This window comes from Enterobacter cloacae complex sp. SYL003 (assembly GCF_049236925.1).
In the GTDB taxonomy this organism is placed as follows: Bacteria; Pseudomonadota; Gammaproteobacteria; order Enterobacterales; family Enterobacteriaceae; genus Enterobacter; species Enterobacter intestinihominis.
On record NZ_JBMKJK010000001.1, the window covers coordinates 230687 to 346029 of the forward strand.

105 protein-coding genes and 2 pseudogenes (1 of these 107 cut by a window edge) are annotated in these 115343 nt (G+C 55.0%); 73 read left to right on the forward strand and 34 right to left on the reverse strand.

All coding sequences use genetic code 11. The features are described 5' to 3' along the window. From zwf to ACOT1A_RS01130, 9 genes are all read left to right on the forward strand, one after another. Positions 1 to 1160 carry the 3' portion of a glucose-6-phosphate dehydrogenase gene (gene zwf / locus ACOT1A_RS01090; protein WP_022648481.1) on the forward strand. The gene continues 316 nt to the left of window position 1, outside the view, so only the last 1160 of its 1476 coding nucleotides appear in the window; the start codon falls outside the window, past its left edge; its stop codon occupies positions 1158 to 1160. Between the two features lie 234 nt (positions 1161 to 1394). Beyond that, positions 1395 to 3206 (forward strand): phosphogluconate dehydratase, encoded by a 1812-nt coding sequence (gene edd / locus ACOT1A_RS01095; protein ID WP_069596714.1) that lies wholly within the window; start codon positions 1395 to 1397, stop codon positions 3204 to 3206. Positions 3207 to 3245: 39 nt separating this feature from the next. Further along, entirely contained in the window at positions 3246 to 3887 is a 642-nt protein-coding gene (gene kdgA, locus ACOT1A_RS01100) for a bifunctional 4-hydroxy-2-oxoglutarate aldolase/2-dehydro-3-deoxy-phosphogluconate aldolase (protein WP_023300441.1), read from the forward strand. 340 nt (positions 3888 to 4227) lie between these two features. After that, positions 4228 to 6741, forward strand: coding sequence for a DUF2345 domain-containing protein (locus ACOT1A_RS01105; RefSeq protein WP_276169820.1), 2514 nt, complete (start codon positions 4228 to 4230; stop codon positions 6739 to 6741). Further along, on the forward strand, positions 6738 to 8852 hold the full coding sequence (locus ACOT1A_RS01110) for a T6SS effector phospholipase Tle3 domain-containing protein (protein WP_400174356.1): 2115 nt from the start codon (positions 6738 to 6740) through the stop codon (positions 8850 to 8852). The genes ACOT1A_RS01105 and ACOT1A_RS01110 overlap by 4 nt, the downstream gene beginning before the upstream one ends. A gap of 9 nt (positions 8853 to 8861) precedes the next feature. Continuing rightward, positions 8862 to 9569: a T6SS immunity protein Tli3 family protein gene (locus tag ACOT1A_RS01115; RefSeq protein ID WP_368958402.1), complete on the forward strand. Its 708-nt coding sequence runs from the start codon at positions 8862 to 8864 to the stop codon at positions 9567 to 9569. Positions 9570 to 9572: 3 nt separating this feature from the next. Then, positions 9573 to 10280 (forward strand): T6SS immunity protein Tli3 family protein, encoded by a 708-nt coding sequence (locus tag ACOT1A_RS01120; RefSeq protein WP_154846465.1) that lies wholly within the window; start codon positions 9573 to 9575, stop codon positions 10278 to 10280. A gap of 12 nt (positions 10281 to 10292) precedes the next feature. Next, complete coding sequence (locus ACOT1A_RS01125; RefSeq protein ID WP_022648473.1) at positions 10293 to 10550, forward strand: PAAR domain-containing protein; 258 nt, start codon at positions 10293 to 10295, stop codon at positions 10548 to 10550. Next, complete coding sequence (locus ACOT1A_RS01130; RefSeq protein WP_276169817.1) at positions 10550 to 11944, forward strand: hypothetical protein; 1395 nt, start codon at positions 10550 to 10552, stop codon at positions 11942 to 11944. Before ACOT1A_RS01125 ends, ACOT1A_RS01130 begins: the two co-directional genes overlap by 1 nt. A gap of 61 nt (positions 11945 to 12005) precedes the next feature. Here the strand turns inward: ACOT1A_RS01130 and purT are convergent, their stop codons facing one another. After that, positions 12006 to 13184, reverse strand: a complete 1179-nt coding sequence (gene purT / locus ACOT1A_RS01135; RefSeq protein ID WP_063162943.1) for a formate-dependent phosphoribosylglycinamide formyltransferase — start codon at positions 13182 to 13184, stop codon at positions 12006 to 12008. A gap of 171 nt (positions 13185 to 13355) precedes the next feature. Here purT and ACOT1A_RS01140 point away from each other — a divergent pair, with 171 nt between their 5' ends. Together ACOT1A_RS01140 and ptrB are read left to right on the forward strand one after the other, a co-directional pair. Then, positions 13356 to 14006, forward strand: coding sequence for a tellurite resistance TerB family protein (locus ACOT1A_RS01140; RefSeq protein WP_022648470.1), 651 nt, complete (start codon positions 13356 to 13358; stop codon positions 14004 to 14006). Positions 14007 to 14081: 75 nt separating this feature from the next. Then, positions 14082 to 16157: an oligopeptidase B gene (gene ptrB, locus ACOT1A_RS01145; protein ID WP_276169816.1), complete on the forward strand. Its 2076-nt coding sequence runs from the start codon at positions 14082 to 14084 to the stop codon at positions 16155 to 16157. On the opposite strand, the gene exoX is transcribed toward ptrB, so the two are convergent. From exoX to ACOT1A_RS01160, 3 genes are all read right to left on the reverse strand, one after another. Continuing rightward, complete coding sequence (gene exoX / locus ACOT1A_RS01150) at positions 16139 to 16801, reverse strand: exodeoxyribonuclease X (RefSeq protein WP_022648468.1); 663 nt, start codon at positions 16799 to 16801, stop codon at positions 16139 to 16141. The two genes, ptrB and exoX, sit on opposite strands and share 19 nt — an antisense overlap. Positions 16802 to 16825: 24 nt before the next feature. After that, on the reverse strand, positions 16826 to 17464 hold the full coding sequence (locus ACOT1A_RS01155; protein WP_023300434.1) for a nitrilase-related carbon-nitrogen hydrolase: 639 nt from the start codon (positions 17462 to 17464) through the stop codon (positions 16826 to 16828). A gap of 111 nt (positions 17465 to 17575) precedes the next feature. Next, on the reverse strand, positions 17576 to 17806 hold the full coding sequence (locus tag ACOT1A_RS01160; protein ID WP_003859784.1) for a DNA polymerase III subunit theta: 231 nt from the start codon (positions 17804 to 17806) through the stop codon (positions 17576 to 17578). A 137-nt stretch (positions 17807 to 17943) separates the two neighbouring features. Between ACOT1A_RS01160 and yobA the strand changes: the two genes are divergently transcribed. From yobA to ACOT1A_RS01175, 3 genes are read left to right on the forward strand one after another with little or no spacing between them, the layout of a single operon-like run. Further along, positions 17944 to 18315, forward strand: a complete 372-nt coding sequence (gene yobA / locus ACOT1A_RS01165; RefSeq protein WP_241512525.1) for a CopC domain-containing protein YobA — start codon at positions 17944 to 17946, stop codon at positions 18313 to 18315. 1 nt (position 18316) lies between these two features. Then, the gene (gene copD, locus ACOT1A_RS01170; protein WP_023300432.1) at positions 18317 to 19186 is read left to right on the forward strand and encodes a copper homeostasis membrane protein CopD; all 870 of its coding nucleotides are present in this window, start codon (positions 18317 to 18319) and stop codon (positions 19184 to 19186) included. A 16-nt stretch (positions 19187 to 19202) separates the two neighbouring features. Further along, positions 19203 to 19541 carry a YebY family protein gene (locus ACOT1A_RS01175; protein ID WP_022648464.1) on the forward strand — a complete coding sequence of 113 codons (339 nt, stop codon included), beginning with the start codon at positions 19203 to 19205 and terminating at the stop codon, positions 19539 to 19541. A 124-nt stretch (positions 19542 to 19665) separates the two neighbouring features. Here ACOT1A_RS01175 and ACOT1A_RS01180 read toward each other — a convergent pair whose 3' ends face one another. Both ACOT1A_RS01180 and ACOT1A_RS01185 read right to left on the reverse strand, forming a co-directional pair. Continuing rightward, entirely contained in the window at positions 19666 to 19863 is a 198-nt protein-coding gene (locus tag ACOT1A_RS01180) for a hypothetical protein (protein ID WP_032609507.1), read from the reverse strand. 45 nt (positions 19864 to 19908) lie between these two features. Further along, positions 19909 to 20889, reverse strand: coding sequence for a VirK/YbjX family protein (locus ACOT1A_RS01185; RefSeq protein WP_276169815.1), 981 nt, complete (start codon positions 20887 to 20889; stop codon positions 19909 to 19911). A 167-nt stretch (positions 20890 to 21056) separates the two neighbouring features. Here ACOT1A_RS01185 and pphA point away from each other — a divergent pair, with 167 nt between their 5' ends. After that, positions 21057 to 21701, forward strand: coding sequence for a protein-serine/threonine phosphatase (gene pphA, locus ACOT1A_RS01190; protein ID WP_276169814.1), 645 nt, complete (start codon positions 21057 to 21059; stop codon positions 21699 to 21701). Between the two features lie 34 nt (positions 21702 to 21735). Here pphA and ACOT1A_RS01195 read toward each other — a convergent pair whose 3' ends face one another. The 4 genes from ACOT1A_RS01195 to yebS all read right to left on the reverse strand — a co-directional run bounded on the left by ACOT1A_RS01195 (position 21736) and on the right by yebS (position 27485). Next, positions 21736 to 21975 carry a YebV family protein gene (locus ACOT1A_RS01195; protein WP_006811010.1) on the reverse strand — a complete coding sequence of 80 codons (240 nt, stop codon included), beginning with the start codon at positions 21973 to 21975 and terminating at the stop codon, positions 21736 to 21738. Between the two features lie 104 nt (positions 21976 to 22079). Then, on the reverse strand, positions 22080 to 23543 hold the full coding sequence (gene rsmF, locus ACOT1A_RS01200; RefSeq protein ID WP_417649166.1) for a 16S rRNA (cytosine(1407)-C(5))-methyltransferase RsmF: 1464 nt from the start codon (positions 23541 to 23543) through the stop codon (positions 22080 to 22082). Positions 23544 to 23599: 56 nt separating this feature from the next. Continuing rightward, entirely contained in the window at positions 23600 to 26233 is a 2634-nt protein-coding gene (locus ACOT1A_RS01205) for a PqiB family protein (protein WP_022648460.1), read from the reverse strand. After that, positions 26202 to 27485: a membrane integrity lipid transport subunit YebS gene (yebS, locus tag ACOT1A_RS01210; protein ID WP_022648459.1), complete on the reverse strand. Its 1284-nt coding sequence runs from the start codon at positions 27483 to 27485 to the stop codon at positions 26202 to 26204. The genes ACOT1A_RS01205 and yebS overlap by 32 nt, the downstream gene beginning before the upstream one ends. 132 nt (positions 27486 to 27617) lie before the next feature. On the opposite strand from yebS, the gene ACOT1A_RS01215 reads away from it, so the two are divergent. The 4 genes from ACOT1A_RS01215 (at position 27618) to htpX (ending at position 32041) form a co-directional block, all read left to right on the forward strand. Next, positions 27618 to 28115 (forward strand): GAF domain-containing protein, encoded by a 498-nt coding sequence (locus ACOT1A_RS01215; RefSeq protein WP_006811006.1) that lies wholly within the window; start codon positions 27618 to 27620, stop codon positions 28113 to 28115. 96 nt (positions 28116 to 28211) lie between these two features. Then, positions 28212 to 28898, forward strand: coding sequence for an RNA chaperone ProQ (gene proQ / locus ACOT1A_RS01220; protein WP_003859895.1), 687 nt, complete (start codon positions 28212 to 28214; stop codon positions 28896 to 28898). 19 nt (positions 28899 to 28917) lie between these two features. Then, complete coding sequence (gene prc, locus ACOT1A_RS01225; protein WP_276169812.1) at positions 28918 to 30966, forward strand: carboxy terminal-processing peptidase; 2049 nt, start codon at positions 28918 to 28920, stop codon at positions 30964 to 30966. Positions 30967 to 31159: 193 nt separating this feature from the next. Continuing rightward, entirely contained in the window at positions 31160 to 32041 is an 882-nt protein-coding gene (gene htpX, locus ACOT1A_RS01230; RefSeq protein WP_003859899.1) for a protease HtpX, read from the forward strand. Between the two features lie 52 nt (positions 32042 to 32093). Here htpX and ACOT1A_RS01235 read toward each other — a convergent pair whose 3' ends face one another. Beyond that, a complete protein-coding gene (locus ACOT1A_RS01235) occupies positions 32094 to 33467 on the reverse strand; it encodes an MFS transporter (protein ID WP_022648456.1) in 1374 nt (457 codons plus the stop codon). A gap of 178 nt (positions 33468 to 33645) precedes the next feature. Here ACOT1A_RS01235 and kdgR point away from each other — a divergent pair, with 178 nt between their 5' ends. Then, entirely contained in the window at positions 33646 to 34437 is a 792-nt protein-coding gene (gene kdgR, locus ACOT1A_RS01240) for a DNA-binding transcriptional regulator KdgR (protein ID WP_022648455.1), read from the forward strand. A gap of 63 nt (positions 34438 to 34500) precedes the next feature. Here the strand turns inward: kdgR and ACOT1A_RS01245 are convergent, their stop codons facing one another. Further along, positions 34501 to 34740: a YobH family protein gene (locus ACOT1A_RS01245; RefSeq protein WP_022648454.1), complete on the reverse strand. Its 240-nt coding sequence runs from the start codon at positions 34738 to 34740 to the stop codon at positions 34501 to 34503. Positions 34741 to 34900: 160 nt separating this feature from the next. Here ACOT1A_RS01245 and mgrB point away from each other — a divergent pair, with 160 nt between their 5' ends. The 6 genes and pseudogenes from mgrB (at position 34901) to rlmA (ending at position 39259) form a co-directional block, all read left to right on the forward strand. After that, positions 34901 to 35044 (forward strand): PhoP/PhoQ regulator MgrB, encoded by a 144-nt coding sequence (gene mgrB, locus ACOT1A_RS01250; RefSeq protein ID WP_003859906.1) that lies wholly within the window; start codon positions 34901 to 34903, stop codon positions 35042 to 35044. A gap of 74 nt (positions 35045 to 35118) precedes the next feature. Further along, a complete protein-coding gene (locus ACOT1A_RS01255; RefSeq protein WP_023300358.1) occupies positions 35119 to 35406 on the forward strand; it encodes a YebO family protein in 288 nt (95 codons plus the stop codon). Between the two features lie 669 nt (positions 35407 to 36075). Next, a pseudogene (locus ACOT1A_RS01260) lies at positions 36076 to 36220 on the forward strand (DUF2627 domain-containing protein). Positions 36221 to 36232: 12 nt separating this feature from the next. Continuing rightward, positions 36233 to 36442, forward strand: a complete 210-nt coding sequence (gene cspE, locus ACOT1A_RS01265; protein WP_001062678.1) for a transcription antiterminator/RNA stability regulator CspE — start codon at positions 36233 to 36235, stop codon at positions 36440 to 36442. A 216-nt stretch (positions 36443 to 36658) separates the two neighbouring features. Further along, the gene (gene ftsI, locus ACOT1A_RS01270) at positions 36659 to 38404 is read left to right on the forward strand and encodes a peptidoglycan glycosyltransferase FtsI (protein ID WP_023300357.1); all 1746 of its coding nucleotides are present in this window, start codon (positions 36659 to 36661) and stop codon (positions 38402 to 38404) included. Positions 38405 to 38443: 39 nt separating this feature from the next. Next, positions 38444 to 39259, forward strand: coding sequence for a 23S rRNA (guanine(745)-N(1))-methyltransferase (gene rlmA, locus ACOT1A_RS01275; RefSeq protein WP_058677571.1), 816 nt, complete (start codon positions 38444 to 38446; stop codon positions 39257 to 39259). Here the strand turns inward: rlmA and mntP are convergent. From mntP to manX, 5 genes are all read right to left on the reverse strand, one after another. After that, positions 39256 to 39822, reverse strand: a complete 567-nt coding sequence (gene mntP / locus ACOT1A_RS01280; RefSeq protein WP_032622454.1) for a manganese efflux pump MntP — start codon at positions 39820 to 39822, stop codon at positions 39256 to 39258. The genes rlmA and mntP overlap by 4 nt on opposite strands. Positions 39823 to 40222: 400 nt before the next feature. Further along, positions 40223 to 40681 (reverse strand): DUF986 family protein, encoded by a 459-nt coding sequence (locus ACOT1A_RS01285; protein WP_022648449.1) that lies wholly within the window; start codon positions 40679 to 40681, stop codon positions 40223 to 40225. Positions 40682 to 40735: 54 nt separating this feature from the next. Further along, positions 40736 to 41587 (reverse strand): PTS mannose transporter subunit IID, encoded by an 852-nt coding sequence (locus ACOT1A_RS01290; protein ID WP_006810994.1) that lies wholly within the window; start codon positions 41585 to 41587, stop codon positions 40736 to 40738. 12 nt (positions 41588 to 41599) lie between these two features. After that, positions 41600 to 42400 carry a PTS mannose transporter subunit IIC gene (gene manY, locus ACOT1A_RS01295; protein WP_022648448.1) on the reverse strand — a complete coding sequence of 267 codons (801 nt, stop codon included), beginning with the start codon at positions 42398 to 42400 and terminating at the stop codon, positions 41600 to 41602. A gap of 47 nt (positions 42401 to 42447) precedes the next feature. Continuing rightward, positions 42448 to 43404: a PTS mannose transporter subunit IIAB gene (manX, locus tag ACOT1A_RS01300; RefSeq protein WP_022648447.1), complete on the reverse strand. Its 957-nt coding sequence runs from the start codon at positions 43402 to 43404 to the stop codon at positions 42448 to 42450. Positions 43405 to 43867: 463 nt separating this feature from the next. Here manX and yoaE point away from each other — a divergent pair, with 463 nt between their 5' ends. Then, positions 43868 to 45427 (forward strand): CNNM family cation transport protein YoaE, encoded by a 1560-nt coding sequence (gene yoaE, locus ACOT1A_RS01305; RefSeq protein ID WP_023300354.1) that lies wholly within the window; start codon positions 43868 to 43870, stop codon positions 45425 to 45427. A 6-nt stretch (positions 45428 to 45433) separates the two neighbouring features. On the opposite strand, the gene ACOT1A_RS01310 is transcribed toward yoaE, so the two are convergent. The 4 genes from ACOT1A_RS01310 to pabB form a co-directional block, all read right to left on the reverse strand. Beyond that, complete coding sequence (locus ACOT1A_RS01310) at positions 45434 to 47032, reverse strand: EAL domain-containing protein (protein WP_023300353.1); 1599 nt, start codon at positions 47030 to 47032, stop codon at positions 45434 to 45436. A 130-nt stretch (positions 47033 to 47162) separates the two neighbouring features. Beyond that, complete coding sequence (gene sdaA, locus ACOT1A_RS01315; RefSeq protein WP_022648444.1) at positions 47163 to 48527, reverse strand: L-serine ammonia-lyase; 1365 nt, start codon at positions 48525 to 48527, stop codon at positions 47163 to 47165. Between the two features lie 184 nt (positions 48528 to 48711). After that, entirely contained in the window at positions 48712 to 49290 is a 579-nt protein-coding gene (locus ACOT1A_RS01320) for a CoA pyrophosphatase (RefSeq protein WP_022648443.1), read from the reverse strand. Then, positions 49287 to 50621, reverse strand: a complete 1335-nt coding sequence (pabB, locus tag ACOT1A_RS01325) for an aminodeoxychorismate synthase component 1 (protein WP_032622420.1) — start codon at positions 50619 to 50621, stop codon at positions 49287 to 49289. Before pabB ends, ACOT1A_RS01320 begins: the two co-directional genes overlap by 4 nt. Before the next feature lie 61 nt (positions 50622 to 50682). Between pabB and ACOT1A_RS01330 the strand changes: the two genes are divergently transcribed. Beyond that, on the forward strand, positions 50683 to 50862 hold the full coding sequence (locus ACOT1A_RS01330) for a YoaH family protein (RefSeq protein WP_022648441.1): 180 nt from the start codon (positions 50683 to 50685) through the stop codon (positions 50860 to 50862). Positions 50863 to 50868: 6 nt separating this feature from the next. Here ACOT1A_RS01330 and ACOT1A_RS01335 read toward each other — a convergent pair whose 3' ends face one another. Then, positions 50869 to 51213: a RidA family protein gene (locus ACOT1A_RS01335; RefSeq protein ID WP_022648440.1), complete on the reverse strand. Its 345-nt coding sequence runs from the start codon at positions 51211 to 51213 to the stop codon at positions 50869 to 50871. Positions 51214 to 51346: 133 nt separating this feature from the next. On the opposite strand from ACOT1A_RS01335, the gene ACOT1A_RS01340 reads away from it, so the two are divergent. The 5 genes from ACOT1A_RS01340 (at position 51347) to rnd (ending at position 57726) form a co-directional block, all read left to right on the forward strand. Further along, a complete protein-coding gene (locus tag ACOT1A_RS01340) occupies positions 51347 to 53257 on the forward strand; it encodes an ATP-dependent DNA helicase (protein WP_276169810.1) in 1911 nt (636 codons plus the stop codon). A gap of 66 nt (positions 53258 to 53323) precedes the next feature. Further along, on the forward strand, positions 53324 to 54019 hold the full coding sequence (gene tsaB / locus ACOT1A_RS01345; RefSeq protein ID WP_023300348.1) for a tRNA (adenosine(37)-N6)-threonylcarbamoyltransferase complex dimerization subunit type 1 TsaB: 696 nt from the start codon (positions 53324 to 53326) through the stop codon (positions 54017 to 54019). A 37-nt stretch (positions 54020 to 54056) separates the two neighbouring features. Next, on the forward strand, positions 54057 to 54638 hold the full coding sequence (locus ACOT1A_RS01350; RefSeq protein ID WP_023300347.1) for a Slp family lipoprotein: 582 nt from the start codon (positions 54057 to 54059) through the stop codon (positions 54636 to 54638). Positions 54639 to 54841: 203 nt separating this feature from the next. After that, the gene (gene fadD / locus ACOT1A_RS01355; protein WP_074132809.1) at positions 54842 to 56527 is read left to right on the forward strand and encodes a long-chain-fatty-acid--CoA ligase FadD; all 1686 of its coding nucleotides are present in this window, start codon (positions 54842 to 54844) and stop codon (positions 56525 to 56527) included. An 83-nt stretch (positions 56528 to 56610) separates the two neighbouring features. Continuing rightward, the gene (rnd, locus tag ACOT1A_RS01360) at positions 56611 to 57726 is read left to right on the forward strand and encodes a ribonuclease D (protein ID WP_123059168.1); all 1116 of its coding nucleotides are present in this window, start codon (positions 56611 to 56613) and stop codon (positions 57724 to 57726) included. An 86-nt stretch (positions 57727 to 57812) separates the two neighbouring features. On the opposite strand, the gene minE is transcribed toward rnd, so the two are convergent. From minE to minC, 3 genes are read right to left on the reverse strand one after another with little or no spacing between them, the layout of a single operon-like run. Beyond that, entirely contained in the window at positions 57813 to 58079 is a 267-nt protein-coding gene (minE, locus tag ACOT1A_RS01365; RefSeq protein WP_003859937.1) for a cell division topological specificity factor MinE, read from the reverse strand. A gap of 3 nt (positions 58080 to 58082) precedes the next feature. Then, positions 58083 to 58895, reverse strand: a complete 813-nt coding sequence (gene minD / locus ACOT1A_RS01370) for a septum site-determining protein MinD (RefSeq protein ID WP_003859938.1) — start codon at positions 58893 to 58895, stop codon at positions 58083 to 58085. 22 nt (positions 58896 to 58917) lie between these two features. Next, on the reverse strand, positions 58918 to 59625 hold the full coding sequence (minC, locus tag ACOT1A_RS01375) for a septum site-determining protein MinC (RefSeq protein WP_015570311.1): 708 nt from the start codon (positions 59623 to 59625) through the stop codon (positions 58918 to 58920). A 123-nt stretch (positions 59626 to 59748) separates the two neighbouring features. Here minC and ACOT1A_RS01380 point away from each other — a divergent pair, with 123 nt between their 5' ends. The 3 genes from ACOT1A_RS01380 (at position 59749) to ACOT1A_RS01390 (ending at position 61265) form a co-directional block, all read left to right on the forward strand. Continuing rightward, positions 59749 to 60024 (forward strand): YcgL domain-containing protein, encoded by a 276-nt coding sequence (locus tag ACOT1A_RS01380; RefSeq protein WP_006810982.1) that lies wholly within the window; start codon positions 59749 to 59751, stop codon positions 60022 to 60024. 47 nt (positions 60025 to 60071) lie between these two features. Next, positions 60072 to 60731: a fumarylacetoacetate hydrolase family protein gene (locus tag ACOT1A_RS01385; protein WP_022648433.1), complete on the forward strand. Its 660-nt coding sequence runs from the start codon at positions 60072 to 60074 to the stop codon at positions 60729 to 60731. A 93-nt stretch (positions 60732 to 60824) separates the two neighbouring features. Next, a complete protein-coding gene (locus ACOT1A_RS01390; protein WP_022648432.1) occupies positions 60825 to 61265 on the forward strand; it encodes a YcgN family cysteine cluster protein in 441 nt (146 codons plus the stop codon). A 99-nt stretch (positions 61266 to 61364) separates the two neighbouring features. Here the strand turns inward: ACOT1A_RS01390 and dsbB are convergent, their stop codons facing one another. Both dsbB and nhaB read right to left on the reverse strand, forming a co-directional pair. Next, positions 61365 to 61895 carry a disulfide bond formation protein DsbB gene (gene dsbB / locus ACOT1A_RS01395; RefSeq protein WP_276169809.1) on the reverse strand — a complete coding sequence of 177 codons (531 nt, stop codon included), beginning with the start codon at positions 61893 to 61895 and terminating at the stop codon, positions 61365 to 61367. A 46-nt stretch (positions 61896 to 61941) separates the two neighbouring features. Further along, positions 61942 to 63480 (reverse strand): Na(+)/H(+) antiporter NhaB, encoded by a 1539-nt coding sequence (gene nhaB, locus ACOT1A_RS01400; protein ID WP_023306467.1) that lies wholly within the window; start codon positions 63478 to 63480, stop codon positions 61942 to 61944. A 202-nt stretch (positions 63481 to 63682) separates the two neighbouring features. Between nhaB and fadR the strand changes: the two genes are divergently transcribed. Continuing rightward, complete coding sequence (gene fadR, locus ACOT1A_RS01405) at positions 63683 to 64402, forward strand: fatty acid metabolism transcriptional regulator FadR (protein ID WP_015570315.1); 720 nt, start codon at positions 63683 to 63685, stop codon at positions 64400 to 64402. A 111-nt stretch (positions 64403 to 64513) separates the two neighbouring features. On the opposite strand, the gene ACOT1A_RS01410 is transcribed toward fadR, so the two are convergent. Then, positions 64514 to 66046, reverse strand: a complete 1533-nt coding sequence (locus tag ACOT1A_RS01410) for a SpoVR family protein (protein ID WP_276169808.1) — start codon at positions 66044 to 66046, stop codon at positions 64514 to 64516. Positions 66047 to 66367: 321 nt separating this feature from the next. On the opposite strand from ACOT1A_RS01410, the gene ACOT1A_RS01415 reads away from it, so the two are divergent. Together ACOT1A_RS01415 and dadX are read left to right on the forward strand one after the other, a co-directional pair. Then, positions 66368 to 67666, forward strand: a complete 1299-nt coding sequence (locus ACOT1A_RS01415) for a D-amino acid dehydrogenase (protein WP_022648428.1) — start codon at positions 66368 to 66370, stop codon at positions 67664 to 67666. Positions 67667 to 67675: 9 nt separating this feature from the next. Beyond that, positions 67676 to 68746 (forward strand): catabolic alanine racemase DadX, encoded by a 1071-nt coding sequence (gene dadX, locus ACOT1A_RS01420; RefSeq protein ID WP_022648427.1) that lies wholly within the window; start codon positions 67676 to 67678, stop codon positions 68744 to 68746. A gap of 160 nt (positions 68747 to 68906) precedes the next feature. Here dadX and ACOT1A_RS01425 read toward each other — a convergent pair. Continuing rightward, positions 68907 to 70574 (reverse strand): annotated as a pseudogene (locus ACOT1A_RS01425) (potassium/proton antiporter); the annotation flags it as partial. Positions 70575 to 70671: 97 nt separating this feature from the next. Further along, on the reverse strand, positions 70672 to 71586 hold the full coding sequence (gene ldcA / locus ACOT1A_RS01430; protein WP_155018968.1) for a muramoyltetrapeptide carboxypeptidase: 915 nt from the start codon (positions 71584 to 71586) through the stop codon (positions 70672 to 70674). Between the two features lie 107 nt (positions 71587 to 71693). Between ldcA and emtA the strand changes: the two genes are divergently transcribed. Beyond that, entirely contained in the window at positions 71694 to 72305 is a 612-nt protein-coding gene (emtA, locus tag ACOT1A_RS01435; RefSeq protein ID WP_022648424.1) for a membrane-bound lytic murein transglycosylase EmtA, read from the forward strand. Between the two features lie 37 nt (positions 72306 to 72342). Here emtA and ycgR read toward each other — a convergent pair whose 3' ends face one another. Then, positions 72343 to 73074, reverse strand: coding sequence for a flagellar brake protein YcgR (gene ycgR / locus ACOT1A_RS01440; protein WP_022648423.1), 732 nt, complete (start codon positions 73072 to 73074; stop codon positions 72343 to 72345). A gap of 160 nt (positions 73075 to 73234) precedes the next feature. Here ycgR and ACOT1A_RS01445 point away from each other — a divergent pair, with 160 nt between their 5' ends. Beyond that, positions 73235 to 75337: a TonB-dependent siderophore receptor gene (locus tag ACOT1A_RS01445; protein ID WP_276169807.1), complete on the forward strand. Its 2103-nt coding sequence runs from the start codon at positions 73235 to 73237 to the stop codon at positions 75335 to 75337. A 451-nt stretch (positions 75338 to 75788) separates the two neighbouring features. Here ACOT1A_RS01445 and ACOT1A_RS01450 read toward each other — a convergent pair whose 3' ends face one another. From ACOT1A_RS01450 to ACOT1A_RS01460, 3 genes are all read right to left on the reverse strand, one after another. Continuing rightward, positions 75789 to 77471 (reverse strand): alpha,alpha-trehalase, encoded by a 1683-nt coding sequence (locus tag ACOT1A_RS01450; RefSeq protein ID WP_045623225.1) that lies wholly within the window; start codon positions 77469 to 77471, stop codon positions 75789 to 75791. A gap of 213 nt (positions 77472 to 77684) precedes the next feature. Further along, positions 77685 to 78695 (reverse strand): type I glyceraldehyde-3-phosphate dehydrogenase, encoded by a 1011-nt coding sequence (gene gap, locus ACOT1A_RS01455; protein ID WP_276169806.1) that lies wholly within the window; start codon positions 78693 to 78695, stop codon positions 77685 to 77687. Positions 78696 to 78773: 78 nt separating this feature from the next. After that, positions 78774 to 79754, reverse strand: a complete 981-nt coding sequence (locus tag ACOT1A_RS01460; protein ID WP_284097811.1) for a GlxA family transcriptional regulator — start codon at positions 79752 to 79754, stop codon at positions 78774 to 78776. Positions 79755 to 80683: 929 nt separating this feature from the next. Between ACOT1A_RS01460 and ACOT1A_RS01465 the strand changes: the two genes are divergently transcribed. The 32 genes from ACOT1A_RS01465 (at position 80684) to ACOT1A_RS01620 (ending at position 115138) form a co-directional block, all read left to right on the forward strand. Further along, on the forward strand, positions 80684 to 81178 hold the full coding sequence (locus tag ACOT1A_RS01465; protein ID WP_023300336.1) for a hypothetical protein: 495 nt from the start codon (positions 80684 to 80686) through the stop codon (positions 81176 to 81178). A gap of 23 nt (positions 81179 to 81201) precedes the next feature. Beyond that, a complete protein-coding gene (tssJ, locus tag ACOT1A_RS01470; protein WP_022648418.1) occupies positions 81202 to 81705 on the forward strand; it encodes a type VI secretion system lipoprotein TssJ in 504 nt (167 codons plus the stop codon). Between the two features lie 28 nt (positions 81706 to 81733). After that, positions 81734 to 83077: a type VI secretion system baseplate subunit TssK gene (gene tssK / locus ACOT1A_RS01475; RefSeq protein ID WP_022648417.1), complete on the forward strand. Its 1344-nt coding sequence runs from the start codon at positions 81734 to 81736 to the stop codon at positions 83075 to 83077. A gap of 17 nt (positions 83078 to 83094) precedes the next feature. Next, a complete protein-coding gene (locus tag ACOT1A_RS01480) occupies positions 83095 to 84333 on the forward strand; it encodes a DotU family type VI secretion system protein (RefSeq protein ID WP_003859963.1) in 1239 nt (412 codons plus the stop codon). 2 nt (positions 84334 to 84335) lie between these two features. Then, positions 84336 to 87956, forward strand: a complete 3621-nt coding sequence (gene tssM / locus ACOT1A_RS01485; RefSeq protein ID WP_276169804.1) for a type VI secretion system membrane subunit TssM — start codon at positions 84336 to 84338, stop codon at positions 87954 to 87956. Between the two features lie 16 nt (positions 87957 to 87972). Then, the gene (tagF, locus tag ACOT1A_RS01490; RefSeq protein WP_045308303.1) at positions 87973 to 88689 is read left to right on the forward strand and encodes a type VI secretion system-associated protein TagF; all 717 of its coding nucleotides are present in this window, start codon (positions 87973 to 87975) and stop codon (positions 88687 to 88689) included. A gap of 11 nt (positions 88690 to 88700) precedes the next feature. Further along, a complete protein-coding gene (tssA, locus tag ACOT1A_RS01495; RefSeq protein ID WP_015570331.1) occupies positions 88701 to 89717 on the forward strand; it encodes a type VI secretion system protein TssA in 1017 nt (338 codons plus the stop codon). Positions 89718 to 89792: 75 nt separating this feature from the next. Next, entirely contained in the window at positions 89793 to 90317 is a 525-nt protein-coding gene (gene tssB / locus ACOT1A_RS01500; protein WP_022648413.1) for a type VI secretion system contractile sheath small subunit, read from the forward strand. A gap of 3 nt (positions 90318 to 90320) precedes the next feature. Next, complete coding sequence (tssC, locus tag ACOT1A_RS01505) at positions 90321 to 91820, forward strand: type VI secretion system contractile sheath large subunit (protein WP_006810956.1); 1500 nt, start codon at positions 90321 to 90323, stop codon at positions 91818 to 91820. Between the two features lie 79 nt (positions 91821 to 91899). Continuing rightward, the gene (locus ACOT1A_RS01510) at positions 91900 to 92325 is read left to right on the forward strand and encodes a Rap1a/Tai family immunity protein (RefSeq protein WP_038416233.1); all 426 of its coding nucleotides are present in this window, start codon (positions 91900 to 91902) and stop codon (positions 92323 to 92325) included. Between the two features lie 3 nt (positions 92326 to 92328). Continuing rightward, positions 92329 to 92823, forward strand: a complete 495-nt coding sequence (locus tag ACOT1A_RS01515; RefSeq protein WP_022648411.1) for a T6SS effector amidase Tae4 family protein — start codon at positions 92329 to 92331, stop codon at positions 92821 to 92823. Continuing rightward, positions 92808 to 93257 carry a T6SS amidase immunity protein Tai4 family protein gene (locus ACOT1A_RS01520; protein WP_276169803.1) on the forward strand — a complete coding sequence of 150 codons (450 nt, stop codon included), beginning with the start codon at positions 92808 to 92810 and terminating at the stop codon, positions 93255 to 93257. Before ACOT1A_RS01515 ends, ACOT1A_RS01520 begins: the two co-directional genes overlap by 16 nt. 180 nt (positions 93258 to 93437) lie before the next feature. Beyond that, entirely contained in the window at positions 93438 to 93920 is a 483-nt protein-coding gene (locus tag ACOT1A_RS01525) for an Hcp family type VI secretion system effector (protein WP_014884229.1), read from the forward strand. Positions 93921 to 94521: 601 nt separating this feature from the next. Beyond that, positions 94522 to 95082 (forward strand): hypothetical protein, encoded by a 561-nt coding sequence (locus tag ACOT1A_RS01530; protein WP_276169802.1) that lies wholly within the window; start codon positions 94522 to 94524, stop codon positions 95080 to 95082. 104 nt (positions 95083 to 95186) lie between these two features. After that, positions 95187 to 95537, forward strand: coding sequence for a hypothetical protein (locus tag ACOT1A_RS01535; protein ID WP_276169801.1), 351 nt, complete (start codon positions 95187 to 95189; stop codon positions 95535 to 95537). A gap of 561 nt (positions 95538 to 96098) precedes the next feature. Continuing rightward, complete coding sequence (locus ACOT1A_RS01540) at positions 96099 to 96353, forward strand: hypothetical protein (protein ID WP_072202182.1); 255 nt, start codon at positions 96099 to 96101, stop codon at positions 96351 to 96353. 90 nt (positions 96354 to 96443) lie between these two features. Then, positions 96444 to 96842, forward strand: a complete 399-nt coding sequence (locus ACOT1A_RS01545; RefSeq protein ID WP_126292142.1) for a hypothetical protein — start codon at positions 96444 to 96446, stop codon at positions 96840 to 96842. 110 nt (positions 96843 to 96952) lie between these two features. Beyond that, a complete protein-coding gene (tagH, locus tag ACOT1A_RS01550; protein ID WP_032624080.1) occupies positions 96953 to 98728 on the forward strand; it encodes a type VI secretion system-associated FHA domain protein TagH in 1776 nt (591 codons plus the stop codon). Next, the gene (locus ACOT1A_RS01555; RefSeq protein WP_003859969.1) at positions 98725 to 99522 is read left to right on the forward strand and encodes a PP2C family protein-serine/threonine phosphatase; all 798 of its coding nucleotides are present in this window, start codon (positions 98725 to 98727) and stop codon (positions 99520 to 99522) included. The genes tagH and ACOT1A_RS01555 overlap by 4 nt, the downstream gene beginning before the upstream one ends. A gap of 16 nt (positions 99523 to 99538) precedes the next feature. Then, positions 99539 to 100525 (forward strand): hypothetical protein, encoded by a 987-nt coding sequence (locus ACOT1A_RS01560; RefSeq protein WP_022651409.1) that lies wholly within the window; start codon positions 99539 to 99541, stop codon positions 100523 to 100525. Between the two features lie 9 nt (positions 100526 to 100534). Beyond that, on the forward strand, positions 100535 to 101347 hold the full coding sequence (locus ACOT1A_RS01565; RefSeq protein ID WP_058677558.1) for a type VI secretion system accessory protein TagJ: 813 nt from the start codon (positions 100535 to 100537) through the stop codon (positions 101345 to 101347). Beyond that, on the forward strand, positions 101340 to 101903 hold the full coding sequence (gene tssE, locus ACOT1A_RS01570; RefSeq protein ID WP_276169800.1) for a type VI secretion system baseplate subunit TssE: 564 nt from the start codon (positions 101340 to 101342) through the stop codon (positions 101901 to 101903). Before ACOT1A_RS01565 ends, tssE begins: the two co-directional genes overlap by 8 nt. 2 nt (positions 101904 to 101905) lie before the next feature. Then, positions 101906 to 103777: a type VI secretion system baseplate subunit TssF gene (tssF, locus tag ACOT1A_RS01575; protein WP_023300321.1), complete on the forward strand. Its 1872-nt coding sequence runs from the start codon at positions 101906 to 101908 to the stop codon at positions 103775 to 103777. Beyond that, positions 103774 to 104817, forward strand: a complete 1044-nt coding sequence (tssG, locus tag ACOT1A_RS01580; protein WP_023300320.1) for a type VI secretion system baseplate subunit TssG — start codon at positions 103774 to 103776, stop codon at positions 104815 to 104817. Before tssF ends, tssG begins: the two co-directional genes overlap by 4 nt. A gap of 38 nt (positions 104818 to 104855) precedes the next feature. Next, the gene (gene tssH / locus ACOT1A_RS01585) at positions 104856 to 107471 is read left to right on the forward strand and encodes a type VI secretion system ATPase TssH (RefSeq protein ID WP_171936542.1); all 2616 of its coding nucleotides are present in this window, start codon (positions 104856 to 104858) and stop codon (positions 107469 to 107471) included. A 24-nt stretch (positions 107472 to 107495) separates the two neighbouring features. Next, a complete protein-coding gene (locus ACOT1A_RS01590) occupies positions 107496 to 108929 on the forward strand; it encodes a serine/threonine protein kinase (protein ID WP_023306450.1) in 1434 nt (477 codons plus the stop codon). Positions 108930 to 108954: 25 nt separating this feature from the next. Then, the gene (locus ACOT1A_RS01595) at positions 108955 to 110421 is read left to right on the forward strand and encodes a hypothetical protein (RefSeq protein ID WP_038416227.1); all 1467 of its coding nucleotides are present in this window, start codon (positions 108955 to 108957) and stop codon (positions 110419 to 110421) included. Further along, positions 110418 to 111179, forward strand: coding sequence for an ankyrin repeat domain-containing protein (locus ACOT1A_RS01600; protein WP_232934618.1), 762 nt, complete (start codon positions 110418 to 110420; stop codon positions 111177 to 111179). Before ACOT1A_RS01595 ends, ACOT1A_RS01600 begins: the two co-directional genes overlap by 4 nt. 52 nt (positions 111180 to 111231) lie before the next feature. Further along, positions 111232 to 111648: a hypothetical protein gene (locus tag ACOT1A_RS01605; RefSeq protein ID WP_227022502.1), complete on the forward strand. Its 417-nt coding sequence runs from the start codon at positions 111232 to 111234 to the stop codon at positions 111646 to 111648. An 84-nt stretch (positions 111649 to 111732) separates the two neighbouring features. After that, positions 111733 to 114273, forward strand: coding sequence for a type VI secretion system Vgr family protein (locus ACOT1A_RS01610; RefSeq protein WP_421625500.1), 2541 nt, complete (start codon positions 111733 to 111735; stop codon positions 114271 to 114273). Continuing rightward, entirely contained in the window at positions 114254 to 114766 is a 513-nt protein-coding gene (locus ACOT1A_RS01615; protein ID WP_232934620.1) for a hypothetical protein, read from the forward strand. The genes ACOT1A_RS01610 and ACOT1A_RS01615 overlap by 20 nt, the downstream gene beginning before the upstream one ends. A gap of 57 nt (positions 114767 to 114823) precedes the next feature. After that, complete coding sequence (locus ACOT1A_RS01620; protein WP_232934621.1) at positions 114824 to 115138, forward strand: hypothetical protein; 315 nt, start codon at positions 114824 to 114826, stop codon at positions 115136 to 115138. Positions 115139 to 115343 lie beyond the last annotated feature (205 nt).

The window sequence follows — 115343 nt, forward strand, 5'->3', positions numbered from 1 at the left end:
TGGACCAGGAAAATCGCGTCACCATTAACTATTTCGCCATGCCGCCAAGCACCTTCGGCGCCATCTGCAAAGGTCTGGGCGAAGCGAAGCTGAACGCCAAACCGGCGCGCGTGGTGATGGAGAAGCCGCTGGGTACGTCGCTGGCAACCTCGCGTGAAATCAACGACCAGGTGGGCGAGTTCTTTGAGGAGTGTCAGGTTTACCGTATTGACCACTATCTGGGTAAAGAGACGGTTCTGAACCTGCTGGCGCTGCGTTTTGCCAACTCCTTGTTTGTGAACAACTGGGACAACCGCACTATCGACCACGTGGAAATTACCGTGGCGGAAGAGGTGGGCATTGAAGGCCGCTGGGGCTACTTCGACCAGGCCGGCCAGATGCGTGACATGATCCAGAACCACCTGCTGCAAATTCTGTGCATGATTGCCATGTCTCCACCGTCAGATCTGACGGCCGACAGCATTCGTGACGCCAAAGTGAAAGTGCTGAAATCACTGCGCCGTATTGACCGCTCCAACGTGCGTGAGAAAACCGTGCGCGGCCAGTACACCGCAGGTTTTGCCCAGGGGAAAAAAGTCCCTGGCTATCTGGAAGAAGAGGGCGCGAACAAGTCCAGCAACACCGAAACGTTTGTGGCGATCCGCGTGGATATCGACGACTGGCGCTGGGCCGGCGTGCCGTTCTACCTGCGTACCGGGAAACGTCTGCCGGCAAAATGCTCCGAAGTGGTGGTCTACTTCAAAAATCCGGAACTGAACCTGTTCAAAGAATCCTGGCAGGAACTGCCGCAGAACAAACTGACCATCCGTTTACAGCCGGACGAGGGTGTGGATATTCAGATCCTGAACAAAGTGCCGGGTCTTGATCACAAACACAACCTGCAAACCACCAAACTCGACCTGAGTTACTCTGAAACTTTCAACCAGACGCATCTGGCCGATGCTTACGAGCGTCTGCTGCTGGAAACCATGCGTGGTATCCAGGCGCTGTTCGTCCGCCGCGATGAAGTGGAAGAGGCGTGGAAGTGGGTGGACTCAATCACCGAAGCGTGGGCAGCCGACCAGGACGCGCCAAAACCGTATCAGGCGGGAACATGGGGACCTGTCGCCTCCGTTGCGATGATCACCCGTGATGGCCGCTCCTGGAACGAGTTTGAATAACCCCCATCTCTAGCCCAAAGGTGTTATTTTACCGGTAACATGATCTAACACAGCAAGTGGCATAATTTTTAATCTTTTAAGCTCCGCGTGGATTCACCCGCGGAGCTTTTTTTATTACACTCCCTTCAGACATTTTGCCCCTGTGCTCCGGATATCAGGCGTTTCAGCGTTGTTAATAACCGTCAGAAACTGTGTAAACTCCCGAGCCTGGACAGATAAATTAGAGGAGCTTTTATGAATCCGACATTGTTACGCGTAACACAACGCATCGTTGAACGCTCGAAAGAGACCCGTGCTGCCTACCTTGCCCGCATCGAACAGGCGAAGAGTGAAACGGTCCATCGCTCACAGCTGGCCTGCGGGAATCTGGCCCACGGCTTTGCCGCCTGCCAGCCTGGTGATAAAGACGCGCTGAAAAGCATGCTGCGTAACAATATCGCCATCATTACCTCCTATAACGACATGCTTTCAGCCCACCAGCCGTATGAGGTTTACCCGTCTATCATCCGCAATGCGCTGCACAGCGTGAACGCGGTGGGCCAGGTTGCAGGCGGCGTGCCGGCCATGTGTGATGGCGTGACTCAGGGACAGGACGGTATGGAGTTGTCCCTGCTGAGCCGCGAAGTGATCGCCATGTCGGCGGCAGTGGGCCTCTCTCACAATATGTTTGATGGCGCGCTCTACCTGGGCGTATGCGACAAAATCGTCCCGGGGCTGGTGATGGCCGCGCTGTCGTTTGGCCATCTGCCAGCGATTTTTGTGCCGTCAGGCCCGATGGCAAGCGGTCTGCCAAACAAGGAAAAAGTCCGTATCCGCCAGCTGTATGCCGAAGGAAAAGCGGACCGTCAGGCGCTGCTGGAAGCGGAAGCCGCGTCCTATCACGCGCCGGGCACCTGTACGTTCTACGGTACGGCCAACACCAACCAGATGGTGGTGGAGTTTATGGGGATGCAGCTGCCGGGCTCGTCGTTCATCCAGCCGGATGCGCCACTGCGTAAAGCGCTGACCGAAGCCGCAGCCCGTCAGGTGACGCGTCTGACCGGTAACGGCAACGAGTGGATGCCAATGGGCAAAATGGTGGATGAAAAAGTCATCGTCAACGGGATTGTCGCCCTGCTGGCGACCGGCGGTTCAACCAACCATACCATGCACCTTGTCGCGATGGCGCGCGCGGCGGGCATTCTGATCAACTGGGATGACTTCTCCGAGATCTCTTCCGTGGTACCGCTGATGGCTCGTCTGTACCCGAACGGTCCGGCGGACATTAACCACTTCCAGGCCGCGGGCGGCGTGCCGGTGCTGATGCGCGAGCTGCTGAAAGGCGGCCTGCTGCATGAGGATGTCAACACGGTGGCGGGCTTTGGCCTGCATCGCTATACCCTTGAGCCGTGGCTGAACAACGGTGAGCTGGACTGGCGCGAGGGGGCGAGCAACTCGCTCGATCCTCAGGTTATCGCGACCTTCGAACAGCCGTTCTCTCCTCACGGCGGCACCAAAGTGCTGAGCGGTAACCTTGGGCGTGCCGTAATGAAAACTTCTGCCGTGCCGGAAGAGAATCAGGTTATCGAAGCCCCGGCGGTGGTGTTTGAAAGCCAGCACGACGTTTTACCTGCCTTCGACGCGGGTCTGCTTGATAAAGACTGCGTAGTCGTGGTGCGTCATCAGGGACCAAAAGCGAACGGGATGCCAGAATTACATAAACTTATGCCGCCGCTTGGTGTATTATTGGACCGCCGTTTCAAAATTGCGCTGGTGACCGATGGACGCCTCTCGGGGGCATCAGGTAAAGTGCCTTCAGCGATTCATGTCACCCCGGAAGCCTACGACGGCGGCCTGCTGGCGAAAGTCCATGATGGAGACATGATCCGCGTTAACGGTCAGACAGGCGAGTTAACCCTGCTGGTGGACGAAGCAGAGCTGACGGCGCGTCAGCCACATATTCCTGACCTGAGCGCATCCCGAGTGGGTACCGGACGCGAGATGTTTGGTGCGTTGCGTGAGAAACTCTCCGGTGCGGAGCAGGGCGCAACCTGTATTACGTTTTAAGACGACTTGATTTTAACGATCTGGCGAGAGAAAACTCTGATGAAAAACTGGAAAACAAGTGCAGAAGCAATCCTGACTACTGGCCCTGTCGTGCCGGTTATTGTGGTAAACAAACTGGAGCACGCTGTCCCAATGGCGAAGGCGCTGGTTGCGGGTGGCGTTCGTGTTCTGGAAGTGACCCTGCGTACTGCCTGTGCGATGGATGCGATTCGCGCTATCGCCAAAGAAGTGCCGGAAGCGATCATCGGTGCTGGTACGGTTCTGAATGCGCAGCAGCTGGCGGAAGTGACCGAAGCGGGCGCACAGTTTGCCATCAGCCCGGGCCTGACCGAGCCGCTGCTGAAAGCCGCAACCGAAGGTACTATTCCGCTGATCCCGGGTATCAGCACCGTTTCTGAATTGATGCTGGGCATGGACTACGGCCTGAAAGAGTTTAAATTCTTCCCGGCTGAAGCGAACGGCGGCACCAAAGCGTTGCAGGCGATTGCAGGCCCATTCTCCCAGGTGCGTTTCTGCCCAACGGGTGGCATCTCTCCGGCCAACTACCGCGACTACCTGGCGCTGAAAAGCGTGCTGTGCATCGGTGGCTCCTGGCTGGTTCCGGCGGATGCGCTGGAAGCAGGCGACTGGGATCGCATTACTAAACTGGCTCGCGAAGCGGTAGAAGGCGCGAAACAGTAACAAATGCTCAATGCATAAAGCAGGCCCTCTGGCCTGATGCTGGTCACTTTATGTGACCAGCATGTATAAGTTCTTCTTCTTCTTCTCCCCACAAACATTTTTAATATCCCTAACCCCAGGCGTATCATTCTTCATTATTAAATAATCCCTCACTTATATATTTGATGAATAATTCATTCTTAATTTATCTGTGATGAGATTGCCTGGGCTCTTTTTATTTATTCTGTGAATAATATTACTTCCTTTGTGTCAATTCAACTTGAGGTTGGGTATTTTAATAGGAGAGCGATAGGTGTATTGTTTTTAATAAACGGAATGTTTGTTAAAAGGATAGATAATAATGTCAGGGGAATCTGAGGTGGCTCAACGGTGGGACACGTTAAACAGATATTTATTGTATTTCCCGCGTAGCAAAAATGTTATTTCTGATGTTCATTCTTTTACAGGAAAAGAGATATTAAGCGAGCCTTATCGCTATACCATTCGCTTTACCAGTCCGGATCAAAACATTGCCATTAATGCTGTTCTTAATCAAAGGGCTGAGTTTATTCTGCGTGCACCCAATCTGGAAGCCTCATGGCATGGGCAAACCTCCTGGCTGCCGGTTCGCCAGATTAATGGCACGATCACCCAATTTTCCCGGCTGATGTCTTCAGGTGACGAAGCACTGTATGAATGCGTGCTGGAGCATGAGCTGGCGCTGCTGGATCAAAATTACCGTTCTGCGGTTTACATGAACATGACAGTTCCGGAGCTCGTTACAAAGCTGATGAAGGACAGTGGTCACTTTGACGGCTACAACATTGATTTTGACCAACTGAGCCACAGCTATCCACGACGGGAAATGATCGTTCAGTGGAAAGAAACCGATTTGCGGTTCATCCGTCGGCTGCTGGCAGAGATAGGGATCTGGTTCCGTTTTGAGAATCACAACAAAGTGAAAACGGAAACCGTCGTTATTTTTGGGGATTCTGCGCGTCGTTACAACTTCAGCGACAAACAGATGCCTTATGTCCGACATTCAGGCATGACCAGTTATAACGAATACATCACCGATCTGGAGGAGCAGCACGGCCTGATCCCAAAAAATGTGTTGGTTCGCACCTATAACTACCGTGACCCGCAATCGCCGCAGACGGATAAGACCGTTAAAACGAGCGATATTCCCGAAGGTGTAACGACAGGCCAACACTATCACTATGCCGATCACTATCTTGCTGCGGGGGATTTTCACGGTGAAGAGGCGGAAACCGCCGCATTTTACGCTCGTCTGCGTTATGAACGCCTGTTGAACGGACAGAGTCTTCTGGGGGCGACAACCAGCGATTCCGAGCTTAAGCCAGGCATTATGTTTTATCCCTCAGGGCCTGTACCTGACGGTTTTAAGTCCGGGTTTGTGATAACTGCGATGACTATCCGCGGCAGCCGTGCTGAACACTATCGCGCCGTACTTTCTGGGATCCCCTATATCCACGGCTATAGCTTCCGTCCTGAATACTTATCCCGGCCGATGATAGCCGGAACGGTGCCCGCCAGAGTGAAGGCTATCGGGGGAGATAAAACCTATGCCGGACTTGATGCGGTTGGACGCTACCGGGTTAAGTTCGATTTTGACCTTGATGAAAAACGGGTCGGATTTGAAAGCGCCCTGGTACGCCTCGGCAGACCGTACGCCGGTGACACTTTTGGTATTCACTTTCCGTTGCTGGAGGGGACTGAAGTTGCTGTTGGTTTTGAAGGCGGCGACCCGGACAGACCTTTTATCGCCCATGTCATGCACGACGGCAGCCACCCGGATTTAGTCACAAACCGTAACGATACCCGAAACGTGATCCGCACAGCCGCGTTGAACAAGATCCGCCTTGAAGATCGTCGCGGGCAGGAACACATCAAAATCTCTACCGAGTACGGCAAAGGGCAAGTGAGTGTGGGCCACCTGGTTGATGCTGAAGGCAAAAAGCGCGGGGAAGGTGTGGAGGCTCGCACCGACGACTGGATGGCGCTGCGTGCTGCCAAAGGCGTGATGATCACCACGGAAGCACAGCCCCGCGCGGGGGGTAAGCAACTGGATATGACAGCGGCTATTACACAACTTGAAAAGGCGTTATCGCTGGCGATGACCCTACAACAAAGTGCGCTTACGGCAGGTGCGAGTAATGTGGAAACCGATCGGCAAAATGCGCTCAGCCAGACGCTGAGTCATCTCGCGGAGCCCGGTATTTTGGCATATGGAAAAAGTGGAATTGCGCAGGTTACGCCGGACAGCCTGCAACTTTCCGCCGGGAAAGACCTGATTGCCACAGCGGGCGGGAATGCCAGCGTGAATGTGGTGAAAAAATTCTCGCTGGCCGTAGGGGAAAAACTGTCGATGTTTGCCCGCAAACTCGGCATCCAGATGATTGCCGGTGCGGGGGATATTACGACGCAGGCGCAGCGGGGCGAAATGCACATGCTGTCGCAGCAGGATTTCACGCTGACGAGCACCGCCGGGAAAATGAACGGCAGTGCCAGAAAGGGAATGCAGTTTGTCTGCGGGGGCGGCGGGATCCGTATCAGCCCGACCGGACTGGTCACCATTTTCTCGCCGACGGGCATTGAGCTCAAAGCGCCGAGCCTGAAATACGACGGTCCGGAAAGTGTGTCGGTAACGACGCCATCCTTTGAGAAAGGCGCCTTTAAACTTCGCTACAAACTGCACGCCGGCGATGATCCGGAGCAAATTCTGGCAAACAAAAAATTCAGGCTGACCAGTGCATCCGGACAGGTGGTGGAAGGCGTGACGGACAGCTGCGGTCGTTCACCCCTGCTCGATGCTGACGACCTCGACAGCTATAAAATGGAGATAATGGAATGACGGAGGCGAAGACAAAACCCTACGCTCCACGGGTGGTATCAGAAGGCGATATTCCGGTACACAAAACCCTGGGCGAAGTCGCCCAGACGCGCAACGTCGGGATACCGCGCCCGATGCCCGGCATTGTGATCCTCGTCCATGGCGTGAACGACGTGGGTGAAGCTTACCAGAATCAGGAGAAAGGAATACTTGTCGGGCTGGGTAAGCGACTCAACCGGCAGGATTTTTACGCCCACGAATGGAAAGACTACAGAATTATCACTCCCGGGCGTTCCCCCATCATCCCGTTTTACTGGGGATATAAACCGGTTACGCATGCTGACTACCGGGCGGACCAGAAGCGCTACCGGGAGGAGGTCGGGAAGCTGAGTGACAAAGCGCATCTGCCCTATGATGTGTACCAGGAAGATAACGAGACGAATAAAAAGTCGCTGGGTAATGACGGGAAAGGGCCGTTTCAGTACCAGAACGATAACTTTAAAAATGCACTTGATACGAGTTTTGCCAAGGGGGGCGGGACCTTTGCCAACGCAACGACGACGATCCCGGATATGCTGGGACCCGGCGCCGGTGGCTTCGGCGTTGCCGCTGCGGGATTTGCCTCGCTGCACTTCAATGATGGCGATTTTACCCATCCCATTTATGAAAACCCGCACCGCATTTACCAGTTTTTTGCCGCTCAACGGCTGGCGGATTTGATTATTCAGATTCGTCAGCCGTTAGTAACTCAAAACGATGTTATCAATATCGTCGCTCACAGTCAGGGCACGATTATTACTATGCTGGCAAATATGCTGGTGAAACAGGCCGGATACGATCCGGTAAATTGTGTGATTCTTAATCACTCACCATATTCTCTTGAGTCGCGCGTGGCTGAAAATATTCAGCCGGGTTATCAACAGACCGACGACGCCAGACAGCAGACATTTAAAAATTTCTGTCGCCTGATGCATACGCAATGGAAAGGTGGCGGGAAAATGGCCGAGAGCGAATTGCTGGCCCTGGAGGCTTCCTGTACTCTGCGTAAACCTTCCGATAATCCGCTGCGAACGGATGACAGATATTGCCGAAGCAACGACGGTAAAGTGTATAACTACTTTTGCCCGAACGATGGCGTCGTGTCGCTGGAGAATGTGCAGGGGGTTGGCTGGCGGGGCATTCCTCAGAATATTGCCAGTGATATACCGAATCTGTTTCAGCGTGTGTTTTACCAGCATGGTGAAGTAGGAAACATCCCTGACGCTAACCCCTTTGAGTTACCGCCGCGAAATGAGGGGGATGCAAAATATGCCTTTCTCACGAACGCCAGTTACAGCGCTCGCGATGTGGTGATAAATGGTGAGGAGTTACCGGAACCTTTTATTTTCAAACTTCAGGGGGAGGATAATCACCCGGATAACGATCCTAAAACCAGTGATAAACCGTATACCTATTATGTCGATCCGGACAGCCCGGACGCCTACATTTCCTATTCCGCCAAAGCCAGCGCCATTAAGCGCACAGTAACGACAACCTTTGCTGTGAACCGCTATCAAAATATTGGCTGGCAGCCTGGTCACGTTTTATCTGCTTCAGAGCTTAAAGAAGAGAGTTTTGAACGCAAGCATGAAGTTATTTATGGTGAGGTGTCAGGTTCGCGTGATTTTCAGTTAGTTACCCTTACCTGGAAGAAAACACCGGAAGAACTGCAAGCGGAATGGCAGAAAATTGACCCGGTAGGCTACAGCCAGCACTCCTCTATTGTGATGAGCGAATTTGTGCCATCGCACGCTATGGCGTTTGATTTGGCTATTGGGCAGTGCAAATCATTCGATTATCAGGCGGGGAAATTTTGGGAAGGGTTGCTACATCGGGCAGACTGGCGCGATCCGCAGAACGGTTATCCTGCCGCTAAAGAATATTACCGTACCGGAATGCTAGATGAACAGCGTACGAAATGGTTTATGAATAAGCCTGATGAGGTGCTTCCAAAAGGGGAGTACGGTGTGGAAAACCACTTTAATAATGCCTCGCCAGCCATGCCGTCTCGCGAACTGTCCATCAGAAATCAGGATGTGGCAAATTTGCAATGGGATATGCCAAAGCCCATGAGTGATAGTCAACTTGCTTAAGGATAGAGCATGAAAATATTTTTTATCGGCCTGACGACCTTTGCTATTTTGCTTGTGACCGGATGCCTGGCGAAAGAACCGCCGACGCAGGTAGTTTATCGATTCGATGATCATCGTTATCTCGAACTGAAAGGGTGGGATTGTGAAGGCGAACTCTGGTACACGGATACTAAGCGAGGCATTCACACCGAACCCGTTAGTCAGTTTTATCGACTCTTTACCCGTAAATTTATTCATCCATCAGAGCGATATATTGCACTGACGGGATGGGGAGTGAGTGGATTCATAGTATCTAAGGACTATGGGAAAACGTGGCGCTCTGTAGCGTTTTCACCAAATCATAATGAACCCAATGGTGATGACTACGCGCCGTATGAGGATATTATTTCTTTCACCGTCGTCAACGATCAGGGCTTTTTACTAACCAAGCACCGGCTGTATATGTCATCAAAGCCATTTGAAGACCCGCGCATTCTGCCCGGTGGGCCGGGGATTGCCTATACCGTGGATGACGGAATGGGAAATAAAGTCAGCGGGAAGCTGGAACCCCGTTCCCCTGGCTGGGCCTGGGGAATGGTCTACATGACTAAACAGGGGCTTGAGGGCAGCACGCAGCAACTTAAGGCAAACTGGCAAGATTTACCCGACAGCGTACCCGAAGTGAAGGAGTACACCGGCTGGGATCATATGCGCTGTGATATGGATGCGGGGCGATAACTGATGAAAGGATTATGTACCGTTCTCGCAGCTACGTCCGTTGTGCTGGCAACCGGATGCCAGGCGAAAGAACCGCCGACACAGGTTGTTTACCGGTTCGATGATCATCGTTATCTTGAGTTAAAAGGCTGGGGCTGTGAAGGCCAGCTCTGGTATACAGATACGAAAAGGGGTATTCATTCACAGCCTTATTTTCAATTTTATCGAGTATTTACCCGTAAGTTTATTCATCCATCAGAACGATATATCTCAATTCCTAACTGGGAGGTGGATGGGTTTCATGTATCGAAAGACTATGGCGAAACATGGAAAGCTGTCGGTTTTTCCCCAGCGGGTAATGAACCAAATGGAGATAACAGAGCACCCGCAGAAGATGCAGTGTCTTTCACCGTCGTCAACGATCAGGGCTTTTTACTAACCAAGCACCGGCTGTACATGTCGTCAAAACCATTTGAAGACCCGCGCATTCTGCCCGGTGGGCCGGGGATTGCCTATACCGTGGATGACGGAATGGGAAATAAAGTAAGCGATACGCTGGACCCCCGTTTCCCTGGCTGGGCCTGGGGAATGGTCTATATGACTAAGCAGGGGCTTAAGCACAGCACGCAGCAATTTAAGGCTAACTGGCAAGATTTACCCGACAGCGTACCCGAAGTGAAGGAGTACACCGGCTGGGATCATATGCGCTGTGATATGGATGCGGGAAAATAGGGAGATAAAGCGATGAAAGGCGTCATTAGGTTAAACGATCCGCTGATAAGCGGAGGAAAAGTCACTAAGGCCTCTGGGGCAGACTTTATGGGTCAGCCCGTGGCCTTGAAAGATGATCTTGTGCAGTGTCCGCTCCATAAAGGGACGTTCCCAATCACTGAATGTCACCCAACCTGGACCATGCATGGCCGTGGGGTTGTGGTAGATGGCTGTCGCGCGGCGTGTGGATGTGAAATCAAAAGTACCTTACCTGTGGCGGGAGCTTCGTAATGCGCGCGTGGTGGTTATACAAAAAACAGCCAGACCCGGATTCCACTGTGCCAGTCGTCATGATTGTTTTCCTCTATGTGATAGCCGTCGCAATGGGCCTCGCGATCCGGGCTCTAACCTGGCCTGAACAGGAACACGTTACGGCTCTCTTTTTTGTGCCTTCAGTTATTCTGCCCATCTGTGTTGTGTCGTTGTTAGTTTTTACAAGTTTCATATTTCATGACGCCAACATTCATTATGCTGAAACCCGAAAATTCATAGCAAAAGAGCAGGAGATTAATTTAAAGGCGTATGCGCGGAAAAATATGGCTATCGCAGCATGGTCTTCAATAACCCCCCTGGAGCAACCCGCGCTGAATATGTTGAAACTGGAAGGCGAATTTCCGCTGGCACCGAAAACGCCGGTTAACATTCAGCTGGAAGATCGCTTCGACCAGACCAGGAATGAACAGATGTTTTACCGCTTACTGGACCCGATGGCAGAAAAATTGAAGGGCTATAACTACCGTATTTTTGAAACCGTTGTCTGGGTTCGCGGAGGGAGTGGATCCTGCATTGATGAACTGAGACGCACTCTGGAGCGGTTGGGTATTGAAACGGCCAGCACGTGTAAAATTGAGTACAGCACAGAATGCCCTGACTACGCGATCGTTAGCCAATGGATGAACTTATCTGATTACAGAGTTGAAAACCGGCTGATTGTTATCGTTCATTTACATGAAGAAAGCGGCGAATCAAAGAGCATGGAAAATGCATGTGCATTCCTGCTGACCAGTCATTATGTCCGGGAGGAGGGCGAAAAACCGGTATATTTATATCAGCCTATGTCTGATGTGACCGATGTAGAGGACAAAATGGCGGTCTTCCTTGAGACGGGTTCGGTACTTACGCCGAAAAATCTCTGGTATACCGGGCTGTCCCGTATTGAAAAATATCCATTAATGCAGGCACTGGACAAAAAAGCGCTCACGGTGGAACGGCTGGATATCGATGCCTCTCTGGGCGCAAAGAGTGCCGGGTATCGGTGGCTGGCTCTGGCATTTGCGGCGGATGCGGTCAAATATGCCCAGGGGGAGCAACTGGCAGCTTATTCAGACAAAAACAAATTTTGTATTACTTCGCTTTCCTCCATGAAGACAGCTATCCCAAAAAAACTTACCTGGTGTAACTGGAGTAATCCCCTTTATCCTGCGGGGATGGCGGCTTTATTCTGCGTGTTATCCCTCATTGCCTATCGTATCAGTTTCCTGGCGCAAAACGATCCGCCAGCAATCTGGGAACTGATTGCGAGCATAATCATTCCCTTCGTTATTTTTATAGGCCTCGGTAGTTTTGTTTTCATCTCGAAAACGAATGAAGCCTACGAGGACATGGAATACGAATGGAAGCGATAGAAACGAAACAACGTTAATCATGCTATGTGGCTGGTCGCTTAGTTGACCAGCCTTTAGTTATTTACCCTGTCACTTTTACCGCAGTGGCCGCTATTTTCGCTCTCGCGACGGCTTCGTCCACGTTTTCCCCGGTTGCTAATGCCACGCCCAGACGACGGCTTCCGTCGATCTCCGGTTTGCCGAACAGTCTGACCTGTAAGCCTGCACCAACCGCACCTTCGACGTTATCAAAGGTGACATTCTGGCTGGTCAGCTGCGGCAGGATCACCGCCGAGGCTGCCGGGCCGTACTGACGGATGCCGCCAACCGGCAGGCCGAGGAAAGCACGTACGTGCAGCGCGAACTCAGAGAGATCCTGCGAAATCAGTGTGACCATCCCGGTATCGTGCGGGCGAGGGGAGACTTCGCTGAAGATCACCTCGTCGCCGCAAACAAACAATTCCACGCCGAACAGGCCGTAGCCGCCCAGCGCCAGCACCGTTTTGCGGGCGATCTCCTGCGCGCGTGCCAGCGCCAGCGCGCTCATCTGCTGCGGCTGCCAGGATTCGCGATAATCGCCGTCTTCCTGGCGATGACCAATCGGGTCGCAGAAATAAACGCCATCCACGGCGCTGACGGTGAGCAGGGTAATTTCAAAATCAAATTTCACCACGCCTTCTACGATGACGCGCCCGGCACCGGCACGGCCGCCCTGCTGGGCATAGTCCCAGGCTTTGTCCAGCGTGCTGCTGTCGCGGATAAAGCTCTGCCCTTTGCCAGAGGAGCTCATTACCGGCTTAATGATGCACGGGTAGCCAATCTCCTCTACGGCCTGGAGAAACGCAGCTTTATCCCCGGCAAAACGGTAGCTGGAGGTCGGGAGCTGTAATTCTTCTGCCGCCAGGCGACGAATGCCTTCCCGGTTCATGGTCAGTTTTGCCGCTGTGGCACAGGGCACCACGCGCTGGCCTTCCTGTTCAAGGGCAACCAACATCTCAGTGGCAATGGCCTCAATTTCAGGTACCACGAAATCCGGTTTTTCGTCGGCAATTAACGCCCGCAGGGCATTACCGTCAAGCATATCGATGACGTGCGAGCGATGCGCGACGTGCATGGCGGGCGCATTCGCGTAACGGTCCACCGCAATCACTTCCACACCCAAACGCTGGCATTCAATGGCCACTTCTTTACCCAGTTCACCCGATCCCAACAGCATGACGCGCGTCGCGGCAGGACGCAGCGCGGTTCCTAAACGAGTCATAAAAATCCCCCTGAAAAAGATGCGGGCAGTATAAACGAAAACGTTTGCGTATGTCTTGTATGGCAATAACCGGACACGGGGGAAATTTGCGCTTCTTTAGCACTGACAGACATTTCCTGACACCCGCTCGCTTAGGCTGTGAAGGTTACGCACTGTTACGTGAGGAAAAATATGTCAGGCTGGATGAATCAACTGCAATCCCTGTTGGGACAAAAAGGCTCGTCGTCCGGCGAGCAGGGTCTGAGCAAGCTGCTTGTGCCGGGTGCGCTCGGCGGGCTGGCCGGTTTGCTGGTTGCCAATAAATCATCGCGGAAACTGCTTACCAAATACGGTACCGGCGCGCTGCTGGCGGGCGGAGGGGCTATTGCAGGCTCCGTCTTATGGAACAAATACAAAGACAAGGTGCGCAACGCGCATCAGGATGAACCGCAGTACGGGAAGCAGGTATCGCCGTTAGATTTACGCACCGAGCGTCTGATCCTCGCCCTGGTCTTTGCAGCCAAGAGCGACGGGCATATTGATGCCAGTGAACGTGCCGCAATTGAACAGCAGATGCGGGAAGCGGGCGTTGAGGAGCAGGGCAGGGCGCTGGTGGCGCAGGCCATCGAACAGCCGCTCGATCCGCAGCGTCTGGCGCAAAGCGTGAAAAACGAAGAAGAGGCACTGGAACTCTATTTTCTGAGCTGTGCTGCCATCGATATCGATCACTTTATGGAGCGCAGCTACCTGAACGCCCTGGGTGATGCGCTGAAGATCCCACAGGACGTTCGTGAGGGAATTGAGCAGGATATTCAGCAGCAGAAGCAGACCCTCGCGGGCTAGAAGGCCATGTTTCGCTTGCATCATACGCGTGTTTTGCCAACCTTATAGGATGTAAAACGAAAAAGTAAGAATGCCATGCCTCCAAAAGCCCGACGTACTCCTTATGCGATCACCACGCATGGCGATACGCGTATCGATAACTACTACTGGCTGCGGGACGATTCTCGTTCCCGGCCAGAGGTGCTCGACTATCTGCACGAGGAAAACGACTATGGCCGCCAGGTCATGGCCAGCCAGCAGGCGCTTCAGGATCAGCTCCTGAACGAAATGGTGCAGCGTATCCCCCAGCGTGATGTCTCTGCCCCGTGGTGCAAAAACGGTTATCGCTATCGCCATATTTATGAGCCGGGAAACGAATATCCCATCTACCAGCGCCAGTCTGTGCTAAGCGCCGAGTGGGACGAATGGGAGATCCTGCTGGATGCTAACAAACGTGCTGCCCACAGTGAGTTTTATACGCTGGGCGGCATGTCCATTTCCCCCGATAACGCCATTATGGCGCTGGCTGAGGATTACCTCTCCCGCCGCCAGTACGGTTTGCGTTTCCGCAATCTTGAAACGGGAAACTGGTATCCCGAAATGCTGGATAATGTCTCCCCCGATTTCGTCTGGGGTAACGATTCAGAAACGGTCTACTACGTTAAAAAGCATGCCTCAACGCTGCTGCCTTATCAGGTCTGGCGTCATACGGTGGGGACCGATTCCGCCGACGATGAGCTTGTGTATGAAGAAAAAGACGAGACGTTCTACGTCAGCCTGCATAAAACCTCGTCTCGCCACTACGTGATTATCTTCCTTGCCAGCGCCACCACCTCTGAGGTGCTGCTGCTGGATGCCGAACTGCCGGATGCCCAGCCGTTATGCTTCCTGCCGCGCCGTAAAGATCATGAGTACAGTCTGGATCACTTCCAGCACAGCTTTTACCTGCGTTCGAACCGCGAGGGCAAAAACTTTGGCCTTTATAAAACCAAAGTGCGCGATGAACGGAAGTGGGAAGTGTTAATTCCTGCGCGCGATCAGGTGATGCTGGAGGGGTTCACCCTGTTTACCGACTGGCTGGTGGTGGAAGAGCGTCAGCGCGGACTGACCAGTATCCGCCAAATCAACCGCAAAACCCGCGAAGTGGTGGGCATTGCGTTCGATGACCCGGCTTACGTGACGTGGATCGGCTTTAACCCGGAACCGGAATCGTCCCGCCTGCGGTACGGCTATTCGTCAATGACTACCCCGGACACGTTGTTTGAGCTGGATATGGACACCGGGCAGCGTCAGGTGATTAAACAGGCGGAGGTCCGGGGATTTGAGTCGGAAAATTATCGCAGTGAACACCTGTGGGTGACCGCGCGCGACGGCGTTGAAGTCCCCGTGTCTCTCGTCTACCACAAGGATCACTTCAACAAAGGTAAAAAGCCCATCCTCGTCTACGGTTACGGCTCCTACGGATCCAGCATGGACGCCGATTTCAGCAGCAGCAGGCTGAGCCTGCTCGACCGCGGTTTTGTTTATGCGATTGCCCATATTCGCGGCGGCGGCGAGCTGGGTCAGCACTGGTATGAAGACGGAAAATTTCTCAAAAAGAAAAATACCTTCAATGACTACCTTGATGTCTGCGATGCGCTGATCGCGCAGGGTTATGGCGATCCGCAACTCTGCTTTGGCATGGGGGGCAGCGCCGGAGGCATGTTAATGGGAGCCGTGGTAAACCAGCGGCCTGAACTGTTTAAAGGCGTTATCGCTCAGGTGCCGTTTGTGGACGTGGTGACGACCATGCTGGACGAAACCATTCCGCTGACCACCGGGGAGTTTGAGGAGTGGGGGAACCCGCAGGATGAAACCTATTACCGCTACATGAAAGAGTACAGCCCGTACGATAACGTCGAGGCGAAAGCCTATCCGCATATGCTGGTGACCACCGGCCTGCACGATTCCCAGGTGCAGTACTGGGAGCCCGCGAAATGGGTGGCGAAGCTGCGTGAGCTAAAAACTGACGATAATCTGCTGCTGCTGTGTACCGATATGGACTCGGGGCACGGAGGGAAATCAGGGCGATTTAAATCCTATGAAGGGGTGGCGCTGGAGTACGCCTTTTTGATTGGCCTGGCGCAGGATACGCTGCCAGGCCGCGCGGGAACTCAGGCTTCGCCTAAATAATGCTTCAGCGTCAGGCGCAGTTCCGGGCTCATTCTGTCGAGGTTGTTGTACAGCCAGCGCAGATAGCCCGGATCGTTGTCCGCCACTTCCGATACCGGTTTTCCACGATATTTACCGAACGTGAAGGTGGTCAGTAGGGCGGGGCGGCCGGTAATGGTCGCCATATCGTCCGGCGTCCAGCCGGAAGTATTCATGATATCAATCAGGAGCGCTGCGGTGATGTAGCAGTCATAGAGGGCGCGGTGATGATGCAGCCCTTCCGGCGTCCGCACGCTTAGTTTGCGCGACTTATACAGCGCCATATTGCTGTATTTGATCCCCGGCCACAGACGGCGCGCCAGCTTCATGGTGCAAATCCATTCACCGGGCATCTCAGGCAGCACGCGGCGGTCAAAGCTGGCGTTATGGGCGACATACCACTGGCTACCGTGGTAAAGAGGGATGATCTCTTCAATCCACGGCTTATCCGCCACCATCGATTCCGTAATGCGATGAATTGCCATCGCCTGCGCACTGATGGGACGGTCCGGGCGCACCAGGTGGCTCATTGGATTGACTATCTTTCCGTCAACCACGTCGACAGAGGCGACTTCCACAATTCCACCCTGCAAATCGCAGGTTTCGGTATCGATAACGCGCAGCATTGATCGCTCCTGATCCTAAAATGCCTAGCCTAATGGAATGATATCCCCTTGCCAACCCTGTCGGCCCAAAGAACCGGTTAACAGCAACTCTCCCTTATCGGCACGCACGATCAGCTGACCTTTTTCATCCCATAAGGCGCTACCGCTGCGCGCGTTCGCCATTAATACCGCGATGGCGTACTTATGCGCGAAGCGTTGTAACGAACTGATGGATTGCCGCCAGCGTTGCTCACCCACCGCCAGGCTGCTGGTGAACAGCGTTGCCTCTGGGTCTAGTTCCGGGGCGTCAGCCTGATTATCAACGATGGTTAACCGTTTATTGCCAGGAATAACACCCGCACCGTTACCCTGGGGATAACGCCGGATGGTCGACAGGTTAGGGGTGAAAAGCGCGAGTCCTTTCTGTTGCTGGAGCGTAATACCGGCAATCACCGTGATGAAACGTGACTGCGCCGCGTGAAGGAGGGGGGCAAGCTGCAAATCGTCGGGGGGTGGGGGTAAGGTTGTTCCGCCAGGGCCGGTAAGCGAAAGCTCCGGAAAGACGACTAAATCGCACCCATGCGAGGCAGCCTCGGCAATAAAGTGCAGGTGATGTTTTACGTGCTCATCAACACAGTTGTGCCGCGGAGCATACTGAGCCGCGGCAATAGTCCATCGTGACATCGTGACTTCCTTATACACTAAGTCGCTGGGATTTTAAGATTACACCTAAATTTATCAGGGTTTTCTTATCCTGCCACATAACGCGTAAGGAAGTGTAACGGGATGTTAAGCTTATTTAACTTTAGGTTCGTACGGCAGGCGCGAGAGATTAACGGAGGCGAGGCGATGCGCAATAAGACGTTCGCGGAACCAGTCGCGCAGATGCGCGGGTTGTTCACGCTCTACCACTTCAGCCACGACGGGCATGTTGTAACGCTCTTTGAATGCGACCCCCGCGGCGGCGAGATCGACATTCACTTTGTCCATCTCGTCCTGAGGAAGGGCGGCCAGGTTAACGTTCATTTCCTTCTCCTTTTTCTGCGGCGGCAACGTTACCGCGATTGTTCAACGATGACAAGGGAGCAAAGGATGTTCCTCGACTCGTTAATTATACAGAGTTATTCTTTAGCATTCAGGCATAACGAAAAGGAATGATTGTGATGCACTTTACCCCTTCCCGCGTCGCGTGTGCGCTGGTGTTTCTGCTCTCTTCGGCAATCGCGCCATCAGCTCTGGCCCATGCGCACCTTAAGCAACAATCCCCGCAGGAAAATACCGTCGCGACGGCACCCGACGTCATTACCCTGAATTTCTCGGAAGGCATTGAACCTGCCTTCAGCGGCGTCGTGTTGACGGACGCGCAGCAGCACAAAATCCAGACCGGCGGGGTGAAGCGTGACGAGAAGGATAACGCAAAGCTGATTGTTCCTCTTGAGAAACCGTTGACGACCGGCACCTATACGGTGGACTGGCATGTGGTCTCCGTGGACGGCCACAAAACCAAGGGCAGCTATCACTTTAGCGTGAAATAGTATGCTGGCCCTGAGCTACGTAGCGTTTCGCTTTATCCATTTTGTTGCGCTGATACTACTGTTCGGCAACGCGCTATACAGTGTCTGGTTTGCACCGTCTTCGTTGCAGCGCCTCATGACGCAGCGTTTCCAGCGCCAGCAGAATATCGCGGCCTTAATCAGCCTGATGGCTGCTCTGCTGATGTTCGGCCTGCAAAGTGGGTTAATGGGCAATGGCTGGGGTGATGTCATTCGCCCGGCGGTCTGGCGCAGCGTGCTGGGCACGCAGTTTGGTGGCGTCTGGCTGTGGCAAATGGTGCTGGCCGCTGTGACCGCGGGTGCTGCATGGCTTACCCCGCAAAAGGGCTCACGGCTGTTACTGCTCGCGATGGGGCAACTGGTGCTGCTGGCGGGCGTGGGACATGCCGCGATGAACGGTGGCGCGCCGGGTGCGTTGCATCGTCTGAACCATGCGCTTCACCTGCTCTGCGCCGCCACCTGGGTGGGCGGTTTACTGCCGCTGCTGTTCTGTATGCGGCTGGCGAAAGGCCGCTGGCAGCCAGCCGCTATCTTTACCATGATGCGCTTCTCCCGCGTGGGGCATTATGCCGTGGCGGGCGTGCTGCTGACCGGGATAATCAATACGCTCTTTATTGTGGGCATAGACGTGCCGTGGGAAGCGCCTTATGTACGGCTGTTGTTGTTCAAATGTGCGCTGGTCATCATGATGGTGGCAATTGCGCTGGCGAATCGGTATTTTCTTGTGCCACGCTTTCGCCCTGATGCCGGGCGGGAACAACAGATTTTTATCAGGATGACACAGGCAGAAGTGGTGCTGGGCGCGCTGGTACTGGCGGCCGTCAGCCTGTTCGCGACCTGGGAACCCTTCTGACAAGGTTTAATAACTTATGAAAAAGACACTGCTTTCTCTTTTACTTCTCACCTGTGCCAGCAGTGCGCTGGCCGCGCCGCAGGTCATCACCGTCAGCCGGTTTGAAGTGGGTAAGGACAACTGGGCATTTAATCGTGAAGAGGTCATGCTCACCTGCCGTCCCGGTAACGCGCTGTATGTCATCAATCCCAGTACGCTCGTGCAGTATCCGTTAAATGACGTAGCGGAGCAGCAGGTTGCCAGCGGGAAAAGTAACGGACAGCCTGTCAGCGTGATCCAGGTGGATGACCCGGCAAACCCCGGGCAGAAGAAGAGTCTGGCACCGTTTATTGAGCGCGCTAAAAAGCTCTGCTAGCCGTCAGGTTTCCAGTAAAAAAAACCGCAGGTGCTTGTAAAAGCTCTGCGGTTTTTCACATTTAGTGATGTTCTGACGCTTTTTTTCAGACCACTTTTACTGTGGACTGGAAAACCTGACGTCGTCATCTATTCTTAAAGGGCAAGGCGATTGAGCCTGCATTAATGCCAACTTTTAGCGCACGGCTCTCTCCCAAGAGCCATTTCCCTGGACCGAATACAGGAATCGTATTCGGTCTCTTTTTATCTGCATGAAAATAAACGATAAAATCCGGTTTTCGTCTCAGCAGAAGGTTCACTTCCTGTGCGCCTGCTTCAAACATACCACAACCCGGCAGGCGTAAGTCCAGTCCTTTTTGGCTGTTTTGTTAAATTTTTGTTTGTATTTTGCCTGAGACGACTGCGGGATCAATGCGCGCATGTACGGAAGCCGCAATATCATCAAGTAACGCAAAGCGGCGACGGTATTCGGCGCGTTTTTTGCTGGCAATCTCCTCCAGTGCTTTACGCTCCATCTGGAGCGGCAACTGCCAGCAGAAGGGGGAGAGTTTCTTTCCGTTCAGGCCTTCCCAGAACTCGTCGTAGCTGGCGTGAAAATGACGCCCTTTGCTCAGACGGTAGCGCAGCGCGCGGAAAACATGGCCTTCATCGCTGACGGCAAAAATCGCGCTGATGTTCGAGCGTGAGGCAAGCTGGAAGATCACCTCCATCAGCACGCGTTTCGGGAAAAGCCCATGGCAGGCACGGGTAGCCTGCTTAATCACCTCCCGTGAAACATGACGACGTGGACCCTGGAGGCCGCCGATCACCAGCACCATACGGCCGTTACTGCGTGCGACACAGAACGTCAGGCTGGCAAGCAGCGTGTTGTCATTGTCATGCAGCCAAAGCGTGCTTTCGCCTTCACGTTCAGCCTTACCTGCGGACGAGGCGTGGACGGTATAGATTTCGCCGTTTTTTGCCTCGAACCGGACAACCGGCACCTCTTGCGGATTGGTCAGCGCGTGGGTGAGGGCGGTATTTTTCAGACTATCAATCCACTGATAGTGGCTGACGATAGCATCGGCCCGGTCGTTTGAGTTCAGGCCACGCATCAGATACTGGCGGTGAGTTTTGCTCGGCAAGGTAATTTGAGAGGTGAGCAGCCTGTCGAAATCATCGCGCCCGGATAGCGCCTCCAGCATGCGATGGGTGGAGGACCAGAATAAAAGCGAGCGCAGAAGGAACTTTAACCGGTAATCACGTTTGTGCCAGATTGGGCCGGGAACGCGTTTCCCTCTCACCAGTTCAGAAATAATATTTGTGCGATGCGGATAAAAAACATCGTTTTGCAGGTGTATGTTTGACACGTGAAAATCCCTCTTTTTATTCCGCACTATTTTAAAGGTCAGGGAATAAGGGATTAATAGCGCAGCGATCTTTATTTCCGGCTGGTTTATGGTTTGTTTGGATTCGCGATATCCATCGTCGGCTCATGACATTTTCTGTGGCAGCTATACTTCTTACAGGAGGCGTTATGTATCAGAAAATAGAGGGAGAACACTGGCGTCATGTCTGGGTTGTCAGCGATATTCATGGTTGCTTTCAGTGGCTTATGGATGAGCTGAAACGACGGCATTTTAATCCTGCTGCGGATCTGCTTATCTCGGTGGGGGATATTATCGACCGCGGTCCCGACAGCATGAAATGTTTACAGCTGATGCAGGAAAAGTGGTTTTATGCGGTACGCGGTAATCACGAGCAAATGGCGTTAGATGCGCTTGAAAATAATGATTTTAGTCTCTGGAAGATAAATGGCGGTAAATGGTTTACCGGGCTTACGGTCGCTCAACAAAAGCAGGCCCAGGATTTACTCGACGCGTGTCGGGACTTACCGCACATTATTGAAATAACCTGCAAAAACGGTCTGAACGTGATTGCTCATGCGGATTATCCCGCCGCCGAATATGCCTGGCATAAGCCGGTAGATGCCCAGCGGGTGCTGTGGGATCGCGACCGGTTAATGGGCTTTATGGTGGGTAGAGGGCAGGGCATTAGCGGCGCGGATCACTTCTGGTTCGGACATACGCCTGTGGACAAGCGCTACGATTTCAACAATCTGCACTACATTGATACGGGAGCGGTGTTCGGGGGCTTTCTGACGCTGACGCAGCTTCAGTAATAAATAACCCGCCTTCGGGCGGGTTCTCTTTGGGTTATGCAAGACGCAAGACCCAGGCATCGGTTTTACTGTCGTAATGTTCACGGTACAGAACGGAATGTTCCCCATCAAGGATCGCCGGGACGCTGGTATCTGCATCCCAGGCGTCCAGTTGCATGCACAAATCCGGATCGGATTTGCAGGGAATACTTAACGTTCGTTCGCCTTGTGCTTCGCCGCGCAATTCAGCGTCGTCGATTTCAAAAGCGCCAATGCGTACGCTGGTTTTCGTCATAATGCTCTCCGGTTTGTTGCCCAAAATCTGGTATGACCAGTGCAGTCATCCATTTTTGATCCTAGACAAGGAGAGCGAAATCGCCAGTAAAAAAATGCGTTTTTTCAGTCAGTGCGGCTGTTACCGGTAAACAGGCGACCATCGCGTACCAGTTCACGCGGATAGCTATTTTTCAGCCGCGAGCCGATTTTTTTCGCCAGCCCGAGCGGATAGCCCTGATACGTCACGATGACTTCATCCTGTGACGGGCCGTCTTCCGGGTAAACGTCACGACCGCGATACCACTCTTCCGCTTCATGATGCGTCAGGGCGAAGGTGTTCTCATTGCCTGCCAGCGCAATGACCGCTTCGTGCTGCCAGCGATAGCCTTTGTTGTGGATCTCCGCCAGGCGAATACCGAGGCGGGAGAAACGCACCTTACCAATCAGCGGTTCGATGTTGACCGGGAACAGCCACAGCTCTTTGTCACGCATCCAGAGGCGCAGGCTCTCATCCCAGTGTAGTCCCACTTTGCTGGCAGCCGCTTGCGCCTGTGCCGCCTCACGGCCTTTGACCGGCGCGAACGGGAAGTTGCCGACCTTAAACTTAGGGACAGGCAGCGGATCGACGGCGCGGGTTTTACGCAGTCGTGCGACAAAGAACCCCTCGCAATCGTAAATCTGCGGGAAGACGTGCAGGAAGCCTTCAGGGGTGGCCGCGTGACTGGCCGAATCGAAGAGGGTGTCCAGCGGCAGAAACTCGACGGCATCCGCATAGCGTTGCCTGAGCCACAGGCAGACGTCCTCGTTTTCATCACGATTCAGCGTGCAGGTGGAGTAAACCAGCGTTCCACCGGGGCGCAGGGCATGAAACGCACTGTCGATCAGTTCACGCTGCGTGGCGGCGATCTCCAGGTTGCTTTCAACGGACCAGTTTTTTAACGCATCAGGATCTTTACGCACTACGCCTTCGCCGGAGCAGGGCGCGTCGAGCAGGATGGCATCAAAAGCTTCCGGCAAGGCAGCGCCAAACACGCGACCGTCGAAGTGTGTTAACGCGACGTTGTGGATCCCGCAGCGGCTGATATTGGCGTGCAGGACTTTGACGCGGCTGGCGGAAAATTCGTTGGCGAGGATCGCGCCGCGGTTGTTCATCCGGGCGGCAATTTGCGTGGTTTTAGAGCCCGGCGCCGCCGCGACATCCATCACCCGCTCGGGCTGGTTTCCGTCGGCAAACAGCGCGGCAACCGGTAGCATGGAGCTGGCCTCCTGAATATAAAACAGCCCGCTCAGGTGCTCGGCGGTGCTGCCGAGCGGCAGGCTCTCCTCGTCATCCCGCTCGATCCAGAACCCTTCCTCACACCACGGCACCGGCGTCAGCTGCCAGCCGTAGGAGGAGACGAGATCCAGAAACGCTCCGACGCTGATTTTCAGCGTATTGACGCGAATACTTCGACGCAAAGGGCGCTGGCAGGCGGCGACGAAATCGTCGAAAGAGAGATGAGCAGGAAGCGCCTCGCGCATCTGTACGAGGAATTGTTCAGGAAGAAATACGGAGTTTTGAGCCACGGGCACACCACAGGGAAACATTCAGGCGCGCAGTGTAACATAAAGGCTCCGGCGCGTTGACACCGGAGCCTGCGAGATTAACGCGGCAGCGCCGTTCCCCATTCGCGCCACTCTTTCGGTTCACTTTCCAGCAGCAGGAAGTGTTTTCCTGCCTGCGCCTTAGGCGCCAGAGGCGTGCCAGGCGGCGTCGCGAAGGCAATGCCGCCGCGAATGAACTGGTTAAAGGTCCCCGTTTTGACCACGCCACCGGTCAGGCCGAAGTCCAGCGAGTAGCCTGAAGCGAGCCAGAACACTGAGTTGTTGCGAACCAGATGCTGATAACGCTGGCTGATGCGCAGGCCAACCATCACGCGATCGGACAGATTACCCAGCGTCAGGCTTGTTACTGTCCCCACTTCAATACCGCGGAACAGGACCGGCGTACCGATGCCCAGCGAACCGGCTTCCGGTACTTCAACCACAATGCTCAGACCGTCCAGATAACGGGAATCGGTGATGGTCGCCTCCTGCAACTCAAACTCACGACGCGCGTTGCCCCGACCCGGTTCAACGTTAATGTACGGCTGAAGTATGGTGTCGAGATGCTCAACCCCTGCGGCAGAAATTTGCGGCGTAACCACCGAGAAGCGCGAGCCTGCCCGGGCGAACGTCTGTACATATTCCGGATAAAGCACGGCGGTAGCCTGAACTTCATTGCGCGCGGTGATCAGCGTCAGCTTCTGAACCTGCCCGATATCAATTCCGAGATAGCGGATAGGCATGCCTTCTGCCAGTTTACCGGCATCAAAGGTGTGCAGGGTAATCTGTCCCCCGACGGCGCGCGCCGCGGTTTCAGACGGGAAGAGGATCCGCTTGTCACCTTTACGCATGTTGCCGCCCGCGCCGCTCAGGTTATCGAAGCTGATCGCACCGCGCAGGGCACGGGAGAGGGGAGACGCCTGTACGGTCAGCCCGTTGCCGTTGAGCTGCACTTTCGCGCCGCCTTCAGCCCAGAACACGCTGTTTGGCGTGAGCAGCTTGCGATACTCCGGCTTGATATGCAGTTCGATATCAAACGCGTCCGCACGAGGACGAACGGTGATCACTTCCCCCACCTCAAACTTACGATAAAGCACGACGGAGCCTGCCTGGACATCCGGCAGCGTTTCAGCGCTTAAGGTCAGCGTGGTGGTCGGCAGGTCGCCGAGGCTGTTTTCAATGGCTTTGTCCAGATTGGCGAACAGTGGATAGCTCTCACGCAGCGCACCTTTGCTGCCCGGCAGAATGCGGATCCCGCCGTTAACCCACTCGCTGGCGCTGGCGCCGAGGAACTCAACGCCGTCCAGACCCACCTTCACGTCGACCCGGCTGTTCACCACAAATTTACTGTCGCCGTGCACAAGGTTGCCGTACTGCGGATCGATGGCGGCGGAGAAGGAGACCCCTTTTTCCGTCAGCTTTCGTTCCAGAACCTGACCCACCTGCACACCGTGCAGGATTAGCGGTTGACCGGCTTCGATACCATAGCTTTCCGGCGCATTCAGCTTAACCGTCAACACGCCCGGTTTTTGCAGCAGAGCTTTATCCGCCGGCGCGATGACAAAGTTTTTATTCGGCGCACCTTCACCGGGGATCAGCTCAAAGGTGCTTCCCGTCAGCAGGGAACTGATGCTAGCGTCGCTGAGGGAGAGCTTCGGATTACGCAGCTCGATGCGTGTTTTTTCCCGCAGGAGGTCCACAACGCTCGGATCCACCGTCATTTCGCCGGTAACGGAGCCGCCCGCGTTGAGGGTTAATTTTGTCAGTTGCCCGACCTCTAAACCCTGGTACATCAGCGGGGTCGAACCGGCTTTCAGGCCTTTGGCATCCGGCAGGGTCAACTTGACGATGACACCGCGCTGGCTGTGTGCCAGGTCGGCGTACAGACCAAAGGTATCCTCTGCGGCGGCAGGGCTGGAGTCAGCAGGTGAGTCGAAGGCGATAGCGCCATTCACCAGCGCCGCCAGGCTCTCAAGCTTCACTTTCGCACCGCTTAAGCTCAGGTCAGCATCGACGCCGGAGACGTTCCAGAAGCGGCTGCCTTTTTTTACCAGGTTGGTAAAACGGCGATCGATCAGTACATCAATGGTCACGCCATCTTTGTTCGGGTTAATGGCGTAGTCGTAAACGCGGCCAACCGGAATTTTGCGGAAATAGACCAGAGAACCACTGTTCAGCGAGCCCAAATCCGGCGCGCGGAGGTGGATCATCAGATCGCCGTTATTCAGCCGATATTTCGGCTGGGTATCCAGCGCAACAAAGTGATCCTGTGGCTCACCTTTGCCAGGCATCATGCCGATATAGTTACCGCCCACAAGCGCATCCAGCCCGGAAACGCCGGCCAGGGAGGCTTTAGGCGTGACCAGCCAGAACTGCGTTTCGGCGCGCAGGGCATCCTGCATGTCAGACTTAATGCTCGCCCGGACCTGGATTTTGTTCAGCCCTTTGCCGAGGGAAATATCCTGCACGGTACCCACTTCCACCCCCTGGAAGCGAACGGGGGTACGTCCGGCGACAATGCCGTCCGCAGACTGGAAATCAATCGTGATGGTACTTCCGCGATCTTCATAGCTCGTCCAGATAAGCCAGCCTGCGATCATCAGCGCGATGACAGGCAGCAACCAGAATGGCGAAATGCGGCGTTTTGTTTTAATTCTCGCTTCAGTCGGCGAAGCGGGCGTTTCCTGACTCATGTGCGTCCCAAAGTAAGCGGCTGTCCAGCCATTCCACTGCAAGAATAGTCAATATCACCGCAGAGCCGAAATAAAAAGCTGCGGGTCCCATGGTAAAAGCAAGTAACTGATCGCGATTGATGAGCGACATCATCAGCGAAATCACGAACAGATCCAACATCGACCAGCGACCAATCCAGGTCACGAATCGCAGAAGCAGGATACGGGTGCGTAGTCCTTGTTCGCATTTAAAGTGAATGCTGATAAGTAGCGTAAACATCACCACCACTTTGGTAAAGGGCACCAGAATACTGGCGATGAACACAATGGCGGCAACCCCCACGTTACTGTGCGCCAGAGAGATAATCCCCGAAAGGATAGTATCTTCCTGTCGGGCGCCGTTCACATAAATTACGGAGATCGGCAGCATATTGGCCGGGAATAAAAATATCAGTGAGGCGATAAGCGCCGCCCAGCATTTTTGCAGGCTGTTGTTGCGCCGCAATCTTAACGGAATGTGGCAGCGAGGACACCTCCCGCGTTTATCCGGAAAACCGGTGTAATGGCACCCCAGGCAGACGCGCAGGTTTTCATCAGGCCGGGTCGCGGGACGCTGAGGGTAAAATCGCTCCCAAAGCTGTTCAACATTCAGATGAATCAGGGTCAAAATACTCAGCAGGACCAGTGAAATAAACGCAAAAAGGCCAATGCCGGGTTGTAAAAACGCATAATCCTGCACCTTAATGGAGGCCACGCCGACGCCCACCAGATAGATGTCCAGCATCACCCACTCCTTGAGCTTTTCCAGCATGAGCAGGACAGGGCGCAGGTTCATCCCCAGAATGTTGCCAAACCACAGGTAGGCAATTGCCGCGACCAGCACCAGCGGCGCGCCGACGACGCAGAACAGCACCATAGCGCCGGTGAGCGGATCGCCCTCGCGCGTCATCTGCCAGATCCCCTGCAATACGTTAGCGTCAATACGCACGCCAAGCAGGTAGAGCTTTAACAGCGGCTCGGTCCAGGCGAACGGCATCAGCAGCAGCATGGTAACCGCCATTGCCGCCAGACGCGTCAATGACCAGTCCCGGCCGTCGCGAATTTTGGCATCGCAGCAAGGGCAAAAAGCACTTTGGTGCGATTTCATCTTCGGCAACATAAAAAGCGTATCGCACTGGGGACAACGCTGATAATGTGCACGAGGCAGAGCCTGGCTTACCGTACGGACAACGATCTTTCTTGTCGGCGTAATTTGGGGTGTTTTTAGGGCCATCAGTCGCACACAGATAAGTATTGTTGAAAGTTATAATAACTCATGAACGGATTCATCTTGAGCATGAGCGCATTTAATGCTTATTTTAATAGGCTATGCGGTAATTATGTAAGATAACTAAGTGATTGAATAATGAACAAAACAGAATTCTACGCGGATCTGAATCGCGATTTTAAGGCATTAATGGCAGGGGAAACCAGTTTCTTAGCCACTCTGGCAAATACCAGTGCGTTACTGTTCGAACGCCTTTCTGACGTGAACTGGGCGGGCTTTTATCTGCTGGAAGGCGACACGCTGGTGCTGGGGCCTTTCCAGGGGAAACTCGCCTGCGTACGCATCCCGGTAGGTCGCGGCGTGTGCGGTACCGCAGTGGCGACCCGTCAGGTTCAGCGTGTCGAAGATGTACATGCGTTTGACGGCCACATTGCCTGCGATGCCAGCAGCAATTCTGAAATCGTACTGCCGCTGGTGGTTAAAAATCAGATTATTGGCGTTCTGGATATCGACAGCACGGTCTTCAGCCGCTTTACTGCCGAGGATGAGCAGGGGCTGCGCGCGTTGGCCGCAAACCTGGAAAATGTTCTGGCAGAGACCGATTATCATAAATTCTTTGCGAGCGTCGCAGGATAATCAACGGATAACGTAGCATTTACTGATAGCGTCATTATAATGTCGCCTGTTCATGCCTGCGCTTGTTGGCAACGTCCGTTGTAATCAGGAAATTTCATGGAAAATCAACCTAAGTTGAATAGCAGTAAAGAAGTTATCGCATTTCTGGCCGAGCGTTTCCCGCAGTGCTTCAGCGCTGAAGGTGAAGCGCGTCCTCTGAAAGTCGGTATCTTTCAGGATCTGGTCGCGCGCGTTGAGGGGGAGATGAACCTCAGCAAAACGCAGCTTCGTTCTGCCTTGCGCCTTTATACCTCGAGCTGGCGTTACCTGTACGGTATCAAGCCGGGTGCGACCCGTGTCGACCTTGACGGCAACCCGTGTGGTGAGCTGGACGAGCAGCACGTAGAACATGCGCGTAAGCAGCTTGAAGAAGCCAAAGCTCGCGTTCAGGCACAGCGTGCTGAACAGCAGGCCAAAAAACGCGAAGCCGCAGCGGCAAACGGTCAGGAAGACGCCCCTCGTCGCGAGCGTAAACCGCGTCCGGCACCGCGTCGTACTGAAAATAACGATCGCAAACCGCGTGCTGACAAACCAGCAGCTAAAGCCCCACGTGCGCCGCGCGAAGAGCCGCGCCACACCCCAGTTTCGGACATCAACGCCCTGAGCGTAGGTCAGTCTCTGAAGGTTAAAGCGGGTAACAATGCGATGGATGCCACCGTACTGGAAATCACCAAAGATGGCGTTCGTGTACAGCTGACTTCTGGTATGTCAATGATTGTACGCGCAGAACACTTGTTGTTCTGAAACGGAGGCCGAGCCTGGCATGAACACTTTTTTTAAGCTCACCGCGCTGGCTGGCCTGTTTGCTATAACAGGCCACGCTTTCGCTGTGGACGATATTACGCGTGTTGATCAAATTCCGGTTATTAAGGAAGAAACTCAGCACGCGACGGTGAGTGAGCGCGTGACGTCGCGCTTTACTCGTTCGCACTATCGTCAGTTCGATCTCGATCAGGCCTTTTCGGCCAAAATCTTTGACCGTTATCTGAACTTGCTGGATTACAGCCATAACGTACTGCTGGCCAGCGATGTCGAACAGTTCGCTAAACGCAAATCCGAAGTGGGTGATGAGCTGCGCTCCGGAAAGCTGGATCTTTTCTACGATCTGTACAACTTATCGCAAAAGCGCCGTTTTGAGCGTTATCAATACGCGCTGAAAGTGCTGGAACGTCCGATGGACTTCACCGGCAACGACACCTTTAATCTGGACCGCAGCAAAGCGCCATGGCCGAAAGATGAGGCTGAACTGAATGCGCTGTGGGACGGAAAAGTCAAATATGACGAACTGAGCCTCAAGCTCACAGGCAAAGACGAGAAAGAGATCCGAGAGACGTTAAACCGTCGCTACAAATTCGCAATTCGTCGTCTGGCGCAGACCAACAGTGAAGATGTTTTCTCGCTGGCGATGACCGCGTTTGCGCACGAAATTGATCCGCACACTAATTATCTCTCTCCACGTAACACCGAACAGTTCAATACCGAAATGAGCCTGTCTCTGGAAGGTATCGGTGCTGTGCTTCAGATGGATGATGACTACACCGTTATCAACTCCATGGTGGCCGGTGGCCCTGCGTCGAAAAGCAAAGCGATCAGCGTAGGCGACCGTATTGTCGGTGTAGGTCAAACCGGAAAGAGCATGGTGGACGTGATTGGCTGGCGACTTGATGACGTAGTTGCGTTGATCAAAGGGCCGAAGGGCAGCAAAGTTCGCCTGGAGATCCTGCCAGCCGGAAAGGGGACCAAAACCCGTATCGTTACTCTGACCCGTGAGCGTATCCGTCTGGAAGATCGCGCGGTGAAAATGTCGGTGAAAACCGTGGGTAAAGAGAAGGTTGGCGTTCTGGATATCCCTGGCTTCTACGTTGGCCTGACCGATGATGTAAAAGTGCAGCTCCAGAAGCTTGAAAAGCAGAATGTCAGCAGTGTGATCATCGACCTGCGCAGCAACGGCGGCGGGGCATTGACCGAGGCCGTCTCGCTCTCCGGGCTGTTTATCCCGTCTGGCCCGGTGGTTCAGGTGCGCGATAACAACGGTAAAGTGCGTGAAGATGCCGATACCGATGGCGTGGTCTACTATAAGGGTCCGCTGGTGGTGCTGGTCGATCGCTTCAGCGCCTCTGCATCGGAAATCTTCGCTGCTGCCATGCAGGATTACGGCCGGGCGTTAATCGTCGGCGAACCGACGTTTGGCAAGGGCACCGTTCAGCAGTACCGCTCTCTGAACCGTATTTACGACCAGATGCTGCGCCCTGAATGGCCGGCGCTGGGCTCAGTACAGTACACCATTCAGAAGTTTTACCGTGTTAACGGCGGCAGTACGCAGCGCAAAGGCGTGACGCCGGACATCATGATGCCGACAGGTACCGAAGAGACGGAAACGGGCGAGAAGTTTGAAGATAACGCGCTGCCGTGGGATAGCATTGATGCCGCGACATTCGTGAAATCGGGTGATATGAAACAGTTCGGTCCGGAACTGCTGAAAAATCACAACGACCGCATCGGGAAGGATCCGGAATTCCAGTACATCATGAAGGACATCGCGCGTTTCAACGCTCTGAAAGCGAAACGGAACATTGTCTCTCTGAACTACGCCCAGCGTGAGAAAGAGAACAATGAAGATGACGCGACACGTCTGGCGCGTATCAACGATCGCTTCAAACGTGAAGGCAAGCCTCTGCTCAAAAAACTGGACGATCTGCCTAAGGATTACCAGGAGCCCGATCCGTATCTGGACGAGACGGTGCATATCGCGCTTGATCTCGCGAAGCTGGAAAAAGAGAAACCTGCCGTACAACCTGCTCCGACAAAATAATCCCCCAACAGGCACAAGAAATTGTGCCTGTTTCTTTTTGTTCCTCATCCTTCCGTCAGGCAGATTTCCAATTGTGTAAAGTTGTGTCTTTCTGGTGACTTACGCCGTCTGGATGCTTGAAAATAGCCGCAATACCCATACGATGTGGGTAATCGCATAGTGCGTTTTGTTAAACTGAGGTTAAAAGAATATTATGATGCGAATCGCGCTCTTCCTGCTCACCAACCTGGCGGTGATGGTGGTATTCGGGCTGGTGCTAAGCCTGACGGGAATTCAGTCGAGCAGCGTTCAGGGTCTGTTGATTATGGCGCTGCTGTTTGGTTTCGGCGGCTCTTTCATTTCACTGCTGATGTCGAAGTGGATGGCACTGAAATCCGTGGGCGGTGAAGTTATTGAGCAGCCGCGTAACGATATGGAACAGTGGTTGATGAGCACGGTTGCTCAGCAGTCAAAGCAGGCGGGCATAGCCATGCCGCAGGTGGCGATCTACCACGCGCCGGATATCAACGCGTTTGCTACCGGTGCGCGTCGTGACGCGTCCCTGGTGGCCGTCAGTACCGGTCTGCTGCAAAACATGAGCCGTGACGAAGCGGAAGCGGTTATTGCTCACGAGATCAGCCACATCGCTAACGGCGATATGGTCACCATGACCTTGATCCAGGGCGTGGTGAACACCTTCGTTATCTTTATTTCCCGTATTCTGGCGCAGATTGCTGCCGGATTTATGGGTGGCAACCGTGATGAGGGTGAAGAGAGCAACGGTAACCCGCTGATCTATTTTGCTGTTTCAATGGTGCTGGAGCTGGTGTTCGGTATCCTGGCAAGCATCATTACCATGTGGTTCTCCCGTCATCGTGAGTTCCACGCGGATGCCGGTTCTGCGAAACTGGTGGGTCGTGAGAAGATGATTGCTGCGCTGCAACGTCTGAAAACCAGCTACGAGCCGCAGGAAGCAAACAGCATGATGGCCTTCTGTATCAATGGTAAATCAAAGTCGCTGAGCGAGCTGTTTATGTCACATCCGCCGCTGGATAAACGTATTGAAGCGCTGCGAAGCGGCGAATACCTGAAGTAATACCCGCCGGATGAAAAAAAACCGGGCAGGAGACAATCTCCGCCCGGTTTTTTTATGCCTGCGCCTTTGGCTGGGTCACACGAAGGCCGCTAATGATAGCCGCGAGGGTCGCCAGTGTCCCTGCGGTAATCAGCGCAACGTGTGTCGCATTTTGCCCGGCAAGGTTAAACATCAACGCCACCATTGCGGCCCCGGTGCTTTGCCCTAATAGTCTTGCCGTACCCAGCATCCCGCTGGCGCCACCGCTGCGATGACGTGGGGCAGAGGTGATAATTGTGTGGTTGTTAGGTGACTGGAACAGACCGAAACCTGCCCCGCAAAGGATCATGCGCCAGATAATATCCAGATCCCCCGGCGAGGAGGGCAGGAGCGATAGCGCAAACAGTCCTGCTGCCATGACGATCAGCCCGATAGCCCCCAGCAGTCCGGCATGAACGCGCTCAATAAGGTACCCGGCCAGCGGGGCCATCACCATGGTTGCCAAAGGCCAGGGTGTGAGCAGCAAGCCTGTTTCCACTTCCGAACGGCCAAGCACGCTCTGCAAAAAGAATGGCAGCGCAACCAGCGCCAGCATCTGGGCGCAGAACGAGCAAATGGAGGTACAAATTGATAGCGAAAACAGCGGAATACGCAGCAAATCGACCGGCAGTAACGGCACGGGCAGCGCCAGCTGGCGTCGTACAAAGAAAAAGCCGATGATAAGCAGGGCAACGATTTCTGCGGCAATGAGCGACAAAGACTGTCCCTGCGCAAATCCGCTCAGCGCAGTAATCAGCAGGCCAAAGGTCAGCGCGTTCATCACAGCGCTGGGCAGGTCAAAACGTGGCATGGTGTTTTTCGGACCATTTTCCGGAAGATAGCGCAGGGCGAAGAAGATCGCCACAATGCCCAGCGGCACGTTAATGGCAAACAGCCACTGCCACGAGGCTACGGACAGAATGGCGGCGGCGATCGTCGGCCCGGCGGCGGACGACACGGCCACAATAAAGGAGTTAATGCCCATGCCGCGCCCCAGATGGCGATGAGGATAGATAAGCCGTATCAGGGCCGTGTTCACGCTCATTAGCGCCGCACCGCCAAAACCCTGTGCGATACGCGCAAGCGTAAGGGTGTGCAGTGAATCGGAAAGGGCACAGAAGAGCGAGGTGAGAGTAAAGACCACCAGCCCGCACTGATAAACCCGGCGATAACCAAACATATCGCCCAGGAAAGAGAGTGACAAAAGGGAAATCACAATCGCTATCTGGTACGCGTTCACAATCCAGATGGAGCTTGCCGGAGAAGCATTAAGGTCTTTGGCAATGGTAGGAAGAGCCACATTGGCAATCGCACCGTCAAGGACAGCCATCGAAATGCCGATGACAATAGTGGCAATTGCCCCGTACCGCTGTGGTAAGGGCAGGCCATCAGAAACGTTTTTTTGCATGGGAAAAGAATGACTCAGTGTGAAATTATTTTCAGAGTAACTATTTTAGCATCGTTATTTCGGTTTTATGTCGCAGATTTGTAACGAAGTAAACCCAGATAGATTGCAGCGCGCATCACACGAATTTATAATAAAAACCGGTTCTGATTTTTATAAAACACTCTCCATGAGGTGATAAATGGCAATCGCAGATTTGGATAAGCAGCCAGATTCTGTTTCTTCCGTGCTGAAGGTGTTTGGCATCTTGCAGGCGCTCGGAGAAGAGCGTGAAATTGGTATTACAGAGTTGTCGCAGCGTGTGATGATGTCGAAAAGCACCGTTTATCGCTTTTTGCAGACGATGAAATCATTGGGTTATGTCGCGCAGGAAGGAGAATCAGAAAAATATTCTCTGACCCTGAAATTGTTTGAATTGGGCGCCCGCGCCTTGCAGAACGTGGATCTGATCCGCAGCGCTGACATTCAGATGCGTGAACTTTCGCGGTTGACGAAAGAGACCATTCACCTCGGCGCACTGGATGAAGACAGCATCGTTTACATCCACAAAATTGACTCCATGTACAACCTGCGCATGTATTCACGCATCGGTCGTCGTAACCCGCTGTACAGTACCGCAATTGGTAAAGTCCTGCTGGCCTGGCGCGATCGTGAAGAGGTTAAGCAAATCCTTGACGGTGTGGAATACAAACGCAGCACCGATCGCACGATTACCAGTACGGATGAACTACTGAGCGTGCTGGATAAAGTGCGTGAGCAGGGTTATGGGGAAGATAACGAAGAGCAGGAAGAAGGGTTGCGCTGCATCGGTGTGCCGGTGTTTGACCGCTTCGGCGTTGTCATTGCGGGACTGAGCATCTCTTTCCCAACGCTGCGTTTCTCCGAAGAGCGTCTTCATGAGTATGTGGCAATTCTGCATACCGCAGCGCGCAAAATTTCAGAGCAGATGGGCTATAACGAATACCCGTTCTGATCAATGCCTCCAATAAAAACGCCGCACTCTTGCGGCGTTTTTGTAAGCGAAATTTAGCTCTGATTAGCCGTTATCAACCACAACAGATGATTTACGCAGCACAGGACAGTTGGTTAACCCGATGATCCCGCTGTCGGAATGGATGTACTGAGCCGTGCTTACCCCCTGGGCGGTGAGATATTTACACTGAATACCCAAACCCGCGGCATTCTCTTTGCTTCCCATTAATACGCCATACCCACTTAACAGCAGGCCGATCCACACAAGTGCCAGTACAATTATCGTACGAACGAGTAAACGCATCGATGCCTCTTTTTTCTTTGTTGTCATGGAGTAAGCGTAACGGGTTTACGCAGTGAAACAAGTGCACGATTCCGAAAAGCGTCTGTTGAAGGTACAGTTAGCCCCTGTTTAAGATAGCCGTGATAACCTGGCTACATCAGGTCATAAGACGGAGTGTGGAGTGAAAAAAATACGCTGGGTAATTCTGATTATAGTGCTGATAGCATGCGTGGTGCTGTGGACGCAGACTATCAATGTGATGTGCGATCAGGATGTACAGTTCTTTAGCGGCATTTGTTCAATCAATAAGTTTATCCCCTGGTAGTGGCTATTTTTGCACTGAGCGATGTCCTTACGTGGCTGCAGTGGTAAAATGACTGTTTTTACTGAGGTGGTGAAATGGGTGAGTTAATGAATTCGGGGCTGCTGAGCATTGCATCCCTGGTAATGTCTTTAGTGGTGCTGGTTGTTGGACTGGTGCTGTGGTTCTTCGTTAATCGCGCCAGCTCCCGCACAAACGAGCAGATTGAGCTGCTGGAAGCATTGCTCGATCAGCAGAAACGGCAGACTGCGTTGCTGCGTCGTCTGTGCGAAGCCAACGAGCCGGAGGAGAAAGCGGTGCCGAAGGAAGCTGATGCTCAAAAACAAGACGAGGAAGAGTTCATTCGCCTGGTGGCCGAACGATAGTCTGCCCGGAACGGGGAGGTGGCCTGACGTGCGGCGTAAATCTCCTCCCTTATCAAATGTGACCCATAACATCCCAACATATAATTAAGCAGCAGTTAACTACTGTTTCAGTATACTGAAAACTGGCGAATATTTATCCTTATACAACTCGTACCGTTTCGTTGAATAAATTGTGAGCTTTAACTTTCCTGAAGTGTTTTATTTTTATCGAAACGTTTTGCTTGCCTTGTTTTGAGGCAGAGTCATAAAAATTTCATTATTTTGGTGCAGAATAACGCTTATTAAATGGTGGATTTTAATACAGTTAGCAAAATGTATTTAACATCGTTTATTCACTGTCACACTCTGGTGCATTGCGATGTTTTCAGCATAACTTTTCACAAAATGTTCTAACTCAGTCATTCCTTTAAAGAAATTCAGGGATTGGGATGGACGCTTTGAAATGATTGAGCTATGTTTAAAAAGTCTTTGATTACAGGGCGCGTCAGCGCACCCTGTGGGCGGTGAGGTCAGGTGGCGCTTCATTTGACAATTCGCATAACTGTGCAGATTGTTATGGAGTAACGCCTGAATTTGTGCGGCGGATCGAGACACGTTTAAAAATGGCTTGCCATATTAAACGTTGTGTGTGATAACACGTTTTGGGTCAAACGAGGTACAGTTCTGTTTATGTGTGGCATTTTCAGTAAAGAAGTCCTGAGTAAACACGTTGTCGTTGAATACCGCTTCTCTGCCGAACCTTATATTAGTGCCTCAAGCAGTAATGTCTCAGTTTTATCTATGTTAAAGCCTGCGGGCTAAGAAAACACTCTAAGGAATTTTGCAAATGGCAAAGATTAAAGGTCAAGTTAAGTGGTTCAACGAGTCTAAAGGTTTTGGTTTCATTACTCCTGCTGACGGCAGCAAAGACGTGTTCGTACACTTCTCTGCAATCCAGGGTAACGGCTTCAAAACTCTGGCTGAAGGCCAGAACGTTGAGTTCGAAATTCAGGACGGCCAGAAAGGCCCAGCTGCGGTTAACGTAACTGCTATCTGATCGAATCACTGCTGACTAAAGCGCTTAGCGCTTCGATCTCAGACATAAGCCTCGCCGATGCGGGGCTTTTTTATTCACTTATTTTTCAAAATGTTACGTATTCCTCCTCTGTTATTATCTTGTTGCAAACCCGCGAGATTATTAGCATTGTTTTCCCGCCTTATTATCCCTTTTTCCCGTTAAATCAGGGCGTTGATTAACAGCCCTGGGGTTAAAGTGAAAAAAAAGACAATAACGGCCAACGGAAACTTTACACCGGCACGTTTTGCACTTCTGTGTCTCGCCATCTTTTGTAGCCTTGCTTTTCTGTTAGGCCGCGTGGCATGGCTACAAATTATCAAACCGGATAATCTGGTGAAGCAGGAGGATATGCGTTCCCTGCGCGAAGTGGCGATAGACGCCCCGCGTGGGATGATTGTTGACCGTGAAGGGCGTCCCCTTGCGGTAAGCGTACCTGTCCAGGCCGTCTGGGCCGATCCCAAAACTGTGCTTGATAAAGGGGGGATTGGCTTTGATTCGCGCTGGCAGGCCCTGGCAAATGCTTTACACCTTTCTCTGAGCACGCTCGCATCGCGAATAAACAGCAATCCGCACGGGCGATTCATTTATCTAGCTCGTCAGGTTGATCCCTCCCAGGCAAAGTGGATTGATAAGCTGCGTCTTCCCGGTATCAACCTACGCGATGAGTCCCGCCGCTTTTATCCTGCCGGACACGTGGCGGCAAACCTGATTGGCTTCACTAATATTGATGGTCAGGGTATTGAGGGCGTCGAGAAAAGCTTTAACACGCAGCTCACCGGGAAGGCAGGCGTGCGGCTGGTCAGGAAAGATCGCTACGGGCATGTGGTTGAGAACCTCACGGAGGTGGCGCCCGTACCGGCACATAATATCCAGCTTAGTATCGATGAACGCCTGCAAACTATCACCGAAGACGCGCTGGATAATGCCGTGGCGTGGAATAAAGCCGAGTCAGGCGCGTCGGTGCTGATTAATATCCAGACGGGCGAAATTCTGGCGATGGCGAGCTTCCCTGACTTCAACCCCAACAATCGGGAAGGGGCAACGCTGGATGACTTTCGTAATCGCGCGATCAGCGACACCTTTGAACCGGGTTCGACCGTTAAACCTCTGGTGCTGATGACGGCGCTACAGCAGGGGCTGGTGCAGCCTGACAGCGTGATAGACACGCATCCCTACACCATTGATGGCCATCGTATTCGCGATGTGGGCTACTACCCCGAGCTGACCATGACCGGGATCCTGCAAAAATCCAGCGACACGGGCGTATCCCGTCTTTCTCTCGCGATGCCCGTGCAACGGTTACTTGATACCTATAAAAACTTTGGTTTTGGCGAGAGTACCGGGCTTGGCTTAACGGGAGAAAGCTCAGGTTTACTGCCGCAGCGAAAATTCTGGAGTCAGTTAGACAGGGCGACCTTTGCCTTTGGGTATGGCCTGATGGTTACCCCCCTCCAGCTGGCGCATGTGTATGCCACCATCGGTAGCTATGGCATTGAACGGCCTCTGTCCATCACCCGTATCGATCCCCCCGTGATTGGCAAACGGGTGATGCCCGGGGAGATTGTTCACGAGGTGGAACACATGATGGAGAGCGTCGCGTTACCCGGCGGTGGCGGGATCAAAGCGGCGGTGCGTAACTATCGTGTGGCGATTAAAACCGGGACGGCCAAAAAAATCGATGAACACGGTAAGTATGTGGATAAATACGTCGCCTACACAGCAGGCGTTGCGCCCGCCAGCGATCCCCGTTTTGCACTGGTGGTGGTGATCAACGATCCGAAAAACGGAGCCTACTACGGCGGGGCCGTTTCCGCGCCCGTGTTCAGCGAAATTATGGGTAACGTCTTGCGCCTGGAAAACGTGAAGCCAGACGGGCTGCCGGCAGATTCTGACCATCTGATCGTGATGCGTCACCCAGCCGTTTATAACCCTGGCGAATAGCGGTACACTTCGCCTTTTGGTTTTCGCCCTGGAGCTGTCATGTCTTTCAGTTGTCCCCTTTGCCACGCGCCGCTGACGCGCGCGGAGAAAACGTTTATCTGTCCACAGGGACATCAGTTTGACCGGGCTAAAGAGGGCTATGTCAATCTTCTGCCGGTACAGCACAAGCGCTCCCGGGATCCGGGTGACAGCGCGGAGATGATGCAGGCGCGCCGGGCGTTTCTTGACGCCGGGCACTATCAACCGCTCAGGGATACCGTTGTCGACTTACTCCGTCAATATCTGACAGAAGGCGCATCCGCCATGCTGGATATCGGCTGCGGTGAGGGCTACTACACCGCCACGTTTGCTGACGTCGCGGCTGGGAAGGGCGCCGAAACTTACGGGCTGGACGTGTCGAAAGTGGCTATCCGTGCAGCAGCAAAACGCTACTCAGCGGTAACGTTCTGCGTGGCCTCCAGCCACCGCCTGCCGTTTGAGGAAGCGAGTATGGACGCCGTAGTGCGTATCTATGCCCCGTGCAAGGCAGAGGAGCTGGCGCGCGTCGTTAAGCCCGGCGGGTGGGTTATCACCGTTACGCCGGGACCGCGTCATCTGCTGGAGCTAAAAGGGCTGATCTATGATGAAGTTCACCTGCATGCGCCGCACTCTGAACAGCTGGCGGGCTTCGCGTTAAAGCAGGCGCAGTCAGTGGCGTATGAGATGACGTTGCAGGGAAGTGAAGCGGTGGCGTTACTGCAAATGACGCCGTTTGCGTGGCGGGCAAAACCAGAGGTGTGGGAAACGCTGGCAGCACAGACAGAATTTCGCTGCCAGACGGATTTCAGCATCCATTGCTGGCAGCGCGAAGATTAACCCGCGAAGTGTGCCCAGAGTATTTGGGCACCAATTCCGATCAACACGATACCGCCCAGAATTTCGGCGCGTTTGCCTAACAGCGGGCCAATGAACCGCCCCACCATCATCCCCAGCGTTGACATAATCAGCGTGGCGCAGCCAATCGCCAGCGCGGTGGCGATAATATTGACCTGCAAAAACGCCAGACCGACACCGACGGCCATTGCGTCCAGGCTGGTTGCGATAGCGGTTGTCACCAGAAGCCAGAAGCCGTGGCGTTGCAGCGGCGCATCATCTTCATCGCTGTTGCCACGAAAACCTTCAATTACCATGCGTCCGCCGAGGAACACCAGCAGCACGAAGGCGATCCAGTGGTTCCACTCCAGCACAAACTGGCTGGCGAGCATCCCCAGACCCCAGCCAATAAGCGGCGTCAGCGTTTCGATTGCGCCAAAGATGAGACCGGTGCGCAGGGCTTCGGAAAATTTAGGTTTATGGAGAGTGGCACCTTTACCGATAGAGGCGGCAAATGCGTCCATGGACATGCCAAAAGCCAGAAGGATCGTAGCGGAGATATTCATAAGTGCGTCCAGACCGGGGATATCCATATGACACATCACTGCCCCCAGTAAACAGCAGTTGATGTATCTATGGTCTCGCCTGATCGCTTTTGGCACAGTAAGTGTGCTGAATACGATCCGTACGCGCCACGTTTTGCAACGAGTATGTTGACACGTACATTTCCCGCAGGCAGGAAATCGGCTACTCCCCAACGACGGGCGCAACCTTAACATATTTTGAGAATATAAAACAACAACGAAGATGGCTTTATATAGCCACTATATTGATAACGATTTTCATTTAGGTTTATGCGTAAATGTATCGTTAATAAATATAAGTTAATTCGCAGGGGAGATATAGCATCGGCTATATTGCTGGTTTGAGAATAATACAATACATAGCCGATGCTATAAAATTAATTCATTGAGTTTTAAGGAGTAATTTGTAGATTTTTTCCAGGTCGTCAATATTTTTGACCCGAATGAGCAGGCGGCGTTGTTCTAATTGCATCACCAGAACTCCGTCTTCGGATAAATTCATCTCTTTAATACGGTTATATTCTATCCAGACATTGGCGAAGAAGAATCCGTGTTTTTTAAAAATGAGTTTTGGCGAGCGGATCCAGAACAGGTAAATCGCCATTAATGCCAGCGCACATAATAACCATGTGGTTAATATTGCGCCGTGGCTGGTCACATTATTGTAAATCAGGATGACTACCAGACCGGCGAAGATAAACGCATCAATGCGCCCACGGCGTAAGAGGGGAAGGGTCAGCAGCGTCTCGCCGTGGCGGCGAGGCATAATGAACTCGTCATAGATCGCGTAAGCCAGAAGGGCAACAATAAATAAAACCAGTACGGTGTCCGTGACAGTCATTCATCCTCCAGATAAAAAGACCGGGGGCAAGCCCCCGGTCGGTAACGCATTTTATTACAGACCCAGCAGGCCGACGGCGTAGCCCGCGATACCGATGACGAAGAAGCCAACGATGATCCACAGCGGGTTCACTTTCTTACGCAGCAGCCACATACAGGCGAAGGTTAACAGCAGCGGTACCAGGCCAGGCATCAGCTGGTCCAGAATGGTCTGCACGGTGGTGACGCGCGTCTGACCATCCTGACCGGTGATCGTCGATACCACCAGCGGGATGTTCACGTGCGTCCACTTGTTAACCAAAGCCCCCATTACAAACAGGCCGAGGATTGACGCCCCCTCAGTCAGTTTTTGCAGGAAGCCGCCGCCCATATCCTTAACGATATCCACCCCTTTACGGTAACCATACGCCACGCCGTAGTAGCGGGTCAGCAGACGCACCGCGTTGAACAGGATAAAGAACAGCAGGGGACCAAGCAGACTGCCGCTCATGGCGATCCCGGCGCCCAGTGCCGCAAAGACCGGACGCACGGTACCCCAGAAGATCGGGTCGCCCACGCCTGCCAGCGGCCCCATCAGACCGACTTTAATACCGTTGATAGCACCATCGTCGATCTCAGCCCCGTTTGCACGCTGCTCTTCCATCGCCAGCGTTACGCCCAGAACAGGCGCCGCTACGTAAGGGTGAGTATTGAAGAATTCCAGGTGACGCTTAATTGCCTGACGGCGTGCTTCGTTGTTTTCCGGATACAGGCGTTTGATTGCCGGCACCATGGAGAAGCAGAAGCCGAGCGCCTGCATACGTTCGAAGTTCCATGAACCCTGAAACAGGTTAGAACGGATGAACACGCCACGAATATCACCCGGAGTGAGTTTTTTCTCAGTGGTAGTTTTTGTCATATCAACCATTTCGCTCACCTGTTAGTCCAGTTCGTTATCGAGATCGTTGTTACCAGCAGCCTGCGCAGGGGCACCCGCGACACGGTTGTATTTCGGGCTGAGCTGGATATAAAGAATCGCCATCACCGCACCAATCACACCCAGCGCAACCAGGTTGAAGTTGGTGAATGCAGCGGTAACGAAGCCAAGGTAGAAGAACGGCATCAGATAGCCTGCGCGCATCATGTTGATGACCATCGCGTAACCTACGACCACAATCATACCGCCCGCGATATTCAGACCGCCGGTGACCACTTCTGGTATGGCGTTCAGCATACTTTGAACTTCACTGGTCCCAACGGAAATCGCCACGATAACGGCCGGAATAGCGATACGCATCGCCTGCAGGAACAGGGACGAGACGTGGATCCAGGAGAGCGCTGTCAGGTTGCCGTTATCGGCCGCCTTATCCGCCGCGTGCTGGAAGGCAACGGTGATGGTACGAACAATGATGGTCAGCACCTGGCCTGCCGCGGCCAGTGGAATGGCCAGGGCGATACCGGCACCGATACTCTGATGACCGGCGATAACCAGAACGGTCGAAATAATGGACGCCAGCGCGGCATCTGGCGCAACTGCCGCACCGATGTTCATCCAGCCGAGGGCGATCATTTCCAGGGTACCACCGATGATGATACCGGTTTTCATGTCACCGAGAACGGCGCCAATCAACGTACAGGCCACCAGAGGGCGGTGGAACTGAAATTCATCAAGTACGGACTCCATACCCGCAATACACGCGACGATGAACACCAGCACAATCTGAAGAGTAGTAATCTCCATTGCACTTCTCCTATTACATAAGCTCTATATGAAAAACCGGCCCGGGCTTATTTCCCCACTTTGCCGATCAAATCCATCATTTTCAGTTTCTGATCCGTGGAAACCTTACGGGCTTCCAGCTCGATACCGCGTGCATTCAGCTTGTTGAAGGCCTCGATATCTTTCGCATCCACTGAAATCGCGTTGTTGACCTGCGTTTTGCCCTGACGGAAAGCCATACCGCCAATGTTAACGGAGGTGATTTTCACGCCGCCTTCAACAATGCGTTCAACGTCTGTCGGGTTGGTGAACAGAAGCATCACGCGTTCGCCCGCATATTTCGGGTTGTTGTAAACGCGGATCATTTTGGCGACATCCACGACGTGCGCGGTGACGCCCGGCGGTGCAACCTGGGTAAGAAGGGTTTTACGGACAGTGTCGGCGGCCACTTCGTCACTGACCACGATGATGCGTTGTACGTTGGTCTCTTTGGTCCAGCGCGTCGCCACCTGGCCGTGGATCAGACGGTCATCAATACGCGCAAGGCCGATAACCATGTAATCGTTCGGACCCATTGGCTTCGCCGGTGCCGCGGCTTTTGGTGCAGCAGGGGCAGGTTTTTCAACCGGCTGTGCTTTCAGCGCCTTCACGCCTTCGCGACCGGTTTCCACCGCCAGTGCCACCAGTTCATCAAAACCTGGGTTGTCGTCACGCGCCATGAAGGTTTCCACCAACATTGGGATATTTACCCCGGCGACGACTTCATAATGCTCTTTATCGACGACAATGCGGCTGGCAGCGTTGAACGGGCTGCCGCCCCATGTATCCACGAGAAACAGCACGCCTTTGCTGGTATCCAGCTTCTCAAGCTGAGCAGTGTATTTTTCAATCAGCGTCTCGGCATTTTCACCGGGAACGAAATCGATCCAGCCGACGTTTTCCTGCTCGCCCAACAGCATTTCTGCCGTTTTGAGTAACTGCTCCGCAGCCCAACCATGTGTGCCTATGACAATAGCAATGGTCACTTGCTACCTCCTATTATTATCATTTATACGTCTGCCAGGCAGGCGTACTGAGAATCGTATTGGCGAACCGAATCGATTCAGATAAGGGTTAGAGTTCTAAAAAACCAAGACTTCCGCGAATTATTTTAGATAGTGAAAAAATAATTTATGTGATGAAGATCCGTAATTTAGCTACGCCTTACAGATTTTTCTGTAAGATAAACCACGTGTGTTACAGAAGTTTGCAAAGGAACGTAAATCTTTGCTAAAAACCCATTGTCTCTGATATGTTTAGCGTCCGTTTAATTATTCAGGAGTATAGGGCTACAGCCCACTATATGGACCGTCACCGACGTCAGTCATCTTCCAGGCCATTCCGCGCCTTATTCACCGGCGACCTTCGCCACGCATCGACCCCCATTCCCTTTGAAATGCCCGAAATTAGCGGGGCACCGTTTTGTCATTCCTTTAGCAGGAGCGTGTCATGGAATTCTTAATGGACCCGTCAATCTGGGTAGGCTTGCTTACGCTGGTCGTGCTGGAGATCGTTCTCGGTATTGATAACCTGGTGTTTATTGCCATCCTTGCGGATAAGCTGCCGCCGAAACAGCGTGATAAAGCCCGTCTGATCGGTCTCTCGCTGGCGCTGATCATGCGACTGGGCCTGCTGTCCGTGATCTCGTGGATGGTTACGCTGACTAAGCCTCTGTTCACCGTCATGGATTTCACCTTCTCCGGCCGCGATTTAATCATGCTGGTGGGGGGGCTTTTCCTGCTGTTCAAAGCTACAACAGAGCTGCATGAACGGCTGGAGAACCGGCAGCATGATGATGGCCACGGTAAGGGGTATGCCAGCTTCTGGGTGGTGGTCCTGCAGATTGTGGTGCTTGATGCGGTCTTCTCACTGGATGCGGTGATTACAGCGGTTGGCATGGTGAACCATCTGCCGGTGATGATGGCGGCGGTTGTGATTGCGATGGCGGTAATGCTGCTGGCGTCGAAACCGCTGACGCGTTTCGTCAACCAACATCCGACGGTCGTCGTGCTGTGTCTGAGTTTCCTGTTGATGATTGGTCTGAGCCTGGTGGCAGAAGGTTTTGGTTTCCATATACCGAAAGGCTACCTGTACGCCGCGATTGGCTTCTCGATTCTGATCGAGCTGTTTAACCAGATTGCGCGCCGTAACTTCATTAAGCAGCAGTCGAATCAGCCGCTGCGCGCGCGTACCGCCGATGCGATCCTGCGCCTGATGGGCGGGCGTCGTCAGGTGAACGTGCAGGCGGATAACGAGAACCGTAACCCGGTTCCGGTGCCGGAAGGTGCGTTTGTGGAAGAAGAACGCTACATGATCAACGGCGTGCTTTCGCTGGCCTCCCGCTCCCTGCGCGGCATTATGACGCCGCGCGGTGAAATCAGCTGGGTGGACGCCAACCTGAGCGTCGACGAAATTCGCCAGCAGCTGCTCTCCTCGCCGCACAGCCTGTTCCCGGTCTGTCGGGGCGAGCTGGATGAGATCATCGGTGTGGTGCGCGCGAAAGAGATGCTCGTGGCGCTGGAAGAGGGCGTCAACGTCGAGGCCGTAGCGGCCGCGTCGCCTGCCATCGTGGTGCCGGAGACGCTGGATCCGATTAACCTGCTGGGCGTGTTGCGTCGTGCTCGCGGGAGCTTTGTTATCGTCACCAACGAATTTGGTGTGGTACAAGGTCTGGTAACGCCGCTGGACGTGCTGGAAGCCATTGCCGGTGAATTCCCTGATGCGGATGAAACGCCAGAAATCGTTGCCGACGGTGACGGCTGGCTGGTGAAAGGCACCACCGACCTGCACGCGCTCTCGCACACGCTGGGCGTCGAAAACGTGGTCAATGACGATGAAGACATCGCCACGGTAGCGGGGCTGGTTATTGCCGTTAACGGGCAGATCCCGCGTATCGGTGATGTGCTTGAGCTGCCGCCGCTGCAAATTACCATCGTTGAAGCCAACGACTATCGCGTTGATATGGTTCGTATTGTTAAAGAGCACTCTGTACACGACGAAGAAGAGTAACGCTATCTAGCGTAACGGCAATAAAGGCACGATGTGTCCGTTGTGACGGGCTGGCGGAGGGTTACTTTCCGCCAGCCATTTCGGAAACTCCCGCAGCGGCATCGGCCGCGCATACAAGTACCCCTGCAAAATATGTACGCTGTGGCGGCGCAAATAGCGTGACTGCTCCTCGGTTTCAACCCCTTCTGCAACCAGTTCAATATTCAACCTCTGGCCCAGCGCAATAATAATATCCGTTACCGTTGAGTTCACGGCGTCGGTGCCGATCGCGGTGGTGAAGGATTTATCGATTTTCAGCACGTCCGGGTGAAGTTTTTCAAGCCACGAAAGAGAACTATTGCCCGTACCAAAATCATCAATCGCAAGCTTCACCCCTTTGCGATGCAGCTCCCGCACGATGCGGTAATCCACATCGAGCAACGCATCGCGTTCGGTTAACTCTACAATCAACTTTTGAACAGGGTTCGCCTTAAACCAGATGCGGTTGAGATCCCGGATCAGCGCAGCGCGGCGAAAATGGCTGGCGGCCACGTTGATGCCAATATGGAAATCCCGTGAGGCCGGGAAAAAGCCTATCTGCCGCACCGTTTCGCTGATGACGTAGCGGGTAAGCGGAACAATCAGGCTATGTTCTTCAGCCAGGGGGATAAAGACATCGGGAGAAATCCAGCCCTGACGCGGGTTGTTCCAGCGCAGGAGGATCTCGACGCCAACGCATTCCCGGGTGCGGGCGTTTACCAGCGGCTGGCAGAAGAGTTCAAACTCCCGGGCAGCAATCCCCATATTAATTTCCCAGGTGAAACTTATGCGTCGCGCCGTGGCAAGCCAGGCGATATAGCCCATCAGTAAACTGAGCATCAACGCCAGCGGTAGCTGGGTGGGCAGATTTTTCAATGCCATTTGGCCTGCCCCCGGGCCGCTGACCGTGACGCTGAAAGGGTAGTGCTGTGAAGACTGTTCCAGCAGGGAGGCGTGTTCATCGAAGGTCGGCGTATTCGTCACCTGCTGCCCGTCGCGGAGAAAATTATCGCCTACTCTCAGGACCACGTCGGTGATTTGTGGCCGCTGTGGCTCCAGAATCATTTTGGTGATGAGATCGATATTCACTACCTCCATCAACCCGTCACTGCCGTCGCCCGCAAGGGGTGACCACTGAATCAGTACCGGACTGCCCTTTAACAGCCACCGATCGGTCAACAAGATCAGCCTGGGTTCACTGGACGGAAGCATCGGCTCAATGTCACTGACGGGCATATTTCGGCTGCCAAATACGCTCGAGCAATACAGTATTCCGTCTTTGACGAGGGCGATGGAGCGCACGGTCTGGAGGATCGCCGCCTGTTTTCGCAGAATCGGATTCGCTTCAGCGCAGGGCATATCAACCAGAAAACGTAGAGTTTCACGCTGGGTTTCTAACGCAAGAAGCACCTTATCAAGCGCACGCACTGTGTGGTGAGTAAAGTCGTGGATCCGATCCTGATTAATGTTGCGCTGTGAAATAAAGCGAATGCCCAGCGTCAGGACGAGCGTAACGAGCGCAACCGTAACACAGACGATAACGCGTTTTCGGCGATAGTCTTTAATGATCGTTTGTGCAGTTTGCATGAACGGTCGCCTGATAAGCACCGGCCGGAAAAGCCAGACGCAACAGTGACAGTGTAGTGGGGAATACGTGAAGCGACGAGAGGCGGTGGGAAAATTCGCCCATCTGTTGCAGATGGGCGAAAAGGAAGGTTTAGTCGCACTGCACCTTAATGGCCAGACCGCCGCGCGAAGTCTCACGGTACTTCGCGTTCATGTCCTTGCCGGTTTCGTACATGGTTTCAATAACCTTATCCAGTGACACGCGTGGCTCGCTGGTACGGCGCATCGCCATACGCGAGGCGTTGATCGCTTTGACGGAGGCGATGGCGTTACGCTCAATGCACGGTACTTGCACCTGGCCGGCAACCGGGTCACAGGTCAGACCGAGGTTGTGCTCCATGCCGATTTCCGCCGCCACGCACACCTGCTCAGGGCTTGCGCCCAGCAGTTCCGCCAGACCGGCCGCCGCCATAGAGCAGGCCACGCCCACTTCACCCTGACAGCCTACTTCGGCACCGGAGATGGAGGCATTCATCTTGTACAGCGCGCCGATAGCGCCTGCCGCGAGGAAATAACGGATATAGATCTCCGGTGTTACGGGCTCAATAAAGTGATCGTAGTAGGCCAGCACCGCCGGAACGATACCGCACGCGCCGTTGGTTGGCGCCGTCACCACGCGACCACCCGCTGCGTTCTCTTCGTTAACCGCCAGCGCAAACATGTTCACCCAGTCAACCACATTCATCGGATCATTGGAGAATTTGTCGGTGGTGACCAGCATACGGCGAAGCGCAGAGGCACGACGCGGCACACGCAGTGGCCCAGGCAGAACCCCCTCGGTGTTCATCCCGCGGTCAATACAGGCGCGCATGGTTTGCCACACGTTAGCAAAATAGTCTTCGATCTCTTTCTTGCTGTGCAGCGCCAGTTCGTTCTGCATCACCATGCCGGAGAGGGAGAGACCGGTCTCTTTGCAATAGGCCAACATCTCGGTGGCAGATTTAAACGGATAGGGCACATTCACATCGCCCGCGCTCTCTTTGCCAAAGTGTTCTTCGTCAACGATAAAGCCGCCGCCGATGGAGTAGTAGGTTTTACTGTAGATCTCTTTTTCGCCGCTCCAGGCGTGGATGGTCATACCGTTTTCATGCAGCGGCAGGTTGTCGCTACGAAAACGCATCCCGTCATCCTGCGGGAAGTCCACTTCGTGCTGACCGTTAGCCAGCAGCAGACGACCGCGCGTTTCCACGTCGCGGATAAATGCCGGAATGGCATCAATATCAACTGTGTCCGGCATATTGCCCGCCAGACCCATAATAATGGCGATATCGGTGTGGTGGCCTTTACCCGTTAATGACAGTGAACCGTAAACGTCTACGGCGACACGGGTAACGCTTTCCAGTAATCCTTTTTCGACCAGATCATCGACGAACTGTTTACCGGCCTTCATCGGCCCTACAGTGTGGGAAGAAGATGGACCAATCCCCACTTTGAACATGTCGAATATACTAATCACTTTCACACTCCTGACAGGGTTACTGGGGTTCCAGTAACGATGTTATAACTGCGCATAGTGTAAGAGGGAACACTAACCTCGGCTTAACTATTCACATGAATTAAACTAATGGTTAACGATGGTTTAGCTAATAGCGCGACGCCGATCGCAAACCTGCCAGAAAAGGGTGGAATGTAAAGTATAGTCAAGGCTTCAGGCCGATTTGTAGCGCAAGCTCACGAATGATGCCTGCCGTCATGCCCCAGACAAAATAATGCTGATACCACGACAGCCAGACCCGATGATCGTGCCCGCGGCGGTGAATATCCAGAGGATGATAGCGGCCCAGACGAAGGGCCTCTTCAAGCGGCATTTCGAACACCGCTGAAACTTCATCGACGCTGGCGTGATACTGAAGATCGGGCGGAATAATGCCGACGACCGGCGTGACCTGAAAACCGGTTACGCTGTCCACTGGCGGCAGCACGCCAATTACCTCGACCGCCTCCGGGGGGATCGCCACCTCCTCATGCGCTTCGCGCAGCGCGGCGGCAATCAGGGAAGCATCGGTGCTGTCCACCGCGCCGCCCGGAAACGCAACCTGACCGGCGTGTTTTCGCATATGCGGTGAGCGCTGGGTAAGCAACAGACCCGGCTGTTCACGACGCACGACCGGGATCAGTACCGCCGCCTGACGTTGATTCAGCGCGGCGCGGTTAACCTGGGGCCGCAGAAGCTGAAAGCGCGACAGAAAATCATCCAGCGTCAGGTTGTCTTTCTTCACCGTGAGTTCTCCAGTTGTTTCAGGATACGATTCACTTTATCAAAGGTTTCCTGATATTCCGCCCCGGCCTGGCTGTCGGCTACAATGCCGCCGCCTGCGGAACAGTAAAGGTTACCGTCGCAGGCCGTCAGGGTGCGAATAGTGATGCTGGTATCCATGGTTCCGCACAGGCTCACATAGCCGATGCTGCCGCACCAGGCGTTGCGGCGATGCGGTTCCAGTTCGTCGATAATCTCCATCGCGCGGACCTTCGGCGCGCCGGTGATGGAGCCGCCCGGAAACGCGGCGCGGAGCAGATCGCAGGCGGTCCGCGAGGCCGGCAGGCGTGCAGTGATAGTACTGACCAGATGATGTACCGCCGGGAAAGGCTCCACAACGAACAGCTCCGGCACGCGCACGCTGCCCGGCTCGGCGACGCGGCCAATATCATTGCGCATCAGATCGACAATCATCAGGTTTTCAGCGCGATCTTTCGGCGAGGCCGCCAGCGTCTCCGCCTGCTGGCGGTCGGCGTTAGCATCGGCAAGGCGCGGCAGGGTGCCCTTGATCGGGCGGGTCTGAATAATACCGTCAGCCAGATGAATAAAACGCTCAGGCGAAAGGCTGAGGATGGCGCCGTGTTCAAGGCGTAAAAATGCGCTAAACGGGGCCTTATTGCTGGCATTGAGGCGGGTAAATGCCTGCCATTCGTCTCCCCGGTACGCCGCCTGGAAACGCTGGGCAAGGTTGACCTGATAACAGTCGCCGCTGTGAAGATACGCCTGCACGCGAGAGAATTTTTCCGCATATTCCGCCGCGCTCATGTTCGAGTGCCAGCCAGAGGTCAGCATAAAGTGTTCCGCTGTGGCGGGCCGTTGCGCCTCAAGCCAGGCCAGACGCGCCTGCACGTCTCGGTGGCTAAGCAGGGAAACCGTCTGCTTACGGTGATCCACGATTAGCGCCCAGTCATACAGCCCGACCGCCATATCCGGCAGGGAAATATCCGCCTGCGCATGCTCGGGCAGCTTTTCGAAACGGCGACCCAGATCGTAACCAAACAGGCCCAGCGCGCCCCCCTGGAAAGGCAGATCCGGATCCGGTGTGGCAGATAAGCCCAGAGCATGGATCTCGTTCTGAAGCCGCATCAGCGGATCGTCCGTGGGTGACAGCGCATCGGTCGTCAGCGTTTTAACCGGGTCGGCCACCAGAATATCAAAGCGGCTGTAGGGGTGATCCGCATGCCCGGAGTGCAGCAGCATGGCAAAAGGAAGGTGGCTCAGACGGGCAAACCAGAACTCGGCGGCGTCTGCACGCCAGGGTAAGGTCATAACAGTGGGGAAGCGCATGTTCATGTATGGCATACTACCGGGTAGCGTGAAATAATTAGCGCGAATAATTTAGCAGGAGTTAACGATGTTTGCAGGTTTACCTTCTCTCAGTCATGACCAACAGCAGAAAGCGGTAGAGCGGATTCAGGAACTGATGGGCCAGGGTATGAGCAGCGGAGAAGCGATCACCGTCGTCGCTCAGGAAATTCGCGCCAGTCATACCGGCGAGCGGATAGTGGCGCGATTTGAAGATGAAGATGAATAACCGGGCTTAAACTGCCGCGATAATCTTAATCTCCACCTTATACTCCGGTTTCATCAGCGTGGCCTGTACGGTGCAGCGTACAGGCGCGTGACCCGCCACTACCCACGCATCCCAGGCTTTATTCATCTCCGCGAAGTCGTCTTTATTCGCCAGGAAAATCGTCGCGTCCAGAATGCGGGATTTATCGCTGCCCTGTTTTTCCAGTACGGCGTCGATCTGCGCCAGGGTGTTAGCGGTTTGCTCGAAGGCGTCGGCGTCCAGATTGGCAGGGACACCGGTGTAGTACAGCGTCTGGTTGTGGATCACCACATCAGACCAGCGGGCTTCGGCATCAATGCGCGTAATTGTCATAAACGTATCCTCGTTATCTTTCATCGTCAGGCGGCAAGACTGCCATATTGTTCCGCCGTCGTCACTATTTGGGGTGGCACCGGAGAGAAGGGGCTGACATAATCCCTGTGCAAAAATACAGTGAGAGAACACCGTGGCAGACGATTTTTCCCCTGAAGGTCAGTTAGCACAGGCAATTCCCGGTTTTAAACCGCGCGAACCTCAACGTCAGATGGCGCATGCCGTCGCACACGCCATCGACAATGCGCAGCCGCTGGTTGTGGAGGCCGGCACCGGTACGGGGAAAACCTACGCTTACCTCGCTCCTGCGCTGCGGGCGAAAAAAAAGGTGATCATCTCTACGGGATCAAAAGCGCTCCAGGATCAGCTCTACAGCCGCGACTTACCTACGGTGGCGAAAGCGCTAAAATACAAAGGGCGTCTGGCCTTGCTGAAAGGGCGTTCTAACTATCTGTGTCTGGAGCGTCTCGAACAGCAGGCACTGGCGGGCGGTGACCTGCCGGTACAAACACTCAGCGATGTGATCGTCCTGCGCGCCTGGGCCAACCAGACGGAGGAGGGGGACATCAGCACCTGTGCGAGCGTGCCGGAAGACTCCCCGGCCTGGCCGCTGGTGACCAGCACCAACGACAACTGCCTCGGCAGCGACTGCCCGCTGTATAAAGACTGCTTTGTGGTGAAAGCGCGTAAAACGGCGATGGACGCCGACGTGGTGGTGGTGAACCATCACCTGTTTCTTGCGGATATGGTGGTCAAGGACAGTGGTTTCGGCGAGCTGATCCCGGAGGCGGAGGTGATGATCTTCGATGAAGCCCATCAGCTACCGGACATCGCCAGCCAGTATTTTGGCCAGTCGCTCTCCAGCCGTCAGCTTCAGGATCTGGCGAAAGATATTACTATTGCCTATCGCACCGAACTCAAAGATACCCAGCAGTTGCAGAAGTGCGCGGACCGCCTGGCGCAATGCGCACAGGATTTCCGCTTACAGCTTGGCGAGCCGGGCTATCGCGGCAACCTGCGCGAACTGCTCGCGGACAAAAATATCCAGCGCGCGCTGCTGCTGCTCGATGATGCCCTTGAACTCTGTTACGACGTGGCGAAGCTATCCCTCGGACGTTCAGCGCTGCTGGACGCCGCCTTCGAGCGGGCCACGCTCTACCGTGGGCGGCTGAAGCGGCTGAAAGAGATCAACCAGCCGGGCTACAGCTACTGGTATGAATGTACCTCGCGCCACTTCACCCTGGCGCTCACGCCGCTGACCGTTGCCGATAAATTCAAAGAGGTGATGGCGCAAAAGCCCGGCACCTGGGTCTTTACTTCGGCCACGCTGTCGGTCAACGACGATCTGCACCACTTTACCGAGCGTCTCGGCATTGAGCAGGCTGAATCCTTACTCCTCCCAAGCCCGTTCGACTATGAGAAACAGGCGCTGCTGTGCGTGCCACGCAATCTGCCGCTGCCTAACCAGCCAGGGGCGGCGCGCCATCTGGCGGCCATGCTAAAGCCGATGATTGAGGCCAACAACGGACGCTGCTTTATGCTCTGCACCTCTCACGCCATGATGCGCGATCTGGCCGAGCAGTTCCGCGCGACCATGACGTTGCCGGTGCTGTTGCAGGGGGAAACCAGCAAAGGCCAGCTGCTCCAGCAGTTTGTCAGCGCCGGTAATGCCCTGCTGGTGGCGACCAGCAGCTTCTGGGAAGGGGTGGACGTGCGCGGCGATACGCTCTCGCTGGTGATTATCGATAAGCTGCCATTCACATCGCCGGACGATCCGCTCCTGAAAGCACGCATGGAGGACTGCCGTCTGCGGGGGGGCGATCCGTTCGACGACGTCCAGTTGCCGGACGCGGTTATCACGCTTAAACAGGGGGTAGGGCGACTGATACGCGACGTCACCGACCGCGGAGTGCTGGTGATCTGCGACAATCGCCTGGTGATGCGCCCCTACGGCGCCACCTTCCTCGCCAGCCTGCCGCCTGCGCCGCGCACACGGGATATTAAACGCGCGGTCCGCTTCCTGGCGAACCCGACGGCGGAGTAATTCTTCCCGGAGTGTGTTAAGATGCGCGCCATTTTGTGACTGACCATTGCGAGAGCGCGACGACTGATGCGAATTCTGGCTATTGATACCGCGACAGAGGCCTGTTCCGTTGCCCTGTGGAACGACGGTACGACTTTTGCTCATTTCGAAGAGTGCCCACGGGAACACACCCAACGTATTCTGCCCCTGGTAAAAACCATTTTAACCGAGGGCAACACCGCCCTGACTGACCTCGACGCGCTGGCCTACGGCCGTGGCCCGGGCAGCTTTACGGGCGTACGTATCGGGATTGGCATTGCGCAGGGGCTGGCGCTGGGCGCTGACCTGCCGATGATCGGCGTTTCAACGCTTGCGACCATGGCTCAGGGTGCCTGGCGCATGACCGGCGCCAGCCGCGTGCTGGCCGCGATTGATGCCCGCATGGGTGAAGTCTACTGGGCGGAGTACACCCGTGACGAAAACGGCGTCTGGCACGGCGAAGAGTCGGAAGCCGTGCTTAAACCTGAAGCCGTCACCGAGCGCCTGAAACAGCTCACCGGTGAGTGGGCGACGGTCGGAACCGGCTGGCCGGCATGGCCTGAGATGGCGAAGGACACCGGCCTTACGCTGGTGGACGGTAACATGCTCCTGCCTGCCGCCGAAGATATGTTGCCTGTTGCCTGTCAGCAGCTTGCCGCAGGAAAAACCGTGGCCGTTGAACACGCCGAGCCGGTTTATTTACGAAACACCGTCGCGTGGAAGAAACTTCCTGGCCGCGAGTGAATCTCAGTAACAGGAACTGAGAAAAAGGAGTCGCATCATGGCGGTTCAGACTAAAGTTGTACGCTTTTTTATGGCAGGCGCGGTTGCCATAGCACTGAGCGGGTGCGTCACCGTTCCTGATGCGATCAAGGGCACCAGCCCGACGCCACAGCAGGATCTGGTACGCGTGATGAATGCTCCGGAGCTGTATGTCGGGCAGGAAGCGCGCTTTGGCGGCAAGGTGGTTGAAGTGCTAAACCAGCAGGGGAAAACCCGGCTGGAGATTGCCACCGTTCCACTGGACAGCGGCGCACGGCCTGTTCTGGGTGAAGCCTCGCGCGGGCGGATCTACGCTGACGTCAGCGGCTTCCTCGATCCGGTAGATTTCCGCGGGCAGCTGGTGACCGTCGTCGGGCCGATTACCGGTTCGGTGGCGGGGAAAATCGGCAATACGCCATACAAATTTATGACCATGCAGGTGAACGGCTATAAACGCTGGCGTATCGCCCAGCAGGTGGTGATGCCGCCACAGCCAATCGATCCGTGGATGTGGGGTCCGCATCCGTATCGTTACGGCTACGGTGGCTGGGGTTGGTACAATCCAGGCCCTGCACAGGTTCAAACAATTGTAACTGAGTAAGTTACTGTTATTGTTAGGAAAGAGACAGCGGCTCAGCCGCTGTCTCTGTTTTTTTACGGATAAAACGAAAAAAAAGAGTGACGCGCTTCGCAACCTGCAATCTGAACAATTAATAAACTGGTACGCTGAGTTAATATAATGTTAACAAACTGTTTATTATCGGGGCTGTGATGACGACGAACACTCATTTCAGAGGTGATGCATTGAAAAAGGTTTGGCTTAACCGTTATCCCGCGGATGTCCCTGCGGAGATCAATCCTGACCGTTATCAATCCCTGATTGAATTATTTGAACACTCGGTACGGCGCTACGCTGACCAGCCCGCATTTGTGAATATGGGCGAAGTGATGACTTTCCGTAAGCTGGAAGAGCGCAGCCGGGCGTTTGCGGCCTATTTACAGGAAGGGTTGGGCTTGCAGAAAGGGGATCGCGTCGCGCTGATGATGCCAAACCTGCTGCAATATCCGGTGGCGCTGTTCGGGATCCTCAGGGCGGGGATGATCGTGGTTAACGTTAACCCGCTCTATACCCCGCGCGAGCTGGAACATCAGTTAAATGACAGCGGTGCGGCGGCGATTGTGATTGTCTCCAACTTTGCCCACACGCTGGAAAAAGTCGCTGAAAGAACCCAGGTTAAGCACGTCATTCTGACGCGCATGGGCGACCAGCTCTCTACCGCGAAAGGTACGCTGGTCAACTTTGTCGTGAAATACGTTAAGCGGCTGGTGCCGAAATACCACTTGCCGGATGCCATCTCTTTCCGCCGCGCGCTTCATGCGGGCTATCGGATGCAGTACGTTAAGCCGGAGATCGTGTCAGAAGATCTGGCGTTCCTGCAATACACCGGCGGTACCACCGGCGTGGCTAAAGGTGCGATGCTGACCCATCGTAATATGCTAGCGAACCTTGAACAGGTGAACGCCACCTACGGGCCGCTACTGCACCCGGGCAAGGAGCTGGTGATCACCGCGCTTCCGCTGTATCACATTTTTGCGCTGACCATGAACTGCCTGCTGTTTATCGAGCTTGGCGGTCAAAACGTATTGATCACCAACCCGCGCGACATTCCGGGGCTGGTTAAAGAGCTGGCGAAATACCCGTTCACCGCCATGACCGGCGTGAACACCCTGTTTAACGCGCTGCTTAACAATAAAGAGTTCCAGCAGCTCGATTTCTCCACGCTGCATCTTTCTGCGGGCGGCGGGATGCCGGTTCAGCAGGCGGTTGCCGAGCGCTGGGTAAAACTCACCGGACAGTATCTGCTGGAAGGCTATGGTCTGACGGAGTGCGCCCCGCTGGTCAGCGTCAACCCGCATGACATCGACTACCACAGCGGCAGTATCGGTCTGCCGGTCCCGTCGACGGAAGCTAAACTGGTGGACGATGAGGGTAACGAAGTGCCTCACGGCGAACCGGGCGAGCTGTGCGTCAGAGGGCCGCAGGTGATGCTGGGCTACTGGCAGCGCCCAGATGCCACGGATGAGATTATCAAAGACGGCTGGCTGTACACCGGCGACATCGCGGTGATGGATGACGAAGGTTTTCTGCGTATCGTCGATCGCAAGAAAGACATGATCCTCGTTTCCGGTTTCAACGTCTATCCGAACGAAATCGAAGACGTGGTGATGCAGCACAGCGGCGTGCTGGAAGTGGCAGCGGTGGGGGTTCCTTCCGGCAGCAGTGGTGAAGCGGTGAAGATATTTGTGGTCAAGAAAGATCCTTCTCTTACCGAGGAAGCGCTGATAACGTTTTGTCGCCGGCAGCTGACGGGCTATAAAGTGCCGAAGCTGGTGGAATTCCGCGATGAGCTGCCGAAATCCAACGTCGGGAAGATATTACGACGAGAATTACGTGACGAAGCCCGTGCCAAAGTGGACAATAAGGCCTGAGCTTCACGTTAATCGCCCAGACGCCGGTTAAGCCGGCGTTTTTTATGGGCGCAAACAAAAGAGAGTCCGATTTGAATTACCAGATGATCACTACCAACGACGAGCTGGCTTCGCTGTGCGAGGTGACGCGTGATTTCCCCGCTATCGCCCTGGATACGGAATTTGTCCGTACCCGCACGTACTACCCGCAACTGGGCCTGATCCAGATGTATGACGGCAAACACGTGTCGTTGATTGACCCCCTCGGCATTACCGACTGGGCGCCAATGCGCGAGCTGTTGCTTGATACCGCCGTGACCAAATATCTGCACGCTGGCAGTGAAGATCTGGAAGTCTTTCTCAACACCTTTGGCATCATGCCGCAGCCGCTGATTGATACCCAGATCCTCGCGGCGTTCAGCGGTCGTCCGCTCTCCTGGGGCTTCGCGGCGATGGTGGAAGAGTACACCGGTCTGACGCTGGATAAGAGCGAATCGCGTACCGACTGGCTCGCGCGCCCGCTGACGGCGCGTCAGCTTGAATACGCCGCGGCAGATGTATTCTACCTGCTGCCGATTGCTGGCCAGCTTATGAAAGAGGCTGAGGCGTCCGGTTGGCTGTCTGCCGCCCTGGACGAGTGCCGCATGACGCAGCAGCGTCGTCAGGAAGTGGTTGATCCGAAAGAGGCCTGGCGTGACATCACTAACGCCTGGCAGCTGCGCACCCGTCAACTGGCCTGTCTGCAACTGCTGGCTGACTGGCGGCTGCGTAAAGCACGTGAGCGCGATCTGGCGGTTAACTTCGTGGTGCGTGAAGAACACCTGTGGGCGGTAGCGCGCTATATGCCGGGTAGCCTTGGCGAACTGGACAGCATTGGCCTTTCCGGGAGTGAGATCCGTTTCCACGGTAAAACGCTGCTCGCGCTCGTAGAGAAAGCTCAGCAGCTGCCGGAGGACGCACTGCCAGAACCACTGCTTAACCTGATGGATATGCCGGGCTACCGCAAGGCGTTCAAAGATATCAAAGCGCTGGTGCAGACGGTGGCGGGGGAAAGCAAACTGAGTGCCGAACTGCTGGCTTCACGTCGTCAGATTAACCAGCTGCTGAACTGGCACTGGAAGTTGAAACCGCAAAATGGTTTACCTGAACTGGTCGCCGGATGGCGGGGGGAACTGATGGCTGAACGCCTGAATACCCTGCTGGAAGGGTATCCGCGCTAAAGAATTGTAGCCCCGGTAAGCGTCGCGCCACCGGGGAAATTGCCGGGCGGTACGATGCTTGCCCGGCCTACAAAACCACAAACGGATTAACGCGACTCTTCCGCTTCCGGAAGCGTCACGTTCAGCTCCAGAATCGAAATATCCCCGTCTTTTTGCTCCAGCTGAACGGTGACCATTTCCGGGTCAATCTGCACGTATTTGCAGATCACTTCCAGAATGTCTTTGCGCAGCTGCGGCAGGTAGTGCGGTTCGGCGTCGCTACGACGACGTTCCGCCACAATGATTTGCAGACGTTCTTTTGCGATGTTGGCGGTGCTTTTTTTCCGCGAGAGAAAAAAGTCCAGTAATGCCATAACTTATCCTCCGAACAGGCGTTTGAGGAAACCTTTCTTCTCTTCTTCAATGAAGCGGAAAGGACGTTCTTCTCCCAGCAGACGGTCAACGGTATCCGCATACGCTTTACCCGCGTCTGCCTGTGTATCCAGGATCACGGGCTCGCCCTGGTTAGAGGCGCGCAATACGGACTGATCTTCCGGGATCACGCCAACCAGTTTGATGCGCAGGATCTCCAGCACGTCTTCCATGCTCAGCATGTCACCTTTGTTCACCCGACCCGGGTTGTAGCGGGTCAGCAGAAGGTGCTCTTTGATCGGCTCCTGGCCATTTTCCGCGCGACGAGATTTCGAGGCCAGAATGCCGAGAATACGGTCGGAGTCACGTACTGACGAGACTTCCGGGTTAGTAGTGATGATGGCTTCATCCGCGAAGTAGAGCGCCATCAGCGCGCCGGTTTCGATACCGGCCGGGGAGTCGCAGACCACGAAGTCGAACTCCATCTTTTTCAGATCGTCGAGCACCTTTTCCACGCCTTCACGGGTCAGCGCGTCTTTATCACGGGTCTGGGACGCCGGGAGAATGTAGAGGTTCTCGGTACGCTTATCTTTAATTAGCGCCTGGTTAAGCGTGGCATCGCCCTGAATGACGTTCACGAAGTCATACACCACGCGACGCTCGCAACCCATGATCAGGTCCAGGTTACGCAGACCGATATCGAAGTCGATTACGACGGTTTTCTTTCCCTTCTGGGCCAAACCAGTAGCGATGGCCGCGCTGGAGGTGGTCTTGCCAACGCCTCCTTTACCCGAAGTCACAACAATAATGCGTGCCATAGAAATTCCTTGTTAAAAGGGATCAATTTAACGGTTGAACGGTCAAAGCGTTATCTGCCAGCTGCAGACGAGCCGCTTTGCCATAAAATTCGGCTGGGATTTTATCGCTCAGCCAATATTCACCTGCGATAGACACCAGTTCTGCCGTCAGGTGAGTACAAAAAATTTGTGCTTCTCGATCGCCGCTGGCGCCCGCAAGCGCACGCCCACGCATCATACCGTAAACGTGAATATTGCCGTCTGCAATCAGTTCTGCGCCCGCACTGACGTGGCTTGTAACAATCAGATCACAGTTTGGCGCATAAATGCGCTGACCGGAACGAACCGGCAGATCAATCAATCGCGTTTTTGTGACTGGGGCTACATTTTGCGCCGGAGGCGGGGGAGCGGGAACGGTTGCAGGCGTTGCACGCGGGGCTTTTTCTTTGCCCTCGTTTAACAAGGGCAAACCCGCGCGTTCAATTTCGGCTTTTAACTCTGCGTCTTTGCAGCCGCTAATACCCACGATGCGCAACCCCGTGGAGACGACGGCCTGCTGGAGTCGCTTCCAGTTAACCGGCCCCTCAAGGTCGCTTACATTGACGACAACAGGAGCATGCTTAAGAAAAGCGGGAGCCTGCGCGATTTTGTCTTCTAACGCCTGACGAATAACCTCGGGTTTTGCATCATGCAAATGAACCACTGATAAGGTGAAGCTACTGCCTTTAAGCTCGATGGGCGTATTTGACATCCTGGCCTTACTCAATTTGCTATTAACCGCAACACATCGCCGCGATATTCCGAAGAGTATCAGGCATGTTATAGTCAGGAGTATATTGAGGCAAGCAACCACCCATTAATTCAGAGTAAAAACATGTTTTGTGTGATCTACAGAAGTACCAGCCGCGACCAGACCTACCTTTATGTCGAAAAGAAAGACGATTTTTCCCGCGTGCCTGAGGAATTAATGAAAAGCTTTGGCCGACCGCAACTGGCGATGCTGCTGCCGCTGGACGGCCGTAAGAAGCTGGTGAACGCCGATCTGGAGAAAGTCAAAAAGGCGTTAACCGAGCAGGGCTATTATTTACAGCTTCCGCCGCCACCGGAGAATTTATTAAAACAGCATCTTGAGGTGAGCGGAAAGAAATAAGCCCGGGTCACTCCGGGAACAACTCATCAACCGATTAGGGGTCGACCATGTATCAACATCATAACTGGCAAGGTGCATTACTGGATTATCCCGTCAGCAAAGTGATCTGCGTGGGCAGCAACTATGCAAAACATATTCAGGAGATGGGCAGCGCCGTGCCGGATGAGCCGGTTCTGTTTATTAAGCCAGAAACCGCACTGTGCGATATTCGCCAGCCGCTGGTTCTGCCGCAGGGGCTGGGCTCGGTGCATCATGAAGTGGAGCTGGCGGTGCTGATCGGCGCGACGCTGCGCCAGGCGACCGAAGAGCATGTAGAGAAAGCGATTGCGGGTTACGGTGTCGCGCTCGACCTGACCCTGCGCGACGTCCAGAGCAAAATGAAGAAAGCGGGGCAGCCGTGGGAAAAAGCCAAGGGCTTTGACAATTCATGCCCGATTTCCGGTTTCGTTCCGGTGAGTGAATTTACCGACGATCCGCAGAATACGCCCCTCAGCCTGAAGGTCAACGGCGAGATCCGCCAGCAGGGGACGACCGCTGACATGATCCATAAGATCGTTCCGCTGATTGCCTACATGAGCCGCTTCTTCACCCTGAAACCCGGCGACGTGATCCTTACCGGCACTCCGGAAGGTGTGGGGCCGCTGCACAGTGGCGACGAGCTGGACGTCAGTTTTAACGGCCTGTCGCTGAAAACCCGCGTGCTGTAAAAGCACCTTGCCGCCTGAAAAGGGCGGCAAAACTTGCATCAACGTGCCAGACTCGTTATAAGGTGCGCTCTATTTTGACGTGTGGACATCCCGATGAACGACATTCCTTTCTGGCAAAGCAAAACTCTCGACGACATGACCGACGCGGAGTGGGAATCGTTGTGTGACGGCTGTGGGCAGTGCTGCCTGCATAAGCTGATGGATGAAGATTCGGATGAGATCTATTTCACCAACGTAGCCTGCAAGCAGTTAAACATCAAAACCTGCCAGTGCCGCAACTACGAGCGCCGTTTCGACTATGAGCCGGACTGCATCAAGTTAACCCGTGAAAATCTGCCGACCTTTGAGTGGCTGCCGCATACCTGCGCGTATCGCCTGCTGGCGGAAGGTAAAGATCTGCCCACATGGCATCCGCTGTTGACGGGGTCGAAAGCGGCGATGCACGGCGAGCGTATTTCCGTGCGCCACATTGCGGTGAAAGAGTCCGAGGTGCAGGACTGGGAAGACCACATTATGAATCACCCTAATCGGTGATAATAAAAAACCCGCCGAGGCGGGTTTTTTATTGTGCGCAATTTTGTCGGGTGGCGCTGCGCTTACCCGACCTACAAAACTGACGTTGCCGTTTTGCTTTTACCTTCCAAAAAGATCGCGTTTCTTTGGCTTGAACGGCTGGGCAATCAGCACCAGCAGCGCTACCACGAAGTAGGCGACAAAAATGCCCACCAGCCACTGCGGCATCTCCAGCGTCAGAAACTCCCACTGGCGTACAGAGCAGTCACCGGAGGCCACAAACACCTGCGGCAGCCATTTATCCAGCGGCAGCCAGCTCGGGAAGCGGGCGGCAAAGTCGCAGGTCATAAACGGCGACGGGTGAAGCTGCATCTGGGTGTGCTCCCAGGCAAGCGTAATCCCTTTCCCGGCGCTGTACAGCCAGATGGCAATTGCGGCATAGCGTAACGGTGTTTTAGGTGCAATCGCACCTACCAGACCTGCGCCCATAATGCCGAACAGCGCACAACGCTCATAAATACACAGGACGCAAGGTTTCAGCCCCATCACATGCTGAAACCACAGCGCGACCATTTCCAGCGCAAAGGCGGTCAGGGCCATCAACAACCATGCTCCGCGACCGCGTGAGCACTGGTTCAAAAATCGCAACATAATCATTTCCCTGGAACATGCTTAGACAGCGCAGTGTAAACGAATTTTAATGCGCCGCAAGTATACCTGCTTGCAACAACCATTGCGTACAGGGAACGAGAGTAATTTTGATGCACAGCAAACCAACAAGGGTAAGCACCAGCGTGTACGGCAGCGCCATCCAGACCATTCTTCCATAAGAAAGTCGTATGAGTGGCGCCAGCGCCGAGGTCAGCAGGAAGAGGAAGGCCGCCTGACCGTTCGGGGTTGCCACGGAGGGGAGGTTGGTTCCAGTGTTGATCGCCACCGCCAGCAGCTCGAACTGTTCACTGCTGACAATCCCTTGCTCCATCGCGGCTTTGGCCTCATTGATGTATACCGTCCCGACAAAGACGTTATCGGATATAGAAGACAACAGACCGTTAAACAAATAGAACAGCGTTAGCTGCGAATCTGGCGTGGCCTGAAGCACAAACGCGATGATTGGCGCGAACAGATGTTGGTCAATAATCACCGCCACGACGGCGAAAAACACCGCCAGCAGGGCGGTAAACGGCAGCGCTTCGGTAAAGGCTTTTCCGATAGCATGTTCGTCCGTGACGCCGCTCAGGCTGGTTGCAAGAATAATTACCGACAGACCAATCAGCCCCACCTCGGCAAGGTGGAAGGCCAGCGCAGCGATAAGCCACACGCCGATGATGCCCTGTGCAATCAGGCGCAGCGTCTCCTGGCGCGTGCGTTGTTTGCGGCTCTGCTCGTCAAACTTATGCAGCTCCTGACGGACCTGATCGGGCAACTTCGCGCCATACCCAAAAAGGTTGAATTTTTCGACCAGCACGCAGGTCGCTAAGCCGCAGATCAGAACGGGCACGCTGACCGGCGCCATGCGCAGGAAAAATTCGCCAAAATGCCACTCAGCCGCTTTGGCGATAATCAGGTTTTGCGGCTCTCCAACCATTGTCATCACGCCGCCCAGCGCCGTCCCCACGCCCGCATGCATCATCAGGCTGCGCAGAAACGCGCGGAACTGCTCGAGCACATCGCGGTTGTGCGCCTCAACGTGGCTGTCGTCCTGCAAGTTATCGCCAGGACGAGACGAGGCGACCCGGTGGTAAATACCGTAAAAGCCGACGGCGACGCTGATCACCACCGCCACAACCGTCAGCGCATCCAGGAAGGCAGAGAGGAAAGCCGCGGCGAGGCAAAACGCCAGCGAGAGCAGCGTTTTCGACGGAATGCTCAGCAGCAGACGGGTGAAGATAAACAGCAGAAGCTGCTTCATAAAGTAGATCCCCGCCACCATGAAGATCAGCAGTAGCAGGACTTCAAGATTCGACGCAATCTCGTTTTTAACATGCTCCGCGCTGGTCATTCCAATGATCACGGCTTCCAGCGCCAGCAGCCCGCCGGGCAACAGCGGATAGCACTTCAATGCCATCGCCAGGGTAAAGATAAACTCGGCGACCAACATCCACCCGGCAACGAAGGGATCCAGCAAAAAGATAACGGGATTAACGACCAGGAATACCAGTAGAGTGAGTTTGTACCAGTCAGGTGACTGACCTAAAAAGTTGCGCCACAGCGCGCGCCCAAATGAAATTTCCACGACAGACGTCCTTTCCCCGTCAAATAAGACAAGACATCAGTATACGCAAAAACGGCGGCGGAGAGGGGGATAAAGCCATTTTGTAAATTTCATAAAAATGAAACGGCGATCCCTCTTTTCTGTCTCTGCTGCGCTATCTGCCTCTGCGCGCCTCTGGTATGATGAGTGCAATTTGCTAAAGCTGTGTAATGGAAATCTCACTATGGTCATTAAGGCGCAGAGCCCGGCGGGTTTCGCGGAAGAGTACATCATTGAAAGCATCTGGAATAATCGTTTCCCTGCGGGATCAATTCTACCTGCTGAACGCGAACTCTCTGAACTGATTGGCGTCACCCGTACCACGCTGCGAGAAGTGCTCCAGCGTCTGGCGCGCGATGGCTGGTTGACGATACAGCATGGCAAACCCACTAAAGTGAATAACTTCTGGGAAACGTCCGGGCTGAATATTCTGGAAACGCTGGCGCGTCTCGATCACGAAAGCGTACCGCAGCTGATTGACAATCTGCTTTCGGTGCGCACCAACATCGCTACCATTTTCATCCGCACCGCGTTTCGTCAGCATCCTGAAGATGCGCTGAAGGTGCTTGCCACCGCCAATGAGGTGGAAGACCACGCGGACGCCTTTGCGACCCTCGACTACAACGTGTTCCGCGGTCTGGCGTTTGCTTCCGGCAATCCGGTTTACGGTCTGATCCTGAATGGAATGAAAGGATTATATACACGCATTGGTCGTCACTACTTTGCCAACCCTGAAGCCCGCAGCCTGGCGCTCGGCTTCTACCATAAACTGAGCAAGCTCTGCACCGAAGGGCTGCACGATCAGGTCTATGAAACGGTGCGTCGTTATGGCCACGACTCCGGTGAAATCTGGCACCGAATGCAGAAAACCCTGCCGGGTGATTTAGCGATTCAGAGTCGCTGAAATAAAAAACCTCTCGATTGAGAGGTTTTTTTCGCCCGGTGGCGCTTCGCTTACCGGGCCTACAAAACCCGTAGGCCGGGTAAGGCGTAGCCGCCACCCGGCTAAAACGCACTACAGCGTATTCAACCGCGCCGGACACCGCTCCAGCAGCTCCACGCTGCCATCTTCATTCTGCTGCTCCAGCGACACGTCAAATCCCCACAGGCGATGCACATGCTTCAGCACTTCCTTACGCCCCTTATCCAGCGGTGCGCGGTTGTGAGGGATATAGCGCAGCGTCAAAGAGCGGTCACCGCGCAGATCCACATTCCAGACCTGAATGTTCGGTTCAAGATTGCTCAGGTTGTACTGAGACGACAGGCGCGAGCGGATCTCACGATAGCCCTCTTCGTTGTGGATCGCAGAGATCTCCAGGTAGTTGTTGCGGTCATCATCCAGTACGGTGAAGAAGCGGAAATCACGCATGATCTTCGGCGACATGAACTGGCTGATAAAGCTCTCATCCTTAAAATCACGCATCGCGAAGTGCAGCGTTTCCAGCCAGTCAGAACCGGCAATATCCGGGAACCAGTATTTGTCCTCTTCGGTGGGCGACTGGCAGATACGCTTGATATCCTGGAACATGGCAAAGCCGAGTGCGTACGGGTTAATGCCGCTGTACCACGGGCTGTTATACGCTGGCTGGAATACCACGTTGGTGTGGCTGTGCAGAAACTCCATCATAAACCGCTCGGTGACTTTTCCTTCGTCATACAGGTGGTTAAGAATGGTGTAGTGCCAGAAGGTCGCCCAGCCTTCGTTCATCACCTGGGTCTGCTTCTGAGGATAGAAATACTGGCTCACCTTGCGCACGATGCGCAAGATCTCACGCTGCCACGGCTCCAGCAATGGGGCGTTCTTCTCCATAAAGTAGAGCAGGTTTTCCTGCGGCTCGGAAGGGAAACGACGCGCCTCGGCGACGGTTTTCTCCTCCTCACGTTTCGGCAGGGTGCGCCACAGCATATTCACCTGGCTTTGCAGATACTCCTCGCGGCTCTTCTGCCGGGCTTTCTCTTCCTGCAATGAGATCTTCTGCGGACGCTTATAGCGGTCAACGCCGTAATTCATCAGCGCGTGGCAGGAGTCCAGTAGCTTCTCTACCTCGTCCACGCCGTAGCGCTCTTCGCAGTCGGTAATGTATTTGCGGGCGAAGATCAGGTAATCGACGATGGAGCTGGCGTCCGTCCAGCTGCGGAACAGATAGTTATTTTTGAAGAACGAGTTATGTCCATAGCAGGCGTGCGCCATCACCAGCGCCTGCATGGTAATGGTGTTCTCCTCCATCAGATAGGCAATACACGGGTTAGAGTTAATAACGATTTCATACGCCAGCCCCTGCTGTCCGTGCTTATACAGTCGCTCCGTTTCAATGAATTTTTTACCAAACGACCAGTGCGGATAGTTAATCGGCATCCCGACGCTGGAGTAAGCGTCCATCATCTGTTCCGAGGTGATGACTTCAATCTGATGGGGATAGGTGTCCAGACGATAGAGTTTGGCCACCCGGTCGATCTCCGCCAGGTAGACATCCAGCAACTCGAAGGTCCAGTCGGGTCCATCGCTCAGACGGGTGCTGTCCCTTGACATGGAATCTAGTGTAGCCATTAGCGCGCCCTCGTTGTTGGTCGCTCTCTCTGACTGGAGAGCCTCCTTTCAAGCATAGATCACCCCATTCAAATACGCGGGGCGCAGAAATTTTTTCTTTGCGATTTCCCGTTTTCGATACGGCAAAAAAAGCGGTGCTCGCAGAATTTTCTACTGGTTAAAAATAACGCGCAGCAGGAGATCCCAAATAAGCGCTATCCCCTGATACAGCGGGATATGTGAGTTGAGTCACCATAAAAAAGTCATATGTTGAATAATATTTTCAGCTAGGTTATCAATCTGTAATTAGATGATTGTTCTTTTGCTCATAATGGAGTGGCTATGCGTGTTGTCATACTGGGAAGTGGTGTCGTTGGCGTAACCAGCGCCTGGTATTTAAGTCAGGCGGGACATGAGGTTACCGTTATCGATCGCGAATCCGGTCCGGCGCTGGAAACCAGTGCGGCGAATGCGGGGCAGATCTCCCCGGGCTACGCTGCGCCGTGGGCGGCCCCGGGCGTTCCGCTGAAGGCGATCAAATGGATGTTTCAGCGACATGCGCCGCTGGCGATAAGCCTTGACGGCACACAGTTCCAGCTTAAGTGGATGTGGCAGATGCTGCGCAACTGCGATACCCGCCACTACATGGAAAACAAAGGGCGCATGGTGCGCCTCGCAGAATACAGCCGCGATTGCCTGAAAGCGCTGCGTTCCTCAACGGGGATCGAATATGAAGGGCGCCAGGGCGGCACACTTCAGCTGTTCCGTACCGCGCAACAGTACGAAAACGCGACCCGCGATATCGCCGTGCTTGAAGATGCGGGCGTACCCTATCAGCTGCTGGAAGCCAGCCAACTTGCCCAGGTGGAGCCAGCACTTGCCGAGGTCGCGCACAAGCTGACGGGCGGCCTGCGTTTACCGAACGATGAAACTGGCGACTGCCAGCTTTTCACCCAGCGTCTGGCGCGCATGTGTGAGCAGGCCGGGGTGAAATTCCGCTTCAACACCTCTGTCGACAAGCTGCTGTCGGAAGGGGAGAAGATTTACGGCGTGAAGTGTGGAGAAGAGGTCATCAAAGCCGATGCTTACGTGATGGCGTTCGGATCCTATTCTACCGCGATGCTGAAAGGGATCCTGGATATCCCGGTCTATCCGCTGAAAGGCTACTCCCTGACCATTCCCGTGAAAGAGGACAGCGGCGCGCCAGTATCAACCATTCTTGATGAAACCTACAAAATCGCCATCACCCGTTTCGATAACCGGATCCGCGTCGGCGGCATGGCGGAAATCGTGGGCTTCAATACCGAACTGCTCAAACCACGTCGTGAAACGCTGGAGATGGTCGTCGGCGATCTCTTCCCGCGCGGCGGTTTCATTGAGCAGGCGACGTTCTGGACCGGCCTGCGTCCAATGACCCCGGACGGCACGCCGATTGTGGGCCGTACGCCTTACAAAAATCTGTGGACAAATACCGGCCACGGTACGCTTGGCTGGACCATGGCCTGCGGTTCGGGCCAGCTGCTTAGCGACCTGATTTCAGGGCGGACGCCGGCAATTCCGTTTGACGATTTGAGCGCCGCACGCTATCAATCAGGGTTTACCCCCTCGCGTCCACAACACCTGCACGGCGCGCATAATTAAGGAGTCGTCATGTCCCGTCCCATTCTGGCCCAGCTGGATTTGCAGGCGCTGAAGGATAACCTGCAAATTGTTCGTCGTGCTGCGCCGGGTTCTCGTGTCTGGTCGGTGGTGAAAGCCAACGCCTACGGTCATGGTATCGACCGTATCTGGAGTGCGCTCGGCGCTACCGACGGTTTTGCCTTGCTGAATCTGGAAGAGGCCATCCTGCTGCGTGAGCGCGGCTGGAAAGGACCGATCCTGCTGCTGGAAGGATTCTTCCATGCGCAAGATCTGCCTCTGCTGGATAAGTACCGCCTGACGACCAGCGTTCACAGTAACTGGCAGATCAAGGCCATTCAGGACGCGAAGCTGCATGCCCCGCTGGATATCTATCTCAAAGTGAACAGCGGTATGAATCGTCTGGGCTTCCAGCCTGAACGTGTGCACACGGTCTGGCAGCAGCTTCGTGCGCTGAAAAACGTCGGTGAGATGACGCTGATGGCGCATTTTGCCGATGCGGAAAAGCCGGACGGCATTGCCGATGCTATGGTCCGCATTGAGCAGGCGGCAGAAGGGCTGGACTGTCCGCGCTCGCTGTCGAACTCAGCGGCAACGCTCTGGCATCCCGAGGCGCATTACAACTGGGTGCGCCCGGGGATCGTTCTGTACGGCGCGTCACCCTCAGGTCAGTGGCAGGATATCGCCAACAGCGGCCTGAAGCCGGTGATGACGTTACGAAGCGAAATTATCGGCGTGCAAACCCTGAAAGCGGGCGATACGGTGGGCTATGGCAGCCGCTATCGGGCAGCGGGCGAACAGCGTATCGGTATCGTGGCGGGGGGCTATGCAGATGGTTATCCGCGCATCGCCCCGAGCGGCACGCCGGTGTGGGTCGATGGCGTGCGTACGGGCACGGTAGGCACCGTCTCAATGGACATGTTGGCTATTGATTTGACGCCATGTCCTCAGGCGGGGATCGGCTCACCGGTTGAGCTGTGGGGCAACGAGGTTAAAATTGATGATGTGGCCGCTGCGGCGGGCACTGTCGGGTATGAACTGATGTGCGCGCTGGCGTCAAGAGTGCCTGTTGTGACGGTGTAACATGTGTGTGCCGAGTGGCGGCTTCGCCTTACCCGGCCTACAAAAGCCCGAACGTAGGCCGGGTAAGCGTTAGCGCCACCCGGCAAAAAAGCAGCTACTCCTCCTCCTCCTCCATCGGCCTTACGCCGACTTTGCGCACCGCGTTATCCTCTTTCTCGGCCACCGTCCAGACCATCCCGGCAAACTCCACCTGGTCACCGACGACCGGTGCAGCCCCTAATAATTGCTGAATAATCTCGCCCAGTGTTTGCTGGTTATCGCGATTCTCCAGTCCTCCCTCCAGGCCATAAATCAGCGCCACATCCGCAAAGCGGGCGCTGGCTTCGAGGATAAAATCGCCGAAGAAACGCTGATCCAGCGCCACCGGGGGCGACTGGCTGAACAGCTTGCCAAGGGCAGGCAGGTCGCGCTCGCGGCCAATCACGCAGAGGATATCGTTCTCTCGCAGCCGCGTGCTGCCGGTCGGGTGAAGCAGGGCGTTATCCCGGAACAGGGCGGCAATTCGCGTTTCAGCGGGCATATGCAGATCGCGTAACGAAGCACCCACGCACCACTTATCGGCGCTTAACTGATAGACAAACTGTTCCCACGGGTTGTCTGGGTGAATATCCAGCCCCACGCGTGAGACCGGCCAGCCAACGGGCGGTACCACCACTTTGGCTTTTTTCGCCGCCCAGCCCAGCGACGTCCCCTGGAACAGCAGCGATACCAGCACCACGAAGAAGGCGACGTTGAAGAACAGACGAGCGTTGTCTAGTCCGGCCATCATCGGGAAAACCGCCAGGATAATCGGCACCGCGCCGCGCAGCCCCACCCAACTGATAAATATCCGCTCACGCAGGTTAAACCCGCGGAACGGCAGCAGCCCGGCAAACACCGACAGCGGACGGGCGATGAAGATCATCCAGGCCGACAAAAGCAGCGCTGGCACGACGATAGGCAGCAGGTCGGAAGGCGTCACCAGCAGGCCCAGCACCAGGAACATGGCGATCTGTGCCAGCCAGGCCAGCCCGTCAAAGTTTTGCAGTATCGCATAACGGTTACGAATCGGTCGGTTGCCCAGCAGGAATCCACAGAGGTAAACCGCCAGAATACCGCTGCCGTCCAGCGCGGTGGTGACGGCAAAGATCAGGATCCCGCCGCTCAGGGCCAGCAGCGGGTAAAGGCCGGAAGGCAGCGTAATACGGTTGATTGTCTGCTGTAACAGGTAACCGCCGCCGAGACCAATGATAATCCCGAGGCCAAACTGCTGGAGGATGTGCCAGGCGAACATCCAGCTCAGGCCAGTTTCGTGCTGCTGGATCATCTCAATCAGGGTGATGGTCAGGAACACCGCCATCGGATCGTTGCTGCCGGATTCAATCTCAAGCGTGGAGCCAACGCGCTCGTTCAGCCCCTTGCCGCCGAGCAGCGAGAACACCGCCGCCGCATCGGTAGAGCCGACAATCGCGCCAATAAGCAGGCCTTCCATCATATCGAGGTTAAACAGCCAGGCTGCCATCATACCGGTCAGGCCGGAGGTGATTAGCACGCCGACGGTAGCCAGAGACAGCGCCGGGCCTAAGGCAACGCGAAACGAACTTGCCTGGGTGCGCATGCCGCCGTCCAGCAAGATCACCGCCAGCGCGAGGTTACTTACCATATAGGCGAAAGGGTAATTATCGAAGGGGATACCGCCGATTCCGTCAACCCCCGCCAGCATGCCGATAGCCAGGAAAATGACAAGAATAGGTATGCCAAGGCGCGATGAAAATGAACTTAATAAAATGCTGAAGGTTACCAGGATGGAACCCAGAATGAAAAGACTGATTATCGCTGTGGCACTCAATGTCGTCTTACTCCCACCTCAATGTGAACGCTGTTATTAAAACCCTAACATATTAACAACTGTATCTGCGTTTTATTGAGGGGGAATAACGGCTTTTTTATGCCTTTAAGACCGGATGACCGCTGATTGTTAACCGACTGCCTGAATTACCGTGTGCAAGGTGCGCCCGGGCACCCAGTGGCAAGGTAACGGTTTGCTGCTCATGGCCGAAATTCAGACCGGCGATCACCGGAATATCCAGCCGGGAACGAATGAAATCGACCATCGTCTCCAGCGTGTAGCCCGCGTCGTAATCGTTGGGGGCTGACCCGCTGAAACTGCCCAGCACAATGGCCGACTGCCGATCCAGGATCCCGGCGTGATAAAGCTGTAACAGCATGCGTTCGACGCGGAACGGGTGTTCGTTGATATCTTCCAGCACCAGAATGCCGTCCTCGATCTGCGGCAGCCACGGTGTACCAATCAGCGACACCAGCATCGCGAGGTTTCCGCCCCACAGCTGCCCTTCACATTCCCAGTGTGGTCCGTTGCCTTGCCACTCGACGGTAAACGTCGGATTTTGCAGGGCGCGCCAGAAATGGTCCTGCGTAAACGCATCCAGCTCCGGCGCACCAAAGTTGCCGGCCAGCATCGGGCCGCTAAAGGTAATGACGTTATGCAACGCCAGCAGGCCGAGCTGGATCGCCGTGAAATCGCTGTGTCCGCAGATTAACAGCGGATCCTGCTGCTGGCGTGCGGCCAGCCCGGCCCAGTCGATGCTCTCCAGCAGTCGGCTTGCGCCATAGCCGCCGCGCACGGCCAGCACAATAGTGTTTTCACCTTCCAGCGTCGCCAGGCTGTTGATATCGTTCAGTCTCTGCGCCTCCGTACCGGCAAAACGCTGCATGCGGCGGGGGATAATTGTCTGATTTTCTACCTGATGGCCCATTTCCAGCAGGCGCTGAACGCCCCGCTGTGCCGCCTCCTGGTTGATGCAGTAGCCCGACGGTGCAATGAGATGAAACTGAGGCATGGCAATTCCTTGCTGAATGAGAATCTAATTGTCTATATCATGCCGCTTATACGCCGCCTGCTTCAAGGGGCGACGTACCGCGATGACCGGCTATAAGGATAGATGACGTGAAATTGAGATGGTTTGCTTTTTTGATTGTGTTGCTCGCTGGCTGTAGTTCAAAACATGATTATAAAAATCCCCCCTGGAATCCTGAAGTCCCGGTAAAGCGGGCCATGCAGTGGATGCCGATCAGCGAACAAGCCGGGAAGGCCTGGGGCGTGAGCCCGCGCCTGATCACCGCGATCATCGCCGTGGAGTCCGGCGGTAACCCGACGCTGGTGAGTAAATCGAATGCGGTGGGGCTGATGCAGTTAAAAGCCTCTACGGCGGGAAGAGAGGTCTATCGCTACATGGGCTGGAAGGGACAGCCATCCACCAGCGAGCTGAAAAACCCGGAACGTAATATCTCTATGGGAACCGCTTACCTGAGCATCCTGGAGCATGGCATTCTGAAGGGGATTGACGATCCGGAAGTGATGCAATATGCGCTGGTGGTGTCGTACGTTAACGGAGCTGGCGCGCTGCTCCGAACCTTCTCATCCGATCGCAAAGAGGCGATAGAAGAGATTAACGATATGGATAAAGATGAATTCTTCGAACACGTTGTGAAGAATCATCCGTCAGCACAGGCTCCACGTTATATCTGGAAAGTACAGAAAGCAATGGACGCCATGTAACGTCTTTGTCGGGCGGCAGCACGCTGCCCGACGCCTTTCAGCGCACTTTATTCGCGCGTTCCCGCGCTTCACGCTCCAGTGAAAAAATGATGCGCTGTAGTTCGCGCTCGGCGCCTGGCCCGACATTCAGAAAGCGAAAACTCAGTCGCGGCGTGGTAATGGTTTCGTTTTTGCCGTCCACCACCTTGCGCTCGCTGATGGCAATCAGCTGGGCGTCAAACCAGAAGCGTCCCCATCCGCCCATATCCAGCTCGATCTGACTAAAACGCATACCTTCCACCAGCCCTTCCGGCTTCGGCATATCCATCAACGCTCCCATGCCGCCCAGCGACAGGTCGAAGAGACGAAAGCGGATCTCTTTTTTGTCCGGCATTTTCGCCTTACAGAAGTAGGCCGGGTGAAGCGGGGCGCTGATGCGAAAATACTCGCGGCGCTGCACGAACCAGAGATTAGCGGGCAGGGGGGTGATAAACGCAGGCAAACCCTGGTACACGATCGTGGTCAGGCGAGGCAGTATAAACTCGACTTTAGCCCCCTGCGTTTCGGCCATCACCGAGAGGTTTTCTGCCTGTAGCGCGGCACGGTTTTCATCGCTCTGGCTACCCAGATCCACGATCAGGTGTTCTGCCGTCACGTCCAGGATCTTGCTGATAAACTGGCTGGTTGACCAGTTGATGCGCAGCGGCACCTCGCCCTTTTTCAGGTCGCGTAACACCCCTAATACAGCCAGCGGATTTTGTTTCAGGAACTGCTCACTGTAGCTACTCACGCCAGATGGCTCCTCGATAGATGACAGACTGTCTCTGGGTTATCGGCACGCTGGCATGAAACTTAATACAAACGATCTGTTTTTCTCCGCTGATATTGATTCGGTAATAAAAATGATAATAATTGTCGTTCCCAATATCATCTAATAATAAGACGACACTATGAGCACCTCACGTTTTGCGTTATGCGCGTTGGCAGGCGCCGTTACGCTGGCATTGCAGACACAGGCTTTCGCAGAAGAACCCACCATCGTGGTAACCGGTACAGAGCAGGGCAGCGCGCTCCCTGCCTGGACCAATAGCGCCACGAAATCAGCCGTCGCGGAAAGTAAAACGCCGCAGGTGATCAACACCATCGCCGCTAAAGAGATTGAGCAGCGGCACGCCAGTTCGGTAAACGAGATCCTGCGCTATGCGCCGGGCGTTTCCACGGAGGTTCGCGGCAGCACTTCTTATATGAGCGAATATAAAATTCGCGGGTTCAACGTCGATCAGGAGTTCTACAACGGCCTGCAACTTCCCTATAACGTCACCGGGAACTCCAAAGCGCGAATCGATCCGCTGCTGATTGAGAGCGTCGATATCCTGAAGGGGCCGTCATCCGTGCTGTATGGCGGCGGCTCCCCGGGTGGGCTGGTCAATATTCAGAGTAAAAAGCCGCAGAAAGAGGCGAAAACGGAACTGGGCTTTAATACCGGAAACCGCAATCTGAAAGAGGGGTACCTGGATTCCACGGGGCAGATCGCGAACAGCGACTGGAACTATCGTCTGCTGGGCAAAGCGACGGAAAGTGACGAACAGGCGCACACCACGCGCTATGAAAACTATCTGGTGGCCCCCTCCGTGACCTGGCAGCCGGATGACAAAACGCGCCTGAGCATTGACGCGCTGGCGCAAAATACGCCGAGACTGACGCCGTCTGATCCGATGCCGCTAAGCTATCTGCGGTCTAAATACGCCGATCGTCGTGACTATGCCGGGGATGAGTGGAGCGGCTTCAAACAGCGCCAGTGGATGCTGGGCTACAGCTTTGAGCATGAGTTTGACAGTGGCTGGGGCTTTAGCCAGAAAGCGCGCTACTTTGACGTGGACACCCACCAGCGCAGCGCCTATTCAACCGGGACGGGCAGCGAGGTCTACCAGCTTAACCGCTTCGCCTATACCACGGATGAAGATTTACAGAGCTTCAACATTGATAACCAGGTCACCCGAACCGTCGCGCTGGGGGACTGGCAACATCATCTGCTGGCGGGCTTTGACTACCAGAAGCTTAACTCTCACTTCCATTATCGTTACGCCTCGTCCACACCGGGTATCGATATGCGCAATCCGGATCACTCGCAGATCGATAACGATGTGCTGGGGCTTGTAACCGCGCAGAAAAACCGTCTCGACTATCAGCAGAATGGCTATTACCTTCAGGATCAGATTGCGTTTGGCGGGCTTAACGTGCTGGCCAGCCTGCGCTTTGACGACTACCGTTCCGTCACCACCAACTATCTGCAAAACGGTGACAAAGCCTGGGTATCGCAGGATCGCCTCACCAAACGACTGGGGGCGCTTTATGCCTTCGACAATGGTCTCTCGCCGTTTATCAGCTATTCGGAAGGTTTCGCACCGGTATCGCCGCAGGGTACGCTGACCGAGAAAGACGTTAAGCCCACCACCAGTAAGCAGGTGGAGGGTGGGGTGAAATATCTGCTGGCGGAATATGCAACTACCTTCACCGCCTCGGTGTTTAACATTCGTCAGAAAAATGTGGTGACCAGCGATCCGGGCTTCCTCAACTACCGCCAGACCGGGGAAGTGGAATCGAAAGGCGCGGAGCTTTCCGCTATTAGTCGTCCAACGGATAACCTGACGCTGATTGCTAATTATGCCTACACCCACGCCATCAATACCGAAGATGACAAGTACCAGGGCAAACGACCGACGCAGGTCCCTGAGAACGCCTTTAATCTGTGGGGAGATTACACCTTTGACAGCACGCCGCTGAGAGGGTTAACGCTGGGGGCTGGTGCACGCTACACCGGGCCGATGGAGATCTCGCCAGCCAATGACGCAGGCAAGCTGGGCGGTACGACGCAGTACGATCTGGCGGCATCTTACCGCATGGGCGAACTGGCGCCATCGCTGGAGGGGCTGACGCTGAAAGCGAGCGCGCAGAACGTCACCAACAAAGAGACGCTCACCTGCTATGACGCGACCAACTGCTGGATAGGCCGCGACCGCACCTTCCAGGTCGGGGCGAGCTACAGCTTCTGAAAAAAGCCCGGTGGCGCTACCGCACTGAACAGTCCCCTCGCCCCTCCGGGGAGAGGGTTAGGGTGAGGGGAACATACGGCGGTGGTGGTCATTCCGTTCACTTTATGTTCCTTGCTACTCTGTAACGACATGACCGGTGAACGTGCCAGGGTGGCTCAGTCGCCACCACCCTGGCGACCCGGGCTCCCGGCGGTAACTCGCCGCTTCGCGGTGCCCTCGGCTTATTCCTTCCGGCTTATCGGGTACGGGCGGAGGCAACGTCCCTGTAAAGCCGCCCTCTCGGCGCATCCCTGCGCCTCGCCCCGGCCTTCAGGAAACGCCTCAGCGATTTACAGCCGGACCAGGTCATCGCTGAAAGCTCTCAGTTATTCTGAAGGCAGCGTTATTGCTTCTGCTTTGAAATCACTGGGGAACCCTCGCCCCTTTGGGGAGAGGGTTAGGGTGAGGGGCGCTACTGCGCCGCCTGTTTAGCAGGTGCAACATCATCGTTTGCCGCAGACTGATTCTCCGGTACGCTGTCGCACGGCTTCTCTTTCGGACAGACCATGTCCAGCATCCTGAGCGTCACACCGTTACTCCAGCCGAAACCGTCCTGCAACGGATACTCACCGCCGCCACCGCCGGTACCGGTCGAAGAGACATCGTACTTCTCAACCAGTTTCTTCTCGCGATCGTAGGTATGCTGAACGTTTTTCAGGAAACGCCAGGTCACGTCCATCGCCACTTTCTGCTGACCATAGTTCTGCAACCCTTCCACCGCTACCCACTGCAACGGCGCCCAGCCGTTCGGCGCATCCCACTGCTGCCCGCTGTTGATGGTGGTGGTAGAAATACCGCCCGGTTTCAGCAGGCGCGACGATGCGGCTGCGGCCACTTTATCGGCGCGATCCTGTGATGCGGCCTTCACATACAGCGGGAAGAGGGCCGCGGCAGTCAGCTGATTACGCACCTTCCTGGTTTTCAGATCGTAATCCGCATACCAGCCCTCTTTATCGTTCCACAGGTGGCTCTCCATGGCTTTCTGACGTGCGGAGGCCAGCGCGTCATATTTACTTGCGCTGGCGGTATCCCCGTCTTCCTGGCTGGCACGGGCCAGCAGTTTTTCCATCTTAAACATCAGCGCATTCAGATCCACCGGCACGATGCTGGTGGTGCGGATGGTACCCAGCTTCTGGGGATCGTCCATCCAGCGGGAGCTGAAATCCCAGCCCGAGGCCGCGGCAGAGCGCAGATCACGGTAAATCTCGGTGGCCGGACGGTTAGGGTTATTTTTGGCGGTGGTCACGTCATCCAGCCACGACTCAGGGCGTGGCGTGTCCAGATCGTCCCAGTAGCGGTTGAGGAGGGAGCCGTCATCCAGCTTCACCACGCGTTTGTTTGCCTGACCAGGCTGGAGCCCATCAGCCCCCTCCATCCAGTAGGCATACTCCTTCTCCATCTGCGGACGGTATTTCTTCAACGCGTCGCTGTCATGCGTGGCCAACAGTTCCACCATCAAAGAAAAGAACGGTGGCTGAGAGCGGCTCAGGTAGTAGCTGCGGTTACCGTTAGGGATATGGCCCCAGGTATCAAGCTCGTATGCGAAGTTGTCCACCATGTCGCCGATCTTATCCCAGTGGCCGCTCTCGGCCAGCCCCAGCATGGTGAAATAGCTGTCCCAGTAATAGACTTCGCGGAATCGTCCTCCCGGCACGACATAGGGTTTTGGCAGAGGCAGGAGGGAGTCCCATTTGTTCGCTTTGTCGGTGGTGCGGGTCAGCACAGGCCACAGATCGTCTATGTGTTCGCGCAGGCTCTGGCCCTCAGGGGGAACATATTTCTCACCCTCCTTCGGCAGGATAAAGTTCATCTCCACGAAGTGACGCAGGTCAAAACCGGACTGGGTATGCTGCATCCGGTAATCCGCCAGGATCATCAGCGGGTCGCTTTTGGGAACGGCATCCGCGAAGGTTTTCTGATCCGGGAACAGTTTGGCGCTCTGAACGTCATTAAAGAGGGGGCCAAGAAGAATATCAGGTGAGCTTTGCTGGCTCGTTGGCTGGTCTTCAGCATAACCAAATGCGGTAACACCGAGTAGTGCGCCTGCCAACGCAAGGGGTAAAAAAGCGGGGCGTCGTGCGCGAGGTCTTATCATCGGTTCGTCTCCTGTCTTCACTGAGCAGCGTGACCGCTGTTGTCAATTACCTGAAAACCTTAGACGAATATCGATAACTTCGCGTGTTGAATGTCCCATTTTTCGCATAACCAGATAATTCGGGTGCGCTTTCACTACACCAGGGTTGGATTACTTAATTTTTAACCACACCTCGGAAAGGCCGGGTAAGCTTCATGCCACCCGGCTTAAGCCCTACAACCCTTTATTATCCATCAGCACCGCCAAATCCACCAGACGGTTTGAGAAGCCCCACTCGTTGTCATACCACGACAGGATCTTCACCATATTCCCGCCAATCACCAGCGTTGAAAGCCCGTCGATAATGGATGAGCGCGGGTCGCCCTGATAATCACTGGAGACAAGCGGTTCATCGCTGTAGCCCAGGATGCCTTTCAGCGGCCCGCTACCGGCAGCCTGACGGAACGCGTCATTCACCTCTTCGGCGGTCACGTTGCGGCTCAGCGTCACCGTCAGATCGACAATCGACACCACTGGCACCGGCACGCGCAGGGAATACCCGGTGAGTTTACCGTCCAGTTCGGGGATTACTTTCCCGAGCGCTTTTGCCGCGCCGCTGGAATAAGGCACAATCGATAATGCTGCCGCACGCGCGCCGCGCAGATCTTTTTCTGGCTGGTCATGCAGCGCCTGGCTGTTGGTGTAGGCATGCGTGGTGTTCATCAGCCCGTGTTCAATGCCAAACTGCTGGTGCAGCACCTGCGCCGCTGGCGCCAGACCGTTAGTGGTGCAACTCCCGTTACTGACCACAAAATGCTGGGCCGGATCGTACAGCGTGTGGTTCACGCCCATTACCACCGTAAGATCATCATTTTTAGCCGGGGCGGAAATAATGACGCGTTTTGCGCCGCCGCTCGTGATATGCACCGCCGCTTTTTCACGTTCGGTGAAGAAACCGGTGGCTTCGATTACCACCTCAACGTCAGCGTCTTTCCACGGAATGTTTGCCGGGTCGCGTTCACTGAATACGGTGATGCGTTGCCCGTCAACCTGTAGCGCGCCGTCCGCCGCTTCCACAGGTACCGGTAGCGTGCCGAGCAGAGAGTCATATTTCAGCAGATGGGCGAGGGTTTTACTGTCCGTCAGATCGTTAATGGCCACAATCTGGAGATCCGGATTGCCCAGCGCCGCGCGCAGGACATTACGTCCGATACGGCCGAAACCGTTAATACCGACCTTAACCATGATGCACTCCTTATCTGTGTTGTCTGGAGTTACTGTAGGTGTCAGGTCGGTTGGCGTAAATGACAAAAAAGGATCAGATTACGCCATTCTGCGGCAGTGGAAGCGCTGGCGATATTCGCCCGGCGTGAGATGAAGCTGCTTTTCAAAAACGCGGCGCAGGTTGATGCTGGTCCCAAACCCGCTTTTTTCGGCAATGACCTCAAGCGGATACGGGGTCTGCTCCAGAAGCTGTCGTGCGGCGGCCAGGCGCGCTTCGGTGACATAACGGGCCGGAGGTACACCGACGTCACGCGTGAACACGCGGGTGAAATTGCGCGGACTCATGGCGACCCGTTCGGCAAGCCTTTCGACGCACAAATCTGCGGTGAGGTTTTGCAGGATCCAGCTTTGCAGTTCGCTAACCGGTCCGGTCGCGCCGGACTGCTCCAGATTATAGCGGCTGAACTGTAGCTGGCCGCCAGGTCGACGCAGGTACATCACCATATCCTGCGCCACGTTGCGGGCGAGGGTGAAGCCGTAATCATCCTCTACCAGCGCCAGCGTCAGATCAAACCCGGAACTGACGCCGCCGGATGTCCAGACGGGACCATCCTGAACATAGAGCGGGCCGCCCTCAACGTTGACGGCAGGATAGCGGGTTTTCAACGTTTCCAGAAGCCGCCAGTGGGTCGTTGCCCGGCGCCCATCGAGAAGTCCGGCCTGTGCCAGCAGAAGGGCCCCGCCGCAGACAGAGGCGACGCGTCGCGCATGCGGCGCGGCCAGGTGCAGCCAGTCCACCACCGCAGTGCTTTCCTGCTCATTCATGCCACGGCCGGTGATGATAATCGTGTCCAGCGGCTCGCGCGGATCCAGCTCCGGCAGGCGATAGTCCGCCAGCAGATTTAAGCCGGACTGGCCCTGGATCACCAGGTGAGGCTGGGTAGTGGCAATAATGATGCGGTAGCGGGGCTGCGCCAGACCGTCCGGGTGCAGACGGTTGGCCTGCATCAGAATGTCGGCTATACCGGCGGCTTCAAACAACATGCCACCATCAGGAACAATTATCAGGATCTTCTTCATGTCCTGAAAAGTACCTTTCTTACAATATAAGTCAAGTGGAGGACGTTGACAGTTACCGAGCACGGTTATGGTCAACCCCGATGCCGGCAACGGCACATATTTTGATACCCCCTTAACCTGTTTTTACCGCTCGGCCTGTAAGCTATGGTGCGGGAAAGCAAAGAACTCATAACAAATTTTCATCATGTTTGTAATAAATCGTCGGAGTGGTGGAAAGCAAGCAATAGTGTAGTGACGGTAAAATGCCAAATGAAGTTCGCCTGTCGAAAGCAGCGTCTTTATTCATTACCTGGAAAGGGTGGGTTATATTTTGAGCAATGCTTTGGCGAGCAAGAGTGTAGTCAGGCTTAATTATTCATACGGCCCAGACGAAAGAAAATTATCTTAAGAAGGGGGAGAGCATAAAGTTAATTTGCGGCGTGAAATTAATTTTTTCACCCTAACTGTGTTTTCTTAATTTGATGGGACATCGTCCTGAGTATTGACGATTTGCTATCGATACAACAAATAATTCGTGTGAGATATATTCATATGCAACTGAAAAATTCTCCGTTCTACTAATTATGGTAGTGGCAGGAATAGTGGTATTAAGTTAGTGAGAATGGTTCTCTTTTGGTTTTTTTTGTCTTTAAATCAGTTAATTGCGTGATTTCTCTATTTTTCAGATTAATCTCAGAGTGAGGCGAATGTCTCATGAATCAGCAGTAGCGAAAAAGGAAATATTGAAAAGGTGATAAGCTCATGTAAACTTGTTTACCGTTTGTCAAAATATGTCAGGATTACGCTGGGCCTTATTCTCGAAGGCTCGTGCGGTAGCTATGCCCAAATAATAGTAACGCCCCGGAAAAACCTGACTATTTTTAACAATAGCACCTAAGTCAAATTTTATCCCCTCTCTTCATCCTCTAAATATCGCTACGGAAAAGCATATGAAACTGCGTGTATTGTTATCACTTCTGTTTGTTATGGCGGTGGCGGGCTGTAAGGCGCCGCAAAAACCAGCGATCACCGATGATACGATTGTGACCAGCCAGGTTAATGGCATCACGCTGACGCACCGTCACGCTGTTACCCCTCCGGCGGAGTTCACTCAGGTGAATGAACCGTATCGTGCTATGTACCCGGCATCCCTGATGAGCCGTCCTGACTACGGTGGAAAAGTGATCCGTACGCTTGAGACCGGAAAAACTTACGTCGTGCTTGGGCAGGTTGAACATTTCTGGATGGCGCTGGCCGATGATGGGAGTGAACAGCTGATTGGTTACGTGCCGATGCGTGCCGTGATCAAGGCCGACCAGTACGAAGCCACCGTGCGTAAACAGGCACTGCGCCCTAAAGCGCGCAAGAAAACCACCTGTGTTGATGTCGATGGCAACAGCAAAGCCTGCAAAGACAGCGCGAACGGTACCTGGATCCTGAACTAAACGGGTTTCACGAGCATATTTTTATGAATAATAAAAATTTCCATCGGATGTGGTTCCCTTTTTTTGCGTTGATTCTCGCGCTGATCGGTGGTTGTACGTCGTCTTCACACAGCGACCCCTCCCGCTACAATCTTCAGTTTCAGGCTCATCCTCAAATCAATGATTCTGCACCGCTTAAGGTCAGAGTATTGCTGCTGAAATCCGATGCGGATTTCATGTCCAGCGACTTCTACTCCTTACAGAACAACGCGTCAGCCACGCTTGGCGCGAATCTGCTGAACAGCGATGTGTTCTTCCTGATGCCGGGCCAGCTTTCGAAAACCCTGAGCGGTCAAAGCTCACCGGAAGCGCGCTATATCGGCGTAATGGCGGAATACCAGGCACTGGACGGCAAAAAATGGCGCGTCTCACTTCCTTTGCCTGTTCCCGGCGAAAACGCGATTTACCAGTTCTGGAAATGGTCCGCAGATGAACTCCAGGCCAGCGTCTTCCTTGACGTAAATGGTATCCGGGTCATCAGCCAGTAACGCCCTTCATAACAGGAAAGAGATCATCATGACGAAAGCAGAAAAGGTCGTCTGGACCGAGGGCATGTTCCTGCGTCCCCACCATTTTCAGCGGACAGAAAGTTACCTCCTCAACCACGTTCGTGAGTGGGGGGCCTTGCAGCGTTCGTATCTCTGGGGCTTTCTCGACCTTGAGCTGGATGAAGCGATGCTTCGCCAGGGCTGTATTGCCCTGAGCTACTGTAGCGGTTTGCTCCCTGACGGCACCTTTTTCCAGGTGCGCAGCGACCGCAACGGTCCGGCCCCGCTAAAAATCCCCGATAATCTTACCAATGAAAAGGTGGTGCTTGCGCTGCCGGTTCGTCGCGGTGGACGTGAAGAGGTGATTTTCAGCGAGGAGCACTCTTCTCTGGCGCGTTTTATTACGTTTGAACAAGAGGTAGAAGACGACAACGCCATGTCGGTTGGGGAAGCGACGGTTCAGTTTGGCCGCCTGCGTCTGACCCTGATGCTGGAGAAAGATCTGACGGCAGAATGGACCGCCATCGGCGTGGCGTGCGTCGCTGAAAAGCGCAACGATAACCACGTGCGGCTGGATAACAGCTACATCCCACCAATGCTGAACGCCAATAACAGCCCGCAGCTGTACGGCATGATCAATGACCTGCACGGCCTGCTGGTGCAGCGTAGCCAGCAGATCGGCGGCCGCCTGCGCCAGCCGGGGCGTTTCAATACGTCCGAGATGGTTGAGTTCACGCTTCTTTCGCTGATCAACCGCCACCTTGGCGACATCTCACATTTAAAAACGCTGCCGCTGCTTCACCCTGAAGCGCTCTGGCGAAGCTGGCTGCCGTTTGCCACGGAACTCGCTACCTGGACGCCGCAGCGTACCGCAGAGAGCGTACTGCCGGTATACGACCATGACGATCTCGCCCTTTGCTTCGGCAAACTGATGCTAATGCTGCGTCAGGGGCTGTCGCTGGTCATGGAAGATCATGCCATCCAGCTGCCGCTGCACGAACGCTCTCACGGACTGAACATCGCCACCGTACCGGAGACCAGCATGGTCCGCGAATTTGGCTTCGTGCTGGCGGTAAAAGCCAATGTCCCCGGCGAACACCTGCAAACCCATTTCCCTGCCCAGATGAAGGTTGCGCCAGTCTCGAAAATTCGCGATCTGGTTCAGCTCCAGCTGCCGGGCATCATGCTTCGGGCAATGCCCGTCGCGCCGCCGCAGATCCCGTGGCATGCAGGCTACAGCTATTTCGAGCTCGAGAGGGGCAGCGAACTGTGGCACGAGATGGACAAGTCTGGGGCATTCGCGCTGCATCTCGCAGGGGAATTCCCGGGTCTCGATATGGAGTTCTGGGCCATCCGTAGCCCGACAGAATAATAAAGCGAGCGCTTAATATGCAGGAACGACAGGATACCGGCAGTGATGCCGTGTTTACCGGAGCCAGTGGGAACAATCAGCTGGTGGCGGCCGCCAATCCGCTGCTCAATGCGATTCCGCAAATCCGTCATTCGGTTTCCCACGACGATCAGGTCGGGCTGCGCCAGCGCCTGATTGACGAAATTCGCCGTTTCGAGGTGCGATGCCAGCAGGCGGGCTTACCATATGAAGTGATTGTCGGCGCGCGCTACTGCCTCTGCACGGCGCTGGACGAAGCCGCCGCTCTGACCCCCTGGGGAAGCAGCGGCGTCTGGTCAAGCAATGGTCTGCTGGTGACGTTTCATAACGAAACCTGGGGTGGCGAGAAGTTTTTCCAGCTGCTGGCACGTCTTTCGCAGAATCCGCGCGAACACATTCTGCTGCTGGAGATGATCAACTACTGTCTGCTGCTCGGCTTTGAAGGCCGCTACCGCGTGCTGGACAATGGCCGGACCCAGCTTGAAACCATCAAACAGCGCCTGTGGCAGATGATCCGTGGCGTTCGCGGCAGCTACCCGCCGCCGCTCTCGCCGCACCCGGAAGATCGCCCCGTTCTGCGCAAGCTCTGGCGGCCGATGATTCCACTCTGGGCGTGCGTGGCGCTGGTCGGCTTTATCGCCTGCCTGTTCTATATCGTGCTGAACTGGCGTCTCGGTGATAACACCAGCCCGGTGCTGGCGAAAATTTACCAGTCCCAACTGCCGGAAACCACGATCCAGCAACCTGCACGTCAGCTACCGGCGGTACTGAACCTGCGCGGCTTCCTGAAACCGGAAATTGATGCCGGTCTGGTGGCCGTTAAGGATGAGGCGGATCGCAGCGTGGTGATCCTGAAAGGGGACGGACTCTTTGCCTCGGCCTCAACCGTGGTGCGCGATCGCTATGAGCCGGTCATCGACCGCATCGCCCAGGCGATGAATAACGTCAGCGGCAAAATTCTGGTGGTGGGGTACAGCGACAACGTGCCGATCCGCAGCGCACGCTTCGCCTCTAACTATGAACTCTCGCTTGAGCGCGCCCGTTCGGTGCAAAAACAGCTCCAGGGTAGCCTCTCGCAGCCTGAGCGCGTCAAAGCCGAAGGGCGGGGCGAGATCAACCCGGTAGCGCCTAACACGACGCCTGAAAATCGCGCCCGTAACCGCCGCGTGGAGATTACGCTGCTGGTATCGCCTGACAATACCCAGGCCGAGCTGAACGGATTGCCGCAAGGAAACTAAGGATGCTGACTACTCTACTTTCTATACTGACCAATCGCATTCTGTGGAGCTTCCTGGGCGTAACGGCGCTCGCGGCGGTCATCTGGATGATTGGCCCGCTGTTGTCCATCGTGGACACCCGGCCCCTTGAATCAGAGCAGAACCGCGTCATCAGCATTGCGGTGGTCTACCTGATTTGGGCTCAGAGCCACATTCTGCCGCGGCTGTATAACGCCTGGCTGAACCGTAAGCTGATGGACAAGCTTAATGAAAATACCACCAGCCCGGAGGCGGCCGATCCGCAGAAACGTCTGAACAGCGAGGAGCAGATCCTTGCCGGGCGTTTCGATGAAGCCGCCCAGATGCTGAAAAAAGCCCACTTCAGCAAAGCGGGACATGGCGCGCAGTGGACGCAGCGCTTCAGTACGCAGTACCTCTATCAGCTGCCGTGGTACGTCATTATTGGCGCGCCGGGTTCAGGTAAAACCACCGCGCTGGCCAACTCCGGGCTGCAATTCCCGCTGGCGGACCGCTTCGGTAAAACCGCGCTGCGCGGCATTGGCGGCACGCGCAACTGTGACTGGTGGTTTACCAACGAGGCGGTTCTGCTGGATACCGCGGGGCGCTACACCACTCAGGAGAGCGAGCAGGTTCAGGACGCCGGGGAGTGGCTGGAATTTATCAACCTGCTGCGTAAATACCGCCGTCGCCAGCCCATCAACGGCGTGATTATCACCATCAGCATTTCCGACCTGCTTTCGCAGTCCGCTGAGGCCTCCCGCCAGCAGGCGGTCAACCTGCGCCAGCGTCTCTCCGAGCTGCATGAACAGCTGGGTATTCGCTTCCCGGTGTATGTGATGGTGACCAAAGTGGATCTGCTTAAAGGCTTCCGCGCCTGGTTTGCGGATTACGACAAAGCCCAGCGCGATCAGATCTGGGGCTTTACGCTGCCGTGGGAGCAGACCAAACACGCCGATTACGACCTGATGGGCAACTTCCAGCAGGAATTTTCACTGCTGCAACAGCGTCTGGATGCTGGCCTGCCGGAAACCATGCTTAAAGAGCATGACGCCAAAACCCGTGCGGAAGCCTATCTCTTCCCGCAGGAGTTCGCCGCGCTGCGTCCGCTGCTGGCAGACTACCTGAGCACGGTCTTTGCCCGCTCAAACTTCGAAACCGAATTTTCGCCGCGCGGCATCTACTTTGCCAGCGGCACCCAGGAAGGGATGCCGTTTGACCGCGTGATGGGCGAGCTGAACCGCGCGCTCTCCTTACCTGAAGGGGAGGAAAGCACGCGCTGGGATTCGGTAAGCAAAGAGGCGCCGATCCCGGGCGCGAAGGGCCAAAGCTTCTTCATTAAAAATCTGCTGCAAAACGTGATTTTCCAGGAAGCGGGCATCGCCGGGGAAAACCGCTGGTGGGAGCTGCGCAACCGCGCCGTGATGTGGTCCGGCTACGCGGCGCTGCTGGCCCTGCTGGTGATCCTGGGTGGTCTGTGGCTGACCAGCTACGCCAAAAATAAAGCTTATCTGGAAGAGGTAGATGCAAAAGTGCCGATGCTGGAGCAGCAGAGCAAGGCGCTGCAAAACCAGCCCCAGCGCGATCTGTTTGCGCTTCTGCCGCTGCTTAACAGCCTGGTGGATCTGCCGAAAAGCGATGCCTTCGACGTTAACAACCCGCCGGTTTCCCGCCGCATGGGGCTTTATCGCGGGGATGACGTCAGCGATGCCTCGCAGTCTCTGTATCAGAAGGCGCTGGATCAGATGCTACTCCCCGCCGTGGCGATGCACATTACCACCTGGCTGCGCAACGACAACGGCAGCGACGTGGAGTACAGCTATGAGGCGCTGAAAGCCTATCAGATGCTCTACCAGCCTAAGCATTATGACGGTAAATTCCTGCACTCGTGGGTTATGCTCAACCTGCAACGCAACCTGCCGCAGAACGTGACGCAGGCGCAGCTTCAGGAGCTGGAATGGCACCTGACCCAGCTGCTGGAGCCAAAAATTCAGGCTTCACCGTATGCGCAGGATGAGGATCTGGTGGCCCGTGAAAGGGCGCTGATCAACCAGCAGCCGCTCTCAACACGCGTATATGGGCGCCTGAAACGTCTGCTGGAGCATGATGAGAACCTGAAGCCGGTTTCGCTTTCTGATCTCGGCGGCCCGCAGAGCGAGCTGGTGTTTTCGCGTAAAAGCGGCAAGCCGGTGAGTGAGGGCGTACCGGGCCTCTATACGCCGGACGGCTACTGGAAAAGCTTCAACGACCAGATCGACAGCGTGACCACCGCCCTGCACGAGGACGATGCCTGGGTACTGGTAGCGACCACTGCCCAGGAAGATAAACAGCAGATCGACAACGCCGTGCGTCAGCTCTACATGCGCGACTTTATCGTTAACTGGGATCGCTTTCTCGCTGACATTCAGCTCAACAACAGCGCCGATCTTTCCCAGCGTATAAACACCGCGCGCCTGCTTTCAGGCACCAATTCGCCGCTGCGCCGTCTGGTACTTAACCTGAGCAAGGTGCTGACCCTGTCGCGCACTGCGCCTGCGCCGGAAGATGCGCAGAAAGCGGAAGACCAAAGCAACCGCGCCACCCGCACGCTGGAAGCACTGTTCAGCAACGGTGACAATGCCCCGACGCAGGGCGCGGTTGTGACGCAGGCGCCTGAGCAACTGGTGACCGACCACTATGCGCCGATGATTGAGCTGGCGCAGCCGCTGGAGAAGGGCGGCAAGACCATCGTCTTTGATGATTTTCTTAAGCAGGTTGACGAGCTTTATCGCTACCTGACCGCCGTTCAGGATGCAGCCAACAGCGGTATGCCTGCGCCGGGCGGCGATGCAATTAGCCGCCTGCAAGCCAGCGCGGGACGTCTGCCGGGCGGGCTGCAAACCATGTTCAGCAATATGGCCGTCGGCGCCAGCAGCGACACTCAGCGTCGCGATCTGGAGAACGTGCGTAAGCGCATTAACGTGGAAGTGGGTGGGTTCTGCCGTCAGGCGATTGCCGGGCGTTATCCGCTGGTGCGCAGCGCCAGCACCGAGGTGACGCCGGACGATCTCGCCCGCATGTTCGCGCCGGGCACCGGACTGATGGACACCTTTTTCCGCGACAACCTGACCAACAAGGTGGATACCACCCAGGCGAACTGGCGCTTTATGCCAGGCATCGACGGTAAAACGCTGCCGGGCAGTGAAGGGCTGCTGCGTCCGTTCCAGCAGGCGCAGTCTGTCCGCGATGCCTTCTTCGCAAACGGCGCGACCACGCCATCCTTCAAGGTGACGGTGCGCACCGTGCGTATGGACAATACCATTCTGAACCTGACGCTGGACGTGGACGGCCAACTGCTGCGCTACAGCCACGGTCCGCAGGCGGTGCAGATCATGACCTGGCCGGGGCCGGGCGGGACGAACCAGGTGCGTATGCAGCTCGGTCTGGCCAATGGCAGCACCGCAACGCTGGTAACTAACGGTTCCTGGGCGCTGAACCGCTTTTTCGACAAGGCGCGCATCAGTCCTGGCGCGGGTAGCCTGAGCCGTCAGGCGACCTTCAACGTCGACGGACATCAGGTCACGCTGGAGTTTGCCCCGAACAGCATCCGTAACCCGTTCCAGCTTCCCCGTTTCTCATGCCCATAACCGCAAGGACAGCCGTATGACGAATACCCCTGCGATGAACCGTTATAGCTGGTATGGCAAATTACCCAGCGCCGGAGATTTTTTGCAGCGTCGCTTTCCGGATACCCTGCAACGCCAGTGGTCGCACTGGTTTCAGGTCGGCCTGCTGGCCTGGCAACAGGAAGAGCAGCGCAGCGGTGAGCGCCCGTTTTCTAAAGCCCCGGTGTGGAACTTTGTCGTCCCGCCGATGCTCGGTAGCCAGATGATTCAGATGGGCTGCCTGCTGCCGGGCCGTGACAGCGTAGGCCGCCACTATCCGGTATGCCTGCAACTGAGTTTCACCCCGACCGAGTGGTCATCCCGTCTGCTCGGGCAGGCTGAAAGCTGGTACCAGCAGCTTGGCCGTCTGGGGCTGCACGCGGTGCGTAACAGCTATTCTGCCTCCCAGTTGGATGAAATGCTGATGACCATCCCGGCGCCCCAACCGGTTGAGCCGCAAAAGCGTTCTGACATTCTCGACGTGATTGGCTATGACGACGAGGGTCAGAGCACGCTGGGCTGGCCGCAGGCGGCGGAGTGTTTTGATCCGCTGCGCCAGACCAGCTATTGGTGGACAAACCGCTGCGACGGCTATCCGCTTTACACCCACGTCCACAGCGGAAACTTCACCGGGCAGCTCTTTACGCTGCTGTTCGATCCGGCAGGCGGCGCCCGTCCGGGCCGCCACGGTCTTTACCCGCCTATGTTTGAATAAGCAGGGATCTTATGAATATCGATGAATTTCTCGCGCCGATAAGCCCCGATAACCCCTGCGGTGAAAACCTGGAGTACGACGCTGATTTCCAGGCCATGGGGCAGGCCAGTCAGGGCAAAGCCGAACAGCAGTTTGGCGACACCATCATTCCGGCAGAGCCTGCCGACTGGAACACGGTGGAAAAACTCGCCACCAGCCTGCTGGGCCGCACCAAAGATCTTCGCGTCATGCTGGCGTTAACCCATGCCTGGACGCGTCGTCGCGGGCTGGCAGGTTACGCCGACGGGCTACTGCTGGTGCAGGAAGCCCTGTCCCGTTACTGGGAGCAACTTTACCCGCTGCTGGAAGAGTATGGCGAAACCGATCCGTTCTACCGCATTAACGCCCTCGCCGGGCTGAGCGATAAATCTGACCTGACGGTCGCGGTGCGTAACGCCTCACTGCTCCGCTCTAACGGCGATGAGATTTCGCTCCGTGACGCCCAGGCGCTGCTTGACGGCAGTAAAACAGAGTGTCCGGATTATCCGGGCGGTCGTCCACGACTGATCGATGAGCTGGCCCGGGGCGATCAGCCCGGCACCGAAGCGGTAATCGTGATCAACGAACGCCTGCTCGCCATCCGCGAACTGCTTACCGGCTATCTCGGGGAAAGTGGCGTACCGGAGATGGAACAGCTGCTGAAAACCGTCGGGCTGGTTTCCAGCGCCTGTCAGGTGACCGATATCAGCAAGCTGCTGCCGAACCGTGACGCGCAGGCTGAGCAGCACGCCGAGCCGCAGCCAGTGGCCGCGTCGCCCGTTCAGCAGGTGACGGACTGGCGCAGCGTGCAGGTGACCAGCCGCGCCGACGCGCAGCTGATGCTGGAAAAAGCGAAACAGTATTTTGCGCAGTACGAACCCAGCCACCCCGCACCGCTGATGATTGAACGGGTGCAGCGGCTGTCTGAACTCAACTTTATGGACATTATTCGCGACCTGGCGCCAGACGGCGTTAACCAACTGGAAAACATCTTTGGACGCCGCGAATGACGCGTCCTGGCATTATGACGACAGGCATGGAGTCTGCCGTTTCACCTTCACCGCGCATCTTTGATGGAGAACATCATGGCAATGAGTAACAGTGGACAGAAATTCATCGCACGCAACCGTGCTCCCCGCGTGCAGATCGAATATGACGTAGAGATCTACGGCGCAGAACGCAAAATTCAGCTGCCGTTTGTGATGGGCGTTATGGCCGATCTGGTTGGCAAGCCGGTGGAAAACCTGCCAGCCGTCGACGAGCGTAAGTTCCTTGAAATCGACATCGACAACTTCGACGAACGCATGAAGGCGCTGAAGCCGCGCGTGGCGTTCCAGGTGGATAACACCCTGACCGGCGAAGGTAAGCTCAACGTCGATCTGACCTTTGACAGCATGGACGACTTCCTGCCGGACGCGGTGGCCCGCAAGGTTGAGCCGCTGAACAAGCTGCTGGAAGCGCGCACCCAGCTCTCTAACCTGCTGACCTACATGGACGGCAAAAACGGCGCGGAAGAGCTGATTGCAAAAATCCTTCAGGATCCGACGCTGCTCAAATCCCTGAGCCAGATGCCAAAAAATGACGAAAGTGCGAAAGGTAGCGAGGAATAATCGATGAGCAACCAGACTCAACAACACGATCAGCAGGCGGGCCAGGCCTTCAGCCAGGACGAGTTCAGCGCGCTGCTGAATAAAGAGTTCCGCCCGAAAACCGATCAGGCGCGCTCTGCCGTAGAAAGCGCGGTAAAAACCCTGGCGCAGCAGGCGCTGGAAAACACCGTGACCTTCTCAAACGATACCTACCGCACCATTCAGAACCTGATTGCCGGTATTGACGAGCAGCTTTCACAGCAGGTGAACCAGATCATTCACCACGAGGAGTTCCAGAAGCTGGAGAGCGCCTGGCGCGGGCTGAGCTATCTGGTGAACAACACCGAAACCGACGAGATGCTGAAGATCCGCTTTATGAGCATCTCCAAGCAGGAGCTGGGCCGCACCCTGAAGCGCTACAAGGGCGTGGGCTGGGACCAGAGCCCGATCTTCAAAAAAATCTACGAGCAGGAGTACGGCCAGTTCGGTGGCGAGCCGTTTGGCTGCATCGTAGGCGACTACTACTTCGACCACAGCCCGCAGGACGTTGAGCTGCTGGGCGAGATGGCGCGCATCGGCTCTGCGGCCCACTGTCCGTTCATTACCGGCACCGCGCCGGGCGTTATGCAGATGGAGTCCTGGCAGGAGCTGGCTAACCCGCGCGACCTGACAAAAATCTTTCAGAACACCGAATACGCCGCCTGGCGTTCACTGCGTGAATCGGAAGATGCCCGTTATCTGGGCCTGGTCATGCCGCGCTTCCTGTCGCGTCTGCCGTACGGCATTCGCACCAATCCGGTCGACAGCTTTGACTTTGAAGAGCAGACCGACGGCGCGAACCACAACAGTTACTCCTGGGCGAACGCGGCTTACGCGATGGCCGCCAACATTAACCGTTCCTTCAAAGAGTACGGCTGGTGCACCTCGATTCGCGGCGTGGAGTCCGGCGGGGCGGTGGAAAACCTGCCGTGCCACACCTTCCCGAGCGATGACGGCGGCGTGGACATGAAATGCCCGACCGAGATCGCCATCAGCGATCGTCGTGAAGCCGAGCTGGCGAAAAACGGCTTTATGCCGCTGGTTCACCGTAAAAACTCCGACTTCGCCGCCTTCATCGGCGCGCAGTCCCTGCAAAAACCGGCCGAGTATCACGACCCGGATGCCACCGCTAACGCGCGCCTGGCCTCCCGTCTGCCTTACCTGTTTGCCTGCTGTCGTTTTGCTCACTACCTGAAGTGCATCGTGCGCGACAAAATCGGCTCCTTCCGCGAGCGCGAAGAGATGGAACGCTGGCTGAACGACTGGGTGATGAACTACGTGGACGGCGACCCGGCTAACTCCTCCCAGGAAACCAAGTCTCGCAAACCGCTGGCGGCTGCGGAAGTGCAGGTGCAGGAAATTGAAGACAACCCGGGCTACTACGCCGCGAAGTTCTTCCTGCGTCCACACTACCAGCTGGAAGGCCTGACCGTTTCCTTGCGTCTGGTATCTAAACTGCCGTCGCTGAAGACGAAGGACGCGTAATGATGATTGCCGGCCCGAAGGGGCCGGCAATTTGAGCGGAAGAGCTTAGCTTGTTTCTGTCAGTGAATAAGGATAGACGGTGAAACATATACTTTTGATCGCGACCAGTTTGCTGGCAGTTTCTACTCTCGCAAGCGCGGAGGCAGGAAATTACAAATACCCTCAAGCGGAAGCATTGCCTCAGGATGACACATCAAACTTCCAACGCGATCCGACGCTGTTAACAGGGTACGATTTAAATCTGAGTGCAGAGCGTTTTGCTAAAGCCTGGCTGTCGAAAACGAATGAACGTGAACGCATTAAGGCAAATATGTATCTTCTCGGCGTAGTCGACGCGTCTGAGGGCACTGCATGGTGCAAGGGCAGGCCTTTTTTGCCAAATACAATACATGAGTTTCTCTATTCTCGTTTTGCGAACTTATCGAAACAGCAAGGCGAGGAGCGCGCTTCAAAAATCATCATTGACGGCATGAAAGAATTACGCCCGTGCAAAAAAGGAGAGTGACAAATGAGACCATTATACGAACAACTTAAACGTCAGCATTACTCTTCAAATCACACACGCGCGGGTTTTGCCTCGGGTGAACAGGTTTTTTCAGAAATTGGCTACGATTATTCGACGATTATCAAGCAACAACCGGCATACGAAAATACCTGTGCGGTAAGAATGAGCCTGGCATTGTTAAAATGCAATGTTGAATTTACAGGGCGTTTACCCATAAAGACCGGTCCCTATAAGGGAAAAACAATCGAGCCTGGCGCAAAATTACTTGCCGATCAGCTTTATAAATCCCATGTGTTTGGCAAGGCAGAAATCTTTAAAGACCGCGAGGCTGGTGCACGCTCAATGTTGGGCCGAAAAGGTGTTGTTTTCTTCAATAAAATTGATGGGTATGGCGGTGGTCATATCGACCTTATCGAGCCTCTGAGTAATAATTCGTTTATATGTAACTCCGATTGCTTTCCGTACTGTCAGGAAATCTGGTTTTGGGAATTAAAATAATTATATTCAGGTTTCTAAAGACCGTATTTCTTTTGCTCACTTGCTTATCTTTTTCTGCTCGCGGTGACAACCCTTACGTTGATTTTTATCAGCAGCAAACATACCGGCAGGTGGTTAAAGATTTTGTCCTGGCGCGCTGCCTTGCGCAGGTAGCAGATAAAGGCAGTCAATTTTCTGCTGATGCGGCCCGCAGTGCGAGTGCATTTATTGAATGGATACCGTTTGATGCTGAAAACGGTACTGACAAAGTTAACGCCATTATTGGGAAGTATAAAAACCAAATTAATGGTTTCCACTCGGAGCGCAAACCTGATGTAAAAGGCGTAACCTTAAATTGTCTACGTCTTTATCATAGCGACGAACTGAATAAACTGGTTCCGCAGCTCATCATTGGCGATCCTGATCGTACCTGGATTCAGGATAATCCGCCGTAGTAAAAGACTTCACATTCTTTCCGTTCATTCAGGGGGAATGTAAGACTGTCAAATGACACGGGTCGTTTGATATGAGGCAGAGGTAAAATATGGACGGTTTTATTCAGCCCCATGCTTTCCTGTTTGCCATATAAGGGCTTTTTCGAAAGCAATATTGTTCATCCACGAAGAGTAGATATTATGGCTATTGATATGTTTCTGAAGGTCGAGGGTGTTACGGGCGAATCTAAAGATTCTAACCACACCGGCTGGACTGATATTACCTCCTTCTCCTGGGGCGCGTCCCAGCCGGGTAATATGAGCGTTGGTGGCGGCGGCGGTGCCGGTAAAGTTAACTTTAACGATCTGCACGTTAACGCTCTGATCGACAAATCCACTACAGCAATCCTGAAACACTGCGCAAGCGGTAAACACCTGACCAAAGTTGAACTGTCCGTCTGCAAAGCGGGTGGTCAGCAGGTTGAATACACCCGCATCACCCTGGAAGACGTTCTCGTGACTTCTGTTCAGTACACCGGTGCAGACAACGGCGATACCGTTGGCGTGACCTATGCATTCCAGGCTGCGAAAGTGAAACAGCAGTACTGGGAGCAGACCACTGCCGGTGGTAAAGGTGCTGAAAGCAGCGCTGGCTGGAACATCAAAGAAAACAAAGAAGCGTAATTGTTCATCCATGACCGGGGAATCTCCCCGGTCATGATGATTGATTCCAAATATGTTGCAGGTGAATCATTATTAGAGAGTTAAGCCTAATATCAATCGCATCAACCTGTAGGGCTTGCATTTCACCACCTGCACAGTATAAGAAACTTTCTATTAAGTTAAAAAAACAATATCCTTTGTTTTGATATCCGGCAGGATTCAAATTTTAATGGGCCTGTATCAGTTTGCGCACCATCTGTAATGAAACACGTTGGTAATCAATGGAAAAACTATTAATTCTCCTGACCAACTTCCAGCAATGCGTATCTTGAATACAGAGGAGTGTATTTGTCTGAATGAGGTTGACTGGCGCGAGGGTGAGTATGATGTTGTATTGAAGACTGTCAATGAAAAAACTGCTATTCAATATGCTCCACGGTTTATATTAAAGAAAGGTATAAGTAGCGAGTTACTTTTTTACGGCAAGTGAATGATATAATTTTCAAACCTCGGTATTTCATGAGTGCATCGGCGTTTGAATGTTTATTTAATTATGAAATAATTAAACAATTCACCACTGCAAACTCTGGACAACTAAGTGTGTTGATTAAAGGGTTTAAATATGACACATCGTTCAACCGTTGGTCCGGGCTACTGTGTGGTCCAACATCCTGGAACTTTAGATTATCAAGCTCGATTATTGTTTAATAATGTCAATAGCGATGCCGCTAGATACTTTATGCAAATAAACAATGACACGCCTTGGTTGAAACCAGGGCAGTTACTCATCGTGGCTGACCCAGACAACACGAATCAGTCATCGCAACTGAGTATTCTTTCCAGAGCAAAACAGAAAATTAACCATGCGCTGGCATCATTAAACACATCAGTTGCAGAGTACCTCCACGTTAATTATGACAATATTTCTGCATTGACTTCCTTAGGTGATAAACTAGCTGGGAATGCTGGTGATTTAGGGGAGAAATATTTCAGGCAAATTGAAAATATACTCATTAAAATTGAAAGGACTTATCAGAATCAGTTTATATCCCAAGGTTCTTTAATTGGTCAGCAGTTTTATATGGAAAGAAGGGCGTTATTCACTCAGTTAAAACCTTTATTAAATAACGTAAGCAAACTAACACTTAAGATTCAAACCTACGAAAATCTAAAAAAGCATTGAACTTATCAAGCCGCTCTATCGTCCATGAATGGAGTACGGTTGGTGTCGGCGCCATCCCTGGATATTCAGATTATATTGTACGCTCTTCTCGCGCGGCTAGTATTATGAAAGCAAGGGGCTGGATCTCATTAGGTTTCTCTTTTTTGAATACTTCTAATGATGTTTATAAAGCCTGTACTGTCGATCGTGAAGATGAATGTGGAAAAGTTGCTGTTACTGAATATAGTAAGTTTGGTGGAGGTACGCTTGGTGCTGCGGGAGGAGCCTGGGCTGCGTCTTTAGGAACTGGCGCTCTTTGCGGTGCAATGGGAATACCTACGATGGGTACTGGTGCCCTTGTGTGTGGAATTGTCGTAGGACTAGGCGCTACTTCTGCGGGAGCCTGGATGGGTACTAAAGGAGGGGCTGAATTGGGTGAAGGGATTAGTAACTTGATTTTTTCTGGGGACGAATAAATGTATGGAGATTTGCGTTTAATATTGCTTTTATTAGTTTTTTTAGGATTGTTTACTTCTTTGTGTTTCTATTTTTATTTTTATCGTAAATATTCACGGGAGCTATCAAAATCATTTCATCTTTTGAGTGATAAGCAATATTTAGATGTAAACGATTATCTTTTTTATGAACAACTTGGTCTTCCCGGATTTGCGCATCGAGTGTTCCTTATGAAAAGGATTTTGGCTGGAAAGGCCACAAAGCAAAATAGAAAAAAAAATCCTCCCCCGGAGGCAGAGGCATTAGTATCATCGATATACGATTTCTCATGGATAAAAATGTTTTACAGGATGACACTTTTTGTTGTCTTTTTAATGCTTCTATTGTTCTTATTGATTGCTACAGGACACTAAAAGCATGTCATCTTTATGCATGGTAAATATAACGTTATAGCTTCTTGTGCTTTTATTTATTAACATTGTAATCATGGGTGTTTACAGTTCTCGGTTTTTTAAAAAACACGAGTCGGATTATAAGCGACTTCTCTCTGAATATCGCCAAAAGGTTATGATATCGACCTGATGGCAAATCATGCATCGTTTTTTGGTTCACTGGTGAATTATCAAAAAATAATCCGGTTTATTCGTCTTCGCAAAGGCGTGAAGATGAAGTTCACCAAGGGCAGGAATGTTAAGGGTGAAGCCTATCAGTTTGTTCAGTCTTTACCGGAAGATCGAATTAGCTGGATGTTAAAACTGCACCGACTTTATATCATTCAGGCAATGCTTTTTACGCTGTGGCTTGTTGTAGGTATTGTTTTTTCAGTAAGCCGTTAAATAGCTTTTGTCAACCTTTTGTTACCAACTATTGTTATCGACTCAATAGTGTCAGCATTTGAATGCTGATTTTATTCAATAGAGAGTAATGTGATTGTTAATAATGCTTTCTCCATTCTTGTATTTTTTCTTTTTGCCTTGTTCTTAATCCTGATGGTTAGTTTTTATATTGATTATCGAAAATACTCAAGTGAAATTTCGGGAATATATAATTCATTAACGCAAGCAGGTTTATTAAGAGAAGGAGATTATCAAGTTTGGGAAGGGTTGGGGTTCTGGGGCTTCGGTTTACGCGTCACAATTTTATCAAGGTTATTACGGGGTAAGAGCGTTAAGTTAACTGACTCTCGAAGGCTTCAGTCTCATACATGTCATGATGTTTTGTCCGGCTTTGAACTATCCTGGGTTTATTCATATGACAAAAAACTTAAATTCACAATGGCTATTTTTATACTGCTTTTAATTTTGACCAGTATTAATGAGATATAATTTTTCATTGTCTTTATGATTGATTTTGTAAGCTTAACCCCCAAACCCCGCCGTTCTCACCCCCGAGAGCGGCAGCGTTTGAGCGCTAATCATACCAGCAGGAATACGCCATGCGATTCACGATTATTTCTACGAAACCCGGTCATCAGCCGCCGCAAAGCAGCTGTGATTTTTATGCCCCGGGCGGCACCATTGGGCGCGGTACGGATAACAATCTGGTGCTGCCGGACAATGACCGCACTATCTCGCGTTTGCAGGCCATCGTTCACGTCGACGCCAGTGGCGAATGCCGCGTCACGAACCGCGGCAGCGTTACCCGCGTGGTACTGAATGATATCCCGCTGGAGCGTGGGCGTCAGGTTGAGCTTCAGGATGGGGATATTCTCGGTATTGATGATTATCGCATTGAAGTCAGCGAACTCATTCATGACACCCAGCCCGTAAGCCGCATGGCGGCCAGCATGCAGCAGGCGCGCCCAGCGGCGACACCTGCTCCGGCGGCACAACCGAAACCGGCCAGCGCCGCGCCGCGCGGAAAAGCTGAACCTACGGCCGTGCCGTCGGAAATCTGGGACAGCCTGATGCAGGAGTTCTCCATCTCCGACAGCATCTCCAGCAATCGGGCAAAGCCACAGCCCGCGGCCTCCCACGACCCGTTCTCCCAGCCTGCGGCCCCGGAGCGGAATGCCGAAGACCCGCTGGCGATGTTCAACGATGCCGATCCGTCGCTTGAACGTAAAAACGTTGACCCAGACACGCTGTTCAGCGATGAAGCGTTGTTTAAAAAAGAGAGCATCTTTGACGATGTCACCCCTTCAACGCTGGTACAGCCGGACGAAAGCAAACCTGCCCAGCCAAAGGAAGAGGCGTCGGATGAACTCGATCCGTTAGCCCTGTTTGGCGGGTCGGCGAGCGCGCCTGCCGCGCGTCACGATGACCCCCTTGGCCTGATGGGCGGCGCGCCGTTAACCCATCCGGATGAAATCGTGGCTGATAAGCCGGAGCCAAAGCCTGAAGCGCAAGCCGCACAGGAAGAGGATGCGCTGGCCAGTTCACCGCTGTTCGATCCGGAACCGACTGAACCACAGGACGCGCCGCGCGCGGAAGAAGAGCCCGCGCGTCCCGATTACGCTGGCTTCACCATGCCAACGCCGCAGGCCGTGGCGCGCAGCAACGCGCAGGCACCGAAAGGCCGCCTGCGTATCGACCCGGTTAAAAACGCTGCATCGCCTGCTGCCTCAGCGCAGACCGGCGAGCGGGGCGAGGTGCTTCAGGGCGAACTGCTGGAGGCGCTGCTGGAGGGCATGGGCCTGAGCGAAATGCAGCCGGTGCCGCAGTTTGACCGAGAAAATATGCGTCAGCTGGGGCAGATCCTGGGCATGTTCTCGCAGGGAACCGTGGCGCTGCTCTCCTCGCGCTCCATTCTCAAGCGCGGGGTGAAGGCCGATATGACCATGGTGCTTGACGATGCCAACAACCCGTTCAAGCTGCTGCCAACCGGTAAAACGGTCCTGATCCAGATGTTCGGCACGCCGATGCCGGGCTTTATGCCGCCGACCAAATCGGTGCGTGATGCGCTGATCGATCTGCAGGCGCACCAGTTGGGGATGATCTCCGGTATCCGCGCCATTATCGCCGCCATGCTGCAATCCTTTAACCCGGAACAGCTGGAAGAGCAGGCGAAACAGAACGGAATGACGTCACGCCTGGCGCTGCCGGGCAGCCGTAAAGCCGCGCTGTGGGATTATTTTGTTCGCAGCTATGGCGAGACGGCGGGCGAGATCGAGGACGACTTCCATACCCTGTTTGGCGAAGCCTTCCTCCATGCCTATGACATGGAGGTCAATCAGTACAAAGACTCACAAAGCGGATCGGAAGAAAAATGAATATCGCAACGGCTTCTCTCTCCCGCCAGGGGACGCGCGCCAGCAACCAGGATCAGACGGGAGAAACCATTGGGGAACGTTCAGCCTGCTTTGTCGTCTGTGACGGCATTGCGGGCCTGCCGGGCGGCGAGGTGGCCGCTGAGCTGGCCCGCAACAGCATTATTTCCCGCTTTGACGGCGACAAGCACCTGAATGCGCAGCATATTCGTGACTACGTCCAAACGGCGAACCGCACCATCCTCAGCGAACAACAGGCCGTGCAGGACTATCGCCGGATGGGCACCACGCTGGTCAGCCTGTTTATCGACAGGGATTACCGTCTGGCTTACTGGGCGCACGCTGGAGACAGCCGCCTGTACCTGTTTCGCCGCGGCTGGCTGTGGCACGTCACCACCGACCACAGCCTGGTGCAGCAGATGAAAGATGCCGGGCATCAGACCGACGATCTCAACAGCAACCTCCTGTATCTGGCGCTGGGTATTGAGAATGGCGGACCGGAAGCGAGCTACAGCGATGTCGTGCAGGTTGAAGACGGTGATGCGTTTTTACTCTGCACCGACGGTTTCTGGCACGGCGTCAGCGAAGAGCAGATGAAACAGTCGCTGCACATGGTCAATACGCCACAGGAGTGGCTGACCTTGATGAACCAAATCATTCAAAAGAATGCTGAACAGGAGGGCAATGCTCAGGATAACTATACCGCCGTGGCGGTGTGGATGGGCAACCCTCAGGACACCACTTTGCTGCATACGCTCTCTGACGCAGCACAATTTCTTCCCTGCGGAACTGATTAGACACACAAGGATTGATATGAAACTTTGGCTATCGGGTTTGGCTCTTCTGACGGTGGCGACCACCGCACAGGCTGAAAACTTCCGCATCGTGCAGTCTCCTGCGCAGAAGCTGGATATCTGGATCGACAACATTAAAGACAATACGCCGCAAAGCTGGTGTAAGGCGGACGTGGCGCTGCGTATCGTGGCGAACGGCAAGAAAGAGGTTTCTGTGCTGGAAAACTTCGTGCCGCGCCTTGGCTCGCTGCTGGAGCACCAGTGCAGCAAACTGAATACCCTGAACTGGACGCTTAACGATCCGGAAGGCACGACGCTTGCCCGGGGCACAGCGGCTAAAGCGCAGGACTGGGCGCTGGTGGTGAAACAGCAGGAAACGGCGGCGGCAACGACCACCACCTCAGGCGCGCTGCTACCGCCTGACCAGAATCCGGAGACGCACACCGTGGCGGCAGATCGTACGCCATGGCAGGAGTTCACCCTTCAGGACGGTTGCCACCTGCGCACCTTCTGGGAGGGCGGTTCCTCCGCGCCAGCGCTGTTTATTCCCGATTCCGACACCACTCGCTGCGGCAACGGCAGCTGGCTCAGCGGCCACACCGTGGTGACGCAGAATCGTAACGGGACGCAGAAAGCGATTCCGGTCACCTACATTCACGGCTTCCCGGTGATGGGACTGAACAACGCGGTCGATCCTGAAAAGGCGCTGATCACCTCCGTCAACAAAGAGCGCATGGTCTTCAGCACCCCGAACAGCGACCAGAGCTGGATGATCCTACCGTACGACAGCACCCTGAACGGCTGGAAGAGCAACGGCACGGTGGCGGTGGAAATCACCCGTGAGATCGCCAGCGACGACGCCAGACTCCAGGCGCGTATCGCAGAGGTGAAGAAGATCTGGAGCGCATGGGTTGCACCGGGCGCGGAGCTGAACGTTGTTCTGATTGACACGCTGCGTCCGCAGCTACGCGATCCGGCTGTGGGCGCCTGGCGCGCGGCGAATTAAGGAGGGGCTATGAATACGCTTTATCAACGTCTGGCGGGTGAGTCGATTAGCGACGCGCTGCTTCGCCTGGAAGCCGAAATCAAAGCTCGTCCGGCGGATGCCGATCTGCGCGCTGCGTTTGTGCAGTTTCTGATCCTCAGCGGCAACTGGGCGCGCGCCCTGACCCAGCTGAAAAGCTGGCTGGCGCTGAAGCCGCAGGCAAAACCAACCGTGACGCTGCTGGAGCAGGCCATTCAGGGTGAACAGCAGCGGGCGCGCGTGTTCGCGGGAGAGGTACGACCGGCAATGCCCGAGGCGCAGTGGCCGTGGCTGACCACGTTAGCCCAGGCGCTGACCGAAAGCGCAGGGCATGCGCAAACGCTGCGCCTGGCGGCACTCGAACAGGCCCCGGCAAGCCGCGGGCAGGTCACGCTGGAGAATGAAGAGAGCCACACCTTTGAATGGCTGATGGACGGCGATGCCCGTCTGGGGCCGGTGTGTGAAACCCTGGTCAATGGCCGCTATTTCTGGGTGCCGTTCTGCGCCATCGACACGATCCGTTTTCAGGCTCCGGACAGCGTGACCGATCTGGTGTGGCGTCATGCGCTGGTCCGCCTCACGGACGGCACCGAGCAGGTGTGTCAGATCCCGGCGCGTTATCCGTTTGCTGACGGAGCGCCAGACAGCGTTAAGCTGGGGCGCACCACCGAGTGGCTTCCACTCGACGATGACGGCACCCTGTATGAAGGCATGGGGCAGAAAGCCTGGCTGAGCGAGCAAAGCGAAAGCCCGCTGCTCACCCTGAGCCTGGTGACGTTCGCCGCGGATGGCGCGGATGAGTAATCCCGCTGGCGAAGGCGATCTGCTGCGCAGCGGCTGGCAGGCCCGCAGCAGGCAGGAGAAAGTGGGGGCGCGCGACAAAATGCAGCCGTCACTGCTGGATCGCCTGACGGATAACGATCCGGAAAAAAAACGCGAGTCCGCCAACAGTAATCTGATTACCCACGCCGCGCTGCGTCGTAACGTCCTGCGGGATTTACAGTGGTTGTTTAACACCATTAACCACGATGTCTCCAGCGATCTGAGTGGTCTGACGCAGGTGAGCCGTTCTGTCGTTAACTTTGGCGTCGCGCCGCTGGCGGGGAAAAGAATGTCCGATATCGAATGGCACGACATTCAGCGCAAGCTCACCGAAGCGATTATTAACTTTGAACCGCGGATCCTGCCGCAGGGGCTTCAGGTTCGCTGCGTGTCCGATACCTCCTCATTAGATCTGCACAACGTGCTGTCTATCGAAATCAAAGGCCGCCTGTGGTGCGTACCGTATCCGCTGGAGTTTCTCTTTCGCACCGACGTCGATCTTGAGAACGGCCATTTTGAACTGAAGGATGCGGGGTAATTATGGAAAGCAAACTGCTCGAATATTACAACCGTGAACTGGCCTATCTGCGCGAGATGGGCGCGGAGTTCGCCGAACGCTACCCAAAAGTGGCGGGGCGGCTCGGCATGCGCGGCATCGAAGTGGCGGATCCGTACATTGAGCGCCTGATGGAAGGTTTCGCCTTCCTGACCTCCCGCGTGCAGATGAAAATGGACGCCGAATTTCCACGCTTTTCACAGCGTATGCTGGAGATGATTGCGCCAAATTACCTGGCGCCTACGCCGTCGATGGCGATCGCTGAGATTCAGCCCGACAGCAGCCGGGGCGACCTGAGCAAAGGCTTTATTGTGCCGCGCGGCACCATGATGGACAGCCTGGCGCTGAAAAAAACCGGCGTTACGTGCAGCTATACCACGGCGCACGAGGTCAACCTGCTGCCGTTAAAAATTGAGCGGATCGAGCTGGGCGGCGTTCCCGCCGATCTGCCGCTGGCCCAGCTCGGCCTGAGCCAGCGGGGGATCAGCAGCGCCTTACGGATCCGCATTGCCTGCGATGGCCCGCAGCATCTTGGGCACCTGGATTTTGACCGCCTGGAGTTCTTCTTAAGCGGCCCGGACATCGAGGCGCTGAAGCTGCTGGAGCTGGTGATGGAGCACCACGCGGGTATTGTCTGCCAGACGGTCAGCAAGCAGCCCCAGCGCCAGCTGCTGTCGTCTGACGCCCTGCGTCAGGAAGGCTTTGATGCGGATCAAGCGCTGCTCCCGGACGATCTGCGTAACTTCGACGGCTATCGCCTGTTGCAGGAGTACTTTGCGTTCCCGGCGCGTTTTCGCTTCATCAGCCTGAGCGGGCTGGGCAAGCTGATCCAGCGCTGCGAAGACGAAAAAGCGTTTGATATCTTCATTCTGCTCGACAAGAGCGACGATCAGCTGGAGCGCGTGGTGGATGCCAGCCACATGGCGCTGCACTGTACCCCGGTGATCAACCTGTTCCCGAAAGTGGCGGCCCGGCAAAAGCTGAGCGAAAGCCAGCATGAATACCATCTGGTGGTGGATAACATCCGCCCGCTGGATTATGAAATTTATGCTGTGAAAAAAATCTATGCCAGCGCGGATGGTCAGCGGGACGACCAGACGTTTCGTCCGTTCTGGAGTACCTGGAGCGGAGACGCAGGCAACTACGGCGCCTATTTTTCCTTGCGCCGTGAACAGCGCGTCCTCTCTGAACACGCGCTGCGCTACGGCACCCGTACGGGCTATATCGGCTCGGAGGTCTTCGTCTCGCTGGTGGATGCGCAGCACGCGCCGTGGCAGGAGAATTTGCGCTACATTTCCGCCGAGGTGCTGTGTACCAGCCGCGACCTGCCGCTGATGCTCCAGCAGGAGCTTGGGCAGTTTATTATGGCCGACTCCATGCCGGTGAAGGCGTTAACCCTGCGTAAAGGCCCGACGCCGCCGCGTCCGGCGCTGGCGGAAGGGTTCAGTACCTGGCGGCTCATCAGCCAGCTGCAAATGAACTACCTCAGCCTGATGGACAGCGAAAACGAAGAGGGCGCTGCCGCGCTGCGTCAGCTGTTAGGGCTGTACGCTAACCTCGCCGAGACGCCGGTTGCCCGTCAGGTGGATGGCGTTCGTCACTGCGTGCTGGAGCCGGTGCACCGCCGCGTGCCGGAACCCGGCCCGGTGGTGTTCGCCCGCGGGATCGGCATCACCCTGACGGTGGACGAACGCGCCTTTTCCGGTGCCAGCCCGTGGCTTTTCGGCAGCGTGCTGGAACGCCTTTTTGCCCGCCTGGTCTCCATCAACAGCTTTACGGAGTTCACGCTCAAGAGCCAGCAGCGCGGCGAAATTGGCTACTGGGCGCCGCGCATGGGTAAAAGGGCGCTGGTATGAGTGAAGTTGCCCCAGCAACGCTGCGCGTGCATCGCCTGACGCCGCTGCCCGATGCGTTCTGGCGCGGAGTGCGCGAGACGCCGTGGCGCTACGATCTGTTCCAGCTGTTAAGACGCATTGATGCCCAGGGCGGTGAACGTTACCCGCTGGGGCGCGCGCCGCTGCCTAAATTTGAGCCGCTGCGTATTGGTCAGCAGCCTTCAATGGGGTTTGCGCCGTCAACGGTTGCCGAGGTCCGGCAGCGGGAAGAGAACGGACTGCATGAGGTTTCCATTCTGAGCTTCGGCCTGTTTGGTCCTAACGGCCCGCTGCCGGTGCACATGACCGAGTATGCCCGCGAGCGTATTCATCATCATCAGGATCACAGCCTCAGCGCGTTTGCCGACCTCTTTCACCACCGCCTGACGCTGCTGTTTTACCGCGCCTGGGCGGACGCGCAGCCTGCCGTTTCACTGGATCGCGACGACAACAGGCGCTTCGAAGGGTATCTTGCATCGCTGATTGGCATGGGTCAGCCCGGCCAGATGTCGAAAGGCAGCCTGAGCCCGCATGCCCGCTTTACTCACGCCGGGCACCTGACCCGCCACGGGCGGGACCCGGAAGGGCTGGAGAAGATCCTGCGCAACTATTTCAACATTCCGGTCAGGTTGGTGGCCAATGTACCGCAGTGGATGCCGCTCTCAACGCGGGAGCAGGCACAGCTGGGTGAGGGGCGTCGCCTGCCGCGCATGGGGGAGTCCGCTTTTCTTGGCATTGCGGTACGCGACGTGCAGCATAAATTTCGTCTTGAGATTGGCCCGTTGAGCGCAGACGAATACAACCGTTTTCTGCCGGGCGAAGGGTGGGTCACCGAGCTACGCGACTGGGTGCGACAGTACGCCGGGGTGGAATTTGAATGGGAAACACGGGTGATCCTGCGCGCCGATGCGGTGCAGGGCGCCACGCTCGGCAGCGCCGGGCGATTAGGGTACAACACCTGGCTGGGCCTTCAGCCTCAGCCTGTTCCGCGTGGCGATCTGGTGTATCGCGCAGAGCGATAATCCTTCCGTATACCGAATCATTGTTAATGGAAACTAACATGTCAGAAATTAGCCGTGCCGTGCTTTTCGGCAAACTGGATACGCTGTTATTTACCTCTCTGGAAAGCGCGACTGCCTTCTGTAAGCTGCGCGGCAACCCGTACGTTGAGCTGGTGCACTGGCTGCATCAGCTGATGCAGCAGCAGGATGGCGATCTGCAACAGGTCATCCGTCACTTCGCCCTTGATGAACAGCAGCTGACGCGCGATATCGTGGCGGCGCTGGATGCCCTGCCGCGTGGCGCGAGTTCCGTCTCTGATCTTTCCGAGCATATCGACAGCGCCGTCGAGCGCGCCTGGGTCTACGGCTCGCTGAAGTTTGGCGTCAGCCGCATCCGCGGCGGCCATTTGTTGATCGGCATACTGAAAACGTGGAATCTGGCTAACGTGCTGAAAAGTATTTCGGCGCAGTTCACCCGTCTTAACGTCGAGGTGCTGATCGAGCAGTTCGACGCTATTTGCGCCAGCAGCAAAGAGAGCCAGCAGGCCGCCGCCGCTGCGGACGCGCCTGCCGGGGCAGTACCGGCTGCGCAGGGCACGCTGGCGCAGTATGGTCAGGATCTGACGGCGCGCGCCCGGGAAGGGAAAATTGACCCGGTGGTGGGGCGCGATGAAGAGATCCGCCAGATGGTCGATATTCTGATGCGTCGTCGCCAGAACAACCCCCTGCTGACCGGGGAAGCTGGCGTCGGGAAAACGGCAGTGGTGGAAGGGCTGGCGCTGCGTATCGCTGACGGCGACGTGCCTGAGCCGCTGCAAAACGTTCAGCTGTGGCTGCTGGATATCGGCATGCTTCAGGCCGGAGCGGGCATGAAAGGGGAATTTGAGGCGCGCCTCCAGGCGCTGATTAACGAGGTGCAGTCCAGCGCCACGCCGATTATTCTGTTTATCGATGAGATCCACACCCTGATTGGCGCTGGCGGCCAGCAGGGCACCGGCGATGCCGCTAACCTGCTCAAGCCTGCCCTGGCGCGTGGGCAACTGCGCACCATCGGCGCGACCACCTGGGCGGAATACAAAAAATACATTGAGAAAGATCCGGCGCTGACCCGCCGTTTCCAGACCGTACAGGTTCACGAGCCGGATGAAGCGAAAGCTGTATTGATGCTGCGCAGCACCGTGTCGCCGCTGGAAACTCATCATCAGGTTTTACTCCTCGACGAAGCGGTCAGCGCGGCGGTGAAACTGTCGCATCGCTATATTCCTGCGCGTCAGCTGCCGGATAAAGCGGTGGCGCTGCTGGATACCGCCTGCGCGCGCGTGGCCGTCAGCCAGAGCGCGCCGCCTGCCCAGCTGGAAGACTGCCTGCGTCATCTGGCGGCCCTGGACGTGGAGCTGGAGATTGCCGAACGTGAAGCGCGCGTGGGGGCGGGCGATCCGGCGCGCGTGGCGTCATTAAGCGCCGAACGTGACGCGTTCGAAACCCAACGCGAGGCCCTGGCTCGTCGCTGGGAAGAAGAGCGCACGCGGGTGCAGGAAATTATCCGTCTGCGTGCCGCACTGTTTGCGGCGAGTGATGAGGATACGGCTGAACTGCGCGGCCAGCTGGCAGAACAGCAGCAGGCGCTGAAGACCTTACAGGGTGACGAACCGCTGCTGTTTGCCGCGGTCGATGAAAACGTGGTGGCTGCGGTGGTTTCGGACTGGACCGGGATCCCGCTGGGCCGGATGGTGAAAAATGAGATCGACGCGGTGCTGAACCTGGCTGATACGCTGAACCAGCGGGTTATTGGTCAGCGTCACGGTCTGGATCTGATTGCCCGTCGGGTAAAAACCTCGCGGGCGAAGCTTGACGATCCGAACAAACCGGTCGGCGTATTTATGCTCTGCGGGCCGTCCGGCGTGGGCAAAACCGAAACCGCGCTGGCGCTGGCGGAATCGCTTTACGGCGGCGAGCAGAACGTCATTACCATCAACATGAGTGAATTCCAGGAAGCGCACACCGTTTCGACGTTAAAAGGTGCGCCTCCGGGCTATGTGGGCTATGGTGAAGGCGGCGTCTTAACCGAGGCCGTGCGCCGCCGTCCCTACAGCGTGGTGCTGCTGGACGAAATTGAAAAAGCGCACCCGGACGTGCACGAGATCTTCTTCCAGGTCTTCGACAAGGGCTGGATGGAGGACGGCGAAGGGCGTCACATTGATTTCCGTAACACCATTATTATTCTGACCTCTAACGTCGGCACCGAGCTGATCGCAGCCATGTGCGCCGACCCGGAACTGATGCCGGATCCTGACGCGTTAAGCGGCGCCCTGCGCCAGCCGCTGCTGGAGGTGTTTCCGCCTGCGCTGCTGGGCCGCCTGCTGGTGGTCCCGTATTACCCTCTGAGCGACGAGATGCTGGGGCAGATTGTGCGTCTTCAGCTCAGGCGCATTCAGCGTCGTCTGGAAGAGAATCACAATATTATTTCTGAATTTGACGACAGCGTGGTCGAACAGATTGTTCAGCGCTGTACCGAGGTTGAGTCGGGCGGGCGTATGGTGGATGCGATTCTGACCAATACGTTGCTGCCTCAGATGAGCCAGATTTTACTTACCGCCAGCCGCAGCGACGAGCAGTACCGACGTCTGCATGTCACCTGCGAGCAGGGCGAGTTCCACTGTCAGTTTGCCGCGTAATAATCATCAAGAGAACTGTAAAAGATGACGGATAATGATAACAATCGGACTGTCCCAAACGCGCTCCCGGTCGGGTACCGTTTCAATGAGTTTGAGATAAAAGAGGTGATTGGCGGCGGCGGATTCGGCATCGTCTATCGCGCCTGGGATCACCAGCTCGAACGCACTATCGCTATCAAAGAGTTTATGCCTTCCTCCCTCGCCGTGCGCGGCGAGGATATGACGCTGGTGCTGCGCAGCGAGCGCTTCGGCAAAGCGTTTTCTGCCGGTCTGAACAGCTTCATTCAGGAAGCCCGCCTGCTGGCGCGCTTTAACCACCCGAACCTGCTGCACGTGCTGCGCTTCTGGGTGCAAAACGACACGGCCTATATGGGGACGCTGTTTTACAGCGGCACCACGCTGTCGCGTCTGCGCGAAGAGAAACCGGAGCTGATTAACGAGGCGTGGATCCGCCGCATGCTGCCAATGCTCTTCGGCGCCATCAAAACGATCCACGATGAGGGCTACCTGCACCGCGACATCTCGCTGGATAACATTCAGATTCAGGATAACGGCCTGCCGGTGCTGCTCGATTTCGGATCGGCGCGCCGCACCATCGGTAATCTCTCGGATGAGACGGAAACCATGCTGCGTCCGGGGTTCGCGCCTATCGAGCAGTATACCGACGACAATGAAAGCGAGCAGGGGCCGTGGACGGATATCTACGCGCTCGGCGCCGTATTGCGCACCCTTATCGTTGGCTCTCCGCCGCCGGTCAGCGTGGTGCGTTCGATTCAGGACACCTGCAAACCACTGGTGGAGCTGATGCCGCAGGGGTATTCCATTCCGCTGCTTCAGGCCATCGACAAGGCGCTGGCGCTGCATATGGAAGACCGTCCGCAATCTATCGAGGAGTTTGCGGCGCTGATCGAGATGCCCGTCGCCGGTATCGACGAGGTGCTGACCGCGAAGAAGACCGGCACGATGCTGGTGCCGGTGGAAGAGGAGACATCTGCTTCCGCGCTGGACTGGCGACGTTACAAGCTTCCGGGGCTGGTGGCCGCGGGCGTGCTGGTTGGGGTGGTTGCCGGTGCGATGCTGTTCGGCGGCGGCAGCCAGGAAACGCCAGCGCAGACGGCGCAAACCCCTGCCGTGAGCCCTCCGGCTGAAACCTCCGCCGCAGCGGAAACCAGACCGGCAACGGCCGACGTGAGCGAGCCGGTAGCGCCACCTGCTACGGCGCAGCAGAGTGCGTCGCCTGTCGACGCCAGCCCGGTCGCGCTGGTCTATATCCGCATGCTTGATGGCGAGACGCTGAAGGTGAACGGCGAGCCGAAAGCGCTGCGTCCGGGGAATAACGGTTACGCATCGCTGAAACTGCCTGCAGGCGAGACCCGCATTGAACTGGAAGGCAATGGAAGAACGCGTACCCAGACGCTGGATATTGCGAAGCCAGGCACCTGGCTGGTGAATCCGTAAGCCTGCGGGTAACAGGACGGAGCGAATGTATAACATCAAGTTTGTCTATCTGTTCCACGAGAACGTCTCGCCAGCGCTGTTTGCGAAAATAATCCGCCCGTCCGTTGCCGGACAGTGGATTATGTCGGTTCCCGACCATTCGCTGCGCTCGCTCTTCACGCGCTACGATCTGCTGCGCACGATCACTGGTGCGAATCCTTATCAGTCCGGGCGCAATACCCGCACGCTGATCGCGCAGGATTTAGAGATGGGCAGAGTGGTTGCCATTGACGAAAGTTTTCGTGACTGGTCATCAGTAACGGAAATTTTTTATATCAACGCCAAAGGGCAACTCCAGGCTGCCTCGCTGGTCGGCCTGGGCTGGTATCCGGTGAGTACGATTGTTGACCGCTACGAAACCATGGTGAGAACGTACGGATCTCGCCCTGCGCCAACGGTACTGCCAAAACAGGTAGTGAAATCTAAAACGGCACAGGTGCCGGATGAACCTACTCCCGGCAAGGACGGTAAAACCTATGCCGGGCAGCTTCAGAAGATGACCAAAGCAGAACGCTGGCAGGCGCGTAAGGATCTGATTGCGAAGGGGAGCAATAGCCTTTATCCGGATGCCCAGATCGCCGCGAAACGTCTGGCGGCGAATAATATCGCGGTGGAAAAAGCGAAGCTTGCGGAAAATATTTATAAGACCGTGAACCCGCTGGAAACCACACCGGGCGTGCCGGAGGGATGGACAGATATCAGTAATGACGATGCGCTGTTAGGAAAATTCGGGCTGAACAAATCCATGCTCTTTGACGATGATACGTCCCCCAATTTTCTGGCGCGCGTCTATCAACCGAAGCCGGAAGTGTTTGGTGCAGATATGAACCCCACGCTGGTATTCAGGGGATCGCGCGAGCCTGGTTTCGCCTCTCTGTCTGAGAATGTCTCCTCTCTACTGACCAAAGGGGAGCTGGCGCCGGTGGTAAACGGGGCTGACTGGTCGAATAACTTCTCACAGGGCATGGGTATGGCTTCAGATTATTATAAAAAGGCCGTGAGTATCGGTAAGGAGCTGGCAAGGTCAGGGCAGAATATTGATATTGCCGGTCATTCCCTTGGCGGTGGTCTCGCCTCTGCAACCTCTATGGGCAGCGGGAAAGCGGGGTGGACGTTTAACGCCGCCGGCCTCAATGCCGGAACCGTAGAAAAATACGGCGGTAAGATATTAGGCAGTACGGATAATATCCAGGCGTATCGGGTTGAAGGTGAACTGCTGACGAAGATTCAGGAAGTTAACCCCTGGGAAGATCTGAAAACGATGAAAGGGCATGTCCCTTCGTGGATCCTCAAAGAGGAAATCTCTGCGCTGAGCCCTAATGCTGCCGGAATACCCCATGATCTTCCCGGTGGAACCGGAAGCGCGCTGGACCGCCACGGAATTAATCAAGCGATTGATTGCATAGAGCAACAGAAGGATGAGGATATTTCGATAATCGGGAGTCGATTGTGAAAAAAGGGTTGATGGCTTTTGTCGCGTTATGTTTTTTATTCATGATTCAGGGGTGTAAGCAGGATATGGACCTTAATCCACAGGACTACTTCAGCGGCCAGCAGCTTGAACTGGCGAAAGCGATTGAGGAAGGCGACGTCGATGCGGTGAAGACGCTTGCGCCAGACAGCGACCTTAATCAACCAGGAAAGCAGGATATGACCCTGCTTTTCTGGGCCCTTGGCAACGCAATTAATGATAAAAAAACGTCGAGCCATTTAAAGGTGATTACGTTGCTAGTTAAGGATGGCGCAGATCCGCTCCAGCCTCGACCGCAGGGAAAAAGCAGTCCTGCTGAATTTGCCCTAAAGGGAGACAGTGCGGACTGGATCGACGCGATGTTGGACGGTGGCCTCTCACCCAACGTGAAAGATAAGGTTTTCCACGAACCGATCGTCTTCCAGTCGCTTAAAGCGAAAAATACAGAGACGCTGGAAGCCATGCTCGATCGCGGTGCTGACGTCAACTCAACCAACTCACTGGGTAAAACGCTGGTGTTTGATGCGCTGGATAACCAGTCATACGATCATGTCTTGTTGCTGCTCGATCGGGGAGCGGATCCGTCAATTAAGGCCAAAAATGGCTGGTCGATGAGCAATGCGCTCGCGGACGCGCTGAATGGACTTGACCGAGGCAGTGAGCAATACGAGAAATTAAACGAAATAAAAGAGAAGCTCATCCAGAAGGGGGGCGAATGGCCACCCGCGCCGGTTAAGTGATTGCTCAACTGTCATGAACGCCAGAGATAAGGTTTTCGTTTTCTGGGGATGCATGGATGCCCTGGCCATTGTGCTCTATTGTGCCCAGTCCGTGCGACATGACAGGATCCCTTTTATTTCCGATATACACGCCTTCAGTACGGTTGTGAACACGCTGTCTGCTGGTGGGTATAGCGCTCTGGTTATTCTTTTCTTTATTCTCGATTTCTTGTTGTTGCTCTCTTTTATTGCCTCAGCATGGTGCTTCTTCGCCCGGAATTTATACGCGAGAAGACTGGCGCTCTACCAGGAAATACTGCGTCTGGTTGGATTTCGCTACTCAGTTTCCCTTTTTCCCCTGGTGTTAAGTTTCACGGGCGTGATGAATGTCTGGCTAAATGGCTTTTTGTTCTTTTTGTCAGAGTTTCTGAAAATCTATTCCCTGTGGATTTATAAATATGAAGGGGAAAGGCCCCCGGTTAAAGAGTAAGACGGCCAACAACCAGAACATTCACGTTTAAAAAAACCTTGCGTTAAAAATACTCTCAGCATAGACCATTACGGAATAAAGATTATGCTCAACCGAATTACCGTTCAGCTCCCGGTTGAGGGGCTGCTTTTCTGGAAACTCTCCGGCCGCGAGGCGATGTCGGAGTCGTACGCGCTGACGCTGACCCTGCTCGGCACGGATGCGCGCCTTGACCGCAGCAGGCTGCTGGGTCAGCCGGTCACAGTGACCATCCCCACCCAGAACCTGCTTACCCCCCGCTATATCAACGGTAAGGTGACGCGCGTGGCGGTGAGCGCCGTGGAGCTGACGGGCACCCGCTATGCGGTCTACCAGCTGACGGTGGAGCCGGACCTGTGGCCGATGAAGCGCGACCGTAACCTGCGGATTTTCCAGGGCCAGACGGTACCACAGATTGTGAAAACCCTGCTGGGTGAGCATCAGGTTAACCTCGAAGACAAACTCACCGGCAGCTACCGGGTGTGGGACTACTGCGTGCAGTATCAGGAATCGAGCCTGGACTTCATCAGCCGCCTGATGGAGCTGGAGGGGATTGCGTATCACTTCAGCCACGAGGCGGACAAGCACACCCTGGTACTGACCGACGCCGCGACGCAGCATCAGCCGTTCAGCGGCTATGAGGTCATTCCTTACCATCAGACGCCGTCCGGCGGCAGTACGGATGAAGAGGGCATCAGCCAGTGGGCGCTGGAGGACAGCGTGACGCCGGGGATTTACAGCCTCGATGATTACGACTTCCGCAAGCCGAACGCGTGGCTTTTCCAGGCGCAGCAGAACCCGGCGTCACCGAAACCGGGAAGCATCGACGTGTACGACTGGCCGGGGCGCTTTGTGGAGACAGGCCATGCGGAGTTCTACGCCCGTATCCGTCAGGAGCGCTGGCAGGTGGAGCATCAGCAGATTCAGGCGACGGCCACGGCGGCGGGCATTGCGCCGGGCCACATCTTTACCCTGACCAACGCGCCATTCTTCAGCGATAACGGCGAGTATCTGGTGACGGCGGCGGGGTATCACTTCGAGGAGAACCGCTACGCCAGCGGCGAAGGTGAAACCATTCACCGCACCGATTTCACCGTAATCCCGGCGTCGGTGTCGTACCGTCCGGCGCAGAGCACGGCGTGGCCGCGGACCTACGGCCCGCAGACGGCGAAAGTCGTGGGGCCGCAGGGGGAGAGTATCTGGACGGACAAATATGGCCGTGTGAAGGTGAAGTTCCACTGGGACCGTCTGGCGAAGGGTGACGACACCAGTTCCTGCTGGGTGCGTGTCTCCAGCGCATGGGCGGGCCAGGGCTACGGCGGGGTGCAAATCCCGCGCGTGGGCGATGAGGTGGTGGTGGACTTTATCAACGGTGACCCGGACCGACCGATTATCACCGGGCGCGTGTATAACGAAGCCAGCATGCCGCCGTGGGCGCTGCCGGCTGCGGCGACGCAGATGGGCTTTATGAGCCGCACGAAAGACGGTTCCGTGGACAACGCCAACGCCCTGCGCTTTGAGGACAAGGCGGGCGCAGAGCAGGTGTGGATCCAGGCTGAGCGTAATATGGACACCAGCGTTAAAAATGATGAAACGCACAGCGTCGGGGGCGCACGCAGCCATTACGTGAAGAAAAATGAGCTGCATCGTGTTGAAGCGAACCAGATCCAGGCCGTGAAAGGCGGAACCGAGATCCTGACGGGAAAAGGCAAGCTGGATGCAGCGGTAGAGCAGTATGTCATTGCTTCCGGGACCAAGCTGCGGCTGGTCTCGGGTGAGAGTGCTATTGAGCTTAACGCTAACGGCAAGATTAACCTGATTGGCAAAGAGTTTAACTTTTTCGTTGAGGGAGATGGGTATATCACCACGGGTGGTAAGCTGCATCTGAATACCTCGGGAACCAAGCCGGGCACAACGGCACCGGGATCGGGGCATAAAGGGGATATTGATGCGGCGGTGCAGGAGAAGTTTGCGCCGGGAAAGGAGAGTAAGGCAGGTGCGGCTGCAAGCGCGCCTGCCGAAACCTCTAAAACTGCAACACCCCCATCATCAGGTGTGCCTTCAAGCGGATATGGCAAGGATGTGGATGGTCTTGTAGACAAATCACCGACCATGAAAAATGACATTGCGACTTTAAAGAAACGAGGCTGGGCATTCGAAGAGGGTGAAGCAGGCAAGGGAACGTTTGCTAATCGTCAAACGCGAGTTATTACCGTTGATAAAAATGAGCTTGGTAATCCGAAGGCTGTTGTTCAGTCTCTGTCGCATGAAAGTGGCCACGCGTTATATGAACCTAACATTGATGTTTCATCGCGCGATGCCTACCTGAACAGTGCACTTAGTGATGAAGGCGCTGCAACACTGAATAATATCCGGGTGCAGCGTGAAATCCTGGCCAATAAGGGAGGGGATATAGGTATTGCAGGCAATCCGGCAAATCAGTCACAATATAATCGAATCTACGATTCTCTCGAACGCGGGGGTATTAAGGAAAGTGAAGCGCGAACGCAAATAGGCCGCATCTTTGGTAAAGGCGAACAAACGTCAACCACAGGGCAATATTACGAAGATTATTATGGCGGTTGGTATGACAAAAATTATCCATAGTATAAAAACGGGTGCGGTACTTGCGGCTTTATTAACGACGGGAATGGCAGGAGGTAACATGCAGAAACAGGATCTTTGGCAGTTCATTGCAGAAATGAGCGCATCACTCAAAACGTTGTCCGTTAACAGTCTGGATAACGCTCCGTTGTCATTCAAGCTAACGAAACAGAATGAATATATCAATTTCTACAATGCCGACGATATCCAACTGGCGGATGGAACGAACATTACTGCAATTGATTTACGTTTAAGCAAAGAAAGTGAAGGTATGGCACCGTTACTGAATTTTTCACCGTCCGGCCAGTGCATCACTCTCGACACGGTTAAAAAACATTATCCGCAGCTGACGTTAACTGATTATCCACGAGGCCGCTCGGAGAGCGAAGTGACGAGTTATACAGCGCCAAAGGATTTGAATGGTCAAAAAGTGAGCTTCAGTTTCACGGTTAAAAACCCTGACTGCCTGGGCGTGGTCGTTATTAGCGCAGACTAAAAAAACTGATTCCTTGACTCACCACTTATTGATGTGGTGAGAAGTGTAATATGTATCATGGTAAATGACGATAACCGTGAAAATACGCCTTTCTGCCTGTCTTTTTTTGCCCTGATATCAACATTTCTGAACAGTTATGAAGTTTTCGCTCAGACTATGTCATCCATTCTGACAAAACAGGATTTTTCCGTGCAGATCAACGACCAGCCTGTCGCCTTGGGCGACAGATGGACGCCTGATATTGCCCGTAAAATTGACGTTCCGGTGGAAGGCTGTTTTATCGGTGAGATTCCTTTTGATGGAACAAACTATAAATTCTACCAGCATCAAAAGGCTGGGTGGAATATACAGTTCTTATCTCTGGTGGGATAAAGCAGAAAGAAGCGTTGACGATTATATCGTCTCCCAGGTTACGCTGGCTGCCTCAGATATTTCAACGCTGCGTGGAGTTCAGGTGGGTTCAACAACCAGAGAATTGAACAATGCATACGGCGATGGTCAGGTCGAAAATGATTCAGGGGAGCAGTGGGTTTCCTATAAATTGGGTAAAAAATTACTCTTTTTGAGGTGAAAGACA

Bases quoted from the DNA above. Each gene is read 5' to 3' on its own strand.
- dsbB (WP_276169809.1), bottom strand. From the start codon at position 61,895: ATGTTGCGATTTTTGAACCAGTGCTCACGCGGTCGCGGAGCATGGTTG.
- kdgA (WP_023300441.1), top strand. From the start codon at position 3,246: ATGAAAAACTGGAAAACAAGTGCAGAAGCAATCCTGACTACTGGCCCT.
- ACOT1A_RS01350 (WP_023300347.1), top strand. From the start codon at position 54,057: ATGGCGGTTCAGACTAAAGTTGTACGCTTTTTTATGGCAGGCGCGGTT.
- ACOT1A_RS01615 (WP_232934620.1), top strand. From the start codon at position 114,254: ATGACAAAAATTATCCATAGTATAAAAACGGGTGCGGTACTTGCGGCT.
- ACOT1A_RS01515 (WP_022648411.1), top strand. From the start codon at position 92,329: ATGAGACCATTATACGAACAACTTAAACGTCAGCATTACTCTTCAAAT.
- ACOT1A_RS01155 (WP_023300434.1), bottom strand. From the start codon at position 17,464: ATGTCACGATGGACTATTGCCGCGGCTCAGTATGCTCCGCGGCACAAC.
- ACOT1A_RS01245 (WP_022648454.1), bottom strand. From the start codon at position 34,740: ATGCGTTTACTCGTTCGTACGATAATTGTACTGGCACTTGTGTGGATC.
- tssE (WP_276169800.1), top strand. From the start codon at position 101,340: ATGAGTAATCCCGCTGGCGAAGGCGATCTGCTGCGCAGCGGCTGGCAG.
- htpX (WP_003859899.1), top strand. From the start codon at position 31,160: ATGATGCGAATCGCGCTCTTCCTGCTCACCAACCTGGCGGTGATGGTG.
- ACOT1A_RS01480 (WP_003859963.1), top strand. From the start codon at position 83,095: ATGCAGGAACGACAGGATACCGGCAGTGATGCCGTGTTTACCGGAGCC.
- ACOT1A_RS01140 (WP_022648470.1), top strand. From the start codon at position 13,356: ATGTCAGGCTGGATGAATCAACTGCAATCCCTGTTGGGACAAAAAGGC.
- minC (WP_015570311.1), bottom strand. From the start codon at position 59,625: ATGTCAAATACGCCCATCGAGCTTAAAGGCAGTAGCTTCACCTTATCA.
- ACOT1A_RS01215 (WP_006811006.1), top strand. From the start codon at position 27,618: ATGAACAAAACAGAATTCTACGCGGATCTGAATCGCGATTTTAAGGCA.
- ACOT1A_RS01175 (WP_022648464.1), top strand. From the start codon at position 19,203: ATGAAAAAGACACTGCTTTCTCTTTTACTTCTCACCTGTGCCAGCAGT.
- ACOT1A_RS01560 (WP_022651409.1), top strand. From the start codon at position 99,539: ATGAAACTTTGGCTATCGGGTTTGGCTCTTCTGACGGTGGCGACCACC.
- pphA (WP_276169814.1), top strand. From the start codon at position 21,057: ATGTATCAGAAAATAGAGGGAGAACACTGGCGTCATGTCTGGGTTGTC.
- ACOT1A_RS01255 (WP_023300358.1), top strand. From the start codon at position 35,119: ATGGGTGAGTTAATGAATTCGGGGCTGCTGAGCATTGCATCCCTGGTA.
- yobA (WP_241512525.1), top strand. From the start codon at position 17,944: ATGCACTTTACCCCTTCCCGCGTCGCGTGTGCGCTGGTGTTTCTGCTC.
- edd (WP_069596714.1), top strand. From the start codon at position 1,395: ATGAATCCGACATTGTTACGCGTAACACAACGCATCGTTGAACGCTCG.
- ACOT1A_RS01105 (WP_276169820.1), top strand. From the start codon at position 4,228: ATGTCAGGGGAATCTGAGGTGGCTCAACGGTGGGACACGTTAAACAGA.
- yebS (WP_022648459.1), bottom strand. From the start codon at position 27,485: ATGGCCCTAAAAACACCCCAAATTACGCCGACAAGAAAGATCGTTGTC.
- ACOT1A_RS01535 (WP_276169801.1), top strand. From the start codon at position 95,187: ATGAAAGCAAGGGGCTGGATCTCATTAGGTTTCTCTTTTTTGAATACT.
- tssA (WP_015570331.1), top strand. From the start codon at position 88,701: ATGAATATCGATGAATTTCTCGCGCCGATAAGCCCCGATAACCCCTGC.
- ACOT1A_RS01160 (WP_003859784.1), bottom strand. From the start codon at position 17,806: ATGAACGTTAACCTGGCCGCCCTTCCTCAGGACGAGATGGACAAAGTG.
- ACOT1A_RS01115 (WP_368958402.1), top strand. From the start codon at position 8,862: ATGAAAATATTTTTTATCGGCCTGACGACCTTTGCTATTTTGCTTGTG.
- ACOT1A_RS01540 (WP_072202182.1), top strand. From the start codon at position 96,099: ATGGCAAATCATGCATCGTTTTTTGGTTCACTGGTGAATTATCAAAAA.
- ACOT1A_RS01415 (WP_022648428.1), top strand. From the start codon at position 66,368: ATGCGTGTTGTCATACTGGGAAGTGGTGTCGTTGGCGTAACCAGCGCC.
- pabB (WP_032622420.1), bottom strand. From the start codon at position 50,621: ATGAACATGCGCTTCCCCACTGTTATGACCTTACCCTGGCGTGCAGAC.
- tagF (WP_045308303.1), top strand. From the start codon at position 87,973: ATGACGAATACCCCTGCGATGAACCGTTATAGCTGGTATGGCAAATTA.
- ACOT1A_RS01335 (WP_022648440.1), bottom strand. From the start codon at position 51,213: ATGACAATTACGCGCATTGATGCCGAAGCCCGCTGGTCTGATGTGGTG.
- ACOT1A_RS01130 (WP_276169817.1), top strand. From the start codon at position 10,550: ATGCGCGCGTGGTGGTTATACAAAAAACAGCCAGACCCGGATTCCACT.
- copD (WP_023300432.1), top strand. From the start codon at position 18,317: ATGCTGGCCCTGAGCTACGTAGCGTTTCGCTTTATCCATTTTGTTGCG.
- tssM (WP_276169804.1), top strand. From the start codon at position 84,336: ATGCTGACTACTCTACTTTCTATACTGACCAATCGCATTCTGTGGAGC.
- ptrB (WP_276169816.1), top strand. From the start codon at position 14,082: ATGCCTCCAAAAGCCCGACGTACTCCTTATGCGATCACCACGCATGGC.
- ACOT1A_RS01380 (WP_006810982.1), top strand. From the start codon at position 59,749: ATGTTTTGTGTGATCTACAGAAGTACCAGCCGCGACCAGACCTACCTT.
- ACOT1A_RS01385 (WP_022648433.1), top strand. From the start codon at position 60,072: ATGTATCAACATCATAACTGGCAAGGTGCATTACTGGATTATCCCGTC.
- ACOT1A_RS01235 (WP_022648456.1), bottom strand. From the start codon at position 33,467: ATGCAAAAAAACGTTTCTGATGGCCTGCCCTTACCACAGCGGTACGGG.
- ldcA (WP_155018968.1), bottom strand. From the start codon at position 71,586: ATGCCTCAGTTTCATCTCATTGCACCGTCGGGCTACTGCATCAACCAG.
- ACOT1A_RS01605 (WP_227022502.1), top strand. From the start codon at position 111,232: ATGGATGCCCTGGCCATTGTGCTCTATTGTGCCCAGTCCGTGCGACAT.
- prc (WP_276169812.1), top strand. From the start codon at position 28,918: ATGAACACTTTTTTTAAGCTCACCGCGCTGGCTGGCCTGTTTGCTATA.
- ACOT1A_RS01110 (WP_400174356.1), top strand. From the start codon at position 6,738: ATGACGGAGGCGAAGACAAAACCCTACGCTCCACGGGTGGTATCAGAA.
- mntP (WP_032622454.1), bottom strand. From the start codon at position 39,822: ATGAATATCTCCGCTACGATCCTTCTGGCTTTTGGCATGTCCATGGAC.
- rlmA (WP_058677571.1), top strand. From the start codon at position 38,444: ATGTCTTTCAGTTGTCCCCTTTGCCACGCGCCGCTGACGCGCGCGGAG.
- tssK (WP_022648417.1), top strand. From the start codon at position 81,734: ATGACGAAAGCAGAAAAGGTCGTCTGGACCGAGGGCATGTTCCTGCGT.
- ACOT1A_RS01450 (WP_045623225.1), bottom strand. From the start codon at position 77,471: ATGATAAGACCTCGCGCACGACGCCCCGCTTTTTTACCCCTTGCGTTG.
- yoaE (WP_023300354.1), top strand. From the start codon at position 43,868: ATGGAATTCTTAATGGACCCGTCAATCTGGGTAGGCTTGCTTACGCTG.
- ACOT1A_RS01180 (WP_032609507.1), bottom strand. From the start codon at position 19,863: ATGTTTGAAGCAGGCGCACAGGAAGTGAACCTTCTGCTGAGACGAAAA.
- ACOT1A_RS01310 (WP_023300353.1), bottom strand. From the start codon at position 47,032: ATGCAAACTGCACAAACGATCATTAAAGACTATCGCCGAAAACGCGTT.
- ACOT1A_RS01195 (WP_006811010.1), bottom strand. From the start codon at position 21,975: ATGACGAAAACCAGCGTACGCATTGGCGCTTTTGAAATCGACGACGCT.
- fadR (WP_015570315.1), top strand. From the start codon at position 63,683: ATGGTCATTAAGGCGCAGAGCCCGGCGGGTTTCGCGGAAGAGTACATC.
- ACOT1A_RS01620 (WP_232934621.1), top strand. From the start codon at position 114,824: ATGGTAAATGACGATAACCGTGAAAATACGCCTTTCTGCCTGTCTTTT.
- rnd (WP_123059168.1), top strand. From the start codon at position 56,611: ATGATCACTACCAACGACGAGCTGGCTTCGCTGTGCGAGGTGACGCGT.
- tagH (WP_032624080.1), top strand. From the start codon at position 96,953: ATGCGATTCACGATTATTTCTACGAAACCCGGTCATCAGCCGCCGCAA.
- ACOT1A_RS01290 (WP_006810994.1), bottom strand. From the start codon at position 41,587: ATGGTTGATATGACAAAAACTACCACTGAGAAAAAACTCACTCCGGGT.
- ACOT1A_RS01590 (WP_023306450.1), top strand. From the start codon at position 107,496: ATGACGGATAATGATAACAATCGGACTGTCCCAAACGCGCTCCCGGTC.
- tssH (WP_171936542.1), top strand. From the start codon at position 104,856: ATGTCAGAAATTAGCCGTGCCGTGCTTTTCGGCAAACTGGATACGCTG.
- minD (WP_003859938.1), bottom strand. From the start codon at position 58,895: ATGGCACGCATTATTGTTGTGACTTCGGGTAAAGGAGGCGTTGGCAAG.
- minE (WP_003859937.1), bottom strand. From the start codon at position 58,079: ATGGCATTACTGGACTTTTTTCTCTCGCGGAAAAAAAGCACCGCCAAC.
- dadX (WP_022648427.1), top strand. From the start codon at position 67,676: ATGTCCCGTCCCATTCTGGCCCAGCTGGATTTGCAGGCGCTGAAGGAT.
- ACOT1A_RS01555 (WP_003859969.1), top strand. From the start codon at position 98,725: ATGAATATCGCAACGGCTTCTCTCTCCCGCCAGGGGACGCGCGCCAGC.
- ACOT1A_RS01125 (WP_022648473.1), top strand. From the start codon at position 10,293: ATGAAAGGCGTCATTAGGTTAAACGATCCGCTGATAAGCGGAGGAAAA.
- cspE (WP_001062678.1), top strand. From the start codon at position 36,233: ATGGCAAAGATTAAAGGTCAAGTTAAGTGGTTCAACGAGTCTAAAGGT.
- ACOT1A_RS01460 (WP_284097811.1), bottom strand. From the start codon at position 79,754: ATGAAGAAGATCCTGATAATTGTTCCTGATGGTGGCATGTTGTTTGAA.
- tsaB (WP_023300348.1), top strand. From the start codon at position 53,324: ATGCGAATTCTGGCTATTGATACCGCGACAGAGGCCTGTTCCGTTGCC.
- tssG (WP_023300320.1), top strand. From the start codon at position 103,774: ATGAGTGAAGTTGCCCCAGCAACGCTGCGCGTGCATCGCCTGACGCCG.
- ACOT1A_RS01120 (WP_154846465.1), top strand. From the start codon at position 9,573: ATGAAAGGATTATGTACCGTTCTCGCAGCTACGTCCGTTGTGCTGGCA.
- ACOT1A_RS01445 (WP_276169807.1), top strand. From the start codon at position 73,235: ATGAGCACCTCACGTTTTGCGTTATGCGCGTTGGCAGGCGCCGTTACG.
- ACOT1A_RS01390 (WP_022648432.1), top strand. From the start codon at position 60,825: ATGAACGACATTCCTTTCTGGCAAAGCAAAACTCTCGACGACATGACC.
- tssF (WP_023300321.1), top strand. From the start codon at position 101,906: ATGGAAAGCAAACTGCTCGAATATTACAACCGTGAACTGGCCTATCTG.
- ACOT1A_RS01205 (WP_022648460.1), bottom strand. From the start codon at position 26,233: ATGAGTCAGGAAACGCCCGCTTCGCCGACTGAAGCGAGAATTAAAACA.
- purT (WP_063162943.1), bottom strand. From the start codon at position 13,184: ATGACTCGTTTAGGAACCGCGCTGCGTCCTGCCGCGACGCGCGTCATG.
- proQ (WP_003859895.1), top strand. From the start codon at position 28,212: ATGGAAAATCAACCTAAGTTGAATAGCAGTAAAGAAGTTATCGCATTT.
- manY (WP_022648448.1), bottom strand. From the start codon at position 42,400: ATGGAGATTACTACTCTTCAGATTGTGCTGGTGTTCATCGTCGCGTGT.
- ACOT1A_RS01465 (WP_023300336.1), top strand. From the start codon at position 80,684: ATGAAACTGCGTGTATTGTTATCACTTCTGTTTGTTATGGCGGTGGCG.
- tssC (WP_006810956.1), top strand. From the start codon at position 90,321: ATGAGCAACCAGACTCAACAACACGATCAGCAGGCGGGCCAGGCCTTC.
- ACOT1A_RS01530 (WP_276169802.1), top strand. From the start codon at position 94,522: ATGACACATCGTTCAACCGTTGGTCCGGGCTACTGTGTGGTCCAACAT.
- ACOT1A_RS01285 (WP_022648449.1), bottom strand. From the start codon at position 40,681: ATGACTGTCACGGACACCGTACTGGTTTTATTTATTGTTGCCCTTCTG.
- ACOT1A_RS01525 (WP_014884229.1), top strand. From the start codon at position 93,438: ATGGCTATTGATATGTTTCTGAAGGTCGAGGGTGTTACGGGCGAATCT.
- ACOT1A_RS01330 (WP_022648441.1), top strand. From the start codon at position 50,683: ATGTTTGCAGGTTTACCTTCTCTCAGTCATGACCAACAGCAGAAAGCG.
- rsmF (WP_417649166.1), bottom strand. From the start codon at position 23,543: ATGTTTCCCTGTGGTGTGCCCGTGGCTCAAAACTCCGTATTTCTTCCT.
- ACOT1A_RS01410 (WP_276169808.1), bottom strand. From the start codon at position 66,046: ATGGCTACACTAGATTCCATGTCAAGGGACAGCACCCGTCTGAGCGAT.
- tssB (WP_022648413.1), top strand. From the start codon at position 89,793: ATGGCAATGAGTAACAGTGGACAGAAATTCATCGCACGCAACCGTGCT.
- ACOT1A_RS01610 (WP_421625500.1), top strand. From the start codon at position 111,733: ATGCTCAACCGAATTACCGTTCAGCTCCCGGTTGAGGGGCTGCTTTTC.
- exoX (WP_022648468.1), bottom strand. From the start codon at position 16,801: ATGCTGCGCGTTATCGATACCGAAACCTGCGATTTGCAGGGTGGAATT.
- ACOT1A_RS01565 (WP_058677558.1), top strand. From the start codon at position 100,535: ATGAATACGCTTTATCAACGTCTGGCGGGTGAGTCGATTAGCGACGCG.
- ACOT1A_RS01595 (WP_038416227.1), top strand. From the start codon at position 108,955: ATGTATAACATCAAGTTTGTCTATCTGTTCCACGAGAACGTCTCGCCA.
- tssJ (WP_022648418.1), top strand. From the start codon at position 81,202: ATGAATAATAAAAATTTCCATCGGATGTGGTTCCCTTTTTTTGCGTTG.
- kdgR (WP_022648455.1), top strand. From the start codon at position 33,646: ATGGCAATCGCAGATTTGGATAAGCAGCCAGATTCTGTTTCTTCCGTG.
- gap (WP_276169806.1), bottom strand. From the start codon at position 78,695: ATGGTTAAGGTCGGTATTAACGGTTTCGGCCGTATCGGACGTAATGTC.